Origin of the sequence: Taibaiella lutea (genome assembly GCF_008629695.1) — a bacterium.
Classification (GTDB): Bacteria; Bacteroidota; Bacteroidia; order Chitinophagales; family Chitinophagaceae; genus Taibaiella; species Taibaiella lutea.
In genome coordinates, this window is sequence record NZ_VWSH01000003.1 from 540373 (window position 1) to 655715 (window position 115343).

At 39.0% G+C, this 115343-nt stretch carries 90 protein-coding genes and 1 tRNA gene (1 of these 91 running past the window's edge); 49 read left to right on the plus strand and 42 right to left on the minus strand.

Features of this window, described 5'->3' with window-relative positions; genetic code table 11:
* A protein-coding gene (locus F0919_RS13570) for a fibronectin type III domain-containing protein (protein ID WP_150033309.1) crosses the window boundary here: on the minus strand, window positions 1–14 show its beginning. 3634 nt of this gene lie to the left of the window's left edge; the window shows 14 of its 3648 coding nt (coding positions 1–14); its start codon is at window positions 12–14; its stop codon lies beyond the left edge, outside the window.
* Between the two features lie 75 nt (window positions 15–89).
* Window positions 90–3293 (minus strand): DUF7948 domain-containing protein, encoded by a 3204-nt coding sequence (locus F0919_RS13575; RefSeq protein ID WP_150033310.1) that lies wholly within the window; start codon window positions 3291–3293, stop codon window positions 90–92.
* A 523-nt stretch (window positions 3294–3816) separates the two neighbouring features.
* Between F0919_RS13575 and F0919_RS13580 the strand changes: the two genes are divergently transcribed.
* The 3 genes from F0919_RS13580 to F0919_RS13590 all read left to right on the plus strand — a co-directional run bounded on the left by F0919_RS13580 (window position 3817) and on the right by F0919_RS13590 (window position 6168).
* Complete coding sequence (locus tag F0919_RS13580) at window positions 3817–4278, plus strand: carboxymuconolactone decarboxylase family protein (protein WP_150033311.1); 462 nt, start codon at window positions 3817–3819, stop codon at window positions 4276–4278.
* 26 nt (window positions 4279–4304) lie between these two features.
* The gene (locus tag F0919_RS13585) at window positions 4305–4646 is read left to right on the plus strand and encodes a YciI family protein (protein WP_150033312.1); all 342 of its coding nucleotides are present in this window, start codon (window positions 4305–4307) and stop codon (window positions 4644–4646) included.
* 289 nt (window positions 4647–4935) lie between these two features.
* Window positions 4936–6168: an RNA polymerase sigma factor gene (locus tag F0919_RS13590; protein ID WP_150033313.1), complete on the plus strand. Its 1233-nt coding sequence runs from the start codon at window positions 4936–4938 to the stop codon at window positions 6166–6168.
* A 13-nt stretch (window positions 6169–6181) separates the two neighbouring features.
* Here the strand turns inward: F0919_RS13590 and F0919_RS13595 are convergent, their stop codons facing one another.
* Complete coding sequence (locus F0919_RS13595; RefSeq protein WP_216629426.1) at window positions 6182–8203, minus strand: formate/nitrite transporter family protein; 2022 nt, start codon at window positions 8201–8203, stop codon at window positions 6182–6184.
* A gap of 98 nt (window positions 8204–8301) precedes the next feature.
* Here F0919_RS13595 and F0919_RS13600 point away from each other — a divergent pair, with 98 nt between their 5' ends.
* The 3 genes from F0919_RS13600 (at window position 8302) to F0919_RS13610 (ending at window position 12010) form a co-directional block, all read left to right on the plus strand.
* On the plus strand, window positions 8302–8598 hold the full coding sequence (locus F0919_RS13600; RefSeq protein ID WP_150033315.1) for a hypothetical protein: 297 nt from the start codon (window positions 8302–8304) through the stop codon (window positions 8596–8598).
* Window positions 8599–8736: 138 nt separating this feature from the next.
* Window positions 8737–11565 carry an excinuclease ABC subunit UvrA gene (gene uvrA / locus F0919_RS13605; protein ID WP_150033316.1) on the plus strand — a complete coding sequence of 943 codons (2829 nt, stop codon included), beginning with the start codon at window positions 8737–8739 and terminating at the stop codon, window positions 11563–11565.
* A gap of 67 nt (window positions 11566–11632) precedes the next feature.
* Entirely contained in the window at window positions 11633–12010 is a 378-nt protein-coding gene (locus F0919_RS13610) for a DoxX family protein (RefSeq protein WP_150033317.1), read from the plus strand.
* Window positions 12011–12076: 66 nt separating this feature from the next.
* On the opposite strand, the gene pafA is transcribed toward F0919_RS13610, so the two are convergent.
* Window positions 12077–13720: an alkaline phosphatase PafA gene (gene pafA, locus F0919_RS13615; protein WP_150033318.1), complete on the minus strand. Its 1644-nt coding sequence runs from the start codon at window positions 13718–13720 to the stop codon at window positions 12077–12079.
* 168 nt (window positions 13721–13888) lie between these two features.
* Between pafA and F0919_RS13620 the strand changes: the two genes are divergently transcribed.
* The 3 genes from F0919_RS13620 (at window position 13889) to F0919_RS13630 (ending at window position 16991) form a co-directional block, all read left to right on the plus strand.
* Window positions 13889–14119, plus strand: coding sequence for a DUF433 domain-containing protein (locus tag F0919_RS13620; protein ID WP_150033319.1), 231 nt, complete (start codon window positions 13889–13891; stop codon window positions 14117–14119).
* The gene (locus tag F0919_RS13625; protein WP_150033320.1) at window positions 14103–14426 is read left to right on the plus strand and encodes a DUF5615 family PIN-like protein; all 324 of its coding nucleotides are present in this window, start codon (window positions 14103–14105) and stop codon (window positions 14424–14426) included. The genes F0919_RS13620 and F0919_RS13625 overlap by 17 nt, the downstream gene beginning before the upstream one ends.
* A 162-nt stretch (window positions 14427–14588) precedes the next feature.
* Window positions 14589–16991, plus strand: a complete 2403-nt coding sequence (locus tag F0919_RS13630; protein ID WP_150033321.1) for an alpha-ketoacid dehydrogenase subunit alpha/beta — start codon at window positions 14589–14591, stop codon at window positions 16989–16991.
* 57 nt (window positions 16992–17048) lie between these two features.
* On the opposite strand, the gene F0919_RS13635 is transcribed toward F0919_RS13630, so the two are convergent.
* Window positions 17049–17351 (minus strand): DUF2752 domain-containing protein, encoded by a 303-nt coding sequence (locus tag F0919_RS13635; RefSeq protein WP_150033322.1) that lies wholly within the window; start codon window positions 17349–17351, stop codon window positions 17049–17051.
* Window positions 17352–17376: 25 nt separating this feature from the next.
* A complete protein-coding gene (locus tag F0919_RS13640) occupies window positions 17377–17730 on the minus strand; it encodes a CCC motif membrane protein (RefSeq protein ID WP_150033323.1) in 354 nt (117 codons plus the stop codon).
* 151 nt (window positions 17731–17881) lie between these two features.
* Here F0919_RS13640 and F0919_RS13645 point away from each other — a divergent pair, with 151 nt between their 5' ends.
* The 3 genes from F0919_RS13645 (at window position 17882) to F0919_RS13655 (ending at window position 22502) form a co-directional block, all read left to right on the plus strand.
* The gene (locus F0919_RS13645; protein ID WP_150033324.1) at window positions 17882–18676 is read left to right on the plus strand and encodes a thymidylate synthase; all 795 of its coding nucleotides are present in this window, start codon (window positions 17882–17884) and stop codon (window positions 18674–18676) included.
* Window positions 18677–18886: 210 nt separating this feature from the next.
* Window positions 18887–20671: an arginine--tRNA ligase gene (gene argS / locus F0919_RS13650; protein WP_150033325.1), complete on the plus strand. Its 1785-nt coding sequence runs from the start codon at window positions 18887–18889 to the stop codon at window positions 20669–20671.
* A gap of 223 nt (window positions 20672–20894) precedes the next feature.
* On the plus strand, window positions 20895–22502 hold the full coding sequence (locus F0919_RS13655) for a DUF349 domain-containing protein (protein ID WP_150033326.1): 1608 nt from the start codon (window positions 20895–20897) through the stop codon (window positions 22500–22502).
* A gap of 278 nt (window positions 22503–22780) precedes the next feature.
* Here the strand turns inward: F0919_RS13655 and F0919_RS13660 are convergent, their stop codons facing one another.
* The gene (locus F0919_RS13660; RefSeq protein WP_150033327.1) at window positions 22781–24442 is read right to left on the minus strand and encodes a helix-hairpin-helix domain-containing protein; all 1662 of its coding nucleotides are present in this window, start codon (window positions 24440–24442) and stop codon (window positions 22781–22783) included.
* 238 nt (window positions 24443–24680) lie between these two features.
* Between F0919_RS13660 and F0919_RS13665 the strand changes: the two genes are divergently transcribed.
* The 5 genes from F0919_RS13665 to F0919_RS13685 all read left to right on the plus strand — a co-directional run bounded on the left by F0919_RS13665 (window position 24681) and on the right by F0919_RS13685 (window position 31666).
* Complete coding sequence (locus F0919_RS13665; protein ID WP_150033328.1) at window positions 24681–28457, plus strand: DEAD/DEAH box helicase; 3777 nt, start codon at window positions 24681–24683, stop codon at window positions 28455–28457.
* Window positions 28458–28693: 236 nt separating this feature from the next.
* Complete coding sequence (locus F0919_RS13670; protein ID WP_150033329.1) at window positions 28694–29020, plus strand: hypothetical protein; 327 nt, start codon at window positions 28694–28696, stop codon at window positions 29018–29020.
* Window positions 29021–29048: 28 nt separating this feature from the next.
* Entirely contained in the window at window positions 29049–29870 is an 822-nt protein-coding gene (murI, locus tag F0919_RS13675; RefSeq protein WP_150033330.1) for a glutamate racemase, read from the plus strand.
* Between the two features lie 5 nt (window positions 29871–29875).
* Window positions 29876–30742 (plus strand): OmpA family protein, encoded by an 867-nt coding sequence (locus tag F0919_RS13680; protein ID WP_150033331.1) that lies wholly within the window; start codon window positions 29876–29878, stop codon window positions 30740–30742.
* Window positions 30743–30787: 45 nt separating this feature from the next.
* Window positions 30788–31666 (plus strand): OmpA family protein, encoded by an 879-nt coding sequence (locus F0919_RS13685; RefSeq protein WP_150033332.1) that lies wholly within the window; start codon window positions 30788–30790, stop codon window positions 31664–31666.
* A gap of 3 nt (window positions 31667–31669) precedes the next feature.
* Here the strand turns inward: F0919_RS13685 and F0919_RS13690 are convergent, their stop codons facing one another.
* The 4 genes from F0919_RS13690 to F0919_RS13705 all read right to left on the minus strand — a co-directional run bounded on the left by F0919_RS13690 (window position 31670) and on the right by F0919_RS13705 (window position 36583).
* Window positions 31670–32851 carry a DUF3298 and DUF4163 domain-containing protein gene (locus F0919_RS13690; RefSeq protein ID WP_150033333.1) on the minus strand — a complete coding sequence of 394 codons (1182 nt, stop codon included), beginning with the start codon at window positions 32849–32851 and terminating at the stop codon, window positions 31670–31672.
* A gap of 42 nt (window positions 32852–32893) precedes the next feature.
* Entirely contained in the window at window positions 32894–34456 is a 1563-nt protein-coding gene (locus tag F0919_RS13695; RefSeq protein ID WP_150033334.1) for an HAL/PAL/TAL family ammonia-lyase, read from the minus strand.
* A 270-nt stretch (window positions 34457–34726) separates the two neighbouring features.
* Entirely contained in the window at window positions 34727–35359 is a 633-nt protein-coding gene (locus tag F0919_RS13700; RefSeq protein WP_150033335.1) for a hypothetical protein, read from the minus strand.
* Between the two features lie 57 nt (window positions 35360–35416).
* On the minus strand, window positions 35417–36583 hold the full coding sequence (locus tag F0919_RS13705; RefSeq protein ID WP_190277393.1) for an amidohydrolase family protein: 1167 nt from the start codon (window positions 36581–36583) through the stop codon (window positions 35417–35419).
* A gap of 547 nt (window positions 36584–37130) precedes the next feature.
* On the opposite strand from F0919_RS13705, the gene F0919_RS13710 reads away from it, so the two are divergent.
* Window positions 37131–37466 (plus strand): tRNA-binding protein, encoded by a 336-nt coding sequence (locus F0919_RS13710; protein WP_150033337.1) that lies wholly within the window; start codon window positions 37131–37133, stop codon window positions 37464–37466.
* 139 nt (window positions 37467–37605) lie between these two features.
* Window positions 37606–39381 (plus strand): T9SS type A sorting domain-containing protein, encoded by a 1776-nt coding sequence (locus tag F0919_RS13715; RefSeq protein ID WP_150033338.1) that lies wholly within the window; start codon window positions 37606–37608, stop codon window positions 39379–39381.
* A gap of 26 nt (window positions 39382–39407) precedes the next feature.
* On the opposite strand, the gene F0919_RS13720 is transcribed toward F0919_RS13715, so the two are convergent.
* From F0919_RS13720 to F0919_RS13745, 6 genes are all read right to left on the minus strand, one after another.
* A complete protein-coding gene (locus F0919_RS13720) occupies window positions 39408–40340 on the minus strand; it encodes a class I SAM-dependent methyltransferase (protein WP_150033339.1) in 933 nt (310 codons plus the stop codon).
* Between the two features lie 86 nt (window positions 40341–40426).
* Window positions 40427–42127 (minus strand): PSP1 domain-containing protein, encoded by a 1701-nt coding sequence (locus tag F0919_RS13725; protein ID WP_150033340.1) that lies wholly within the window; start codon window positions 42125–42127, stop codon window positions 40427–40429.
* 218 nt (window positions 42128–42345) lie between these two features.
* The gene (locus tag F0919_RS13730) at window positions 42346–42837 is read right to left on the minus strand and encodes an FKBP-type peptidyl-prolyl cis-trans isomerase (RefSeq protein ID WP_150033341.1); all 492 of its coding nucleotides are present in this window, start codon (window positions 42835–42837) and stop codon (window positions 42346–42348) included.
* Window positions 42838–42948: 111 nt separating this feature from the next.
* The gene (locus tag F0919_RS13735) at window positions 42949–43530 is read right to left on the minus strand and encodes a MarC family protein (protein WP_235903510.1); all 582 of its coding nucleotides are present in this window, start codon (window positions 43528–43530) and stop codon (window positions 42949–42951) included.
* A 164-nt stretch (window positions 43531–43694) separates the two neighbouring features.
* Window positions 43695–43874 (minus strand): type II toxin-antitoxin system RelE/ParE family toxin, encoded by a 180-nt coding sequence (locus F0919_RS13740; protein WP_150033342.1) that lies wholly within the window; start codon window positions 43872–43874, stop codon window positions 43695–43697.
* Window positions 43859–44161, minus strand: a complete 303-nt coding sequence (locus F0919_RS13745) for a hypothetical protein (protein ID WP_150033343.1) — start codon at window positions 44159–44161, stop codon at window positions 43859–43861. The genes F0919_RS13740 and F0919_RS13745 overlap by 16 nt, the downstream gene beginning before the upstream one ends.
* Window positions 44162–44192: 31 nt before the next feature.
* Here F0919_RS13745 and mfd point away from each other — a divergent pair, with 31 nt between their 5' ends.
* Window positions 44193–47597, plus strand: coding sequence for a transcription-repair coupling factor (gene mfd / locus F0919_RS13750; RefSeq protein ID WP_150033344.1), 3405 nt, complete (start codon window positions 44193–44195; stop codon window positions 47595–47597).
* A gap of 155 nt (window positions 47598–47752) precedes the next feature.
* Window positions 47753–48850 carry a hypothetical protein gene (locus tag F0919_RS13755; RefSeq protein WP_150033345.1) on the plus strand — a complete coding sequence of 366 codons (1098 nt, stop codon included), beginning with the start codon at window positions 47753–47755 and terminating at the stop codon, window positions 48848–48850.
* 74 nt (window positions 48851–48924) lie between these two features.
* On the opposite strand, the gene gltX is transcribed toward F0919_RS13755, so the two are convergent.
* The 8 genes from gltX to F0919_RS13795 form a co-directional block, all read right to left on the minus strand.
* Window positions 48925–50448 (minus strand): glutamate--tRNA ligase, encoded by a 1524-nt coding sequence (gltX, locus tag F0919_RS13760; RefSeq protein WP_150033346.1) that lies wholly within the window; start codon window positions 50446–50448, stop codon window positions 48925–48927.
* 293 nt (window positions 50449–50741) lie between these two features.
* A complete protein-coding gene (gene yiaA / locus F0919_RS13765) occupies window positions 50742–51179 on the minus strand; it encodes an inner membrane protein YiaA (RefSeq protein ID WP_150033347.1) in 438 nt (145 codons plus the stop codon).
* Between the two features lie 59 nt (window positions 51180–51238).
* A complete protein-coding gene (locus F0919_RS13770; protein ID WP_150033348.1) occupies window positions 51239–51823 on the minus strand; it encodes a Crp/Fnr family transcriptional regulator in 585 nt (194 codons plus the stop codon).
* A gap of 83 nt (window positions 51824–51906) precedes the next feature.
* Complete coding sequence (sov, locus tag F0919_RS13775; protein WP_150033349.1) at window positions 51907–59412, minus strand: T9SS outer membrane translocon Sov/SprA; 7506 nt, start codon at window positions 59410–59412, stop codon at window positions 51907–51909.
* Window positions 59413–59525: 113 nt separating this feature from the next.
* Complete coding sequence (gene ruvA, locus F0919_RS13780) at window positions 59526–60110, minus strand: Holliday junction branch migration protein RuvA (RefSeq protein ID WP_150033350.1); 585 nt, start codon at window positions 60108–60110, stop codon at window positions 59526–59528.
* A 161-nt stretch (window positions 60111–60271) separates the two neighbouring features.
* On the minus strand, window positions 60272–61339 hold the full coding sequence (locus F0919_RS13785) for a hypothetical protein (RefSeq protein WP_150033351.1): 1068 nt from the start codon (window positions 61337–61339) through the stop codon (window positions 60272–60274).
* Window positions 61340–61604: 265 nt separating this feature from the next.
* A complete protein-coding gene (locus tag F0919_RS13790; RefSeq protein ID WP_150033352.1) occupies window positions 61605–63068 on the minus strand; it encodes a TlpA family protein disulfide reductase in 1464 nt (487 codons plus the stop codon).
* 191 nt (window positions 63069–63259) lie between these two features.
* Window positions 63260–64078: an OmpA family protein gene (locus F0919_RS13795; RefSeq protein WP_150033353.1), complete on the minus strand. Its 819-nt coding sequence runs from the start codon at window positions 64076–64078 to the stop codon at window positions 63260–63262.
* Window positions 64079–64192: 114 nt separating this feature from the next.
* On the opposite strand from F0919_RS13795, the gene F0919_RS13800 reads away from it, so the two are divergent.
* The 6 genes from F0919_RS13800 (at window position 64193) to F0919_RS13825 (ending at window position 73356) form a co-directional block, all read left to right on the plus strand.
* Window positions 64193–65599, plus strand: coding sequence for a hypothetical protein (locus F0919_RS13800; protein ID WP_150033354.1), 1407 nt, complete (start codon window positions 64193–64195; stop codon window positions 65597–65599).
* A gap of 75 nt (window positions 65600–65674) precedes the next feature.
* A complete protein-coding gene (locus tag F0919_RS13805) occupies window positions 65675–66829 on the plus strand; it encodes a glycosyltransferase family 9 protein (RefSeq protein ID WP_150033355.1) in 1155 nt (384 codons plus the stop codon).
* Window positions 66819–68144 carry a hypothetical protein gene (locus tag F0919_RS13810; protein WP_150033356.1) on the plus strand — a complete coding sequence of 442 codons (1326 nt, stop codon included), beginning with the start codon at window positions 66819–66821 and terminating at the stop codon, window positions 68142–68144. Before F0919_RS13805 ends, F0919_RS13810 begins: the two co-directional genes overlap by 11 nt.
* 150 nt (window positions 68145–68294) lie before the next feature.
* Window positions 68295–70136 carry a glycosyltransferase family 39 protein gene (locus tag F0919_RS13815; protein ID WP_150033357.1) on the plus strand — a complete coding sequence of 614 codons (1842 nt, stop codon included), beginning with the start codon at window positions 68295–68297 and terminating at the stop codon, window positions 70134–70136.
* A 103-nt stretch (window positions 70137–70239) separates the two neighbouring features.
* The gene (locus F0919_RS13820) at window positions 70240–71742 is read left to right on the plus strand and encodes a hypothetical protein (RefSeq protein ID WP_150033358.1); all 1503 of its coding nucleotides are present in this window, start codon (window positions 70240–70242) and stop codon (window positions 71740–71742) included.
* Between the two features lie 15 nt (window positions 71743–71757).
* A complete protein-coding gene (locus F0919_RS13825; protein ID WP_150033359.1) occupies window positions 71758–73356 on the plus strand; it encodes an NAD(P)/FAD-dependent oxidoreductase in 1599 nt (532 codons plus the stop codon).
* Between the two features lie 49 nt (window positions 73357–73405).
* On the opposite strand, the gene F0919_RS13830 is transcribed toward F0919_RS13825, so the two are convergent.
* The 6 genes from F0919_RS13830 to F0919_RS13855 all read right to left on the minus strand — a co-directional run bounded on the left by F0919_RS13830 (window position 73406) and on the right by F0919_RS13855 (window position 78170).
* On the minus strand, window positions 73406–73882 hold the full coding sequence (locus tag F0919_RS13830; protein WP_150033360.1) for a hypothetical protein: 477 nt from the start codon (window positions 73880–73882) through the stop codon (window positions 73406–73408).
* A gap of 135 nt (window positions 73883–74017) precedes the next feature.
* Window positions 74018–75034 carry an NAD(P)/FAD-dependent oxidoreductase gene (locus F0919_RS13835; RefSeq protein ID WP_150033361.1) on the minus strand — a complete coding sequence of 339 codons (1017 nt, stop codon included), beginning with the start codon at window positions 75032–75034 and terminating at the stop codon, window positions 74018–74020.
* 90 nt (window positions 75035–75124) lie between these two features.
* A tRNA-Met gene (locus F0919_RS13840) sits at window positions 75125–75198 on the minus strand.
* Window positions 75199–75230: 32 nt separating this feature from the next.
* Window positions 75231–75731 carry a hypothetical protein gene (locus F0919_RS13845; RefSeq protein ID WP_150033362.1) on the minus strand — a complete coding sequence of 167 codons (501 nt, stop codon included), beginning with the start codon at window positions 75729–75731 and terminating at the stop codon, window positions 75231–75233.
* Window positions 75732–75742: 11 nt separating this feature from the next.
* Window positions 75743–77371: an ABC transporter substrate-binding protein gene (locus tag F0919_RS13850; protein ID WP_150033363.1), complete on the minus strand. Its 1629-nt coding sequence runs from the start codon at window positions 77369–77371 to the stop codon at window positions 75743–75745.
* Window positions 77372–77447: 76 nt separating this feature from the next.
* Window positions 77448–78170: a T9SS type A sorting domain-containing protein gene (locus F0919_RS13855; protein WP_150033364.1), complete on the minus strand. Its 723-nt coding sequence runs from the start codon at window positions 78168–78170 to the stop codon at window positions 77448–77450.
* Between the two features lie 281 nt (window positions 78171–78451).
* Here F0919_RS13855 and F0919_RS13860 point away from each other — a divergent pair, with 281 nt between their 5' ends.
* The 4 genes from F0919_RS13860 (at window position 78452) to F0919_RS13875 (ending at window position 83655) form a co-directional block, all read left to right on the plus strand.
* Window positions 78452–80581 carry a peptidylprolyl isomerase gene (locus F0919_RS13860; protein WP_150033365.1) on the plus strand — a complete coding sequence of 710 codons (2130 nt, stop codon included), beginning with the start codon at window positions 78452–78454 and terminating at the stop codon, window positions 80579–80581.
* A gap of 96 nt (window positions 80582–80677) precedes the next feature.
* A complete protein-coding gene (locus tag F0919_RS13865) occupies window positions 80678–81772 on the plus strand; it encodes a glycosyltransferase (RefSeq protein WP_235903511.1) in 1095 nt (364 codons plus the stop codon).
* Between the two features lie 15 nt (window positions 81773–81787).
* The gene (locus tag F0919_RS13870; protein ID WP_150033366.1) at window positions 81788–82915 is read left to right on the plus strand and encodes a glycosyltransferase family protein; all 1128 of its coding nucleotides are present in this window, start codon (window positions 81788–81790) and stop codon (window positions 82913–82915) included.
* A gap of 26 nt (window positions 82916–82941) precedes the next feature.
* Window positions 82942–83655: a YqjF family protein gene (locus F0919_RS13875; RefSeq protein WP_150033367.1), complete on the plus strand. Its 714-nt coding sequence runs from the start codon at window positions 82942–82944 to the stop codon at window positions 83653–83655.
* Between the two features lie 38 nt (window positions 83656–83693).
* Here the strand turns inward: F0919_RS13875 and F0919_RS13880 are convergent, their stop codons facing one another.
* The 3 genes from F0919_RS13880 to F0919_RS13890 form a co-directional block, all read right to left on the minus strand.
* Window positions 83694–84398: a cell division ATP-binding protein FtsE gene (locus tag F0919_RS13880; RefSeq protein WP_150033368.1), complete on the minus strand. Its 705-nt coding sequence runs from the start codon at window positions 84396–84398 to the stop codon at window positions 83694–83696.
* Between the two features lie 222 nt (window positions 84399–84620).
* A complete protein-coding gene (locus tag F0919_RS13885) occupies window positions 84621–85457 on the minus strand; it encodes a 2OG-Fe(II) oxygenase (RefSeq protein WP_150033369.1) in 837 nt (278 codons plus the stop codon).
* 91 nt (window positions 85458–85548) lie between these two features.
* Window positions 85549–86451 carry a DUF6263 family protein gene (locus F0919_RS13890; RefSeq protein ID WP_150033370.1) on the minus strand — a complete coding sequence of 301 codons (903 nt, stop codon included), beginning with the start codon at window positions 86449–86451 and terminating at the stop codon, window positions 85549–85551.
* A gap of 122 nt (window positions 86452–86573) precedes the next feature.
* On the opposite strand from F0919_RS13890, the gene F0919_RS13895 reads away from it, so the two are divergent.
* Window positions 86574–87194, plus strand: coding sequence for a polysaccharide deacetylase family protein (locus F0919_RS13895; RefSeq protein WP_150033371.1), 621 nt, complete (start codon window positions 86574–86576; stop codon window positions 87192–87194).
* 6 nt (window positions 87195–87200) lie between these two features.
* On the plus strand, window positions 87201–87842 hold the full coding sequence (locus F0919_RS13900; protein WP_150033372.1) for a SanA/YdcF family protein: 642 nt from the start codon (window positions 87201–87203) through the stop codon (window positions 87840–87842).
* 6 nt (window positions 87843–87848) lie between these two features.
* Here F0919_RS13900 and dgt read toward each other — a convergent pair whose 3' ends face one another.
* From dgt to F0919_RS13915, 3 genes are all read right to left on the minus strand, one after another.
* Window positions 87849–89249 (minus strand): dGTP triphosphohydrolase, encoded by a 1401-nt coding sequence (gene dgt / locus F0919_RS13905; protein ID WP_235903512.1) that lies wholly within the window; start codon window positions 89247–89249, stop codon window positions 87849–87851.
* Between the two features lie 41 nt (window positions 89250–89290).
* Window positions 89291–90385, minus strand: coding sequence for a hypothetical protein (locus F0919_RS13910; RefSeq protein WP_150033373.1), 1095 nt, complete (start codon window positions 90383–90385; stop codon window positions 89291–89293).
* 470 nt (window positions 90386–90855) lie between these two features.
* Entirely contained in the window at window positions 90856–91620 is a 765-nt protein-coding gene (locus F0919_RS13915; protein ID WP_150033374.1) for a phosphosulfolactate synthase, read from the minus strand.
* 209 nt (window positions 91621–91829) lie between these two features.
* On the opposite strand from F0919_RS13915, the gene F0919_RS13920 reads away from it, so the two are divergent.
* The 4 genes from F0919_RS13920 to F0919_RS13935 all read left to right on the plus strand — a co-directional run bounded on the left by F0919_RS13920 (window position 91830) and on the right by F0919_RS13935 (window position 95933).
* Window positions 91830–93113, plus strand: a complete 1284-nt coding sequence (locus tag F0919_RS13920; RefSeq protein WP_150033375.1) for a M16 family metallopeptidase — start codon at window positions 91830–91832, stop codon at window positions 93111–93113.
* A 127-nt stretch (window positions 93114–93240) separates the two neighbouring features.
* Window positions 93241–94194, plus strand: coding sequence for an acetyl-CoA carboxylase carboxyltransferase subunit alpha (locus F0919_RS13925; RefSeq protein ID WP_150033376.1), 954 nt, complete (start codon window positions 93241–93243; stop codon window positions 94192–94194).
* 97 nt (window positions 94195–94291) lie between these two features.
* Window positions 94292–95149 carry a 4-hydroxy-tetrahydrodipicolinate synthase gene (gene dapA, locus F0919_RS13930; protein WP_150033377.1) on the plus strand — a complete coding sequence of 286 codons (858 nt, stop codon included), beginning with the start codon at window positions 94292–94294 and terminating at the stop codon, window positions 95147–95149.
* Window positions 95150–95264: 115 nt separating this feature from the next.
* Window positions 95265–95933, plus strand: a complete 669-nt coding sequence (locus F0919_RS13935) for a hypothetical protein (protein ID WP_150033378.1) — start codon at window positions 95265–95267, stop codon at window positions 95931–95933.
* Between the two features lie 6 nt (window positions 95934–95939).
* Here the strand turns inward: F0919_RS13935 and F0919_RS13940 are convergent, their stop codons facing one another.
* Window positions 95940–96644, minus strand: a complete 705-nt coding sequence (locus tag F0919_RS13940) for an SDR family oxidoreductase (RefSeq protein ID WP_150033379.1) — start codon at window positions 96642–96644, stop codon at window positions 95940–95942.
* A gap of 149 nt (window positions 96645–96793) precedes the next feature.
* Here F0919_RS13940 and F0919_RS13945 point away from each other — a divergent pair, with 149 nt between their 5' ends.
* From F0919_RS13945 to F0919_RS18750, 3 genes are read left to right on the plus strand one after another with little or no spacing between them, the layout of a single operon-like run.
* Window positions 96794–98644, plus strand: coding sequence for a BamA/TamA family outer membrane protein (locus tag F0919_RS13945; protein WP_150033380.1), 1851 nt, complete (start codon window positions 96794–96796; stop codon window positions 98642–98644).
* A 14-nt stretch (window positions 98645–98658) separates the two neighbouring features.
* Window positions 98659–99000 (plus strand): Dph6-related ATP pyrophosphatase, encoded by a 342-nt coding sequence (locus F0919_RS18745; protein WP_150033381.1) that lies wholly within the window; start codon window positions 98659–98661, stop codon window positions 98998–99000.
* The gene (locus tag F0919_RS18750; protein ID WP_262713956.1) at window positions 98985–99353 is read left to right on the plus strand and encodes a Dph6-related ATP pyrophosphatase; all 369 of its coding nucleotides are present in this window, start codon (window positions 98985–98987) and stop codon (window positions 99351–99353) included. The genes F0919_RS18745 and F0919_RS18750 overlap by 16 nt, the downstream gene beginning before the upstream one ends.
* Window positions 99354–99405: 52 nt before the next feature.
* Here F0919_RS18750 and F0919_RS13960 read toward each other — a convergent pair whose 3' ends face one another.
* Together F0919_RS13960 and mnmG are read right to left on the minus strand one after the other, a co-directional pair.
* Entirely contained in the window at window positions 99406–100212 is an 807-nt protein-coding gene (locus F0919_RS13960) for a class I SAM-dependent methyltransferase (RefSeq protein ID WP_150033383.1), read from the minus strand.
* 550 nt (window positions 100213–100762) lie between these two features.
* Window positions 100763–102631 carry a tRNA uridine-5-carboxymethylaminomethyl(34) synthesis enzyme MnmG gene (mnmG, locus tag F0919_RS13965; protein WP_150033384.1) on the minus strand — a complete coding sequence of 623 codons (1869 nt, stop codon included), beginning with the start codon at window positions 102629–102631 and terminating at the stop codon, window positions 100763–100765.
* A 207-nt stretch (window positions 102632–102838) separates the two neighbouring features.
* Between mnmG and F0919_RS13970 the strand changes: the two genes are divergently transcribed.
* The 7 genes from F0919_RS13970 (at window position 102839) to F0919_RS14000 (ending at window position 110884) form a co-directional block, all read left to right on the plus strand.
* Window positions 102839–103483, plus strand: a complete 645-nt coding sequence (locus F0919_RS13970) for an outer membrane beta-barrel protein (RefSeq protein WP_150033385.1) — start codon at window positions 102839–102841, stop codon at window positions 103481–103483.
* A 171-nt stretch (window positions 103484–103654) separates the two neighbouring features.
* Entirely contained in the window at window positions 103655–104710 is a 1056-nt protein-coding gene (locus tag F0919_RS13975; protein ID WP_150033386.1) for an agmatinase family protein, read from the plus strand.
* 81 nt (window positions 104711–104791) lie between these two features.
* Window positions 104792–105427: a hypothetical protein gene (locus F0919_RS13980; RefSeq protein WP_150033387.1), complete on the plus strand. Its 636-nt coding sequence runs from the start codon at window positions 104792–104794 to the stop codon at window positions 105425–105427.
* A gap of 105 nt (window positions 105428–105532) precedes the next feature.
* Window positions 105533–105970, plus strand: a complete 438-nt coding sequence (locus F0919_RS13985; protein WP_150033388.1) for a hypothetical protein — start codon at window positions 105533–105535, stop codon at window positions 105968–105970.
* 132 nt (window positions 105971–106102) lie between these two features.
* Window positions 106103–107158 carry a class III poly(R)-hydroxyalkanoic acid synthase subunit PhaC gene (phaC, locus tag F0919_RS13990; RefSeq protein WP_150033389.1) on the plus strand — a complete coding sequence of 352 codons (1056 nt, stop codon included), beginning with the start codon at window positions 106103–106105 and terminating at the stop codon, window positions 107156–107158.
* 660 nt (window positions 107159–107818) lie between these two features.
* A complete protein-coding gene (locus F0919_RS13995; RefSeq protein ID WP_150033390.1) occupies window positions 107819–109372 on the plus strand; it encodes an ABC transporter ATP-binding protein in 1554 nt (517 codons plus the stop codon).
* Window positions 109373–109447: 75 nt separating this feature from the next.
* Window positions 109448–110884 carry an MBOAT family O-acyltransferase gene (locus F0919_RS14000; RefSeq protein WP_150033391.1) on the plus strand — a complete coding sequence of 479 codons (1437 nt, stop codon included), beginning with the start codon at window positions 109448–109450 and terminating at the stop codon, window positions 110882–110884.
* 157 nt (window positions 110885–111041) lie between these two features.
* Here F0919_RS14000 and F0919_RS14005 read toward each other — a convergent pair whose 3' ends face one another.
* Entirely contained in the window at window positions 111042–111746 is a 705-nt protein-coding gene (locus F0919_RS14005; RefSeq protein ID WP_150033392.1) for a response regulator transcription factor, read from the minus strand.
* Between the two features lie 71 nt (window positions 111747–111817).
* Window positions 111818–112837 (minus strand): PorP/SprF family type IX secretion system membrane protein, encoded by a 1020-nt coding sequence (locus F0919_RS14010; protein WP_150033393.1) that lies wholly within the window; start codon window positions 112835–112837, stop codon window positions 111818–111820.
* Window positions 112838–113071: 234 nt separating this feature from the next.
* Here F0919_RS14010 and F0919_RS14015 point away from each other — a divergent pair, with 234 nt between their 5' ends.
* On the plus strand, window positions 113072–114241 hold the full coding sequence (locus tag F0919_RS14015) for an exonuclease/endonuclease/phosphatase family protein (protein ID WP_150033394.1): 1170 nt from the start codon (window positions 113072–113074) through the stop codon (window positions 114239–114241).
* Window positions 114242–114488: 247 nt separating this feature from the next.
* Window positions 114489–115325 (plus strand): translation elongation factor Ts, encoded by an 837-nt coding sequence (gene tsf / locus F0919_RS14020; protein WP_150033395.1) that lies wholly within the window; start codon window positions 114489–114491, stop codon window positions 115323–115325.
* The last annotated feature ends 18 nt before the right edge of the window (window positions 115326–115343 follow it).

Below are 115343 nucleotides of genomic sequence, written 5' to 3' on the forward strand. Positions count from 1 at the left end.
TTTGTTCTTATCATATTTATGCAATTTAAAATTCGCCTACTCTTTTTCGGTTTTTCGGTATCCACCGTTAATATTTTATAGAGCTATTGTTAGCGGATCAATGTGATATCTCCCTTCAATTCATACCTTACATCTTCTATTGTAACGGTGGCATAATAGTAATAAACACCGCCATCGCAGGGCCTGCCATTAAATGTTCCGTTCCACCCTTCATTCTTTATCGTATTGAATACCTTTTCTCCGTATCTGTTGTATATGGAAAAAGCTATAATAAAAAACCTCTCGTCATTGGTATTCAGATTGAATACATCATTCAACCCGTCACCATTAGGACTGAAGGCATTGGGTGCCCCGAAATGGGCTATCGTTACTTTCGCCGAATCGCGACTGATGCAGGTATGGTCTTCCGCATTGATATAATACCAAGTAGTCTTTTTTGGAGTTGCAACAGGTGTAAGCGAGGTCGTTGAGTTGAGTGTAGGATTGGCATCCCAGTGAATATCGGCACCAATGCTCTCCGAGCCATCCAGCATAGCGGATTCCTTTTTTCCCAAAATGATAATCTGGTCCGGCCCTGCTTCTGCAAAAACGCTGTACTTGCCGATGTGCACGCTTTTTGTGTGTTTACATTTATGGCTGTCGGTTATGTTTACCGTAAGGTTTGTTTCCCCGTTATTGGTTACCCTCACCATAGAAGCCGTGGGGTTGTCAACAAGTGCTGCCGGCATCCAGGCATAAGTTGCCCCTCCCTGTACCGTTACCTCCACGGGGCCTGCGTTACAGGCTACTGTATCCTGCGGATACACCGTTACCACTTCAGGCTCCAGTACCGAAACTGTTATGGAATCCCTGACCGTGCTGAAGTCACAACCATCAACAGGTGTTGCCTCCAGTATCACATTATAAACACCGGGAGCAGCATAGGTATATGCGGGATTGAGGTTCAATGTTTCATTTGGGCTGCCGTCACCAAAGCTTAAGGTAAAATCTGCGGGATCTGAAAGTGTTCCGTTAAACTGAAAAGCATCTCCTATACATAAAAAGCTATCGGGAAGTGCAGCAAGACTGATCTCCAGGGTGTCACGTAGCATTTCCATGTCCACCACGGTAGATGCAGCATCCCAGGCGCCTCCGTTTTGCGAAGAAGGACTCCAGGCACCTGCTGTTCCCATTCCTGCACGGAAGCACTGGTTTACGTAAAGCCTTCCTTCGGGATCAATATCCTGGGTTCCGCCATGCCAATGAGAAGTCTGGCCGCCACCGGGCAATGTGCCGAAACCTAACCAGCTTGCAAATACCAGCTGAAAATCTTTATTCAGCTCCATCAGGTAGTAACCATTCGTATTGTTTGTTGCTCCGCCGGCAAGTGTATTTGGCGTAAATGGCACCCCGTAAGGCGGAGAGGTGCCAACATTGGGATCGGTACATGTATAATACATATAGAAATGCCCGCAGTTGCTGCGTTCAAAAGCATAGCGGTCACTTATTAGATTGGGAGGCAGGTTTGTCTGAACCAATGCCGCAGAAAGGTCTGAGTTCATCTTTGCCAAAAAGGTAAAACTCCATACAGGATCGTTTTCGGAATATACTCCGGGAGAAGGGGTTACAAGATCATTGGCGCCTGTTTGTCCCAAAGCATAAATATTGCCATCCGGATCTACATCAAGCCCGCTTACTACAGTGTGAAGGCAACTTGAAGCTTCCAAAGTAGTGAGGTCTGCATCAAATTTTGAAATGGTGCCATATCTTTCATAAGTTGTATTTGGCTGCTGAAAGGCATTGGCAGTAGTAGGATAGTTGGCATTGTTGGTGGACCAGCCGCCTATCAGTATTTCACCTGTATATTCGTTGAGGCGCAATACGAGTGGTTCATATTTGCCCGAAGGACTGTGGCCGATATAGGTACCGGCAAGTAATTGTGTTTGCTCCCTGTTCAGCTTTAATACAAAGCTGCCATACCTTCCTGTATTGTTTGGCTTAAAGGCATTGGCCGGCATTGCAAAAGGAAGTTTGTTGGGAGGAGGGGTGTTGCCACCGCATTTCCCATAAATATAAAATTCATTGTCATTGGCCCAAACCACATCCTGAATCAGGTCATCGCCTGATTTTGATCCATAATAGGAGCCCGACAGGAGCATAGCGCCATCATTACTAAGCACAGCCGCCACGCCATCATTACCCCGTTGCAGGGTTTGCAGGCAACCCGCAGTGGTGGGAAAATCCGAACTGGAAGTATAGCCCACAATAACTGCCTGGCCCAATTTGTTTACAGACACGGAAGTAGGTTCTTCGGCTCCTGCGCCACCTACATAGCTGGAGTACATCAGGCCTGAACCGTCAGGAGTATAGACATTCATCGCTATATCCATATCGCCGGCAAAAGCAGTCTGAAAGGCGCCAAGCGTAGCAGGCCACTGATTATTGAATGCAGTTACCAAAGCATACATATTGCCATTTGGGCCGTAAGATGATCCCTGTGCATTGACCTCATCAGTTGCACCGCTGAAGGTCTGGTATTCTACTATGGGATCTATTACCAATTCCCGTGCCTGATCATAACCTTGGGAGAACGCAAATGAAACTACTCCATTATCTATTTCAAAATGTGACGGAACCGTAACCTTTTCACCGCCTATTATCTGGAATGAGTAAGGAGCGTGTTCCACCACATCACCCAGGCTGGTCTTTATAACCAGGTTTCCGTTTCCTGCAATGCTTAAGTCGGCGCCTGTATAACGCATCTGAATGGATTCCGGACTGGCATGTGGTGCTACAATAAATTCATATTTAACATTATTATCCTTATTAGACTGATAGCTCAGGTCAATACCGGGATATATCTGCCGGTATCTGAGTCCTCCAAATACATTCACATGTCCTTTCCATCTGTTCCGGTCGTTCCCAAGGAAATAATTATGATAATAAGGAGATGCGTTTTCACCTGTTATTTCAGTTGTGACAGCATTCAAAAACGTTATTCTGTAGGCATGGTTGTTTACCATACCGGCATTGTGCGCTGAAGTCTCGTTCTCTCCTGTTTCATCTTTCCAAAGGGAAGCAGGGGTAATGACAGCCGGTTGTTTATGATGTCTGTCCTCTACCTGACTGTAATCAGAGAGTAAAAAGGTCATTGCATTTTTTTCAAAAAAAACGGTATAGCCTGAGCGAATCGTAGCCTTGAAAGCAAAGGGAGCATTCCACTGGTCTTTATTGGGAATAAATTGTATAGGGCTGCCTGATGCCACAGAAGCAAAAAGCAAGAGAAGCAAGATTGTTTTAAGTATAAGTTTCATTTTTTTATTCTTGGTGATTATTAAAAAAGTAATAAATACAGACAGTATTAATTATTTAAACGTTGGAAACGACTCTAAATCGATTTATTTAGTTGATATATGCCAATGTATTGCATTAAAAAATTTAATAGGAAATTATTTTTTATGCTTAATTTGATTTTTTGTCTTGATTTTGGTTACTAAGGCATTAGTTGTTTATAACAATACATCAATAATCGTGCCAAAATATTTTAAGGAGGCTGCAATACAAGGTTTAAATTATGTCAGGTGTGTATAAAACCTTGCTGTAATGCATTTTTAACGGGATCAGAATCGTCAATTTTTTTATAGAGCGTTCAATGACCATAACAGAGGTTGTATTAACTATGGAATAGAAAGGAATTTTATATATAATAATAGCAAATACACTAAAGCTGATTCCTTTTTAATTGTTCTTCCAAACTCAAAAAAATATTTTCTCTTGCTTGTCCAATTCTCTTTCTTCCGGTTGTTATATGTTTTTAATCTCTAAAAGAACCGAAATATGACACAAAGAATTAAAGTAATGGAAAGCGGCGCGGATGCGATGGCAGCTATGTACCCGATTGGTAAGTATCTTGCAAAATCGTCTGTGGAACCTGCCTTGCTCGACCTGGTTTATTTCAGGGTATCGCAAATAAACGGCTGTGCTTTCTGCCTCGACATGCATGCCAAAGATTTACGCTCGATGGGTGAATCGGAACAAAGGTTGTACCTGCTGAATGCATGGCGCGAAGCACCTTTCTACAGCAAAAGGGAAAAAGCGGCACTGGCCTGGGCAGAAGCACTGACTATCATTAAAGACGGCCAGGTGCCCGAGGCGGTTTATGAAGAAGCACGCAGCCGCTTTTCCGAAAAAGAATTGATAGACCTTACCCTGGGCGTCATGACTATTAATAGCTATAACCGTCTTAACATTGCATTCGGTGCAGATGTGGGCAGTTACCAACCGGGACAATTCGCATAATTTTTCAATCTTAAAAACTATAAACAATGAAAGAGTTCTTATTTATTTACCGCAGGGATGTAAACAATATTCCAAAAGGCTCGCCCGAAGAAATGCAGGCCGAAACAAAAAAATGGATAGACTGGATTGGCGGCATCGCTGCTCAAAACAAACTGGTGGACAGAGGTAACCGTTTGCAACATGACGGCAAGGTGCTGAAAAGTACGACCATGATTACTGATGGCCCTTATGCAGAAACCAAAGAATCGGTAGGTGGTTATTCCATCGTAAAGGCAGACACTATTGAGGAAGCCTGCGAAATGGCCAAAGGTTGCCCGGGTCTTGCCAATGGTGGCAGCGTAGAGGTAAGGGAAATCAATCCGATGTAATTTTAAGCATTACCGTCATCTCGACCGCAGTATTTTTTGAAGCGGCAGCACCGTCATCTCCACTAAGTAATTTTATTCCATTTCATTCCATAAAATTACTTAGTGGAGAGATCTCCAGGACGTGGAGCTAACTCGGCCTTTGGGATATCTCTCCACTCCATAAAAATCACTTGCTGTCGCTGTATGATTTTTATTCCGGTCGAGATGACGGTATTGTTTTGCTTCTTAGTCTAAAGAACGAACTTTGGAGCTCAATGCTAAGTGAAAAGATGTTTCGACCTTGCTTTTTATGAACGAAGAAAAATTAATCCCGCATTTGTTCCGCACGGAGTACCGCAAAATTGTAACGGTGCTTTGTAATACTTTCGGTATGCAGCACATCGAAACGGCGGAAGACATTGCAAGCGATACTTTTCTGCAGGCATCGGAAACATGGGGCATAAAAGGCTTGCCGGAAAACCCCGCGGCATGGCTATATACCGTTGCAAAAAACAAGGCAAAGAATTACCTGAAACGTGATAAAATCTTATCGGAAAAAATCATTCCGCAAATAAAATACAATACTTCCCAGACGGATGAACCCGAAATTGACTGGAGCGATGAAAATATTCATGACAGCCAGTTGAAAATGATGTTCGCCGTCTGCCACCCTTCCATAGCAAGGGAAGCACAGGTAGCGCTGGCTTTGCGCATCCTTTGCGGTTTCGGTATCGACGAAATTGCATCTGCATTTCTTACCAATAAAGAAACCATCAATAAAAGACTGTTCAGGGCAAAAGAAAAACTGCGTTCGGAAAATATATCGGCAGAGTTGCCATTGCCTAATGAAATCAACAATAGGCTTGATGCGGTATCAAGCACTTTATACCTGCTGTACAACGAGGGTTATTATACTTCGCAAAACGAGCACATCTTAAGAAGGGAACTTTGCAGTGAAGCCATGCGCCTTACTTTTTTATTAACAGAAAATGAACGCACCAATCTTCCGCAGGTGAATGCTTTGCTTGCATTAATGAGTTTTCATGCCTCCCGCTTCGATGCCAGGATAAATGAAAAAGGCGAATTGATTTTATACGATGATCAGGATGAAACACTCTGGGATAAAGAGCTGATAAAACAAGGGGAATATTTCCTGCGACAGGCATCACAGGGAAACAGGTTAACGCGTTACCATCTTGAAGCAGCTATTGCCCACTGGCATACCTGCAAAGAGGACACCAAAGAAAAATGGGAGAGCATTCTGCAATTGTACAATGAACTGTTGATACTGGAATATTCACCCATTGTTGCACTGAACAGAACCTATGCTTTATCTAAAGCCAACAGCATTGAAGAAGCTATAACAGAGGCAGAAAAACTGAATCTTTCACAAAATCATTTGTATCATGCGCTGCTTGGTGAATTATATAAACACACCAATAAAGACAAAGCTGCATTGCATTTCGAATCGGCCTTGCAACTTGCCAAAACAGCGGAAGATAAACAGCTTATTCAAAGGAAGATAGCGGCGTTGGGTTGTTGATAAAACTATACCGTCACCCAAACACTTCCTCTTCCTTCCTGTCCTCTCTGGGCGGATAAATAAAATCAACAGGATATTTGCGTACATATTTCCAGACCAGTCGCGCTACTGTGGAAAGGCTGCTGAAAGGAACATTACGCGAACGCATAGCGACATAAAAAGCCAGACCGAAGCTCACCAGAAAGTTGAAGAATCCGATACCTATAATACCAAGTGTGGTCAATATCCATTGATTGCGGCTGAGTGCATTGTTGATGCTTTCCACGCCAAAACCATAATAGGCCGTGGAAATGGTAACATGCCTTGTATCGAAAGGAATGCCGAAGAACTTACCTATCAACGTAGAATACCCCAACATAAAACCCAAAGCAATATAACCGACCACGCCACCAAGGCTGTGCACAAAAAAGTTTGCAATCTTATCGAGGTTTGCAGCGCTGAATGTCCTACGCAAACCATCGTGTTGCTTAAGCCGTTCTTTAAGATGTGTATAGATGGCTTTATTATCCATATAGCCGGATATAATACCACTTATGAATAAACAAACGCCTGTCAGTGCACCATAATACAAGGCAAGGCTTGTCACCGGATTTTGGTCGTTGATGGCATGGTTCACTTCCTCGCCCACCATCAACGGCATGTCCATAATGCTGCGCCAGGCAAAGGATATGAGGTAAGACATAGGAAACACTACAATCAGGTTGCCTGCAAAACAAACAAACTGCGTACGCCACACTTTTGCAAAAGAAATGGCAAACCCTTTCAGCGATACCCCACCCTTACGGCCGTCCAGCGAACCTGCAAGCGCAGCAGCCGTCATCGCGGGTTGCTTGGTGGCAAGCGTTGCTCCTGCCAGGTAAATGATGATGAATGCAATGGCATAGTTGAGGCTATAAAGGAAATATTGCCAGAAGTCTGCGATATGGTTCTTTTGCAACAATACCTTGATGAATGCAGCAAAAGAAATAATGACACCACAACCTGCGGCAGAAAAAAATAAAGCTTTGTATTCCGCCCTGGAAGTGGTTATCAGATGTTCGCCCGAAGCGCTCTTATGTTCGGTAATCTGATAAGCAAGCATGCCCGAATTTTTCTTGTACAAATCGGCAATGCTGTTTTGCTTATTGAGGCTTTCAACAACGGTCTTGAAAAAAGATACCGAATTGATAAGCGCATGTTGCGGCAATGCTTCCGGCGCCAGAAAACGGATAATTATGAAAATCCTTTTCAACAATTGGCTGCAACGCAGTAATATATAGGATTGACCAAGACTGGTACCGTTCTTGTCCGTACCGGCCCTGATATTGGCAATCACTTTTTCACATTCGTTCAAAATCTTTATCGCATCCTCTGCGCTCGATTGCACAAAGGCTGTTTGCTGATTTTTGGATTGAAGCAAATGGACAAGTGTCTGCACCTTTTTATTCTGTTCCAAAAAAGGATTGATGTCTTGTTTGAGCAACTTCAACGGATTAGAAATTTCGGATTCGAGCCCGAGGTAAGAAACTCTGAAAGAAAGTTCCGTCAAGGTGTTGGTAAGCGAATGAACCAGGCCGGTATCTTCTTTTATTAAACTACCTGCGGCAATCTTAAAAAATTCAATCCACAAATTATCCGGAATGCTCCTGACCCATATATAATCTTTCTTTTTGGAGAATGCACGTTCCAGTAAATGACTTAAACTGCGCTTATCTACCACCGGCGGCAAAATGCTGTGCCGTATCTGCCGGAAAAGTTCTGAGAAAAAAGTGCCACTTTCAAAAATACCGATACTTGTAAAAATGCTCTGGCTATCGTGCGTACGAAACAGTTCTGCAAACATTTTCTGAAATTGCTCCTCCAGTTGCTTATCATGAGCGAGCTGTTCCAGTAACTGCTGCATAAGGATTTCAGAAGAAATATTTTTCTTTGGCCTTAGTGCTGCAATTAATTCCACAAAGAGCATGTTATACAAATTCTTATCTGCATTCGTCTTAATCATTTCCATTATCTGGAAAAGATTCTTCCCTTTGTCTTTCTTGTTGTAAAAAACCATATTCCTGTAAAAATACTTAACCCTGCTAAAAATCATCGATTTTTAATCCGGAGCAAGCAAACAACATTCGCTATTTTTAATGAACAAATGGAAAATCAATGAACGAACAAAAATCACCGCATATACTCAATGCCTCTTCCAATCTGTTAGGATTATGTTTCGTAGTACTTACTTCCCTCAAAATAATGAAGCTTACGAATGGCACTGTTATTGATGAAATCACGGCGGGAACAACCATTTTATTTATGTCAAGTTGTATCCTGTCGTTCATGTCTATCCGGAACAGTTTCAATAAGGGAGATACGCTGGAAAAGATTGCAGATATTATTTTTCTGACGGGTTTGGGAACCCTGTTTGTTACAATTTTATTATTTTCCTTTAATGTAATTGTCTGAAAATACAGGCATAGAAAGACTCGATGCTTATTATATCCGATTATAATATTGGTTTGGAGCCATTATCGTAAATTCGCATTCCTAAACGAAGCATCCAACGAAATGCATTCCATCGGGATTTGCAAAGGAATTTAACCTATGTCCGAAAATATCGAAATATATGGCGCGCGTGTTCACAATCTTAAGAACATCGATGTCCATATTCCAAAAAATAAATTAGTAGTTATTACAGGCCTGAGCGGCAGCGGCAAATCATCGTTAGCTTTCGACACTATATATGCCGAAGGCCAACGGCGTTACATGGAAAGCTTTTCGGCCTATGCCCGCCAGTTTATGGGTGACCTTGAAAGGCCTGATGTAGATAAGATTACAGGTCTGTCTCCTGTTATTTCCATCGAACAAAAAACCACGAACCGAAATCCGCGTTCTACAGTCGGCACGGTTACAGAGGTGTACGATTTCATGCGTCTGCTATTCGCAAGAATAGGCATTGCTTACAGCTATGAAAGCGGTAAAGTGATGCAGCGCTTTTCAGAGGAAGAGATATCACATCATATCCGCGAAAACCTTGCAGGCAAAAAAATTATTTTGCTTGCGCCGGTCATCAGGGGGCGGAAGGGCCATTACCGGGAATTGTTTGAGCAACTGCGTAAACAAGGTTATGTGCGGGTTCGCATCGACGGAAAGATTGAAGAGCTTAAGGAGAAAATGCAACTGGACCGTTACAAAATCCATGATATTGAATTGGTAATCGACAGGCTTGAGGTGAACGATGCAGATTTGGTGCGCATGAATCAAAGCCTTCAAAAAGCTTTGCAGTTAGGTAAGGGCCTCCTTTTTGTACAGGACCATGAAAGTGATAAGATTCATCAGTACAGTAAACATTTGATGGATGCCGAAAGCGGCATTTCCTATGAAGACCCTTCACCCAATACATTCTCCTTTAACTCTCCGTATGGCGCCTGTCCGGCCTGTAAAGGTTTGGGAGTGGTGCACAGAATTAGCATGGAGGAAGTTTTGCCTGATAAAACCAAAACTATTGCGCAGGGCGGTATTGTGCCATTAGGTGAAAAACGCGAAGCGGGCAGCTGGCAACAGGCAGAAGCTTTTGCCAAAAAAAATAAAATCAGCCTGACAAAAGCTATAAGTGATATTCCTGAAAATCAGATGAATTTATTGCTTTACGGCAATGAAGAGGGCGTTCTGACTTACCAGCCGGATGAAGACAGCCAATATTCTTATCTGGCAGATGGCGGCGAATTTGAGGGTATATTGAACCGGATGATGCGTTGGTTTGATGATGCGACTTCCGACTATGTACGTGACTGGGCGGAGAAGTTTATGGTGCTGGATGATTGTCCGGAATGTGGTGGCGCAAGGTTGAAAAAAGAAAGCCTCTGGTTTAAGGTTGCAGACAAAAACATTGCGGAATACGCACGTCTTTCTCTGGCCGATTTGTTTGAATCGTTTAAGGATATTGAAAAGAAATTAAACAAGAAACAACAAACCATAGCAAAAGATATTTTGGTGGAAATACGGGACAGGCTTGGCTTTTTGCTGGAAGTGGGCTTGCATTACCTTTCTTTAAATCGCCCTTCCAGAACATTGAGCGGCGGCGAAAGTCAACGTATCAGGCTTGCTACACAGATTGGTTCGCAATTGGTGGGCATTACTTATATATTGGATGAACCTTCCATCGGTTTGCATCAAAGAGATAATCACCGGTTGATTAATGCCTTGAAAAACCTGCGTGATGGCGGCAATTCTGTATTGGTGGTAGAACACGATAAAGATATTATGCTGGCAGCGGATTATCTGATAGATATGGGTCCTGCAGCGGGTTTCCACGGCGGCAAGATAGTTTCAGAAGGAACGCCCAAAGAGGTTCTGGCAAGTAACAGCGTAACGGCCCGTTACTTAAATAATAAAGACCGCATTGAAATTCCAAAAGAAAGAAGAAAGGGAAATGGCAAGAAACTGACGCTGAAAGGCGCGACCGGCAATAACCTGAAAAATGTAACGGTATCTATTCCTTTAGGAACTTTTACTTGTATAACGGGGGTTTCAGGCAGTGGGAAAAGTACCTTGATTAATGAAACGTTGTACCCGATATTAAGCAATCATGCTTTCCCGGCAAGCAAGATGCAACCCATGCCTTACAAGAAAATAGAAGGACTGGAGCATGTGGACAAAGTAATTGAAATAGACCAAAGTCCTATCGGGCGTACACCCCGCAGTAATCCTGCCACTTATTGCGGTTTCTTTACCGACATCCGCCAGTTGATGGCGCAGGTGCCCGAAGCCAAAATCAGGGGTTATAATGCAGGTCGTTTTTCCTTTAATGTAAAAGGCGGAAGATGTGAGGTTTGCCAGGGTGGCGGCCAGCGTGTGATTGAAATGAATTTCCTGCCGGATGTGTATGTGAATTGTGAAAAATGCAATGGAAGGAGATACAACAGGGAAACGCTGGAAATTCGTTATAAAGGCAAATCTATTTCCGATATCCTGAATATGACGGTGGAAGAAGCAACTGAGTTCTTCATAAATATACCTTCCCTGCATCGGAAAATAAAGACATTGAATGATGTCGGCTTAGGTTATATTACTTTAGGTCAGAGTGCCGTAACCCTTAGTGGCGGCGAAGCACAACGCGTAAAGCTTGCAACGGAACTTTCCAAGAAAGATACCGGACAAACCATTTATATCCTCGATGAACCTACAACGGGGTTACATTTTGAGGATATCAAACACCTGCTTGCGGTAATTGACCGGTTGGTGGAAAGAGGCAATACGGTTCTGGTAATTGAACATAACCTGGATATGGTAAAGGTGGCGGATTATGTGATTGATATTGGTCCTGAAGGCGGTAATGGCGGCGGAACGGTTATGTGTACCGGCACACCGGAAGATATCGCTAAATGTGAAGGAAGCCACACCGGCGAATACCTGAAACTGGAATTAGCATAAAATTAATTGACAGGAGGTTTCCGAATGATTTTTATATTTATTAGATTTATCTTCAAAATCTAAAAATATGAGAATCGTAAAAATTATTGTTTGCATCTTATTCGGGGCCATGTTTGTGTTTGCCGGCACTAACAAACTGTTCAACTATATGCCGCCGCCAAAAGATATGCCGCCGGAACAAATGGAAATGTTCAGTGCTATGGTTAAATTAAGATGGCTGATACCTTTGTTGGGAGTTACTGAAACATTAGGAGGCATTTTGTTTGCCATTCCCAAGACGAGAGCATTTGGGGCTGTTTTTATTTTCCCGATTATGGTAGGCATTTTGCTGCACCATCTTGTTAACCTGCCTCCTGCGAATCTGGTTATGCCCGCCATTTTAATGCTTATCAATCTTTGGATGATTGGCGATAACTGGAATAAGTATAAACCAATGATAAACTAATTTTACTTTAAAATAGAAATGGCGCGGTTTTTAGCCGCGCCATTTCTATTTTGCTTATAGGAAGCATTATTTCTTTATTTCTTCAATCACCTTACCTATACAAGCATTTGGTACCTGAATATGTAACAATGCAGCCAGTGTTGCAGCAATATCTGTCATATAAGTTGTCTTGAATGTTTCGCCTTTAGGAATACCCCATCCGTACCAAAGTAAGGGTATGTGTGCATCGTAAGGATTCCAGCTGCCATGCGTAGTGCCGGTAACAGTACTGTTGTCGCCACTACCGTGACCACTATACCATCCAGGATTTAAGATAATCTGAATGACACCGCAACGATTAGCATAATATCCGTTAGTTACCATACTTTGCAAAGGTTCCGGAGTTACATTTCCGCCCGTATTTTCCAAGTCCAAAACAGCAGTTACACCATCCTGTACCTTAAACCAGTTCATAATATCTTCTTTAATCGTCTGCCTGTCCAACTTGGAAGTATTGATAATATTATCGTTCAGATATACCTGATAATTCATCAGTGATTTTACAATTCCGGAATTGCCGTAACGACTTTGCAAAAATTGATTCAGCTTTTCCACAGCACCTTCGAGGGGAATAGCTTTTGCCGGAATGCGATTATCATTCAAAAAAGCCGGATTATGCGCAGCACCATGATCGGCGGAAAGGAATACGGTATAAGCACCTTTACCGACTGTTTTGTCTAAATAAGCAAAAAAAGTTGCCAGTTCTTTATCCAGACGCAGATAAGTATCTTCTATTTCAATAGAGTTCGGTCCATATTGATGCCCGATATAATCAGTGCTTGAAAAGCTGACAGCAAGGAAGTCACAATTTTTATGTCTGCCCATTTGTTCTCCGTCTATGCAGGCTTGTGCCATCATACGCGTAAGGGTATTTCCCATTGGTGTAGCCCGGACAGCTCCGGCATAAGTTGCACCTGCTGTTATATGTTGAAATACAGGAGCCTGCTCGCCACGGGTTACTCCTTCATAGGCAGAATTGTCTGCAGTGCTTTCGGTATAGGTATGAATATCATACAAGGTATTCCAGTTCTGCTTTAAGAGACTGTCCGTTACCTTACGCGCATTAAATTGTTGCAGCCATTGAGGTAAGCTATTTTCGTAAAAGCTGCTTGTGATAAAACTGCCGCTTTCATCATCAAACCAATAAGCAGCATTGGCTGAATGGCCCGCCGGTAAAATAGAACCCCGATCTTTTAAGGCAATACCAATTGTTTTGGATTGAAAGTTGGTAGCCAGCCGAAGCTCATCGGTAATGGTTGTCGCCAGCATATTACGGGGACTCATCAATCCGGCTTTACCTCCGCCTACACTGATTACAGTAGTATCTTCAGCGCAATACCATTCTTTTCCTGTACGGTTATCTATCCATTCATTAGCTACAATACCGTGAAAAGCAGGAACAGACCCCGTATAAATACAAGTATGTCCCGGACCGGTAAAGGTGGGAAGATAAGGTATCATTGTGTTCTGACAGTTAAATCCCTCGTTCATCATGCGCTTAAAACCATCATTACCGTACTTGTCATAAAAACGGTAGAGATAATCCCATCGCATCTGGTCAATCACAATACCTACGACCAGCTTGGGCCTTGCGGGAGTTGAGGGTTGAGCCTTTGCCTGATTTATAAATAAGATGCAGCAGCATAACGACAATAATTGTTTCAAATTCATCAGAAGAAAATTGAGTTTAATGGAAATCTGTCTGCAAAGGAAAATAATTAATGTTACGTTTCTGTTGCCAATTTCAATTATCGATACATATTTATGAATTTCAAATTAACGAAGCCACATTGGCAGTTTAATTTTTTGTAACTTCGAGACAGTTTAAATGAGCAAATTATGTTATACGGACAAGTGAGTATCGACTCTGAAATTATGAACGGAACGCCTGTATTTGCCGGAACCAGGGTTCCTATTCAAAATCTTTTTGATTATATAGAAGGAGGAGAAGACTTGAACGAATTTTTAGATGACTTTCCATCTGTATCAAAAGAAACGGCGGTGGCTATTTTAGAAATGGCAAAACAAACATTGACAACTGAAAAAGTTTTAAATGAAAATTTTACTTGACGAAAGTTTACCAAGAAAACTTAAAAATGATTTTGGTACTGAACACGAAATATGGACCGTAAAAGATAAAGGTTGGTCAGGTCAAAAGAATGGCACGCTTTTAAAACTTATGATAGACAACGGATTTGAAATATTTGTTACCGTTGACCGCAATTTACCTTATCAGCAGTTCCTTCATCGATTACCAATAACAATATTTGTACTTTGTGCCAAAGACAACCGACGCGAAACGTTGGCCAAGCTCGTGCCAAAATTATATGAACATCTGACTTCCGGTAAACTGCAAAATGTAATTGAGATTTCGTAAAGTCATCACAACATTTAAATCGCAAGGTAAATTCATCTTTTTGTCTATTTTCAGACTAAAATCACGTATTGTAAATTAATCAACTAAGACAACCCGCCAATTTGGGAAGATAGCTGCTAAAGATTACCTTTGTCCATCATTGGTATATCAATTTAATGACGCATGAAAACTACTCAGGATAAATCTGCTGCAAACGGGAAACTATCTTTCGACGAATTCAAAGTTGAAGTATTAAAAGATTACGAATTAGCTGTAACAAGCCGTGAAGCCAGTTTGATAGGACGTAAAGAGGTTTTGACGGGAAAAGCTAAGTTTGGCATCTTTGGTGACGGTAAGGAATTAGGACAAATTGCTTTGGCTAAAAACTTTAAGCCTGGCGATTTTCGTTCGGGTTATTACCGCGACCAGACTTTGATGTTTGCAACAGGAATGAGTAATGTAGAGCAATTTTTCTCTCAGTTGTATGCCAATCCTGATACAAAAGAAGAACCTGCTTCTGCCGGCCGTATGATGAATGGCCACTATGGTACACGTACATTAGATGAAAACGGCGATTGGAAAGATTTGATGGCACAGCCCAATTCTACTTCCGATATTTCTCCTACTGCGGGCCAGATGGTTCGTGCATTGGGCGTGGCTTATGCTTCCAAAATGTATCGTAAATCAGAAAGCCTTAAAACAGGTTTTGAAAAATTTTCCAATAACGGCAATGAAGTAAGTTTCTGTACCATTGGTGATGCTTCTACAAGTGAAGGTCATTTTTGGGAAACCTTAAATGCTGCGGGTGTTCTGCAGGTTCCATTGGCGGTTTGTGTCTGGGATGATGGTTACGGTATCTCCGTTCCGCGTACTTATCAGACTACCAAAGGTTCTATTTCAGAGTCTGTTTCCGGACTTCAATATGATGAAAAGTTAGGTAGTGGTGTTGAAATTTACAGGGTTAAAGGTTGGGATTATGCAGCCTTGGTAGAAACTTTTCAAAAAGGTATTGCCCGTGTACGCGAACACCATATCCCTGCTTTATTCCACATACAGGAAGTAACACAACCGCAAGGCCACAGTACTTCCGGCTCTCATGAAAGATATAAAAGCAAAGAGCGTCTGGAATGGGAAAAAGAAATGGATTGCGTGAAGAAATTACGTGAATTCATCCTTGAAAATGCCATTGCCAATGAAGACGAACTGGCTGCTATTGAAGAGCAATCAAAAGATAAAGCACGTGCTGCAAAACAAAGTGCCTGGGATAAATTCTTAGCGCCGATTAAGCAACAAATTCAACAGATTTCGAACTTAGGACAACAAGTTGTATTTGAAGGTGGTCCGAACGCACAGGTTATAGCAAGCTGGATTCAGGAGTTAGCTGCCATTAAAGAACCGATTCGTAAGGATGTGCTACGTACTGCTCAAAGAATATTGAAAGCAAACCCCGGCAATAGCCAGGCGATTCGTAACCTCAGCAATTATTACGACTTGCTAAAAGCGGAAGCGGCAGATAAATTCAATTCGCATTTGCATTCTCAGTCATCGCAAGCAGTAAGCAATATTAATGTTGTTCCTGCTCAGTATTCCGATGCAAGCTCATCATTGAATGGTTTCGAAATTCTTAATAAATTCTTTGACAATACATTTGCTACAAACCCTGCTGTATTTGCTTTTGGAGAAGATGTTGGTAAAATCGGCGATGTAAATCAGGGCTTCGCAGGCCTGCAGGAGAAATACGGAGATGTGCGCATTACAGATACCGGTATCCGAGAAGCAACTATTGTAGGACAAGGTCTGGGTATGGCTTTGAGAGGTTTACGCCCGATAACGGAGATTCAATATTTAGATTACTTACTATACGGTTTACAGACTTTAAGCGATGATGTTGCAACTTTGCAATACCGCACCAAAGGCGGACAAAAATGTCCGTTGATTATCCGTACCCGCGGACACAGACTGGAAGGCATCTGGCATAGCGGTTCGCCAATGGGTATGATAATCAATGCACTCAGGGGCATTCATATTTGTGTGCCACGCGGCATGGTACAAGCAGCAGGTATGTACAATACTTTATTGCAAAGCGATGAACCTGCTATCGTAATTGAATGCCTGAACGGTTACCGCCTGAAAGAAAAGATGCCGGATAACTTATTCAACTTCACCATTCCATTTGGTATTCCTGAAATATTGCAGGAAGGTGAAGATGTTACTATTGTTTCTTACGGTTCTACATTGCGTGTGATACAGGAAGCTATGGACTTATATCTGACGCCGCAAGGTATCAGTTGTGAGTTAATAGATGTTCAGACTTTACTGCCTTTCGATACTACGCATCAGATTGTTGAATCGTTAAAGAAAACCAACCGCATCATTTTCATTGACGAAGATGTACCTGGAGGCGCTTCTGCATTTATGTTCCAGCAGGTAATGGAATTGCAGGGCGGTTATAAATATTTAGATGTTGCACCACGCACAATTGCTGCCAAAGCCCATCGTCCTGCTTATGCTACTGATGGTGATTATTTCTCCAAGCCAAATGCAGAAGATATTGCTGCGGTAATTGAAGAAATGATGGCGGAGTAATATTTGGTCTGATAATAATTAAAAAGAGAGTCAACTTTTAAAAAGTTGACTCTCTTTTTAATTTCCTAAATGCGTCATTTTAACTCCGTAGCTTATAAGAATAACTATAGTTGTAATGATATAGCCATATTTTACGTAAGCAGCGCCGTTTTTCAACCTAAACGTAATATGAATTGAGACTATTAACAAAGTACAGAGCACTAAAAGTAATGCAGGATATAAATGAAAACTCTCCTTGAAATTACCTTTAAGCAGGGCTATGAAAGACCTTTGTATGCCACATCCCGGGCAATCGAAACTGGTTACATGCTTAAAAGGACATGTCAGCATGTGATGTTCCAGCCAGTTAATTATTGCCATAAATCTAAAGTTCAGGCATTAAAATTTAATGAAAGCTTTTCCACGGCATCGTTGAAATCATCGTTCCCATCATAATAAAATAAATAATCATAATAAGAACGCCAACAGCAGCAAGGCTTAAGCCGATAATGGCACAAACTCTACCGGCATTCAGATTTTTATATGAGCCTTCCGTATATAAATCCGGGTTATTCAGATAAGTTCGTTTTGCTGAAGAAGCGAGCACTAATGCAATAATACTGCAGGTTAATCCCGGCACTACATAACAGAAACAACCAACTAAAGAAATGATGCCCAGAACTAAAACAGCAGTAGCATTAGGCAATTCCTGCCTTGGCGTGTTAAATATCTGGCCTGATGGTTGTGTAGAGTTTTCCATGAATATTTACTTTTAAAAATTGTGCTTAAAACTATGTGAAAATTTCGAATCGGTAGCAGGAATCAAACAAAATATTTCTGAAGGATAACTTTGTCAGGCGTAATTTTGTGTTTCATATAAGCTGTACTTTTGTAATTCCATACTCTTTATAATGCAACAATACCTCCGACTGCTCCAACATATATTAGACACCGGCAACGAAAAAAGCGACCGTACCGGAACGGGAACTATCAGCGTTTTCGGGTATCAGATGCGTTTTGATTTACAAAAAGGATTCCCTTTGGTAACCACTAAAAAGTTACATTTAAAATCGATTATCCATGAATTGCTTTGGTTTTTAAAGGGAGAAACAAACATCGCTTACCTGAAAGAACACAATGTAAAAATATGGGACGAATGGGCGGATGAAAATGGTGATTTAGGTCCGGTATATGGAAAACAATGGCGTAGTTGGGAAGGTGCGGACGGACAGGTTTATGACCAGATTAAAGATGTATTGCATCAAATAAAAACAAACCCCGACAGCCGCCGTATGATTGTCAATGCATGGAATGTGGCAGATTTACCAAAGATGGCTTTAAGTCCCTGTCATGCATTGTTTCAATTTTATGTTGCTGACGGAAAATTAAGTTGCCAATTGTATCAACGGAGCGCAGATGTTTTTCTCGGTGTGCCTTTCAATATTGCTTCCTATGCTTTGCTGACTATGATGATGGCACAGGTTTGCGGATTGCAATACGGTGATTTCATTCATACTTTTGGTGATGTGCATTTGTACAGCAACCATATTGAACAGGCAAAATTGCAGTTGACACGTGAACCATTTGCATTGCCAACCATGAAATTAAATCCTGCAATAAAAGATTTATTTGATTTTACGATTGATGATTTTACATTGGAAAATTATGAATCTCACCCGCATATTAAGGCTCCAGTAGCTGTTTAGAGGTTGTCTTTAGAAAAAATATTCCCCGCAGACTTCGCAGATGTATGCAGATTTTTAATCTGTGAAAATCAGTGGAATCTGCGGGCTTCTTTATAGACAAATCCAATTCTACAACATTCGTATCTTTGCCACCTTAAATTATTAATTGAATTCAGATGTAATGTCCGATATTTTATCTGATGTATAATGTCTAACGTCTAATATCTAATCATGCTATCCATAGTATCTCAAATAAAAATTGCTGCAGCACAGGCCTTGAATCATTTGTTTCCAGAAGCAAATGTTACTGATGAAGTTATTACTGTAAATGAAACCAAACCTGAATTTACAGGCGATTATACGGTTGTTCTTTTTCCTTTTGTAAAATCATTGCGACAAAATCCGGCTGTTTTAGGCAAAGCTTTGGGAGACTATCTGATACAGAACAATCCGATTTTTACCGCACATTCAACCGTTGCAGGCTTTTTGAATCTGACCATTTCTGATAATTATTTTGCTTCATTTCTGAACGAAAATTATAGTGTAAAAGACTTTGGCAGAAAAGAAAGCAATGGTAAAAAAGTGATGATTGAGTATGCATCACCTAATACCAACAAACCGATTCACTTTGGACATTTAAGAAATAATTTCCTTGGCTGGTCTGTTTCCGAAATATTGAAAGCCAGCGGCTATGATGTTATCAAAGCCAATCTGGTAAACGACCGTGGCATTCACATCTGTAAATCTATGATTGCATGGATGCGATATGCCAATGACGCCACACCAGAAAGCACAGGCATTAAAGGCGACCATTTGGTGGGTGATTATTACGTGATGTTCAATGATGTGTACAAACAGGAAGTAGCTGACTTAATCGCACAAGGCAAAGAAAAAGAAGTGGCTGAAAAGGAAGCTTCTATCTTAGTGGATGCACAAGATTTATTGCGTAAGTGGGAAGCCGGCGACCCCGAGGTTTACCGCTTATGGCAAACCATGAACAATTGGGTATATGCAGGCTTTGACGTTACGTATAATAAGCTGGGCGTTGATTTCGACCAGATGTATTACGAAAGCAACACTTATTTGTTAGGTAAGGAAATTGTACAGGAAGGCCTTGAAAAAGGTATTTTGTTCAAGAAAGAAAACGGTTCTGTATGGATTGATTTGACGGCTGATGGTTTAGACGAAAAACTATTGTTACGTGCTGACGGTACATCCGTTTATATGACACAAGACCTTGGCACCGCCCGTTTGAAATACAACGATTATAAAATGGACACCAGCGCTTATGTTATTGCAGATGAGCAAAACTATCACATGCAGGTGCTGAAGCTTATTCTTCAAAAACTGGGCGAGCCTTGTGCTGAGGGCATTTATCATCTTTCTTACGGAATGGTGGAATTGCCATCAGGAAGAATGAAGAGTCGTGAAGGAACAGTGGTGGATGCCGATGATATGATTGCAGAGATGGTACGTCTGGCAAAAGAACAGACTGAAGAAGCAGGTAAAACAGAAGGCTTTACAGAAGCAGAATTGGAACATTTGTATAATATGGTTGGCCTGGGCGCACTGAAGTTTTATTTACTTCGTGTAGAACCTAAAAAGAAGATGATTTTTGACCCTAAAGAATCTATCGATTTACATGGTTTTACAGCCACCTTTATTCAATATGCACATGCGCGTATCTGTTCTATCTTAAGCAAAAATGACATTGCTTATGGCCCTGTTTCAATTGGCAAAGACCCGTTGTTGCAACTGGAAAAAGACCTGTTGTTACAGATAGAACAATACCCTGCAATATTGGAGCAGGCCGCGAAAGAATATAATCCGGCATCTTTATGTAATTATGCCTTTCGCATTGCTCAGACATTCAATTCATTTTACGCGCAACACAGCATTGCCAATGCCGAAAGTGAAGAGAAGAAACAATTGCGTTTGATGTTAGCAACCATGACGGCAAACACTTTGCAAAATGTAATGGCTTTGTTGGGCATTGAAGTACCGAACAAAATGTAATATTCATTTAATTATAATGATTTAAATAGCCAAAGCCACGTGTTTTGGCTATTTTTTTTGTGTCAAATTATAAAAATCATTTTTTTCCATAATGAATGTTCATTAAATTCGCATAGCATCTTTTCTATTCCATTCATTTAGGTTTGAATGAATGGAGTAGATTTATTGACTTTAAAGAACCTGAAAAATTGCAAAAAATCGTTACAGTAAATTTATTAATGTTATGACTACACAGCAGCCGATTCAAAATGCAGACAATCAAATTACACCTGAAATGTGGAATGAGTTAAGCTTTGCAGGTAAAGAATTTTGTTCCCTGAATGATTCGCAGGAATTAGTTCTGAATGCCAACAAATATGGCCCGGAAAGAATCCTTGCAGGAATTAATGCAGAGAACTTTGCAACCGTAACAACCGCTCTGGCAGAGAAGTTCAAAGAAGTGGAAGGCAAGGTTCAGGAATTGAATACCGAGTGGGAACAGACAGAAGATAAATTAAAGCTGAGCGGCAAGGTTTCCCGCTTAAAGGATTATATCCAGAGAGCAAATGCAATTGGTGATTATGTTCCGTTCTACGAAAGCCTTGAGGAGAAAGAGAAAACGGTTCAGTCTTTATATGATACACATTATGCTGAAAAATTAAAACTGGCTGAAAAGGCAGAGTCTATACAGGATTCAGAAGATTGGAAAGCAACTACCGATGCTTACAGGGAACTGGTTGAAGAATGGAAGCATGCTAACCCGGCTGACAAAGGACGTAGCGATAAACTTTGGGAGCGTATTGAAAAGGCACGCAATCATTTTTACGAACGCAAACGTCAACACCAGGAAGGTGTGGAACAAGATATGATGCAAAATCTTGACCTTAAACTTGAAATCTGCGAAACGGCTGAAAAGCATGCTCAATCAGATGATTGGCGCAAATCATCTGATGTGATGAAAGAATTGATGGACCAATGGAAAACAATTGGCCGCGTTGCATCTCATGATAAAAACGAAGAATTATGGAATCGTTTCATTAATGCACGCAATGCATTCTTTGACAGAAAGAAACTACATTTTGAACATATACAAGGCGAGCAGGAAGCGAATTATAATCTGAAACTTGCTTTGGTTGAAAAAGCTGAAACACTTAGTGACAGCATCGATTGGAAAGAAACTACACTGACGTTAGGTACTATTATGGACGAATGGAAAGCCGTTGGTAAGGTGCCTTATGAAAAAGCTGATGAGTTGTGGAACCGTTTGCAGGTTGCAAGAGATAAATTCTTCTCTGCAAAAAGACAGAGCGCCGAAACTTTCAAAGTTAATCTGGAAGATAACTACGCTCAAAAGCAAGCTTTGCTCAATCGTGCGGAAGAATTGAAAAACTCCAATAACTGGAGAGAAGCAACTGAAGAGATGAATGAGCTAATGACTGAATGGAAAAAAATAGGTCATATCCCACGTGAATATGGAGATGTAGTTTGGGAGAAATTTATTTCTGCCCGCCATCATTTTTTCAAACGTAAGGATGAGGACAGGGATAAACGTAAAGCACGTTTCCAAAATCAATTGGATGTAAGATTGACACAAACAGAGCAATTCTTAGGTAAAATAAAGGAAGAATTGGAAGATGAAGAAGCTAAATTGGCTGAATTCACAGAATCGCTTAAAAACACTACAGGCGAAGGCCACAAGGAAGATGAATTACGTAAGCATCTTGAAAATCTGATTCAGCAGATTGAAAAGAAATTGCCGGCACGCAGAGAAAAAGTGGAAGAAGTAAGTAAGCAACTGGAAGAATTACAGCAAAAAAGAGGGGAAGCAAAGGAAGAGAAAACGATATCTTAATTGAATGATTTATAAATTAAAACTCGCTACAATGAAATATTGTAGCGAGTTTTTTGTTGTTTAGGTATAAAGATTTGACAACTTTTAAAAAGTTGCCAAATCTAAATTCAGATTACTCCGGTCTATCAAAACTGAATTGCATTAATAAATGTGATTATGATGGTGTCGTTTAATTAAGAAATTGCTTTTCATACTGTTTTCTTTTAGCTAACCGTTATAGGTTTTTAAAACCTATAAGGTTTACACCAGCACTTAAAACGATATTGAAACAATAAGGATTACTTTTTCCGTTCCGCCAAAAAACGCTCAAACTCCGCCAATCCCATAGAACTTAAATTACGTTCCTTAGTCAAACCGCCTTTTTGCGAAGCCAAAACACCATATTTCACCAAATCAATTCCGTCCATTGAATGTGCATCAGGATCAATAGATACCATTGCTCCTTGTTCCATTGCGTAGGATAGCCAGGACCAATCCAAATCCAGCCGACGGGGATGCGCATTTATTTCAATAACAACATTATGTGCCACACAAGCATCTATCAGCAATTTATAATCAACCGGATAACCTTCCCTCGACAATAATAATCTTCCCGTTGGATGACCTAAAATTGTGGTATATTGATTTTGAATGGCGGTGAGTAAGCGTTGCATAGCCTTCTCTTCTGTCATTTTAAGATTACTATGGACAGAAGCAACCACTAAATCAAAGGTTGCTAAAACTTCAGGTTCATAATCCAGAGAGCCGTCGCCTAAAATATCGGACTCAATACTTTTGAAGATTTTGAAAGGCGCCATCTTTTGATTCAGCTTCTCAATTTCTTCATGTTGCGCCATCACTTTTTCAACCTGCAAACCTCCTGCATAAGATGCCGTCTTGCTATGGTCGCTTATAACCAGATATTCGTAACCCTTATCACGCGTGGCATTCGCCATCTGTTCCAAAGTATGAATACCATCGCTATAAGTGCTGTGGTTATGAATAATGCCTTTTATATCGCCGGGTTGAATAAGCATTGGCAACTCCTGTGTTGCAGCTTTCTCGAGAATCGAAGTTGTTTCCCTTAAATAAGGCGGAATGTATTGCAACTTGTTTTGAGTAAAGATTTCAGCTTCGTCTCTAATTATTTCCGGTACTTTGAATTTATTATCAAAAGCTTCCAGGAATGCCGGTGATGCGCTTGAGTAAAATTGATGCAACAGAAATTCTTCTGCATTACATAATTGAAATAAAACTAAAGGTGCATTTGGAATATGAACGGAAAGTTGTGTAGCTTCTTCTGTAAATGAAACCTCCGGAATACGCCCAAGCTGAGCTTTTAATTGCTCTATTGATAAATCAGTGATGAAATCAATGGAAGACATAGTTGGCATTTGCCGCCTGTAATCACCTGTATAATCAGTTTGATTATCGGGATAAACAGTTCTTAGTTTCTTCCAGATTTGAGTTGCAAAAGTTTCGGCTTCCGACCAGAGACAAAAACCCTGATTGCTGCGAATGAATGCAATACTTTTTAAAATGCTTTCCTGCGTTTTTGCACCAAAACCTTTTAATGCTACCAAACGGTTTTCATTACAGGCATATTCCAGTTCACCGATAGATTCCGCACCTAACTCTTTCCAAAGCAAAGCAATTTTCTTTGGCCCTATCCCTTTAATACTCAACATTTCAACAACGCCGGGTGGTGTCTTTTCCAGATATTCCTGCAGAACAGCAAGACCGCCCGTCTCTAATATTTCCTGAATTTTCTGGACAACAGCTGCACCAATATTTGGAATAGTACTCATTTGTTCAGGCGTCATCAACGCCACCTGGTCTGCAATCTTTTCCAAACGAAAAGCAGCAATACTATATGTTTTAACCTTAAAACTATTCTCGCCATGAATTTCCATCAATTTGGCTAAAAGGTCGAAGATATCCGCGATAATCTGGTTGCTCATAGGGCAAAGCTAAAAAGAAACAATATGAAATTCGGGATTTATCCTACTTAAAAATGCATTTATTAGCGACCTCAGCCAGGCTGACAAATAACAATTGTACTGCAATAAAGCTTTGAAAATTCTTTCCTGATTCAATAAATTTATCGGGTCACATATTTCCTGCACCTTTTCTACTGCTTTTGCCGTAACTTTGCCGCTTGCTTTTTTCAAAAGGCCTATAGAATAGATAGCTCAGAAAATGTCCCTACCAGATTTAATTAAACACGTTTATCATAACGCCACAGACGAAGTCATCAGACGAGGAAAGAGAATCTTTCATACTTCCGGCGTACAGATGTTAGAAAATGATACACTTATCGAACAGGTTTCCTTTCGTGTTCGTAATGATGTATATAGCAATTATTATAAAGTAACAGTTCAGAATTACTTAGACCCTAAAAAGCTGAACCTGCGTTGCCAATGTCCTTACAATATGGGAACGGTATGCAGACATGAAGCGGCGGCTTTGTTTCAGTTGAACGATTTATTGCAAAGCGGTTACTTTGACAATGTAAATTTAGCGTATGACCAAAAACATACGACTATACGCATGCGTCAAATCACAACGCATTTCATTAAACTGTTTTCTTCCGCAGGTATTTTTGAACGCGCAGAAGCCATTATTGAAAATAAGGGTATCAAAATTCTTGAAGCAAAGAACGACGCCGTTAAAGCTGAAGTGAAAGATGCGGAAGGCAAGAAATTTGAACTTTATATTAAACAAAACGAAGAACGTTATTTTGATACATCCTGTGATTGTGATGAGAAAAAATATCCGTTATGCGTCCACAAAGCAGCAGTGTTTTTGGATGTTTTAAATAAACATGGCGGGCATTATTTCAGCACATTACGCAACTGGGATACGCAAAAAGAAAAGTTATTGAACCTGTATGGTTACAGCTTGAAAGACGATTTGACCAACAAGTTCGACTTTTCTTATCATGATGGAAAACCATTCCTGCGTGTCCTGGATACTTCCATCAAGAAAATCGCAATGGCCGCACCACAGCCAGTTTCAACCTACAAAAGAGAAGAAAAGGTTTTTGCAGTTGCAGATACGCCTACTTCCAAACGCAGGATGGGCGTACTGATGGAAGCAAGCCAGAGCCAATATTTTCCTTTTACAAATTTTGATTTATTAAGCGGAGAGCCTGATGAAAATGGCGAAGGCTATACCGGCACTGTTGAGAAAATTGAAGCGACTGCTTATATCAATCCCGCAGGTTTGCAAGACCGCGATAAATTGTTAGTAACAGCATTGAGGAAACAAAGTCCTGATGAGTTGTTTAAATTTATAAAACGCGATACGCCATTCGGTGAGTTCTGGGATTCTTTGCCAAAAGAATTGATGGAAGTGCCGAATGATGAATTACGTAAGCAAGTCTGGGATTTCTATTTACCACGCTACCAACGTTTATGTGAACATTTTTCCAGTTATCCTTTTGTATATTATTTACCCGAAGGAAAATACTTTGTTACAGGTAATCTTGTAAAAGCACATTTCTCCCAAAAGCTTTTCCAGACACAGATTCATGTTGCACCTTCGGCAGAAGACAATGGTGATGTGATGCTGGAAGTTCGTTTTGCATTAGGCGAAGATGTCTTTCATTATAACGATGTAACAGTTGTAAACAGCGCCCTTATCCGTATCGATAATAATTATCATACAGCAGAAAACCTGGATGTTGTTGCCGTAATGGAGCAATTCAATAAAGACGGTATCGTCAGAATTGCAGCAGAAGATTGGGCTGATTATCTCAAAAATGAATTATTGCCATTGTCCGGAAATACAGCTATCATTTTTGATGAAGCATTGAAAGAAACGGCAACAGAAGTAGATCCTGAACTGAAATTATACCTCCGTGAAACTGACAAGATGATGGTATTCAAACCCATCTTTGATTACGACGGCGTAGAAAAACAATGGCTTGATTATACACCTGCAGTGACGGCTGTCAATGGGAAAGTTGTAGTGCACGAACGCAACGAGGCTACAGAACAAACTTTCCTCACCATGCTGCGGCATTTGCACCCATTAATGCAGGAAAGCAGAAAATCGCATTCCTTTTTATTGCCTTCAAATGAAGCCCTGAAAGGAAACTGGTATTTCAGTTTTATGGATACTTTAGCGGAGGCCAATGTGAAAATATTGGGTTATGAAACGTTGAAGCAATTACGTATCAATCCTAATAAACCAAAAATGCAATTGCAGATAAGCAGCGGCATTGATTGGTTTGATGCCGATTTGGAATTGAGCTTTGGTGACGAAGGCGTAAGCATTGCCGATGTAAAAAAGGCATTAGGTAAAAAACAAAATTTCGTAAACCTGAAAGATGGCAGTATTGGTTTATTGTCTGAAGACTGGATGGAGAAATATGCTTTAATGATAAAATTGGGAACCACCACAGCTCCTAATAAAATACGTTTAAAGAAATTCCATTTCTCTGCTATCGAAGGCTTGAGCGAAGAAATCAGTGACTTGCAGGTATTGTCTGAATTGGCAGAGAAACGTGAAAAATTATTGGATTTCGATTTTGAAAATGTCACGACTCCAATTGGTTATCCTGACAACGTTCATGCAGAGCTAAGGCCATACCAACAGGCTGGTTTCCAGTGGATGTCATTCCTGAGTGAGATTGGCTGGGGCGGTATTCTGGCAGATGACATGGGTCTTGGTAAAACCTTGCAGACCTTGACCTTCCTGCAGCATTATCAAAACCAGAACCCGCAGGCAAAATTCCTTGTTGCATGTCCTACAACATTGATTTATAACTGGGAAAACGAGATAAAGAAATTCACACCGGATATTACCTACCAGATTCATCATGGCCCGCAACGCCGCAATAAGATGGAAGATTTTGGCGATACGCGCTTAATCATTACTACTTATGGCACTTTACGCAGTGATATTAAAATGTTGTCGCAGGTACAGTTTGATTATGTAGTACTCGATGAATCGCAAGCTATAAAAAATCCGACATCGCAAGTGGCGAAAGCTTCTTTGTTGCTGCAAAGCAAAAACAGGCTTGCATTGAGCGGTACGCCGGTTCAGAATAATACGTTCGACTTATATGCACAAATGAACTTCCTGAATCCCGGTATGCTGGGTTCCATGGAATTTTTCAGAAATGAATTTGCGACGCCGATTGATAAAATGCAGGAAGATGATGCAAAGAAACATTTGCGTAAACTGATACATCCTTTCTTATTACGTCGTACCAAAGAGCAAGTGGCGCCTGATTTGCCTGAAAAATCCGAAATGGTTTTATTCTGCGAAATGGGTACGAAACAACGTAAGATTTACGATGCTTACCGCAATAGCTTCCGCAGTAAAATATTGGGTGAAATTGATGAAAAAGGTATGGAGCGTTCGCAACTAAGCATCCTGACAGGATTGATGAAACTACGCCAGATTTGCGATTCTCCTGCTATCCTTAATGAAGATGAAAAATATGAAAATCATTCCGTTAAGATTGAAGAACTGGTGCGTGAACTAACAGAAAATACCGGCAACCACAAAGCTTTGGTGTTCTCTCAATTCTTAGGCATGCTTGGTTTGATTAAAGATGAATTAGAAAAGCAGAGCATTCCTTATGTTTACTTTGATGGCAGCACATCTTCCACAGAAAGAGAAAAGGCTATTCAGGCCTTTCAGCATGAAGAAGATTGCCGTGTATTTCTTATTTCATTGAAAGCAGGTGGTGTAGGTCTTAACTTAACAGCGGCAGATTATGTTTATATCGTTGATCCTTGGTGGAACCCGGCAGTAGAGCAGCAAGCCATTGACCGTACGCACCGTATCGGACAGACGAAAAACATTTTTGCATACCGCCTGATTTGTAAAGACACCATCGAAGAAAAAATCATGTTGCTGCAGGAACGTAAACTCACCCTTGTAAAAGAACTGATTGCAGATGACGGCAATGCCTTCATGAAACAACTGACACGAGACGATTTATCTTACTTATTGAGTTAAATTTTAAAGGCAATCCAAACGGGTTGCCTTAATTTTAAGATTTGTTTTTTATAAATAAAACTTGCTATTACCGCAAATCGGGGGATAAAAGACTCTCTGAATCTTACTAATTTAGCCTTTAAAAGAAATCGTAATTTCAATTTCTTTAATAGATAAACTATAAAGTAATTCAGATGGGCTGCCTTAATTTTATAATTCGTTTTTAAATACTTTTCATTTATAATACTCCTAATTGTATGTCGGGACAAGAAATGAATTTGAATATCAGATATGATGCAGGTAAAAATGTTTGGGATAAAATGCCGGATATCTATCAGCAACTTGAAGGTTGGTTAGGATTTGGAGAAGGAGGTTCGATGGGAGAAGTTAATATACCATATTGGTTTAGTTTTAATGAAAATGAAAAACACATCTTAGCTTCTGTAGAACCAGGCGGACTTCATTTCTCCGGATTTATGAATGACGAAGAATGGTTGATATGGTCAAAAAAGATTAAAGAAATTGCAACAAATATCTTAGGCTTTAAAGTTGGTGAAATAGAGTTGGGAGAGGTAGAAGGATAAAAACATCAAGAAAAAAATAAAAAATCAAATGCAACCCATTGGCATATTCGATTCAGGTTATGGCGGGCTAACCGTTTTCCGTTCTATTGCAGATAAGATGCCTCAATACGATTATATCTATCTGGGAGATAATGCACGTGCGCCCTATGGCAATCGTTCTTTCGAAACCGTTTATGAATATACCCTGGAATGTGTTGAATGGTTTTTTGAGCAAGGTTGTCCGTTAGTGATTGTAGCTTGCAATACCGCATCTGCAAAAGCGCTGCGCAGCATTCAGCAAAATGATTTGCCGGATTTAAATCCTGAAAACAGAGTCTTGGGTGTAATAAGGCCCAGTGCTGAAATTATTGGTGAATATACCCAAACAAAGAAAGTAGGTATTTTGGCAACAAAAGGTACAGTCACATCCGAATCTTATCTGAAAGAAATTGCTAACTTCTATCCCGATATTCAGGTGTTTCAACATGCCTGTCCCTTATGGGTGCCCTTTGTCGAAAGCGGCGATTATAAAAGTGATGCAGTCGATAAAATTATTCAACAGGATATTGAGCAACTGTTTAAGCAAGATGCAAACATTGATACCGTATTGTTAGCCTGCACACACTACCCTTTATTGAAAGATAAAATTGAAAAATATTTACCCGGAAATGTAAAGCTTATTTCACAAGGTCCGATTGTGGCAAACAGCCTGGTAGATTATCTGCAAAGGCATTCAACGTTGGACAACCGTATTACCAAAACCGGGTTTAAAGCATTTTACACAACTGACGATGTAAAAGACTTTGAAGAGCATGCAACTACATTTTTCGGAGAAGCAGTCAAAGCACAACATGTACATTTAGAGTTATAAATTCTATGGTTAAAAATCTTATTTTATTATTTCTTGGCTTCCTGTTTTCGATACAAGCCTCTGCTCAGAATTTCGAGCTGATACAATTATATTACACGAAAGATTCGTTTAAACTCAACAACCATCAAAGACACTTATTAGATTCCGTCGTTGAAAATTTCAGCAACAGAAGAATACTGATTGACGGTCATGCTGATTACAACGGTAATGAAAACAGCAATAATCTCGTTTCGGCCAAAAGAGCGAACGCCGTTTTAAGATACTTAGTTGACAGAGGATTTCCTGAAACACAGGTTATACATTCTATCGGAGTAGGCCAGCCTGTTGAAACCATGAATAAAGAATTCAAAGAAAACTCCAAAAACAGAAGAGTGGATATTTTCATAACAAAAGGAACATTGATAAAAAGTACATTAAAATCGTTGCCGGTTCCCGATGTTCATACCATAGTTAAAATAGAGCCTGTCAAAAAAGTAACCGAAATCGATTATAAGAAACTAAAAGTAGGAGATATTATTACCCTCAAAAATATAAGTTTCGTTCCCGGCACAGATACTGTCTTACCTGCCTCGTTTGACGAGCTGAACAATCTATATGATATATTGAGCCAGCATCCTACATTGAAAATAAAACTGGAAGGACACGTTTGCTGCAGTCTTTACCCTGATGGTTTTTTTGAAGATACCCCGAATTGGATCTTATCCGTAAAGCGCGCCTTAATGGTAAAAACATTACTTACAATAAAAGGCATCAATCCCGAAAGACTTTCCTACGTTGGCTTTGGGCATACCAAACCCATTTTTCAGCAGGAGATACAACCCGACCAGGCACAGGCCAACAGAAGGGTAGAAATAAGGATAATGGAAAAGTAGTATTTTCCGTTATATTTATATCCCGAATCTATCAATTGCAAGGCTATGCTAAAATTCATCTTCCTTATCTTCTCTTTGTTTTTAGCACTTAATGGCCATGCACAATACTTCGACACCATTCAGTTACATTATACCATCGGCACATCCCAATTAGATAACAAAGACAAACAACTCCTTGATTCAATCATCGCCAACTTCAGCAATAACCGGATGCTGATATACGGCCATGCAGATTATTTAGGCAATGAAGACCCCAATCTTTTATTGTCGGAAAAGAGAGCAAAAACTGTGTTGCATTATCTTGTGGTCAACGGTTTTCCCGAAACAAACATCATGCAATGCGTTGGTGCCGGTCAGGTTACCGCAAAAAAATCCGGTGAAGATGGCGACCCTGAAAGCAGAAGAACAGACATCTTTATTATAAAATCAACATCTGCCAATACAAATATAAAACCTCAAAAACCACTACCTAAAACATCAGCGCCCCCTTTACTTGATAAAACACCTGCAAATACTGCCCAGAACATAACCGCCATTGATTATGACAACCTTAAAATAGGAGATACCATCAACCTGAAAAATATTAGTTTCTATCCCGGCTTAAAAATAATTCTCCCCGCTTCCTATCCAGAAGTAGATAACCTTATTCAGGTATTAAAATCACATCCTACATTAAAGATAAGATTGGAGGGCCACGTCTGCTGCTGCATTTACCCGGATGGTTATTTTGAAAATACACCCCACTGGCAGCTATCCGTAGCCAGGGCAGCAGAACTGCGCGCCGTTTTGATAAAACATGGCATAAGCCCTGAAAGACTTGAGTACACAGGGTTCGGACGTACACACCCTATTCTTGATAATGAACAGACATCCGAACAAGGGCAAATAAACCGCAGAGTCGAAATAAGAATTTTAGAGAAATAAGCTTTAATTCAATTTCAGCCTTTCCGCAAACCACGGTTGAATATATTTTCTTAAATCCGAATAAGGCACAAACACAAATATAGAGCCATCCGCATAAGAAGCTACCTCATAAGGAAGATACGTGAAGCCTATACCTGTCGGCGTAAAATAAAAATTATCAGTCGTCGCCAAATGATTTTCAAACAATATTTCGTTCAGCGAATCAGTTGGGCCTAAATGCCGGTCTCTCCTGAATGCAGCTTCCACTATAGGTTGCAGTTGTGCTGAATCAGCGCTGAGAATATCATATATTCCAAGCTTCTTTTTATGCTGAACATCAAAACAATAATAACTATCACCGCCAAAACCATGCGCCCCTCCCGTATAACTGTAAAAAGAATTGTCGATAACCAAAAAGTCATTTTCGTTATACAAAATGGAAAGCTGCAATAAATCATCATAACCGAAACGTTCCGAAATATCAAACCCATCCGCTTTGGCCTCTTTCAAATCAGCCTCATAACCCTTAGCAAAAACAGCATTCAATTTTTTCCCTGCATCCGCAATATCATTACTCTTTGACAGAGTATCGCCGTTAATAATTTTTACTATCTGAACCGACAGCCATTCATTGGCTGCCCTATCATTCTCCGGAATAATCAGGCTTTTATTAACAGTTGCAACAGGCGAACTGTCAACACCCGGAATGGCTTGTATTTCCTGCCGCAAACTCAGTACAGAAAATTTCATGCTGCCCTGAGGATATATTTCTTTAAGCTCAATCAAATAACTTTTCTTACCATCAGCACTTCGCCAGCTACCCTTTATCTGTCCTGATTCATATACACAATCCAATGCAGGATAATTGTCGCTTTCATTTTCATCACTATACTCCTTCAACCGGAAATTACCTGGGTGAAGACTATCCAATGTTCCCGTCAACGTTATCAGTTTACCCTGTTTTACATAGTAATAAGTTCCCTGCAATTCTCCTTTATAACAATGCAGATGCATTACTACAGGCTGATTCGCAATAGTTCCTTCCAGTCTTTTATAAAAATCCAAAGACAGATTTTCGCCCGCACTTTCCGTCGGTATGCTTGTCCCATTAGTATTTGAAGACTTGTTATTTCCACAGGAAAGGCTGAAAATGCTCACCGTAATCAGTGCAGCTATAAAAGAAATTATGCGATTTGACAGTTTCATTGATATGTATCCTTTATAAAAAAGTAAAAGACCTCTTTGATATTATTCAAAGCCTAACAAAGCTTTCATCTTCTCTCCCACCTCCGTTTCCATCAGCCACTGCTTTACCTTCCCAAGACGTTCATAAGATGGAGTATCTTCTACAAATGGCGGCGCCAGCACACTCAGTTCATCATACATCCAACGCGTTGCCGGCGAAAGCTTTTCAACAAAACCCTTATAATGAATAGCCTGTATAATTGCCAAAGCGTGTACCGATAATATCTCAAACGTATTTTCAATAACCTTGCTGCAAATCAATGCCGCATTGGTTCCCATGCTTACTATATCCTGATTGTCGTTGTTATTCGGAATACTGTGAATATACATCGGATTACTCAACGTCTGATTTTCCGCCACATTTGAAACAGCGGGATACTGCATGCCCTGCACTCCGAAATTCAACCCTAACACACCCGCGTTTATAAACGCAGGCAATTTTTTATTCAGGCTCGGGTTCAACAAAAAGTTCAGTTGCCTGTCTGCCAGCATGCCTAATTTCGTAACAGCAATCTTCAATTTATCCATCTCAAGAGACACATAATCTCCGTGAAAATTACCCCCGTGAAAAATGTTCTTGTTCTTATAATCTATAACAGGATTATCATTCACCGAGTTTAATTCCTGCGTTATTATTTTTGCACTGTATTCAATCGTATCATAAACCGGGCCAAGAATCTGCGGCACACACCTCAAAGAATAATACTCCTGCACCTTATCCTCCAGTACACTTTCCGTAACCTTTTTATCATAAAGATATTCATGCCGTTTGCGTAGCAACTGACTTTTATTCGAGATGACACGCATTGCCTTCGCAACCCGTTGCTGGCCTTTATGCAGCTTTACACCATTCAGCTCTTCAGAGAAATGATCATCATAAGCCTCCATAATTTCATTTACCATCAATGAAAATAAAATCTGCCCCGTCAGTAACTTCCTTGCATGCACAACATTAATAGCGCCGATTCCCGTCATCGAAGAAGTCCCGTTCAGCATAGCCAAACCTTCTCTGATACGCACTTGCAGCGGTTTTAGCTTCAACGTTTCATAAACAACACTTGCCTTTACAATTTCCCCCCTGAACTGAAAATGCCCTTCCCCAATCAAGCCCAAAGCCAGATGAGCCAGTTGTACCAAATCACCGCTCGCGCCTACCCCTCCATGCTGATAAATACAAGGATAAGCTTCATGGTTAATCAGTTCAGCCATAAGCTTCACCACATCCGTATGAATGCCCGAATAAGCGCGCATCATAGTATTAAGCCTCGCCAGCATAGTTGCCCGCGCCTGCAAAGGACTTAACAACTGTCCCATGCCGCTGCTATGGCTTCTGATAAGATTCAGTTGCAACTGAATACGCTCTTTGTCTTCAATCCTGTATTGCGCCATAGGCCCAAAACCGGTATTGATACCATATATAAGCTTGTCCTGCGCAAAAGCTTCCAAAAAATCAAAACAATCATTAACCGCATCCAATGCAGATGCGTTAAGACTTACCGTTTCCTTTTGCAATACAATTTGCTCCAGCGTTTCTAATTCCAATATAGCGTTGCCAATGGGGGCCATGTGATTCAGGTTATTTCTTTCTGTTAATTTTATAGTGCTGACCGCAAATGTAATATTAAAATACTTTGATTAAGACCCAAATTGTTCCTAAAGAAAAATGGCAACCTTCATGATTTTATTTCTGAAGATTACCATTATCAATATATTGTAAAATTTATTCGCCTTGCTATATACACGTTCGCCACACATATCCACAAGTCCTGAAAGGACGACACAGAAAAGGATAGGGTTTCACCCTATCCTCTAAAAAATATACATTCAAATCCCATTCTATTGCTTCATTCCATCAAGCTTTTGCTTGTGTTGCTCTAATTCCTGACGCTTGGATTGCACCTCAGAACTTTGTTGTACTATTTTATTCTCTAACTTTTGCTTTTGATTAACCAGATCAGTACTGTCGCTAATAGCATTGTTATAACGCTTTTCCGCGTCAGCTACCATTTCCTGTTGTGCTTTCACATCCAATGCAAACTGAACATCCGTAGCAGTGCTTTCAAGGTCCTTTAAGAACTCTCTGACCGTATTTATAATTTCAGGATCCGTAGCCGAACTTGTGAAATTGTTATATCCTTTCGACACCAATACCGTAATCGTAGATTTGCTTTTGTTGCCATCTACTTTAAAATAAATATCAAGCGATAAATTTCCGGTACGCTTCCAATGTATATTGATATAAGACCAATAACCCTTCTTTTTATCATACTTCCCGAACCCCTCTTTATCCACCTGCGCTTTCAATGCATCCTCCATAACCGATTCAGGCCGCTTATACTCGGCAACAATCGCGTTTACATTATTTTTATCAAATTTTACAGTTGTTTCCTGTATAGACTGTGCATTCACGGTAGCATTCACCAGTAAAAATGCAATACCCGATAAGGTAATTAATTGCTGTATTTTCATTTCTCTATTTGATTATATATTTACTATAATCAAATAGCGTGCCAGAAATTAATTTTCTTACAAAATTCTTTCAATTTTATTTTCTCTAATAAGTACCAGGCCGGGCCTTTTACCCTTCTCAATCAAACCTATTGTGTTCATTTGCAATGCCTTTGCTCCATTATAAGTAGCCCAGGTCAACAAAATTTCCAGGCCTATTTCGGGAAAATATTTTTGAATGCACTCTATTTCGCTCCAGATATTCAGCTCATGATTCGAAGAATAACTATCTGTTCCCAAGCAAACAGGTAAGCCGCTTTCCATAAAAAGCTTTACCGGCGGCATCCTTTGTTCTATATACCAATTGGCATTCGGGCATACACATAAGTAAAATTCCCTCCCACTCTCTTTCAATACCTTTACATCCTCCGCATTCATAAAAGTATTATGAACCAACATCAGCGGATGCGATTTTGCCAGCCAGGGAAGATAAGTCTGCAACGAAGTCTTGCCCGAAGCCTCAAAGAAACCCGCATCAATCTTCAATGTTTCATAAAGCTCAAACATCTGGCCCGTCCCCTCTTCATAAAATTCATTCTCCGCAGCCGTTTCTTCATTATGTATGGAAATCAGGCTGCCCTCATCAAACCCATCAATTGCTTTAAACATTCCTTCCGAAACAGAATAAGGCGCATGAGGCACAATAGATTGCCTTAAAATCTGCCCTTCCCTTACCGATTGCTGAGCAGCGAATTGCCGATAAACATTTTCAGGCCATGCAAACCGCTGCTCAATATTTTCATTTGAAAATCCAAGCGCCTCTACAAAAGTATGGATATGAAAATCAGCCTCCGTCCTGTAAGGCAACGTATCCGTACCATTTGCAATATCGCCTACAGCTACAATGCCATTCTCCCTCATCTCCTTCAAAGCAGATACAATACCCGCTTGTTTATCTTCCTCCGTAAACTTGTTCCGCTCCGACACCACACTTTGCAAAAAAGGAACAAGACCTGTCCCTTCTTTCACAACCCCTTTCATGTGCGACAATTCTATATGGCAATGCGCATTTACGAAACCCGGACAAAGCACACCCTCCAGATGTATAATATCCGCTGCAGGAATATCATTTTCCGATAACACATCCATAACCGTTCCATCATCTGATATGGCAATTACACTGCCCTGTGGCAGCCATTGTTTACCATTATGTATTTGCGAAGCGCTGTAATATTTCAATTTCATTCGTTTTATAATACCCATGCAAATTTGGAAGGATAATTCCGTATCCCGAAAATTTATTTTACATTCTTTGTTTCCCGTTTTAACACATTTGTTCCCGCTTTTTGAATAATTATTCTATTTATTAATAAAAAACTTCCCTATATTATTAAAACAGTTTCGTATATTAACAAAAGAGTCCCGTATATTTATAAAAGAGTTTCGTGTACTAACAAAAAAGTTTCGTATACTAACAAAAGAGTTTCCTGAATTAATAAAAGAATCCCGCATATTTATAAAACAGTTCCGTGCATTTACAAAAGAGTTCCCTGAACTAACAAAAGAGTCCCGTGTATTTAAAAAAGAGTTCCGTGCATTAATAAAAGAATCCCGTGTACTATGAAAATGATTTCAGGTTTTACAAAAATCACCTCATGCATCAATACACCATTCATTCACGTTTCACTTACGCTACAGTGAAATCAACCATTATTCTTTTACAGAAATCATCTTATTCACCGCAACCTACAACATCTTGTTTCCGTATATTTAGCCCATAATATTACATACAATGCAACCGATTACCTGGAACGATTTTGAAAAAGTAGAATTACGCGCAGGCACTATTCTGGAAGTTCATCCATTCCCCAAAGCAAGAAAACCGGCTTATAAACTAATAATAGACTTCGGCCCCTGCGGCATCCTTAAAAGCAGTGCTCAAATCACAAAGCATTATACGCCCGAAACCTTAATCGGTAAACAGATTGTAGCCGTCATCAACTTTCCTGAGAAACAAATAGCCGATTTCCTGTCCCAATGCCTCGTAACAGGTTTTGCAGATGAAAATGGCGATATTGTTTTGACAGCTTTGGATAAAACAGTGGCAAATGGAACGAAGATTGCCTGAACAATTATCACAAACTTAGTGTTGGAAAGTCTTTATGATTCCCAGAAAAACAAATTATGAAGTCCTTTAGAATATTTTACTATATTTATGTGTAATAAAATCCTTTTTGGAATATATTATGACATAAATATTTAAAAAGATGAAACAACTTTTAGCTTCCTTTCTCTTGATGCTCCCCTGCCTTTGCGTAGCACAAGACAATATGGAATTTATTAAAAACAGTGATTTAAGCACATTCCATATTGACAGTGCCAAATACTCCGAAAGCACATCAGCTGTCAGGCTTAAAAATAACAACATAATGCTGGGTGGCTTTTATCGTAAGGATAAAGAAAGATTATCTTGTATCTTATTGTTCAACCCTGAAGGAAAGCGTTTGAAAAATGCATACAAAAGCGATTTTCTAAGCTTTTACCTGTATGAAGAAAATGAAAATTTCGTATCAGATTTGGCTAATGCCAAAGATGGAGGTGTTTATCTGTTGGGTACAACAGCACAAAGCAATTATTATACCGGCTACCTTGTAAAATTGAGTAACGATGCAGAAATTGATGAACACTTTCAAATACCAAATTCAACTGATACCGGCTTCATCAATATTCACAATTATAGCATAGCCGAACCTCATACCGAAAATAAATTGCAGGAACTGATTGACACCACGTATTCAGAACCCAAAAAACTTTTAATTCAACCGGACGGAAAAATACTCATTGTAGCCGTAACCAGAAAACAAAATACCGAAGCAAATTATGCAGATGGAGAATCCTATGTGATGCGACTGTTTCCCAATGGGCTTGTTGACAGTAGTTTCGGGCTGAACGGCATTGCTCACATTAACCTATCTGATAAATGCGACGATGTAGTAACAGCACTCCTCGATGATGAGGGGCGGATTGTTTTATTTGGAAAATATAATCACGACTATACAACTGGTGTAGTGGAACCGGTCTTACAAACATTTATAACCAGACTTACAACCCGGGGAAGGATAGATAAAAGTTTTGGCAATTCGGGAAGCTATATTTTTGAATATCCCGACAGTAAAATACGTCCTGTAAAGGCGTTGCTGTCAGGCAATAGCTCAATGTTGTTTTTTAGTAATATAGAAACACACGCTGAAAATGGACGTTTTTATTACCGCCTGAATATTTTGAAACTGGAGAAAGACGGCGTTCCGGATCTGGCATTTCATGATCAAGGCGTGCAGATTATTGGGAAAATGGGAATTGCTTTCGCTAATGACATACAACCCACCCCCGACAAAAAATTCCTCATATGCGGTACCAATCAGAATCTATTAAAAGACCATCTGGATGGAGACGAGGAAATATTATTCAGAAAAAATGAATCATCTACCCCTTCAATAGAATACACCGAAGAAGCCTTAAATAATCCGGCCGCAGTTGGCTTCCTCATGCGTTTGGATAGTGACTGTAACATAGATACTACCTTCCCTAAAAACGGAGGCTATTTTACTTCCCGCAATGACTTGACAGAAGAAATATTTTTTTCAGATTTATTAATCTCCGATGCAAATCACTTTACGGTTTTCGGGGCAGGTCAATCAGAAGAAATGCATGGGAAAACAGGATTTCTGGTCCAACGGGTAGTTACTGAATTGAACCTTGGAGAGATTGCCTGTAAAAAAGATATGGGTTTATCCTTTTATCCCAACCCCATAAAAGACATTGTGAATGTTGAGTTTGACTTATGTCAGCCAGGACAGGTAAGCGCATCATTATATAGTATGAGTGGACAGTCCGTTCAGGATTTTTTTCTGAATAAAAGCTTTTCAAAAGGACATCAGAAAGAAGTTTTACAAATAAATAAAACCCTTGCACCTGGTGTATATATACTAGTGTTGCGCAGCAAAGATCATTCCAAATCAGTAAAAGTCATTGTTGCGCAGTAAATTTCATGCATCAAAAAGGAAACAAATTACTTTACAATCCTATAGCAATGATGAATCTGCTTATTCCTGAAATCTTCCGGAATAGTCTGTAGCGAAATATCTTTGATAGACGAAACCTTCAGGCTCTCAAACTGAGGTTCAAACCCTCTTAAATTATTGGAGAAATAAATAACCCCGCCCGGCTTAACCTGTTTCAGAATGTAATGCAACATCGTAGCATGGTCGCGTTGCGTATCCCATGTCCCTTTCAGGCGCTTGCTGTTGCTAAATGCCGGAGGGTCAACAAATACCAGATCATATAACGTCTCCGGTTCTTGTTTCAGGAATAACATCACATCACTTTGAATGAAAGTATGTTTGTCATTCATCAGGTTATTAAGCTCCATATTTTCCTGTGACCATTGCAAATACGTCTTGCTCAGGTCAACCGTAGTTACAGATGCAGCGCCACCATCGGCGGCATATACACTAAAGGCCCCGGTATAAGAAAACAGGTTCAATACATTTTTATCCCTTGCCTCCTCCCTGAACGCTTTGCGCAAAGGCCGGTGGTCCAGAAAAAGACCCGTATCCAGATAATCCGTAAGATTTACTTTAAACTTTAACCCCTGTTCTTCCGCAATAATCAATTTGCTTTCTTCCGAAACTTTTTCATATTGTTCCGTGCGGCGCGAAAGCCTGCGACGCTCCTTCAGATAGATATTTTCAGGTACTACCTGCAATGTGTCCGCAATCGTATCCATACATTGCTGCAACCAGATGTCATGGTCCTCATCCGACATTTTATGATTAGCCTTATATTCAGCAATGTGCAGGTATTCGCCATACCGGTCAATGCAGAAAGGAAATTCAGGCATATCCAAATCATAGATTCTGAAGCAAGTAATATCCTGCCTTTTAGCCCATTTTGAAATATGCCGGTTCACCTTGTGCAAGCGATTCGCAAACGATTGCATCATTTTTCTCGAAAAAGATTTAAAAAAAACATTCCCGCAGCGACACCGCGCCGCTGCGGGAAATATTATGAAAGAAAATTATTTACAGATTAAGACGCTGCCGGAGGCGGTGCATTATTATCGTTTTTAGGCCTTGGCGGACGGTTGTTAAACTTTTTGCGTTGCTGATGCGAACGTTCCTGTTTATTATGATGGTCGCCGTCTCCCTTTGGCTCAGCACTTTCACCTTCAGGCCTTTCCCCGCTTGCTGCCGCCTGTGGCCTTGGCTGTTGTGGTGGTCTTGATTGTTGTGGTTTCTGTGGCCTTGGTTGATTTGCGTTTGCTTCCTTATTTACATCAGGCGCTGCTACCCCATCCCCATTTGTATCCTGTGGCCTTGGTTGTCTTTGCGGCCTTGGCGGTTTGGGTCCGTTTTGCTTCTGCTGCTGCGGCTTTAGTTGCGGAGCTGCGGCTTGTTGCGCATTCCTTTGTTCCGGTTTCAGTTGTGCCGCTCCGGCCTCATTACCTTGCTGGGCAGGCCTTGGCGGACGCTGTTGTTGATTTCCGGCACGCTTTTGTTGAAGCGGTTGTCCGGGTTTTGCTGCTTCTGCCGGAGCATTTGCTCCTTTATTAGGCTGCTGTCCCTTTGCTTGTTGCTGCGGACGTTGTTTATTATTCTGCTGACTTGAAGACTTTTTCTTGTTGGATTTTGACAAAGAACTTAATGTAAGCTGACCCACGTCATTTACAAAGCCCATATCAACCGTCTTCTCTGCATTCTTTGTTTTGATTTGTAACTCTTCTGCACCTAAATCTTCAGGTTTTTTACCCTCTGCATTTAATGCAAGAATTTCGATAACACGTTCTATAGCAAGCGGATATTGTTTATTGCTACCCCCAAAACTGTACCACATCAGGTTTCTGAAAATATCTTTCTTCTGAAGATAAGCTCTGCCGGAAGCAACTTCCAGTTGTTCTGCGCCTTCGGGAAAATGATGAAGCGCATCCATATATGTATCTAACTCATAATTCAAACAACATTTCAAACGGCCGCACTGACCTGAAAGCTTGGTTTGATTGATAGAAAGATTCTGATAACGTGCCGCAGTTGTGTTCACCGTTTTGAAATCAGTCAGCCAGGTACTGCAACACAATTCCCGTCCGCAGGAACCAATGCCGCCCACTTTTCCGCTTTCCTGACGCGCACCAATCTGGCGCATTTCTACTTTAGCTTTAAATTCTCCTGCAAAAACCTTAATTAATTCCCTGAAATCTACGCGGCTGTCAGCTGTATAAAAGAAGGTAACCTTCTTGGCATCTGCCTGAAATTCAACCTCCGCAATCTTCATTTCGAGGTTCAGCTCCTTTGCAATGGCGCGCGAACGAACCATTGTCTCCATTTCTTTTTGTTTGGAAACCTGATAAACTTCCATGTCACGTTCATTGGCAGGACGAAGCACACGCTTCATTTCCGTTTCCTCTGTAACGCCGTATTTTTTCATTTGAAGTTTCACCAATTCTCCGGTAAGACTGATTTGACCAACGTCATACCCTCCTGAACCTTCAACGGCCACCCAACTGTCCTTATCAAATATATGATTGGTATTATTCCGGAAAAAATCTTTCCGGCTTCCTTTATTGAAGGTGATTTCCATAATCGGATAAGGCTTGCCCAAATCACTGAAAGGCACATCCGATAACCAATTGAAGACATTTAACCTGTTACAGCCGCCTGTGCTGCAGCCGCCATTGCTTTGGCAACCTGAGGGTTTGCCGTCGGCAGAACTTGTTCCGCAACTTCCACATCCCATGAATAAAAAAATTTATATTGACGTGCAAGCTTTGCTATCTGAAATTATTTAGAATGTCCCCTGTAGTACAAATCGGTTCCGTAAAACCAAAATCCGGTTTGTAAAAAGATACAAACACACAAGGTATGAGAATGTGAAATTTCAAAAAATAACCAAAGCCTTTACACGAAAAGATTGTGTAAAAAGATATTTATCCTGACAAAGATAAAATTAATCGGCTAAGGATTGCTAAAATTTATCAATTCGATAGAAAAAATGAGAATTGAGTTTGGCGGAATGCCATTAATTTCATTGGCACCATAGGCAAAAGAAGGCGGAAGATATAACGTTACTTTACCATTTTTACCAACAAGAGGGACACCTATTTTCCAACCTATTATTAAATCGGCAAGATTGAACTGAACATCTTTTGCCTGATCGAAAACCTTCCCGCTGGTCAGCGTCCCAACATAATTAATAGTAATATTTGCACATGGCAAAGGCTTGCTGTAACCGCCTGTTGTATCAATTTTATAATAAAAGCCTCTCGGATCCTGAATGGCATCAATGCTGTCATGCTCAATATATTGCGTTAAAGCATTTACTTCTCCTCCCGGCGCATATGTATTATTTAAATCTGATTGAGAGTAAGGACATGTTAATGCCTCCTTTTTGTTACAACCGAAAAAGACACCTGTACAAACTAATATTATAACTAAGATTTTCTTCATTAACGCTTTTATTGTCTGATATGCGAAATTACCCTATTTCTGCAAGATAGACGAGATTAATGGGAAAATGATTGGTTTAGTCTTTGGTTTCTTTGCTCAATAACACCAGATTTACAATCCCACATTCTGCTTAAAAATCTTAACCGCAATAGCAATCAGAATAACTCCGAAAAACTTACGCACCACCATAATACCTGAAGGCCCCAAAAGTTTCTCGATTAAATTAAGCGAACGCAAACAAAGAAAAATAATAACAAGATTTATAACGATGCCTATCAGTATATTGGAATAATGATAACTGGCTTTAAGAGACATAATAGTGGTTAACGTTCCGGAACCGGCAATAAGCGGAAAGGCAATCGGAACGATGCTACCTGATTTACTTCCATTTTCAGTCTTAAAAAATTCGAGGCCCATAATCATTTCCATTCCTAAAAAGAAAATGATAATAGACCCGGCAATTGCAAAAGATGCAATATCCAGACCCATGAAATTGAGCATTTCGCCACCGGCAAAAAAGAATACCAGCATCAATCCGCCTGAAACCAATGTGGCCTGCAGGCTGTTTATTTCGCCCATTTTCTTTTTCAAACCAATCAATACAGGAATAGAACCAAGAATATCTATAACCGCAAAAAGAGTTATAAAAACCGTAATAATTTCCGAAAGCATTATATCCTGTAATCCCGGCATATTTATTAATTTAAAAGGTAAAATTAAAAAGCAGTGTTATTTAAACTTAAGCTTTGCCGGATGCCGGTAAGTATTCCAGAATAATAATAGCTCTAATATTTTTGTTTTAGGTTTAACTCTATATATCAGTAAAACCCTTTTGTGCAATACCGTTTGTCTGATATTTAACTGCATTTTTTTTGGGGACTTCCGGTTTCAGGGTGAGTAGATAATAATAAAATCTTCTCTTCAACAATAGATGCAAATTGATTGACTTCTCTTTGTGTCCATTTTTGCTGTAAATATTTCAGGTTTTCCAAAAAACTCTCGATTGCTTTAGGAGTCCAGACTATTTCATAAACCATTGTGGAAATTTTTGTTTAATTTCTTTATGGCTTATTGTTTCCCCTTTATCGGCTTGTTCTATCGCCGTTTGCACATCAATTTTTATATTATCAGGCATGGAATCCCACCAATCATTTTCAGAATCAACTTCCAGCATAGCATGTATCATTTTCACAACTTTATCATCAGCCTGGTCAATATATTGTTTCACTTCTTCTCTGATTTCTTTAATTGAAACAGTTTTCATAATCAACGCTGTTTTATGCAAATTTATTGATTTTATTTCAGCGAATAACAGCTCTTTCAATCTCAACCATTGTCCGTAACTTTGCCGCCTCATGAACCTGCAAACTTTGCTGGGATTTTATCAAAACGATAACCGCATAAAACAAATTGCGGCAGGCATCTCATTGCCTGATCCCAAAATGCGCTTACAATTGCGCAATCTCAAAGGCTCTTCCGTTTCGTTTATTGCAACTGCTGTCTGGCAACAATCCAATGTTAACCATGTATTCGTATTGAACGACCATGAAGAAGCCGCTTATTTTCATAATGATATAGAAGGCCTGACACAAGCGCTGGATATTTGTTATTTTCCCGATTCCTTTAAGAAAACCGGAGATTACAAAAACCTGAACAGCAGCCATATCATGCTGCGAACAGAAGCTTTGGCTAAATTCGGAAATTCAACCGTTTACGGCGAAGGGAAAGGCATACCGCACAAAAAAGTACTTGTTACTTATCCCGAGGCTTTGTTCGAAAAAGTAGTAAATGCCAGTTCGCTTTCCACCAACATGATTCACATCAAAACAAGCGAAACCCTGAAAGTGGATGCATTAATGCAAAAACTGGTGGAACTTGGCTTTAAACGTGAAGACTTTGTATATGAACCCGGGCAGTTTGCCATACGTGGCGGCATTCTTGATATCTATTCATTCGGAAACGAGCATCCTTACCGTGTGGAACTTTTTGGAAATGAAGTGGACAGCATCCGTATTTTCAATCCGGAAACACAATTATCTGAAAGAAAACTATTACAGGTTTCCATTCTTCCGAATATCGAAACCAAATTTGAAACGGAAGAGAAGATTTCATTACTGGAATATCTTCCGGCAAACACCGTTTTCTGGTTTAAGGACCTGACATTTACGATTGAAAAATTAGAGAAGTTAGCAGAAGAGGCGCGGGAGAAAATAACGGAAACAGGCATTGCATCTGTAGAACAGGAAGATCAGATCATAAAACAAATCAGCCTTGAGGATTTTGAAGAAATAAACACATGGAAATCACATTTGCTGGAACGGCACATTCTGCAATGGAGCGAAATAGAATCTGATATTGAAACAGAAAGTAAAGACATTACTTTCATTGATTTCAAAACAGAGCATCAACCTGTTTTCAACCGGAATTTCGATTTGCTGATTGCCAATCTGAAACGTCAGTCCGAGGCAGGTTATACATCCTATATATTTGCGGAAAATGCAAAACAATTAGAACGGTTAAGAACCATTTTTGAAGATTCCGGCGCCCAGATAAATTTTGTTCCTATCCCTTCTTCCATAAGCAAAGGCTTTGTAGATAACGAAAGCAAAATCCTGGCTTATACCGATCATCAGATTTTCCAACGCTACCATAAATACAAAGTAAAGCAAGCTTACAGCAAAGGCAAGGCCATTACGCTAAAAGCATTAAAGGAACTGCAACCCGGCGATTATGTTACGCACATAGATCATGGAGTAGGTGTTTACAGCGGCTTGCAGAAAATTGAAGTCAATGGCAATATGCAGGAAGCCGTTCGCATCCTTTACAGGGATAATGACGTGCTGTATGTCAATATTAATTCCCTCCATAAAATCAGTAAATATACCGGCAAAGAAGGAACCGTTCCAAAAGTAAACAAGATAGGCAGCGAAGCCTGGGAAAAGTTAAAAAACAAGACCAAGAAACAGGTAAAAGATATTGCAGCCGATTTGATAAAGCTATATGCCAAGCGCAAAGCCTCGGAAGGATTTGCGCATTCGCCGGACAGCTATCTGCAAACCGAACTGGAAGCTTCTTTCTTTTATGAAGATACACCTGATCAGAGCAAGGCCACTGCCGATGTAAAACGCGATATGGAAGCCACTGCACCTATGGATCGGCTTGTTTGTGGCGATGTAGGATTTGGCAAAACAGAAATTGCAGTACGTGCTGCATTTAAAACCGTTGGCGATAGTAAACAGGCAGCTATATTGGTGCCAACTACAATCCTTGCTTATCAACATTTTCAGACATTCAGCGAACGCTTAAAAGATTTCCCCGCCAATGTAGATTTCATTAACCGATTTAAATCGGCAAAAGAAAAACGGGAAACCTTAAAAAGGGTGGAAGAAGGCAAGATTGACATTATTATCGGAACACATGCCTTACTTGGCAAAGATGTGAAGTTTAAAGATTTAGGTTTACTTATTATTGATGAAGAACAAAAATTTGGTGTCGGTGCGAAGGAAAAACTAAGAGAAAGAAAAGCCAATGTCGACACGCTTACATTGACCGCAACACCCATTCCGCGCACGTTACAATTCTCTTTGATGAATGCAAGGGATTTAAGTATAATGAATACACCACCACCTAATCGCCAGCCTGTGCATACAGAGGTAATGGGTTTTGACGAACAGGCCATACGCGAAGCTATTTATTACGAAACAGAAAGAGGCGGACAGGTTTATTTTATTCATAATCGCGTACAAAGCTTGCCGGCTATGGCTGCCAAGCTTAAAGAACTCTGTCCTGATATTGAAATAGAAGTTGCGCACGGACAAATGGATGGCGCAAAACTGGAGAAGACCTTATTGGATTTTATGAGCAATAAATTTGATGTGCTTTGCTGTTCTAATATTGTTGAAAGCGGCGTGGACATTTCCAATGCAAATACCATTATCATCAACAATGCGCATCAATTCGGCTTGAGCGATCTGCACCAGCTGCGCGGCCGCGTAGGGCGTAGCAATAAGAAAGCATTCTGTTATCTTGTTGCACCGTCTTTAATTACTTTGCCTAACGACAGCCGTAAACGTTTACAAACGCTGGAACAATTCAATGAGCTTGGAAGCGGCTTCCAGATTGCCATGCGTGATTTGGATATCCGTGGTGCAGGTAATATTCTGGGTGGCGAGCAAAGCGGATTTATCGCAGAGATTGGTTTTGAAATGTATCAGAAAATATTAGCCGAAGCTATACATGAATTGAAAATTACCGACTTTAAAGAAGTGTTTGCAGAGGAAATGAACCGCAAACACGATTACGTTTCAGATTGTACCGTAGATACAGATCTGGAGATATTAATTCCTGACACTTATATTGAAAATATCACAGAACGTTTATCCGTTTACACACAGCTGGACGATATAGAAGAAGACATGGAATTACAGATTTTTGAAGAAGAACTTGTAGACAGATTCGGTCCTGTTCCTCCGCAAGTAAAAGATTTATTTACGGCCATCCGATGCCGCAAAATGGCGAAGGAACTGGGTTTCGAGAAATTGATATTGAAAAACAGGCAATTGAGACTTTATTTCATCAATAATCCTGATTCCCCTTACTTCGAAAGTGAAACATTTCATCACATCATGCAATGCATTCAGACGCAATTGGCAAATGCAAGGCTTAAACAAGTAGGAAAGAATTTCATGTTAATAATAGAACATGTAGGTTCAATGGACGATGTTGAATGGATTTTAAAAGGATTGACTATTAACAAATAGCTATAAAACAAAATCAAACCTTAAACTTTAGAAGTTTTACTATTTAGCAAAACTTAATGAAAAAGTTCTTGTAATTATAAATATATTAGCAAATTAAATAGAAAATGTAGTTTTACACATAACGTTGCAATTGACCATTAAACAATTAACCAGATATGAAGACTTTACTTAAAACCACCTTGGTTTTTAGTATAACTGTAGGCATAATTCTTTCTGTTTTTCCTACGACATTACTTCAGGCAAAGGTCAAAAGAGTCAGTATTTCTTCCGCGGGAAGCGATTTGGCTCTTAACCACTTCCATATAACAAAAGTGATTGATGAAAGACTGGATACAACAAATGTCGGATATATCACAACAGGTGCCAGCGCAGCTTTTCTTACAGCCAATTTTGAAGATGGACTTACCGCGGAATTCACCGGATTTCTGAGAGAAAATGTAAAACAAAATGCAGGTTCAGAAGCGCTTTCCCTGCATGTGTTAAATTTCAACCTGTTTGAAAAAACTTCCTTTAAAGGAGCAGAAATAGGATTGACAACACATTTTGCATTATACAATAAGGATGGTGAAAAACTGTTTGACTATGTGGTAACCGACACACGCAATACGGGTATGAACATGGCGGGATTTGCAGGTGAATTAATGCGGCGTGTAATAATGAATTTCCTTATGGATTCAGACAAAAATTTACCCTCATTACTCGCTATGTATAAAAACAATGAGCCATTAAAAGTTAATTTATACCTTGATAAAGACCCGGAGCAGAAAAACCTGTTGCCATATAACCCGCAAAGGCCGTTAAATCCTTTTAATTTTGTCGCTGCTCCTCCTTCAAAGCCTGCTACCCCTTCCGGATCCGTAACAGGTTTGAGAATTAATTACCAGATAAGAAATCTTGAAGGAAAACCCGAAGGCTTTATTGAATTATTGCCTTATTTCGATCAGGCAAAATCATGGATACTTACAAAAGAAAATGCACGGCAAGTGCTGAAATATGAACAGATAAGATTCAAGGTTGCTGCTTATGCCAATAATGAATTCTTAAAAGAACTTCAAACCAAAACCTTTACACTGGCTACCTTTCATGATGATATTGTTGCCTATCGGACTAAATACGATGCAATGATAAAAGACTTGCAAGCACAGATGGATAAAGAAACCGGCTATGGAACCAATACTGACGCCGTAGATAATTGGAACCGAAAAGTTTCATTTTATGATGCTTTCTCAAAAGACCTTAATAAACTCGATTAGTTTATTAATTTTATAGTAAAAGAGCCATACAGCAATTGCTGTATGGCTCTTTTAAATACTTTTCCTTTTACCGGTTACAATTGACTCAATGCAAACTGAATTCTTTCTTTAGTAGCCTCTTTGCCAATCATCTCCACAATATCAAATACATGCGGGCCAAATTTACCGCCAACCAGCATGATACGTAATGGCAACATCAATTCACCTTTCTTAATGCCCATTTCCGTAGCAAGGTTTCCGAAAGAAAGTTCCAGTGCTTCATGGTTCAAATCAGTATTATCCAATTGTGTCATCCACGTTTGGAAGAAGGCTGTTTTTTGTTCGTTCCATTTGCTTTTGAACGCATCTAAATCCAATGTTTGCGGAGCTTCGAAAAAGAACCTGCTTTGTGCCGGCAGTTCAGATAATAAATGCACACGCTCCTTAACCATACCGATTACTTTGGCCAAATGTGCTTTATCGGGATTAATATTTTCTTTCTGGTAAAATGGCAAAGCCAGCGTTGCCAGACGATCATTGTCTGCACGCTGAATATGCTGATGATTGAACCATTTTGCCTTTTCATAATCAAATTTAGCCCCGCCTTTATGTACTCTTTCCAAAGAGAATATTTCACCTAACTCCTCTAAAGAAAATATCTCCTGCTCTGTACCAGGATTCCAGCCCAATAATGCCAAAAGGTTTACAAATGCTTCCGGCAGGAAACCATGTTCCCTGAAACCAACGGTTACTTCTCCGGACTTCGGATCTTTCCAATCCATTGCAAATACAGGGAAGCCTAAACGATCGCCATCACGTTTGCTTAGTTTACCGTTTCCATCAGGTTTCAAAATCAATGGAAGATGCGCCCATTTGGGCATATCTTTTTCCCATCCGAAATAACGCCAAAGCAGAATATGAATCGGTGCGCTCGGCAGCCATTCTTCACCACGGAAAGCATGGGTTATCTTCATCAGGTAATCATCTACCACAACAGCCAGATGGTAAGTCGGCATTCCATCTCCTTTCAACAATACTTTATCATCAACCAGATTGGTATCATTACTGATTTCACCACGAATGATATCTGTAAAAGTTACGGTTTCATTTTCCGGAACTTTGATACGTACTACATAAGGTGTGCCGCCTAAAACCAATGCGCGTGTTTCTTCTTCTGAAAGTGTAAGGGAGTTACGCATATGGCCTCTCACTTTAGCATCGTATTGCGGATTCGGATTTTCAGGTGTCTTCAGGTCGGTACGCATTTTCTCCAGCTCTTCCGGTGTATCGAAAGCATAATACGCATGTCCTTGTTCCAAAAGTCTTTCTACATAATCTTTATAAATAGCCTTGCGTTCACTTTGGCGGTAAGGCGCATATTCACCTTCTTTACGCAAACTTTCATCAGGTGTTAGGCCGCACCAGTCAAGACAATCGAAGATATATTCTTCAGCACCCGGCACATAACGCCCCTGGTCGGTATCTTCGATACGCAATACAAAAGTGCCGTTGTTTTTTCTTGCAAAAAGGTAATTGAACAAAACCGTACGCACACCACCCAGGTGTAAACCACCCGTAGGGCTGGGCGCAAAACGTACTCTTACATTATTAGAACTCATCCGTAGATTTTTTTAGTTTTTGCCGAGATAAAATCGCATACTTGTTTTCATTGTGTGAAAAACGCACACAGCCTCAGTTTGATGGCGCGAAAATAAGCAGAAATGTTGAATGCTCCCGATTCATCGTGTCAGAGCCCTCTTAAGGATGTTATACACTCTTTATTGGCTTTGCATGAAAGCTATTTTCAAATGAAGCATTCAGCATCATTTACCGGAAGCTCTTCATTAATATTGCTTCTAAACCAGGCTACCTATTGCGGTATAGGTAGCCTTATATTAAAAACAGTATCGCCTTAATGGTTTATTGCAGCCTGCTCCTCTCCGTTTTTATCTCCGGCAATTCTGCTATCACGGGTATTTTTCTGAACGGCGATGGCAGCAAAAATGCTGAGTATAAACGACATAGCGTAAAAACCTTTTTCGCTCAGGGTAAGATTGGCATTCCATAATCCTACTGTCATTAATACAAGACAGAGAATAGTAGCAAACCAGGCAAGGCCATAATAAAGATTGGTAACCGGAATACCTTCCAACTGATCGCGTACTGCTTTTTGTACTGAAATAGCAGCGAATAATCCGAACATGAGCACCGTGAAATAATAACCCTTTTCATTCAGCAACATGTTGGCGTTCCATAAGCCAATATTATAAGCGCATACACCAATAAAGAGCGTGGCCCATGATGCTCCTATGAAGGCAGCAGACGGTTTTTGAAATTGCTTTGATTCCATATTTTTTATTTTGTTGAAACAAAGCTACATTGCCCTAAGGCTGTATTATTTGATATTGATCAAAAAGAGTTTCCGTTTTGCGCATGTTGTTTCCTAACCCGGCTCAGCGTTTCCTGCGTAATACCCAGATAGGAAGATATATAACCTAAAGGGACGCGGTTGAGCATCTGCGGCGATTTCTCCATAAGGTCGGCATACAATTCATTGGCTGTCTTAAATTGCAGATTGACATAGCGCTCTTCAAGTTGCATGTAGTATCTCTCGTAAATAATACGCACCATGCGCTCCACCTCATGGAATTCATCAAAAAGATGGGTGATATCTTTCTTTGATATCGCCCACAAACAACTGTCTTCCATAAACTGAATATGTTCCAGGGCTGGCTTTTCAGTGGTATAGCTGTGAAAAGAGGTAACAAAAGTATTTTCAAAACCAAACCAGTTTGTTATTTCGCGTTCATTGAGATGATAAAAGCCGCGTAAAGCTCCTTCCTCCAAAAAATACAAATGGCTGCATACTCTTCCTTTCTTTATCAGGTAGTCATTTTTCGAAAAAGTTACTTCCTGCAGGCGGTCTGTTAATGCCGCAATGGCTTCGTTACTCAATGGATAATAATTCCTGAGATGCTGAATCAGTTGTTCCATAATGCTGCTGCAATATAAGGAAGGGGAATTATTTTGCCGATAGATATAATTATATTCATCGGTATTTCTGTTTATTGAAATTTTTATTGCGGAGCAAACAGGAACCTCAATGTTACTCCGGCCCTTGTCGTGGTTATAGGGTAAGAGGAAGAAAGAGCAGGAATACTTTGCCTCCGGTCATAGAAGAACCTCAATTGCAGGTTATCGTTCACTATATAATCTACTGTCGGAGAAATAGAAATCACTTTTTGTCCTCTGGTCGGAATAATGGTGTTCTGAGCCAGATAACTATTCGTGGTTAAATCGTTTCTATACCCGACGGAGAAGTTAATGTTCAAATCATTCTTAAGTTTACGGACGCCAAACACAGCAAATGGCAATACAAGTCCTTTAACCCTTGCCCCGCCACCAACTATCAGTTCAGAAGACTTGGTTTCGCTCACCTGATAATCAATCAGGCTAAGACTTACCATTCTTTGTTTATTATAGGAAATTCTCAGGTTGAGTCCGTTTTTAAATGCTGCATCAAAACCCAATAATGGCCCCAGGTTTTCCGTAATGGTAACGTTCGGTACCTGGAAGAATGGTACAAAATTATTGGATGTCGAATCGATGAACGAGGGGAATCCTACTCCTAATAAATCCTGATAATAGAACGAGCTTAAGAAACTGTTCATCGACAATGTTCCTATATAGCTATGGTTTATCGTGAAATTAGTCAGGTATTCACTAAAGAAAGGAAGCTTGGTCAATCCATTATAAGTTAATTTCCAGTTTGGTAACGGGAAATAAGATCCGAAAGGATTACTGCGGAGATCTGAATTGTCATTCTTCATCAACGGAATAGTGCTTGCATCACCGCCTGTATAAGCAGCAAGGAAAGCCGGAATCAAAACATCCTGCGAATATTTGGTATAACCTTTGCTGTAATTAGGATCGTTAGGATCAGGAGCCCCGGCAGTATATGGATTTATATTACCTAATCTCTTTGAAACAGTCGGACCGTTATTCAAAAATTCCAGATAAGTAGATGACAATTCATTGGCATTACTTGACCTGAACATCGTTCCAAGTCCGATATAAGTAATGCTATAAGTACCCATGCTGTAAGGGCTGTAATGTTCATAATCGTTTACAGCTGGATCACTATTGTATTTATATGTTTCAGAATAGTTTTTACTGAATGTTTTATTCCAGGTAAGATCAACCCTTAAATTAGGTATAGGCTCCAGCGTCGCAGCAATATTATAATTCTGCGAATACGTTTGCTGTATCTGCCCATTGAACAATGAATCTCTTGATATACGCTGCAACTGCGCCTGTCTCTCAAACCAAAGCCTGTCAGGTTGCCCGCCAAATGCAAAGTCATACCAACCATCGCTTGATCTTGAATTAACACCAAGGAATTGCGTACTGTCCATAAATCCGGGAAGAATCGTTCCCCCCGTTTCAGCATAACTGAAGGTTACACGTTTCAGCATGGTTACCAATCTTCCTCCAAAGCGTACTCCGTCGGAAATATATGGTACTGTTGCCCTACGCTTTGCACGCCATGCTTTCAATTCTTTTTTGAAAGCAATTTTATTAGCATGTTTAAGGCTATGATAAATGGAATCCAGCTGTCTGGAGGCCATAGTATCTGCACCCGGAATCCTGCTTTTATCCACCTCTTTCCTTTTGGGTCGGGGTGGTAATTTATTTTGTTCCCGTCTTCTTTCCTCTTCTTCCTTGCGTTGTCTTCTTTGTTCTTTAGGGCTTAAAGGAGGTGCGTCTTCGCTGCTTCCGTCCTGATTCGATTTTATGTTACCACCACCCCCTGCAATATCCAGACCGCCTTTACTTACCGATTTGCTCGATTTGTCACCTGCATTAAATGCACCACCGGACTTTTTCAGTGGTTCAGGCGGAGCATTGATCGCCTTCAGGAACCTGTTTTTATTATAAAGCTGCGTGAAATTAAGCTCTCCGTTTATCTGTTTGTTTTGCGTATTTGCAATGGTATTACCCTGGCTGTAAGCAAGTAAAGAAGCTGCGGTATAGCTATAGGTTGAACCATAACTTGCCGTTGCCCTGGTCCAGTCAAGGAAAGGAATCTTTGTTGTTGGCAAAGTATAAGTTGCACTTAAGGATTGGGTAAAGAAAGTATTCCTGCCGAAATGCGATAAGTTACGAAGCAAAGTATCACGCTTTTCTTTTGAATCGATTTTACCATAAGGCTCATCAATACGCGATTGATTATTAGCCGTGTAATTCAACGACAACGATTTGGCTAACTCCCAGCGAAGATTGTAATCTCTGCTCCATGTGAAATTTTTGTAGAAAGTAGAAGGAATGGCATACGGCCCTCCGTCAATATTTCTCACTTGTGTTTCGTCAACCACTCTGTGCAAATCGGAGCGGAAAGAGAAACTCGAAGGCAGAAGATTAAAATTAAAATCTTTAATAGGTTGATACCATTTAGATTTCGACTTAATTATTTTCTTAAAAGGTTCTATGAATTTGGTTTTGATAGAATAATTATATCCTAATCCCAGGCGTTGCTCCACCAACTCATCTTTTTCCAATAAAGGACTACGCTTAAATGCACGGTTATAGGAATAACTACCATCAAAATTTCTCAGGCTCCATGGCATAATGGTTGCAGGCTGCTTTTCAGGATTACCTAAATAACGAATGTTAGCGAGATTAAAGCTCGTTACAGATGTAAAATCTTGCCCTGCTTTCCTGATAGAATCACGTTGTGCCGCGCTTTGCGCCCCATCCATCTTATCTGTAAAAAGTACATCCTTATCATAAGGATCATACTTAGGGTTACTTACAGTTCTGGAATAGCCTGCAAATACCGGCAATTGAAGGCCGAACGTCCGGGGCATTAGCTTTCCAAAATTCAGGTTTGTATTAGCATCATAAGCATAGTAATTATCACGGAAACGCTGATCCACCTTCTGATCAATATTTCCGTAACCATCCGTATGCATATTGGCTCCCACATGCACACTTCCTAAATCAGCCAGTTGAATATCGGCCTGACCCGATGCTGCATAGGCCGGAGATTCATCCGGATCTACCAATCTTAATTCATCAAACCAGACTTCAGTGCATTTACGCATTCCATCATCAGTCGGCGTTTGTAATGTTTTCTTCGGATTGGAAACACCCAACATAATATCTTTTACTTCTCCGAAATTCGGATGGCCGACCACTACTAATGTATTACCTGCAGCATCTGTTGCTGTGTAGGGTAAATAAGAAGGATAATTCTGTCCGTCTCTCTGAAGTTTCAGATTGGTAAGCGTTGCCATCTCCAAATCAAAATTATTGGCTGCAGGCCATACAAGCTCAGGTGTTGTAGATAAGGGATTGGTAACCGTAAGCGGAATACGGTATTCATAATAGTTGCTGATAAAATCACTACCGATTCTGATAATAGCCTGCAAATCACCATCTCTTAAAGGTGACTGGTTTGGCTGAGATTCGGCATGAATAAACATACGCAATCTTTTATATTGACGCATGTCTAACGTCATTTCTTTAAAGACAGCCCTTGTGTCTCCATCTTTCAGGCCGCAAACCTGCAGCGAAAGCGATTGTTCATCCTGTGCAAGGCTTTGACCTGTATTGGCAGGAGCCAATTGTCTGGCTACTCCCGGAGGCAAAACATAAGGAATCGGACTTCGTTGCGAGTTCTGTTCCAGACTTACAGCCGTTAATGCGAAAGACGTGGTATTCAAGTCTTCCTGAGGAATATTCTCGCCGGGCGACATCAGAGAATATTTATACTGGCGCCAATAATTTCTGTCCAGTTGCAACTGGGCAAAACGAACAATCGTCGTATCGTTAAATCCGTTCAGGAACAAACGCACGAATCTGATGGAGCGGAAATCGCTGATGCCGCCGACTGTCTTTTCATATTCGGAAATAGGTATTTTAAACTGATACCAGGTTTCGTCCTGAATACGGCCGTTATCCAACTTGACAGAAGATACTTTTTTATCAACTATAAAATTACTTCCGACACTCATCCGGGGATCGGTAGATGGAGCCAGGTGAACTTTATATTGATAATAAGCCTCTGTTTCGTTAAGCGCATTATCCCTGTTAATATCTTCTGATTCAGGAATGGTGGAACCTGAAGTTGTGTACTGTGTATTAAGATCCGTTACAGGTGAATTACCATGCGGATTATTAAAATTGATATAACGTTGGAAAGCCAGGCCCTGACCGGTCAGCGAATCATAATCCGTGCCCCTGAAATGATGGAAATCATCCGAAGCTGGGTCATCATTCAATTTTTGCATAGCAGCTGCTGTAATGCCCGGAATATTGGACATTGCTGTAAGGAAAGCTCCGAATTTCTTTTTTTCTTCCGTATTATCCAGTTCATCATATCCCACATCCTGAATACCACGAACAGCAGGATCATTATCGAATGAGCGGGTAACCTGCTGTTGCAACCGAGGCACGTAACCCCATTGCGTTTCATCAAGTTTTGAGAAATCTTTGGGTGAAGGAATACCATTCTCAAAGGAAATCCTTGAATCTTTCAATACATCTTCCGAAACATTACCCAGGTTAATGTATAAATCACCACTGTTGCTATTTTTGTATATAAAAGGATCCAGCATCCAGAAAGTGATATATTCCACATTCTGTGCTTCAAAGTCACTGGAGTTGTTATCTAACGAGCGTTGAATACCACCCCATTTTGTAATCGGGTTTGTAAAGTTGCCATTGATGTCAAATTCTCCCGGACTCGAATTGAAGTTATACGGCCCGCGGGTTTTAGGATAATATCCAATGTCAAAAGTCTGCAACCCGCCCTGACCTGCAACATAAGTCTTCTGAGGAAATACATCTTTCTGCTGAACCAGTCTCCAATAATCCTGATATCCGGTATCCGCTTTAATATTGGTCGGGGCACTGCTTTTATCAATAAGTGTAGGCTCTAAAGTGTACCAGGCAATCTTCGCCCTGTTATTATTGCTCGTCAGATCCGTATTATGACTTGACTCCGGAAACATGGAGGGCGTACTTGACAAAGTCCAGCTTGAATAAGGAAAGCGTAAATCAATAGAGCTGTTCGCGCCTTCAAAATTATCGATGGATACAGAACCTTCCGGATCAAGATAGTCGATAAAACGCTGGTGTCCAGGGAAAATACCTGCGACTTCACCTCTTAATGAAATTAAAGACGGCGCAGAAGTACTGTATATCGGTAATAAATCTAATTTCTTAGTCAGCCATGGAAATTCACTCTGATAGTTTGCATCAAGACCCATCACGGTATTCTTTATCGGGTCTTCACCATAATTTACAATCTGGGTAAAAGGCCTTTCTGTAAGGCGCATGATAGTTCCGCCCAAAGTCAGCTTATCATTGGCATAATAGTCGAATCGCGTACCCCAGAAATTCTGTTGTACCAAACCAAAGGTTGCGTTGTCCTCGTAAGAAATACTGATTGGAATACCCGAAGCCAATATACCCTGGTTCAATATTTTTACGGAACCATTACTGTAATCAACCTGATAATCTACGTTTTCAGAAAGGCGTTGCCCTCCGGCAGTTACCGTTACCGAACCTTGCGGAATATTATAACCGCCTAAATTCACCTGAGAGCCGCCGGCGGCTCCTTTATAATTTCCTTCCAGTACAAACCTGTTGTTTTGCTGGAACTGGCGGGCAATGGTTTTTGTAGAATCGTATAATATCTGATACAGGTATCTGCGTTCAAGAATATCATCGCCACCCAATGCAGGCTTCAGGTCTTTACCAAAAGGTTGCAGGGTAGGGAAAATGATTTTACCATATTGTGAATTGACTGTAATATTTTCAACATAGTCAAACACTCCGTCAGGCGAAGGATCCCGTTGGGCATTCAGCCTGTCAAGATTCATTAAGGTAAGCAAAGGCACCCCTTCTTTAGGGCCTTCCGGCAAATATCTTTTTTCTCCGCCACCCGGATCCTGATACATGACGTTCATCCTGAATCCATCCTGTGTAATGTTTCCGCCACCAATAGAATAGATGTTTTTCATCATCAAATTCCAGATAGGTAATCTTGGTAATGCAGAAACACTTTTCAGCATTTTCAGGTACAGCACTTTGCCGCTGGAAGAATCGGGTGAAACTAATTCGGGAAGATCACCAACTGTATAAATTTGCCCGTTTACGGTATATTGATAGGCCACACCGATGATATCATCGGCATTTACTTGCGTATTCAACGAAATGTAACCTAATTGCGGCTGAAAGGAATATTCCGAGCTATTCAACTTACGCATGGTTGCAACCGTATAATCCCTTCCCTGTGTGGAATCAAGACCGATGGAAACCAATGCTGCTCTGGTTTGTGGGCCCTGTTGCCTTAATGCCGGATTTTGATCGAGTAAAGTCCACAACCGGTTAACCTTATTGTCCGGATACCCTCTCGGATTGGAAGCAGGATCAGCCAAAGAGGCCTGGTAGGGCGTTTTCTCACCAAGATCAGTGAAGTTAATTGTATTTCTGACATTGGTTGTAGCGCCTGTCCTGTTGGTAACCCAAACGTCCACGCGGGTAATAACTATCTGTGAATTGATTACCGGATAATTTAAAAGGGCATTATCATAAGTATTATAGAAATATTGACCTAACAGGAAGTTACGGTTTTCTTCATAATCATCTGCCTTTATATTAAATGTCTGCGTTTGAGCGCCTCCCTGCAGATTAATGGTTTTACGCTGCGACTTTTGTTGGGAAAGTACGCCGGTCACAAATAATTTTCCGAATTGCAATTGGGTTTTCAAACCGAATAATGCAAGCGGGCCGGTAAGCAAATTGCTTTTCAAGGGAAAGCTTACTGTTCCTGCTTCTATCTTTTTTATGATATCATCTTCTTTACCTGTGTATTCCAGTTTCTGAAGATTTTGTTCGCCGAAAGAAGGTTGTGTGTTATTACTGATATTCAGTTTGAGCTTGTCACCTATTTGTGCCAGCAGGTTTACATTCATCTGCATGTCAAAATCGAAGATACCATACTTCTGCGCCCTTTGGGTCAGGTTGGGATTCTTCATATTTTGCCAGTTACCACCAAAAGTCAGATCGAGGTTACCCTGTGGTTTTACACTGATTTTATTGGATCCGAAAAGGCGGTCAAAAACACCATCTCTGGTCATTTCAGGCAATACCGGCTTTTGGTTGAACATACTCAACGCTTCCAGTCTTTGCTTCCAGTAGCCGGTTTCATCTTCCTGAGACTTCAGTTTCATGTACTCATCAGGCGTAAGATAGGTCGGGTTTTTTATGTCTTTTCCGCCAACGCGTTCATGCAAAATATATTTGTCTTCATCCGGATCGTACTCTATCGTTTTTTCAACATTTGCAGGATCCTGCAGATTGATAGCAGGCTGATTAGATGTAGAAGGTTCTATTTGTTCATTTTGCTCAATAGGAAAATGTAATTCCGGAGTATCCGTTGGGGGAGGTGGCGGTGGCGGATCAAAATAAGGATCATAGAAACCACGGGCAGTAAATACCTGAGCCAATGTTATTATGGTAATAACAAAGGCCAGAAGTTTATAGCCAAAATGTGTATGCTGCTTATTTGCCAATGCTCTCTTCTAAAATTCTCTTATTTGATATAAAAATGCCATTATAAAAGGCAAAAATAAAGGTATTCATCTCTAATGAAATCGATATGTATTTCAGCTAAGAGATTAGTACCTTATAAATTTTTCAAGGCTGTCTTAATTAAATCCTCAACGCTACCGACACCGGTTCCTGTAAGAGCATTTGCTTTTTTAATCGCAGATTCTGCCATTGCTTTGCTGATACCAAGACCTAACAATGCATTTAACGCGTCAGATTCCATAGTATTGTGTGGCAAGTTATTAAATTCTGGGCTAACAGCATCGGGCAACTTACCTTTTAATTCAAGAATAATGCGTTGGGCTGTCTTTCCTCCCACACCTTTCACTTTTTCCAATGCCTTACTATCTCCATTTGCCACAATCCTGCTGAGGTCCTGAGATGTTAAAGAAGACAGGATAAGCCTTGATGTTCCTGAACCGACGCCTGATATGGAAAGTAATTTTCTGAATGTTTCGCGCTCTGCTTCTGTGGCAAAACCATACAGCACCCAGCCATCTTCTCTTACCTGCAAGTGCGTATAGAGCAGACAGCTTTCCTTACCTGAAATAAGTTCATAAGTATTTAATGTGATTTGTATATCGTAACCGACACCGGCGACATCCAGATATGTGTGAGTGGGTGTAAGACCAACCAATTTTCCTTCTAAGTAACCAAACATATTTTTAATGGCCAACAGAACCCGAATGATTCTGTATTTATAATAATGGTTTATTTTTCGAACAAAGCAAATATATAAATTAAAAAAACGCTGTATGAATCTTACAGCGTTTTTTTAATTACATTCTATATGGTCAGGAGTAGTAATCTCCTTGTGAATTATTAATAAGTACTCCACCAAGGGCTGTTTCTTTTTTTGATTTTCCAATAAAACATAATGGAAACCGTAGAATACATATCCTTGTTATCAGGATTACCACGCAAACTGCCTGCTTTATTTTTATTACCTGCAATTATTTCGCTGGAACGGTCAGACATTTTATTTGAAAGATCTGCTTTTCCCGGATTGCCAAGGAATGCAACTTGTTGATCCAAAGGATCTATGTAAGCGCCGCTTACATCATCAAGGTAGTCGGTAAATGTGTAACGTAATTGATATTCCAACCCAAGTCCCAATCCTTTACCTACATCAAATTTGAATCCGATACCGCCAATACCTGCATAAGAAAACAGGCTGTAACTCTTAGGGAATGTTTTACCGGGTGCATTGAAACCTTCGCCTTCTGTACGCAATGGTTGCAAATCAACCGTTTTACTAACACCCGTTTCCAGATCTTTTACTGTACCGCGTGGATTGAAGAAGAACCCGCCGAAGCCAACTAAAATATATGGCTGGAAGCGCATTTTGCTCAATTTACCAAACTCCCAGTTACTAAGTCTTAAAGGAGAAATCTCTACAAGGAAGTTACTTTCCCAGATATTGGTTTTTACATCCAGATTACGAACATATCGTTGGTAATAATCATCTGAAATATAAGTTGCCTTTAATGCTTTTTCAGTATTCCACTCATCTGTTGCATATAACGAACCGTAGTTGACTCCCAAACGAAATGAAATGCCCGGAATATAAGTATATCTTACAAACATGCCGCCCATGAAGCGCATGCTTTTGAAGATATCCTTAGTATAAACATTATTGTTGTAATGGTCAATAACTCCCTTGGTACCTACATCTCCCCATAAATCTGCCTGACCAATGTTGAAGCCAATTGAAAAACCTCTTTGCTCAATATAAGGAATGTCAGGATTGCCCCAGTCATAATGATGTGAGTTTCTCCATTGGTTTTTCTCGTATCTGTTATCTTGCGCACTCGCTTGAATAGCAGTCAGGGTAGTAATACCCGCTGTCATCAAACCGGCAATAAAAATACTTTGTAATGATTTCCGCATGATGGAACAAAAATTTGAGCGATGAAAATAAAAAAAAACTTATTCCCTTGTATGCTTTTTCTCGTTTTTATTTTGTTTTAACTGAAAAATATTTGCTGAGGACGGATTAATCTGCCTCAACAACTATGGACCCAAGTCATACAATACCGGAGCAAGATAAAAAGATTAATTAAAAATTGCAATTTTTTTGCGACGCCGATGGTTACATTTTTTATATACGCTTTCTTTTATCTGAAATATTGCATCCTGCAATCGGGATATTTTTCTACAAAAGTCCTTCGATTAATCGTATTACTTCATCTGTCTGGCTTGGCCTTGGCGTTTTATTGACAACAAATTTTCCGTTTTTATCAATAAGAAAATAAGAAGGGACGCTTTGAACTTCGTAAAGCCTTGCTATTTCTCCTCCCCAGCCCGGTGTTCTGGTATGCATACCTGCAATATTCAGATTATTAATACCGTTTTTCCAGGCATCTTCTTTTTCGTCAATAGATACATACAGGAAAACCACATTTTCGTTGTCTTTAAAATGCTCTTTTACTCGTTTTGCGAACGGCATTTCTCCTTTACAGGGGCCGCACCAGCTTGCCCAAAAATCCATATAAACCACTTTGCCTTTTAAATCAGAAAGTTTCATTTCTTTTCCTTCCAGCGTTTTAAAAGAAAAATCGGCAGCGGGCTCGCCCGGATAAAATTTCTTTATTTCTTTCAATACATTTTCAAGCTCCGCATTATAACCACTTTTTGGAAAATGCGTTTTAAAACCGGCAGCATAAGTTTCAAAAGTTTGTAAGGGCCATGTTTTTGATTCTGTTGCAATGATTCTTCCTGCTGCAAAAGAGGCTGTTCCCGAAGGCATATTTTTATATACCAGTTTTAAGACACTGTCTGTTTGCTGTAATGCTTTGCTTCTCTCTTCTGTGCCGTCAGGGTTCCTGATTACCTGATTGCTGAATCCTTCCGCACTCAATTTATTACCGTAAAAAGTCTGCACATAGGTCTGATAAAAAGGAATGCTCAATAACTTATCATCGAATTTTGCAGGAACCTGACGTATAATATCAAATAACGGTTTGGGAATGTTCTGCAGTTCTGTTGGCTGGTGTAATATCATCTGATGCGTAAGCGGATAATTAAGCATGGCATCATAAACAGAATATTCTAAAAAGGAATGCCAGAAATCAGTAAAGTCTTTTGGAAACTTATTCTTTTTAGACATCCATGCAATATCATAAATAGCCTGTTCTTTTTGTTTAAGCGAGTCAATACCTTGCTTATAATCGGAAGGCTCTCTTTGTCCCATCTGCTGCAAGCTACCGTAGTAAGCCATAATGCCGCCTCTGCTTTTAACGGCAGCAGCAAAGTAATTGGGAATTTCCATTCCTCTTCCTGTAAAATGAGCTGTAGTATCGAAATGTGCGCCATCGGCAGTCAGCATTAAACTACTTCCTTCTTCGGCAAAGAAATCAAGTCTTATATTGTTGTGTACCAATATCAGCCAGTTATATTGCTCTGTTACAGGTATGGTGATTTTAAATGCCCCGCTTGAATCCAATATCAGTTTTTCCTGTTTATTTTCAGGAACGATCCTGGTATTGCTGGCATTTACGGCAATAATATTATCTGATGCGGGATTCGTTATTTTACCCGAAATCGTAATGCTCTTTTGACAGAAGGCAGCACCTGCAGTTATAAGACATAACAGCAATGCTGCTATTGATTTAGTCATTTTATAAGTTTTAAAAATTCTTTTTCAAACTTACGAACATTTTTAAGGCAAAATTAAAAAGCCGGAAATTAAACCTTCCAGAACGCATACAAACACGTTGGTGATAAGTATAAAAACTATGAAACAGAACCGGCTGTCTTAAAATCTAAGACAACCGGTTCTGTTTTAATCTTTGTATTAAATAACTCGTATTACTTTGTTTGCGCGCCCTCAATCAATTGCATCAATTCATCCAATTTAGGAGCAAGGATGATTTCTGTTCTGCGATTTTTGGTACGGCCTTCAGGCGTTGCATTGTCAGCTACAGGTTCGTATTGGCTACGGCCGCTTGCTGTGATGCGCACGGGGTCAACATTATAAGTTGATGTAAGTAAGCGCACAATAGCGGTTGAACGGGCTACACTCAATGCCCAGTTGTCTTCAAATTTTATTTTGATGGGAATGGAATCGGTATGCCCTTCAATATTTACATTGATATCCCTGTTTTCATTTAAAGCCTGTGCCACTTTTTCCAGTGCCATTTTACCATCGCTGTTTACTACAGCGCTGCCCGAAGGGAATAATAATTTTTCGGAAAGGCTTACATATACTTTACCGTTTTTTGTGAACACAGATAACTGATCGGAAGAGAAATTACCTAAAGCCTGTGCCATCTTCTGGCGAAGCGCTTCTGTTTGTGCCGATTGCTTGTCAATCATGGATTGCAGCTGCTGCAACCTTGCCTGCTGATCGGCAAGCGCCTGCGCTTTTGCATCGATTTCTTTCTGGTTTTCGCTAATGGTTTTATCTTTTTGGTCAAGCTGGTCTGCGGCAGATGCATTGGCATCTTCCATTAGCTGCAACCTGCTTTTGGTATTAGCCAGATCGTCGTTCAATTCATTGATTTTAGTTCTGGCATCGCGTAATGAAGATTGTGATTCATTGAACTTTTTGTTGGAAACACAGGAACTTAGCAATATTGCAGAAAAAGCAAAGCCGGTTATTTTCATTAAAGTGGTATTCATATTCATAAATTGATTGATTTTCAAAGAGATTATAAAATTAAGGTAAGCAAAAGAAACAGCCGAATAAATTAATTAAGCCTGAAACAAATATCTTTACTGCAAAAATTGTCTGCTTCTTTTATGATTCCTGGTTTTAAAAATGATTTATCTGTACGAATTACGGTTTTCCTTCTTTTTGTCAGCCTGCTTATCGGGTCTATGTACTATTATAAAGAACGGATGATGTTTTGCGATGCCGCACATATTTTTTTTGATGTAGTCAATAATCATCATTTTCAACTTTCTGCCGTTGGCAGAATAGGGTCATTCATTACTCAAATTTTCCCTCTAACAGCAAGTCTTTTTCATCTGCCATTTGAAACAGTACTTTTGCTCTACTCTATTAGCTTTAACTTATTTTATCTGACAGTCGCGACTATACTGCTGTTTAAGTTTAAGAACACAAAACTGGCCGTTTTGTTTGCATTGTATTTTGTCTTGTTTGTTTCCGATACTTATTTCTGGACCAATAACGAAATTCATCAGGCTATGGGCTGGTGTTTTTTACTGTTCGGTATCATTCAGAATTACAAACAACACCCAAAGCATCCTTTATTTCATTTTACAATTGTATTAATACTTGCTTTTCTCAGCTTATTTACGCATCCATTAATGCTTTTCATTTTTCCGTTTCTGTGGCTGTTTACTGTTCAGGAAAAAGACCTGAATCCCTACAATAAAAGGCAAATACTCTTTTTAAGTCTTGCTTTTGTTATCATTTTAGGGTTAAAATATTACAGTATGAGCAATAGCGGATACGATGCAGGTAAGATTCATAGTGCAACTCATTTTTCTTTTTTGGATTTATGGCATGCATTCAGTTCTCCTATGTCAAAAGCTATATCAGAAAAATTAATCAAAGATTATTTTTTCGTACCTGTTCTGTTTGGCTTAGGTTTGATTGCCGCTGTTCTTAAAAATAAGTACAAACAAATTGCTTTGGTCCTCCTTTTTGCTGTTCCTTATTACCTTGCGGTATGCCTTACCTACAGCGACTTTCTTACTTTTTATATAGAAAGTGAATGGATGCCTTTTTCTATAATTACGGGTATTCTTTTCGTTTATTATTTTGTTCCGATGATTGATGTCAAATGGATAGCAGTTTCGTTACTTGTTGTATTTGCCGTGCGCATTAATTTCATTGTCTGTTCTGCAAAAAAATTTGAAGCCCGCAATAACTGGATATTTGCCACAGTAGGAAAGATGAAGCAAGAAGGAATTATGAAAGGGTATATTTATATGAATGATTCGATTCAACAAATGTTACTCATAAATTGGGGTGGCCCTGTTGAAAGTATGATAGCATCCAGATTAATGGGGGAAAGCCCTCAAAGAACTTTTATCGTAGATACCAAAGAAGTGATTGATCAAAGGTTAATTCCGGCAAAAGATACTTTAATAGGCCCATTTGCGGGAATTAGTTATAAAAATTTAAACGCTCATTATTTTATCATGGATACAGTTCAGCAATACCAACAGGTAAAGTAATTCAATATTGAAAATCGAATCTTGGTGTTCCTCTTTTAAAATTTTACTTTTATTCCCTAATATCTGAAAATCACTTTGAACTTAAAACAAAAACAATTTCTTGACAGATATATTGGGTTTCCTCTTATTTATCTCAATATATTATTGGCCAGATTTTTGGGATTTTTATTGAGGCGCAATCATGGGATACAAAAACACCCTGAAGAAATTTGCATTATAAAATTATTAGGCTTTGGGAGTGTTATTATGGCTTCGGATGCTATTTACAGCCTTAAATTAAAATATCCGGAAGCCAGATTATCTATTATATGCTCAAAAGGTATTGAACAGGGCATCCAATCTATCCATCTCTTTGAAACAATATACGTAATTGATGATAGTAACTTTTTCAGATTATTGAATTCGTCTATCGGCACTCTTTTAAAGTTAATGATAAAAAGAAAACTTTGGGTTGCTGATCTTGAGGTTTATTCCAAACTAACGGGAACATTGTCATTATGGACAAGAGCAATAAACAGATTCGGATTTTATTTTAATCAGGTGCCTGTCCGATATAATTTATATACCCATAACATCTATTTCAATACGGTAATTAATGTCGAAGACAATTATGAAGAATTAGTAAGAGCAATGGGGGTATCTGAATTTAAGGCTTATACTATAAAAGGATTTCCTTCTCGTCAGCCCGGAAAACATTACTCTTTTATAGCAATTAATAATACCTGTAGCGAACTGGCACAGGAAAGAAAATTGACAAATAAACAATTGAACGAGATATGTAACTGGATAATTACTAATACCTCATATAAAGTAGCCTTATTAGGTGCTCCATCTGATAAAAAAGCGAATGATAAATTTATTCTCGATTATAATTTAAATAAAGATATAATTGTAAACTGTGCCGGCAAATATGAATTTGAAGACTATTATAGGTTTTTATATGATAATTGCGCATTTGTGATAACCATTGATTCTGCACCTTTGCATATTGCCAACAAACTCAATATTCCTAACATTTCTATTTGGGGGCCAACATCTCCTCAAAGCAGAATAGACTTGAATTCTGGAAATGAATTTATTTATCTGGCAGTAAAATGCTCTCCTTGCGCTCATTTCGTCGATAAGTTACCTTGTGGCGGAGATAATTTTTGCATCAAAAACATTACAATGGAGCTTGTATCAGAAAAAATCGAAATGCTCATATCACAATCAACAATAAATGGACAGTAATAAAAAGTTCTATCAGCGTCCCATATTTTGGATTATCTTTTTTTTCGTGTACGCTATTATAGCATCAAGATACGTCAAAATCGATATTCATGATCCGGGATTTGGCAGGTCCTGGTATTTCGGAGACAGTTCGAGTGAGGGAAATGTTGAAAGCGCTGCAAAATTTTATATGGAAAAAGGGTTCAGGCCTAATGCCGGATTACCCACTTATAACCATTTAGATACCATTCCTGATAATGATTATGTGTATACACATTATCCACCGATGGCAGAATGGATAGCCGGAGTTACGGCACAAATCACCCATAATTATAAAGACCATTGTACAAGCGTGCTTCCTCTTCTGTTGTCTGTAGTACTGTTCTTTATGATTTTTTACATCTTGGCACGATGGCTTAATAACGATATTGCAGCATTTATAGGTGCGTCGGTTTTGGTTTTATCTAATTACTTCATTTCCTGGGCTGATGACACACATCAACATTTATACATAGAATTTTTCAGGTGGTCTTTTGTGTATTTGTGGTGGTGGTATCTGACTATTCACAATAAAAAATATATTATTCCGATATTAGCCATCTGCAGTGCTATGATGTGCCTGCTATCGTTTGAACCTTACATTTATATCCTTATTATTATTATTGGTTTTCCGTTGGCATTGAGGCAAAAGATACTTCGTTGGGAAGTAATAGTATTGCTTCTTGTTCCTGCATTTTCTTTTAGTTTAAGGCTTTACCTTAATGCTGAATACTTCGGTGGTTTTACGGCAATGTTGCATGATATGAAAGGAGCATTTCTGAACCGTACCGGAGCTTCTGCTGATGTAAGCGAGTTACAACGGACAATGCATTTTTCCGATTACGTCTACTTGCTTCCGAAAACCAGGTTACACCGTTTAGGACATTTTTATATTTTTCCTTCTCTCGTAATAATATTGTTTGGCATCTTGGGTCTTATACAATTAAAAAAACACTTTCCTTCGTTTTATAGGATAGCTGTTGTTATTTATATAGCGTCTGTAAGTTGGGCTTTTGTAATGCCTCAACATGCATTGATACATATTTTTACATTAAGGCATATTGGTATATTTATTGGTATTGTTATCGGATTTGGACTGATAAAATATAAGGAAATCCTTGTTTTACACTGGAAATCTAAAAATTATTTATTGCTTTCCGGACATGTAATCATTTTAGGATACTCCGTTTTTTACATTGCAATTAATACGGTGTATTTTGTTTACTTAAAATATGGGCTATTATATCCACATTTAGGTACTGACAATTTTGAATTATTTGATTACTTTCTAATGTAAAAGCCTCATTTTTATTACATGTGTGCGTATGTAGCTATATTCTTCAATTTATTTTTGCCCATCCCTGTATAAATTAGTGTGCCTGCTGAAAATATACATCCTGAGATGTAATAATATTGTCCAAGACATTGACTTATTAAGATATTTTTCATGATAAAAAAGATACTTCTCCTACTTATTCTTTCCATATCACTGCTTTTTGCATTAAACTTTAAAAAACCGGGAGGAGGCAGTATTTTCTATGGTGATGCATTGGGCTATTATATGTATTTGCCGGCTGCCTTCATTTATCATAATCTGGATTCTATAACAAATTTTCCAGAGGAAGCATATATCCATCCTGATATCATGTGGTATGCCAATGAAATGAACGGCTCAAGCATCACTCCAAAGGGACATGTGCTTGACCAATATACATTTGGTGTTGCTTTTATGGAAATGCCTTTCTTTTTCGCCGGACATGCTTATGCAAAAATAACCGGGCAACAGACTAATGGCTTTTCAGCCCCTTATCAAAATGCCATAAGATGGTCTTCTGTTTTTTATACTTTAATGGGGCTAATATTGCTCTATAAAATACTCCGGCGTTATTTTACGGATAATGTCTCGATAAGCGCTATCGCCATCTTATTTTTAGGCAGTAATCTTTTCTGGTTTACGCTTTATCAGGCGGGCATGTCGCATATTCCGCTGTTCTTTCTTTTTTCATTATTGCTTTACCTCACTGTCAAACTTTATGAAAAGCCGACAGTAATAATGTTTTTACTGGTTGGCCTTGTCTGTGGGCTGATTACCTACATCAGGCCTGCCGATATTGTTTGTGTATTTATTCCTTTGTTTTATAACGTAACAGACAAAGCATCCTGGAAAAACAAAATAGGCTTTATAAAAGAGCATAAAGGAAAGCTGTTGCTGGCCATGTTAATCTGTTTTCTCATTTGGGTGCCGCAAATGGTCTATTGGAAAATAATGAGCGGTTCTTTTCTTTACGATTCTTACGGCGGCAAACAAACTTTCCATTTCAATAAACCCAAAATATGGGAAGGGCTTTTCTCTGCTTCTAACGGATGGCTGTTTTATTCGCCCGCCCTGCTTATCTTTTTTGCAGGTTTATTCTTCTGGAAGAAATACAGGCCTTTTTCCACGGTGGTTTTTATCATGATACCGGTATATTTCTATCTTATCTATTCCTGGTTTGTGCCGAATTATATTAATGGCCTTGGCTCGAGGCCTATGGTGGATGTTTGTGCTGTAGTCTCCTTGCCGGTTGCAGCCTTTACGGCACACATCTTTACGTTGAAAATATGGAAACGCATATTATTTGCCTGCACCATGGTCTTTTGCATTGCTGTTAATTTCAGTTTTTGTATCCAAGAGCATATGGGTGTGTCGAGAAGCGAATACAACAACAGCGTATTTGTACGTCAGATGCTTTTCCGTTATAATTTAAGGTATAATGACCTGATTGTAAATGATATCGGAGAAAGACAGCCTGACCAGCCAACGCTAAAACCTGTCGGAGCCCGCATATATGCTTCATTGAATGATACTATGAAGAATGTTACGAAAGACAGCTTGGGAGTCTTAATCTATAACGTGCCGGTTGATGAAGAAATAACACCTCTGCAAATGCACATTACTTATCATGAAAAAACAATGAAAACCGTGCATTGGATAAAAGGTTCCGGCATATTCAAAGCTACAGACCCGGCCGATACATGGACATGTCAGGCATTTGTTTTTACAGTAGAACGCAAAGATGAAACCCTGAAATGGAAGGGCGTCAGAATTAACAACAAAATAGGTCGTATGAATATTAATCTGGACGGCTCCAGAATATATGAATACAAAGTAAATAAATGGGGCGAAGTTTCTTTTTACACCTCATTACCGGACGATATAGAAGAAGGTGATGAAATTATAATGAAGATAACCAATAGCGGCAAAAATACGATGCAGGCAAAGAATGTTTATATTCAGATGTTTGAATGATAATTACTATAATTAATATCTTATAAATATCCTGGTTTTGGAAAACTGACGGTTTCAATTAATTGATTATTTTGCAAGCCCAAAACACAAACAAAAACCACCAATGAATACTCAGGCACAAATAAAGGAACCCGGTTTCTTTGAATACATTTTCAGAAATAAGCAAAACCAACGATTATTGCTGATTGCATTTGCGGCAAATATCATTATGTTTTTCATTTTTAAAATGTTTTGCCCGAATGCCTTTTTTGTTTCAGATTCAAATGCCTATGTGCTTGCCGCCATACAATCGAATGAGGTCATGTACAGGCCTTATGGCTTCTCTAAGTTTTTGCAATTGGTCCATTCTTTTTCAAACGGGCTGGATTTCTTTATATGGGTTCAGTTTTTGCTGCTTTTTGTTGCAGGCCAGTTTGCCTTTTATAGCGTAGATTACTTATTCCGGTTTAAAAATGAAATCTTTAAGAAGGTTTCCTGGTTTTTTATAACCTTCAATCCTATTCTTTTCCTGCTTGCTAATTTTGTATTGTCTGATGCTGTTTTTACAGCGCTCACAGTTGTTTATATCACACTATTATTATGGGTTGTCAGCCGTCCTAACTGGTGGGTAATTATATTACAGGCTATTGTCTTGTACTGGGCTTTTCAGATCCGGTATGCTGCCTTATACTATCCGGTTCTGACTGTAATTGCTTTTCTTTTAAGCAACAAATCCAACATTGCAACAAAAGCAATAGGAATGCTGGTGACATTTCTGTTGATATTTGCTTCGTATAAGCATATCAAATCTCAGGTAAATGAAGTTACGGGTGTTGATGTTTTCAGCGGATTCAGCGGGTGGCAAATGGCAAACAATGTGTTGGGTTTGTATCCTCATATAAATACTTCGGCGGATGAGTTTGACACACCCGAAGAAAAATTATTAGATTCTATTTCCCATATTTATGTTGATTCCATCGATGAAAAAAGCTTACAAATAGTAAAAGACGGGAAACTTATATCCGGTTTTTTGTGGGACAAGAAGGGTCCTTTAAAAGTCTATCTTTTTAATCATATTTATAAATACCGGGTTAACTATTTTACCTCCTGGTATCAGGTATCGGAAATTTTCGGCGATTTCGGAAAAACCGTAATCAAAAATCATCCCGGAGCCTTTTTCGAATATTATCTATGGCCTAATACTAAAAATTATTTCTGGCCGGATTCGGAAGATTTTGGCGCATATACAGTAAGCAACGGACTAATACCTGATGATACAAAGGAATGGTTTGATATAAAGACCAAACAAGATTTGGACAGTATTCCCGATTTTCAAAAAGTTGTATCCATCTATTCAACAGCATTAAACTGCCTGCTTGCATTTTTGAATCTTATATTGCCGGTATTATATTACATCAATAGAAAGAAAATACTAACGCAAGACACCACAAATGAAAAAAAATCGGTTATTTTTTGGTGGTTAATGGTTGGTTGTAACATGGCTTTTAGTATTTTCGCGGCGATGATTGTATTACGATATGAATGTTTATTGTTAATTATAGGATTTGGATTTCCTATGATAATGCTCGACAGATTGTTTACAATGAGAAAAACAACCCAATCCTAAAATTTTCAATATTAAATGAGTCAACAAAAATATGCAATAATTGCGGGCGCAGGTCCGGCAGGATTAACTGCTGCTTACGAATTATTGCTACGCACTGATATTATTCCTGTTATTTACGAAAAAAGTGAAGATATAGGTGGTATCAGCAAAACCGTAAATTATAAAGGCAATCGTATTGATATAGGCGGGCATCGTTTCTTCTCCAAATCCGACAGGGTAATGGATTGGTGGCTGCATATCCTTCCAATGGAAGATACGCATGAAGAAAACGTAAAGATTCAATATCAGAATAAAACAAAGGTTTTAGATACGCATCATGTTGAACTGACAGATGATAAAGATGCTGACAAAGTAATGTTGGTCCGCAGCCGGTTGTCGCGTATCTACTTTTTAAAACAATTCTTTAGTTATCCTGTAACATTATCGGGCGAAACATTGAAGGGGCTTGGCTTATGGCGTACCATGAAAATAGGCATGTCTTATATGTTTACCCAAATGATGCCGAAGCGTAAAGAAGTATCTCTGGAAGATTTTTTCATAAATCGTTTTGGCAGAGAGCTTTATCTTACCTTCTTTAAAGATTATACAGAAAAGGTATGGGGCCAGAAATGCAGTGAAATATCGGCTGACTGGGGTGCGCAGCGTATTAAAGGTTTGTCTATTCTGAAGGCGCTTCAGCATGCTGTAAAATCCAAAAAGAAAAAGCCATCGGGAGATGTAAGCCAGAAGGAAGTAGAAACGAGCCTGATTGAACGTTTCTTATATCCCAAATTCGGCCCGGGCCAGATGTGGGAAGAAGTAGCCCGTCTTGTGCTTGCAAAAGGCGGCCAGATTCACATGGGATATGAGGTTTCAAGTATTCAGACAGAAGGAAATAAAGTAAAATCGGTAACGGTTAAAAATAGCAAAACCGGCGAACAGCGTACGGAAAACTGTGATTACTTTTTCTCTACCATGCCAGTAAAACAATTGCTTACCAATTTGCAACCGGCAGCTCCTGCCAATATCAGTAAAATTGCAGAAGGCTTGTTGTACCGTGATTTCATTACCGTTGGTTTGCTGATGGATAAATTAAAAATCCGCAACGACAAAACGCAACCGGCATCAAAAGACAATACCGTAAAAGATAACTGGATTTACATTCAGGAAAGAGAAGTGAAAGTAGGCCGTCTGCAGATATTTAATAACTGGAGCCCGTTTATGGTGGCTAATCCTAACCATGTATGGATTGGTATGGAATATTTCTGTAATGAAGGCGATCCATTATGGAATATGAAAGATGAAGATTTGATGAAATTAGGTATTAAGGAACTTTCCGATATCGAAATCATCAGTAAAGAAGATGTTCTGGACAGTACGGTATTGCGTATGGAAAAAGCCTATCCTGCTTATTTCGGTACTTACAATCAGTTTGACGAATTGAAAGACTTCACCGACCAATTCGAAAATCTGTATTTGGTGGGCCGTAATGGCATGCACAAATACAATAACAGCGATCATAGCATGTTAACTGCCATGACAGCGGTTGACAACATTGTTGCAGGAAGAAAAGACAAGAAAAATATTTGGGAAATCAATACCGAAATGGATTATCACGAAGAAAAGGATAAATAAATTGATCTTATTAAGGGGCCAACTTTTTAAAGTTGGCCCCTTTTTTATTTCAGAAACGCAACGCGAGCCCGACTCCATTATTCGAGACCAAAAACATCAATTCTTTCTTATTTAAAAAGGAAGTAGTTTTTAATCCGGCATTGTATAATTGTGCAGCCTCTTTTGCTTTTTTACCGGATATTATTCCAAATGGAATTGAAATACCGACTACTCCGACTCCGACTCCCAACATAGCCCATTCCGGATCTTTCTTGCCGCCTATAGCTTGCCCCAAAGGATAGCCAATCAGGAAACCACCGGCACATGCAAAAACCGTACTAAATCCATTATAGGTTCTGGAAGCTTTCATCTTTTTAAAAGCAGCCTCATTCGGTTGCATCAGGCGAAGCATGTCTGTCGGTTTCAAGGTTACATCATGATACCAGAAATTACCTCTTTTAGCAATTATGGAATCGCTTTTCAATTGACAAAAGCCCGTGTTAAATGCTGATAGTAACAATAGAAATAATAATCCTTTTTTAATCATAGGGTTGTTTTTATGATGATTTGATTTTATAGGAATCAAATTACCGAACAATTTGAAAAAGGAACAAATTTATTTACTGTTTAACTATCAAACACTTAGAATACAAATTGAAGTTATTTTGGAAAAGGCAATCTATTATAATTTCCGGATCAAATAATTAGGGTCCAATAATTTTTGCGCCAATTCGTTTGCCCAATAGGGACCTGAAGAAAAGCCACGTGTGCCCAATCCGTTAAAAATAGCGATTGTTTTATATTCAGGATGAAAGCCAACAAATGGAATTTGTCCAGCCGTAGTAGGTCTTTGTGCCACAATATGATTCTTTATTTCAAATGGAATTTTAAGCCAGGATTTTAATTCGGCTTCCGATTCCTTTCTCCATTGTTCATCCGGCAATAAATCTTCAAAATCCCATTTATAGTTACTGCCGCACCAAAACTGATGGTTGCCTTTGGGAACCAATCTTAATTTTTGGTGATACACGGCATCTTCCGGTAATGCGGGAATGTCGAGCATTAAAACCTCGCCTCTGTTTTTTGTAAAAGGTAACGATTGAAAGAAACGGCCGGTTGCAGCTGATACTCCGTTGCAAAAAATAATTTTAGAAGCACTGATATTTTTGTAATGAACTTTATCTTCCTCTATTTCCAATAAATTTTCATCAAAATCTTCTTCAATGAATGCATCTTGTGCCAGTAAATAGCTTTTTACCGAAGAAAGCAATAACGGGGCATTGATAACAGAAACTCCGCTGATTATTCCGCAGCAATACAAGGCATTAAAATAAGGTGATTCACTATCTGCAATGGATAAATATTGTGGAAATAATTCTTGCTTTTGCTCAAATTGCAACTGCTTTTCTTCAGACTCATGAAAGACATACAGCTTTGTTTCCTGCAGTATTGAAATGCTCAAAAGTTTCTCTATGTTGCTGTAAACTCCATGGGCTTTTGGTAAAAACAACGCAGCCTGTGGTGAAGGCGACCAATGTTTGCCGGCCATCGGATTCAAAACGGCACCGGCTACCAAACTCGATTTATAAGGATTTTCTTTATCGATTACCAATACCTTTTTGCCATGCTTTATCAATTCAAGGCTTAACAAAGTTCCGGCAATGCCCTGGCCAATAATCAGGAAGTCTGTCTGTATCAAGTTTCAGGAGAGAATAGTAACCAAAGATAGCAAAAAAGAAAGGTTGCTTTATTCAAGCAACCTTATAATCAAGGATATTTCACCTTTTCGTAGCGAGATCGGGAATTGAACCCGAGACCTCAGGGTTATGAATCCTGCGCTCTAACCGCCTGAGCTACCTCGCCAATGGGCGGCAAAAGTAAGAAGGGTTTTTGAATTAAACAAAAAAATTCCATTCATCTTCATATTCATCTTTTTTGAAAGTAGCAATCCACTCAATGAATAATTCACGGAATTTTTCGATATCCAGCCTCACCGCATCCGCATGTTCTTCCTCAATAGAACCCATCAATACCATTGAACTTAATTGCGTCTGAATATAAATCGCGTTTTTACGGACAACAGCAGCGTTTTCCATCAGCAATACATACATGTCCACTTCGGCAGAAGTTTTAATTTTTACGGCAATTTGTATGGCATCGCCTATCATAAGTTCTTTTTGATCCTCAAAAAAACCTTCCGGCATATCCGGATTTTTTTCAGCGTAAGATAACAAAGCATAAATCCCGGTCATTACTTCCCGCCATTGATTATACAATGCTTTCGCCGATGTTCTTAATGCAGCATTTTTCCAGGCTTCCCCGCTTTCATAACCTTTGTTATCAAAATCATTGTCATCCCATTCGGGCAACTGGCTCAAATTGTCTAAAATATCCATCTGTATGTTTTCTAATTCTTTTTTACTCTTCTCAAATCAATAATGTTCAGCGCATTTGTCTGGAATCCTGTAATATTCTTTTGTGTAAAATGCAATATTTCATCATAAAACAGTGGTACGACGGGAGCTTCGCTGCTTACCAGACTATCCATTTTTGCATATAATTGAAGCCGAAACGTATCATCATTGATTTTCAAACTTTGCTGATACCAATCATCAAAAACCTTGCTTTTAAATTGTGTATAATTCGGAGGAGAGGGAAATCCACTGTAAAAACAAGCTAAAAATGTTTCCGCATCAGGATAATCGGCTACCCAACCGGCTTTAAAAAAGGGTAATTGATTTTTTGTCATCATCTGCCGCATAAGTCCCTTCAGCATTATTTGTATTTCGGTATGAATACCCACTTCATTTAACTGTGTGGCTACAAAGTTGCAGATATCCACATCGGCATCAGGAACGGTCAATGTAATTACCGGTAAATTTTTACCATTGGGAAATCCAGCTTCGGCCAATAGTTGCAAAGCTTTTGAAGGATTATACTCGTAACCTTCCACCACCTTATATTTATCAGGAATCATTACAGAAGGAATAAATCCACCTTTCTCCGCAGGAATCCCAATGCCGTTTCTGAAATAAGTAACAATTTTTTTCCGATCGATAGCATAATTAATTGCCTGCCTTATTTTCCGCAATCGAACAGGATTATTTTTCACCAAATCATTGGCCGAATCCATTACAAAACCTATGTATTCATCATATAAATAGCTATGCTTTAAAAGATTCATACTGTTTGAAAACCCGGGCTGCAAAGTGCCGTGCCTGGTAAGTACCATATCCTTCATAGACCCATCAATACGATACATGAAATCCGTTTTCTTTTGTTTGAACAAAAGAAACTCCAATGCTTTGGTATCATTGAATGAAACCTGAATGGCATCTAAATAAGGCAACCGCACCCGGCTTTCGTCAAATTCCCAGTAATGCGGATTTTTATACAAAACCATGGTTGTGCCTTCGTCCCAGTATTTCAATTGAAAAGGACCGGTGCCACAAGGATGATTCCTGAAATCTTTACCCCATTTTTCAACCACCTCTTTGGGTACCACAGCACAATATTGCATGGTCAATATTTGTGGCAAGGGCCGGAAAGGCTCTTTTAGCGTAATTAATACCGTCGTATCATCCAAAGCCTGAAATGGTTTATCTTTTGAAACCCTGTCATTAAAAACCCAGGCTCCGGCGGCGGCCACATCCGGATTTATCAATCTCCGGAATGTGTAAACAACATCGGCAGCAGTCATCTTTCTTCCTTTTCCATTTGGAAAGGCATCATTATCCTGAAAATAAACATCGTTTCTCAAATGAAAAGTATATTGTAAACCATCGGCAGAGCATTCCCAACTTTTAGCAAGCGAGGGAACTGTTTGCAGTCCGGAATCAACTTCCAGCAGCGTATTGAAAATAAAATGAGTACCCCACATAATGGCAATACTTTTTGCAAAAGCTGGGTCAAGGGTTTCAATGCCTTCAATCTGGTTATACCGGAAGATCATTTTCTTTTCTTCCCTATGCGTTTTACAAGCCGCAAAAAAAGAAAGCAGGATAATTAAAAAGGTTATTTTTTTTCTGAAAAACATGCAGCCACAATATAAACCAAAAAGAAAAGAGATGCCGCTTATGCAAGACATCTCTTTCAAAATAAATTCAATTCTTTTATTGTTTAATAAACTTAGAAGAAGCCACTCCTTTATCTGTGTCCATTTTAAGGAAGTACATGCCTCGTGGCAATGTGGCGATATCCAACTTTATTTCTCCGGCAGGAGCAACTGTCTTTTTAACAACAATTCTTCCTGAAATATCTGTAATAGTTACATTGTTCACTTTCAGATCTTTTGTTTCCAATTGAAGTACATCTGTGGCTGGATTTGGAAAAAGCGTAAAGTCAAGTATTTCACCATTTACATTATGAATGGCTGTACCGCCATTTATGCCGCAAGGTTTGTATGTTATAGTGTTCTGATCAGTATTATTAGTCAAAACTTCGTCAATAAAAGCACCTGTACCGTCCGGATTGCTTACAATTTTTACATAAAAATTTACAGTCTCGTCATTTTCGTTCTGATTAATATTATTCAATGTTCCGAAGCTGACATTCACACTACTACCCATCGGAATAGAATCTTCCAGAATGTAAGTATTATAAGAGACTAAAGGAATGGTTGGAATATTGTAAAACAGCGTATCACCAATGTTCAGCGTATTAGGGCCGTTGTTTGTAATTTTTGCGTCGAGATTATATTGTGCATAGGCCGGAATAACTTGTCCTTCCGAAGGTGATATCAGCTCAATATTCATTTCGCACTTTCTTTGCTGCGCCTGTAATGTCCAGGTTCCGGCCATCAGCAATGCAAAGCCAAGTAGTTTTCTAAGGTTCATTTTTTCTGATTTTGGTTAAAATTACAAACAAATATGCTAAGAATAGTTCAATATTATGTTTGTAACAGTTCAAATTTTTAAACTTTACAATAAAATATTCCGGAAAATTTTTTCAACAAAAAGTAACCAACCGATTCATTATTAAATATTGTTGACAAAAAACAAGCAATTGAAACAATTTTTTTTCTGCCCATAATCAATTCTTTTGATATAAACACGTTGGTTTTCCAATTTTTCCATTACATTTGCGCACTTTCGATAATTCTGTACTTTAATTTTTTATGGCAGTAATTCAAAAAATCAGGGATAAATATGCGAAGCTGGCGGGCGGTGTAATCGTTGTTGCTTTGTTGGGTTTTATATTAATGGACTATGGTAAAGGTGGCGGCAGAGGCCCTTCTACAACCATCGGCAAGATAAACGGTGACAAAATTGATGTCAACGAGTATCAGGCTGTTGTGGACCAGAAAGAAACCGAAATGAAGCGTCAAAGTCAGGGGCAACCTATTGATGATAATACGCAGGCACAATTACGCGATCAGGCATGGACTGATTTGGTAAACGACAAATTATTATCGGATGCTGAAGATAAACTTGGAATTGTAGTTACTACAGCCGAAGTAAATGACTTATTAACCGGTTCAAATCCTGATCCAACAGTTCTTCAGGCATTTACTAATCCGCAAACAGGCGTTTTTAATCCTCAGGAAGTAAAATCTACGATTGCGCAACTGAAAAAAGATCCGCAAAGAAAAGGAGACTGGCAGGCTTTTGAAAACAGCCTGATCAAACGCCGTCATCAGGAGAAATTCAACGGTATGATTAACGGGTCTGTTTATACGCCGAAATTTGTTTTGGATGATATCAATAACAGCCGCAACACTATTGCAAAAATCAACTATGTAAAATTACCATACACATTGATTCCCGATGCTCAGGTAAAAGTTACAGATGATGAAATAAAAAAGTACATGGAAGCTCATAAAGCCATGTTTACGGTTAAAGACGCCACACGTTCTGTTGATTTTGTTGCTTTCAATATTGTTCCTTCTGCAGAAGATTCGGCAAAAGCGTTTGCTGATTTGGCGAAAATCAAAGAAGAATTTACTACAACTACCGACATAGATGCTTTTGTAGCACGTAACTCTCAGGCTCAGATTCCTGTTGCTTTTTATACTAAAGAACAATTGAAAAGCCTTCCGAATGTGGATGAATTGATGAGTGCACCTGCAGGTAGTATTGTAGGACCATTTTATGATGGCAGCAACTATACTTTAGCTAAAATTCAGGAAACAAAAACTTTGCCCGATTCGGTTAAATGCCGTCACATACTTGTCGGATTAAAAGATCCGCAAACAGGACAGGAAAAATTAACGGATGCACAGGCGAAAGCAAAAATTGACAGCATCGTTGCAATGGCAAACGGTGGTGTTCCTTTCGATACATTAGCTGCACGTTTCTCTGATGATTTGGGAAGCAAAGATAAAGGTGGTGAATACGAATTCACATTGGCAAACAGATCCGGTCAGAATCCTTTAGCCCCTGAATTCGGTGACTTCGTTTTTGAAGGCCATACAGGTGAAAAGAAAGTGGTAAAGACAGAATTTGGTTATCACTATATTGAAATCCTGAGTCAAAAAGCACCAACAACTACCAGCAAAATCGCTTTTGTTGCACGTCCGTTTAATTACAGCGAAACAACAAATAATGCGCTTTATGCTACTGCTTCTCAGTTTTCAGGCAGTGCCAAAAACGCAAAAATGTTTGACAATCTTGCCAAATCAAAAGGTTATAATATTCAAAGCGCTGATGGTTTAAATCAAAACAGCTTCCTTGTAAACGGACTTGGCTCTTCCCGCGATTTGGTAAAATGGGCATACAGTGCGAAACTTGGCGACGTTTCAACCGTTTATACGATTGGAGACAGATACATCGTTGCAAAACTTTCGAGCGTTATGGATGCAGGTTTGGCTCCGGTAAATGATAAAACACGTCCGTTCATTGAACAATATGTGATGAAAAACAAAAAAGCTGAAGCTTTGAAAAACAAAATCAAAGGTCAGGCTTCATTGGAAGCTATTGCACAAAGTCAGGGTCAGGCAGTAGGTACTGCAGATTCTGTAAACTTTGTTCAAGGTTTTATTCCGGGTGTTGGCCAGGAACCAAAAGTCGTTGGCTATGCATTTTTCAAATCATTCAATGCAAACACAGTAAGCCCTGCAATTTCAGGACAAGACGCTGTTTATGTAATCAGCTTATTGGGAAAAACAAATCTTCCGGCCGCTCCGCGTGATATCAACATGGAACGTAAAATGCAGGATTATCAATTGAAAGCAAATGCTGCTCAAATGGTAATGGCAGGTATGAAAGATGCTGCAGAAGTTAAAGATCAAAGATCTGACATATACTAATATTGACAGGATAAGAATATAAAAAAGGGGCTTTATTGCCCCTTTTTTAATAGCTGAACTTATTTGTCTCTGCAGGAATAAGATAAATCTGAAATATTGAAAAATAAAAAAATCATACTGACTGTCATTAATGATCTGAATTTTGATCAGCGAATGATTCGTATTTGCACTTCACTTGCAAATGCAGGTTATGATGTGGAACTGGTAGGCAGATCACATAAAAACAGCAAGCCGCTTTCTAAAAAATCTTTTCAGCAAAAACGTTTTGCTATTGGTCCCGATAAAGGGAAAATGATGTATTTATTATTCTGGATCCGGTTGTTTTTTTATCTCTTATTTCAAAAAGCGGACGCTCTTTGTGCGATAGATTTGGACACGATTTTACCGGTATATTTTGTTTCAAGAATCAGACGCATCAAACGTGTTTATGATGCCCATGAATTGTTTACAGAAATGCAGGAAGTTGTAACACGACCGCGAGAAAAGAAAATGTGGGATTGGATTGAAAAAGTTACAGTCCCAAACTTTCCGGTTGGCTATACTATTGGGGAATGTTATGCCGATGTGTTCAGAGAAAAATATGACGTGCAATATTCAATTGTGCGCAACGCCACTATATTAAGGCCTTTCAGCATTCCGCCCAAGCCGGATAAATATATTTTGTATCAGGGAGCTGTAAATGTAGGGCGTTGCTTTGAGTTTCTGATTCCGGCAATGCAACATATAGAAATGCCTTTGATAATTTGCGGTGCAGGCAATTTTTATGATGAAGCGGTAATGCTGACAAAACAGTATAAGCTGGAACATAAAATCACTTTTAAGGGATATGTACCTCCGCAAGAGTTGAAAACGATTACAGAAAAAGCCTGGGTCGGCATAACCTTATTTGAAGCGGTCGGACCAAGTAACAGGCTGTCTATGGCTAATCGGTTTTTTGATTATATGCATAGCGGTGTCCCGCAATTGTGCATGGCTTATCCCGAATATGAAAGGGTGAATGCGAATTTTGAACTGGCATACCTTATTGAAGAACCGAATATCGACAATATTGCGAAAGCTTTATCTACGTTGATTTACGACGAAAGCTATCACCGGAAGTTACAGGACAATGCCATGAAAGCCCGCGAGGTTTATAATTGGCAGGAAGAAGAAATACGGTTACTTAAAGTATATGAAAACTTGTTTGCTTAGTCCTATTTTTACAGTATGAAACTACACATCATATCTTCCGATGTTCCTTTTCCGCCTGATTATGGCGGTATGGTTGATGTGTATTATAAGATCAAAAACTTACATGAAGCCGGCGTAAAAATATATCTTCATTGTTTTGAATATGGCCGGGGTGAGTCTGCTCGAATGAAAGACTTTTGTGAAGAGGTATTTTACTACAAAAGGAAAACGGGCGTAAAAGGGTTGTCGTTGAAATTGCCTTATATGATGTATTCCCGGAGGGACGACAACTTATTGAATAACCTTATTGATATAGATGCACCTATTCTGTTTGAAGGTGTCCATACAACTTATTATCTCTCGCATCCAGCTCTGGAACAACGTTTCAAGCTGATGCGCAATCAAAACCTGGAACAGGAATATTATACTTTATTAGCTAACAGAGAAACAAATCCTGCTAAAAAATTTTACTACAAAACGGAAGCCAGGCTGCTGAAAATCAAAGAAAGCAGGTTGGATGCCGCTGATGTGTTTTTAACGGTGGCGGAGCACGATCATAATTTTTTCAAACAGGCTTATCCGCAAAAACAGCATGCCTACATTCCTTCCTTCCAGCCTTATAATGAGGTGAAATCTTTACCGGGTAAAGGCAAATATGTTTTATATCATGGTAATCTGGGACATCCGGAAAATGTAGAGGCGGCTTTGTTCTTATTGAGTGAAGTGTGTCCTAAAATAGACATTCCATTCATTTTTGCAGGAAAAGATCCTTCTTCAAAAGTTACAGATGCCTGCAGTAATCTTAAAAACTGCACATTGATTTCAAATCCTGATATGAAGGAGATGGAGAGCTTAATAGCAAATGCACAGGTACATTTATTGCCAACCTTTCAGGCAACAGGGTTGAAGCTGAAGCTGCTGCACGCATTGTTCAATGGAAGACATATTGTGGTAAATGAAGCCATGGTAGCCGGAACCGGACTTTCAGACATCTGCAATGTTGCATCAGACGCAAATGATTTTATAGCAAAAACAAAACGGTTGTTTGATATTTCTTTTGATGAACAAACGATTCATGAACGCAATAAAGAACTGTTGAAACGTTACAATAATCCTGAAAATGCAAAAAGAATTATTGCATTTTTGGAACAGGAAAAGAAATAGATTTTCATCGGTAACAAAAACATTTTATGTCCAAAACATTTTTGAAAGCAGCATGGAGAAAGCTTGCTTTATTCAATTATGAAGTGGATTCCGCTATCCTTAAACCATTTCTGCCTAAAGGAACGGAACTGGATTTATGGAACAATACATGCTACGTAAGTCTGGTTGGCTTCATGTTTTTAAATACACGCATAAAGGGTTTCAAAATTCCTTTCCATACTGATTTCGAAGAAGTCAATCTACGGTTTTATGTACGCTACAATGATAAAGGAAGTCTGAAAAGAGGTGTGGTTTTTATAAAAGAAATCGTTCCGAAACCGGCTTTAACTTTTGTTGCAAATACAATTTATAGAGAAAACTATGAGACCTTGCCCATGAAGCATCTTTGGGAAGAAAAAGATGGAAAGCAGATTATAACTTATAGTTGGCGCAAGAAGAAAAAATGGCATTCAATGACATTGGAAACAGGTCCGGAATTAAGAGAAATAGGGCAGGGGAGCGAAGCGGAATTTATTACGGAACATTATTGGGGTTACACACAAATTAATAAGGACAAAACTTCTGAATATGAAGTAAAGCATCCGAAATGGCAAATGTATGATGTGCAGGATTATACCGTAGATGTTGATTTTGCAGCGATGTATGGACAACAATTTGCCTTTTTATCCGGAATAAAACCTTTGTCCGTTTTTCTGGCCGAAGGTTCTGATATCAGCGTAGAAGCGGGAAGAGTTATATAATATCAACTAAAAAGACGCACATGATGCGTCTTTTTTGATTATTCTGAAGTATTGTTATTCGAAGGGATGGTAAGCTCATGAACACCGCCCTGTTCAATTCGTATAACGCGGGCCGGGTATCTTTGAATGATGCCATAATCATGTGTTGCCATTACAACCGCTGTTTGGTAATCGCGGCAAATAGTAAACAATAATTGCATTATCTTATCAGTCGTTTCCGGATCAAGATTTCCGGTTGGTTCATCAGCAAGTATCAGCTTTGGGTTATTAAGCAAGGCGCGTGCAATATCAACTCTCTGTTGCTCACCACCACTCATTTCATAAGTCATCTTATAACCTTTGGCACGCAATCCCACCTTATCCAGCACACTTTCTATCTTCTCTTTCATTAAAGCTTTATCGGTCCAGCCGGTAGCTTTTAAAACAAACTCAAGATTGTCGTTTACATTCCGGTCGGTAAGCAATTGAAAATCCTGAAATACAATACCCAGATTACGGCGCAATAACGGAACTGTTTTCCAGCTCAGATCTTTCAGCTTAAATCCGGCTACTTCAGCATTTCCTTCTTTCAATTGTAAATCACCATACAACGTTTTCAGTAAGCTTGATTTACCGGTGCCTGTTTTACCAATAAGATAAACGAATTCGCCTTTTGCAACTTCAAGGTTTACATTGTCCAATACCAGACTTTTGCCTTGATATATCTGTACGTTTTTTAGCGAAACCGGAACTTCTGTCGACATGAATGCTGTTATTTGTGAATGGTTACAAAAATAGGCTTTATTTTCTTTTTTGCTCCGCCAAAAAAGAAACAAAAAAGGCGTTCGAAAACCAATTGCTCCGCTGGTTTTCGATGGCTTGCGCACTTCTGGCGATCAAAAAATTTGTGTTGAAAGCTTTTAACAGAATAGATAGCAAAATGATATTAATCCTTGTAAGGATTAAACTAACAATCCTCTTTTAAACTATTTATCTTTCTTATAAATATGCTTGGTTTCTACAATCCGCTTACCTGTAATTTTCCTGATGAAGTTTCGGAGGTTTCTGTCCAGCTTTAAAAAAACACCTTTTACTGATTCTTCAGGACGGCCGTAAAAAGAAGTTACATGAAAATAACTTTGATTTTCTGCGGGTACTTTGGAAAAATAATAATTGGAAACACAACAACGTTTTCCTTCGGCCACAACTTTGCTTACGGAATGATAGGAAGATTTATTGGTAATCATTAATGCCAAACGATTGAATGCGCTCAAAATAGTCCTGGGATTACCTTTTACACCTTTATCCCAAAGTTCAAGATTGCCTCCGTTTTCCAATTTCCAATCGGGTGTAACATAATAGAGCAGATTTAAAACCCTGTAATTTTCCCGTTCATTGTCGTGCGAATTATCGAGGTGCGGATTTAAAAAATTACCTTTTGCCATTAAACTGATGCCTCCGGCGTAAAGATGTTCGTCCGGCTGCATGTTTTCAATACCTGTTATTTCCTCGCAGATTTTCACAATCCTGTCGTCCTGAAAAGCAAACACAATTTCTTCCAGTAATGGATTGTACAAATCCATCTGGGCTGCAACACGCTTATTTTCCCGCATGGATTTGTGGATGGCCATTTCTTCAGCAGAGGGAAACGCATCGTATATCGTTGCTGCAATGTCTTCGGGCAAAAGGTTATCTATATAGCAGGAATTTATGCGGCCTTGCTGCTGGAACATCTCTTTTAAAGACTGCTTTTGTTCCTGTAATTTTTCAAGAATAAGGTCTGCCAATTGTCCTCGGGTATATGGAGTGTTGTTTTGCAACATGCTTTCTATGCTTTTGTGATTATGCAAATATAAATTATAAAAAAGAGTGCAGCCTATAATGCTGCACTCCAATAAATTTGCCTTTTACAGGTTATTGTTTCTTACTGCTTACACTAATCGTGCTTTTGATGTTGATATCTTCCGGAGCGTTCTGCATTGTCATTTTACCTTTAATATCAGAAATGGTTTTACTGCTGATTACCTGTCCTGTGGCAATATCCAGCTCAATAGTACCTTCCTGCTTCCCGTTTAATTCCATTTGTGTTTTTACAGAATCTGCACCCATTTCTGTTTTTGGCAAACTTAAATCTGAGGTTACCGAAAGCGTAGCTTTGCCGTTTTCTACAGACTTTAAGGAGTAGGTGTTTTCCATGCCGATATTGATCCCCGATACCGTCATTTGCTGTTTTTTATTCCATGTATCGCCTACTTTGACCTTATGCCCGGGATACATATCAAAAGAGCTTTGCATCATCATGCGGATGGCAGTATCGTTCAGTTGATTTTTTATATTTTGTTGGGCTGCGGGATTATTAACCATATTAAATGAAGCTACAATAGCGTCCAGGCCACTTACTTTTATAATCTGACCATCGGGAGCAATGTCCATCACAAATGACTTCCCAATCAGGCTATCCATTATATTCATACCCATCACATCTTGTTTCGGATCTTTCGAATCATATTTCATTTCGCCCATAGGAGAAGTCATAGAAATAAGAATATGGTTGTAGGTAGCTTCTATTGATTTAACGCCCGCATTATCGGACTTGCAATTATATACCATGTCCATTACCATATTCTGATTCATTGTGAGGCCTTGCATGATGCCGATGGTCTGGTCAATCTGCGTAGTATATAAATATTTGTCGCCGGCTTTAAAATTTAGTTTTAAATCTATGGCATCTGTATTGCTTCCCGACTTGCAGGATGTCATAAATGTATAACCACTCAAAAACAAACAGGCAAGTATTACAAGCTTTAAATGTTTCATGTTTTCTATTTTGATTCGGACAAAGATAACCTTTTGAAAAATATGGCCTGAAGCGAAAATCTTTTGTCAAAAAATAAGAATCTGTTTATGATGATGCCGGGATTTAATACTTTTGATAGAATATGTATTTAATACAAACGCCAAAGTTATTAAGGGCATTAGCGCCATCTTTTGCAATATGGGAAAAACCTGTTTTGCCTGCGCAGCCAGCCGTTTACCTGACCTTTGACGATGGGCCACATCCTTTAGCAACGCCATTTGTGTTAGATGTACTCGCTAAATATGAAGCCGGGGCTACTTTCTTTTGCATCGGTAAAAATGTTGTGGAACATCCTGAAATCTTTCATCGTATTCTGAATGAAGGCCATGCTGTGGGTAACCATACACACAATCATTTAAATGGCTGGCATACAAAATCTGACATTTATATAGAAAATACACATCAGGCGGCACAATATATAAACAGTAAACTCTTTCGCCCGCCTTATGGAAGGATAAAAAAGATACAGGCGGATAAATTACATGAAATGGGCTACAGCATTGTAATGTGGAGCTTATTAAGTGGCGATTTCGATATAAAAATCAGTCCTGAAAGATGTCTGGAAAATGTTGTGTTCAATTTGAAACCGGGTGATATTGTTGTATTTCATGATAGCCAGAAAGCCTGGGACAGGATGAATTATGTTTTGCCGAGGGTATTAGAACATTGCAAAAAAAACAAATGGTCCGTTAAAGCATTATAAATAAAAATGAAAAGATTCAACGTTCTTCTTAAAACATTATTTGTTCTTTTAATAGTAATGGTAGCAACGCTATTCGTTGTCAACAAATGGGTAACCGTTTCAACAGAAAAGCAATTGTATTCAGATGTGAATAGTATTCCACATAACAAAGTGGGATTGGTTTTAGGAACCTCAAAGCATTTGGCCGGCGGCTTTATCAATTATTATTATCAATATAGAATTGACGCTGCTGTTGCATTATATAAAGCAGGTAAAATTGATTTTGTTTTGGTGAGCGGCGATAACGGAACAAAATCATATGACGAACCTACTACGATGCAGGATGACCTGATTGCAGCAGGCATTCCAAAAGAAAAAATATTCATGGACTATGCCGGCTTCAGGACATTGGATAGCATTCTCAGGTGTAAATATGTTTTTGGAGAAGATAACATTACTGTTATATCACAGCCTTTCCATAATCAAAGAGCAGTGTTTATCGCAAATCATAAGGACGTGCATGCTATTGCTTTTAATGCAAAGGATGTAAGTAAAAATGCCGGGTTCAAAACACTGTTGCGCGAAAAGTTTGCGCGTGTGAAAATGTTGCTGGACTTGGTTTTCAATAAGCAAGCCAAATTTTATGGGCAGAAGGTTGTGATAGAATAAGATTTTTTACAATTCCCTCACGCTAATTCCGGTCATTTTCCTGTACAGATCAATAGCATACAAATCTGTCATGCCGGAAACATAATCAACTACAGACTGAAGGTTTTGATACAAAAATGCATCGCCATTTTGTATCGGGAATTGTTGTGAAATAAGCTGCAATAATTTTGCTGATTTAGCACGATGCGGTTCAAAAACTGCTTCTACAAAAGCTTTTAACAATGCGCCTATTATGTGAAAGCCTGCTATTTCTATCTCAACAACCGGTTTATAATTATAAACATGCTGATAAGAATAGGTGTTTATTTCTTTTAAAAGCTGCTGGTCTTTTTCCGGCAGCAAATCCATCAGTGATTTTTCCAACCGGCCTTCCAGTATTTGCTGTTCATTATCTAAAAAGATTGAGGATACCTTCTGCGTCATCAAACCAATCCATATAGCCCGTATGTATTGTACTTTCTGATTCGGATCTCTGATATCTTTCAGCTTTTCATTAATTTTTTCATAGGAATTATAACCCTTCTCTTCTTTGAAAAAAGGCAGGAATAACTCCTGGATTTTCTCAAGTGAAGTAATGCCCAAACGATGCGCATCTTCCAGATCAATTACTCTGTAACAAATATCATCGGCTGCTTCTGTAAGAAATACATAAGGATGGCGCACGTATACATTCTCAAAACCATCTTTCCTTAAAATGCCTAATTCATTTGCCAGCGATTGATAAGTATTGACTTCGGTATCAAAGAAACCCGACTTTTTACAGCTGATATAGCCACTGGCTTTATTAAAACCATTCGCAGATGTGCAGGGGTATTTTACAATGGAAGCTAATGTTGTCAAAGTAAGATTATAGCCGCCGGATACAGGCTCGTTAAAAGCATGTATAAGGATTCTGAATGCATTGCTATTGCCTTCAAATTTTTGAAAATCTTTTAACTGATTGGGCGTTAATGCCGTATTCAGTTTTTGCATTGTTGCGGCATCCAGTTCATTGAAATAAGCCCTGATAGCATCTTCTCCGCTATGGCCAAACGGAGGATTCCCGATATCATGCGCTAAACAGGCCGATGCAATTACTGTGGCGAGCTCATATCTGTAAAACTCCTGAAAAGAAAAGGGAGCATTTTTATATTTATCTGCAATGGCAGAACCAACCATTCTTCCAAGAGAACGCCCTACTGAAGCAACTTCGAGACTATGCGTCAACCTGTTGTGGACAAACACCGGGCCCGGCAATGGAAAAACCTGTGTTTTATTCTGCAACCTCCGGAAGGCCGAAGAAAAAACAATTCGGTCATAGTCTCTTAAAAAAGAGGTACGTAATTTATCGGGATTTATGGTCTTATCATCGGCATCACCGCTGCGGCGAGCAGTAAATAGTTTGTCCCATTGCATGGATTGTTGCATGAGGCGAAGATAAGAATTGTCGGCGTTTTCAATGTGTTCATTTAAAAGTCAAGGTTCTGGGGTTCTCCTTTCAGGCGGCGGGCGGCAAGGATTCTGTTTGTATAAAAATCAATGAGCCAGCGGTCATTCCTGTCGCAGGGAAATGCGATTCCCATTTCCTTGTTCATTTTGTATTGTTCCCATGCATCGGGTAGGGCCTCTATTATTTTTTTCCTTTTGTATTGATCTGTTGCCTTCCGTATCCCTTCTATCCAGTTTCCATTTGATTCAATAGGTATTTCTTCTTCGGCTGCTAAAAGCGTATCGATATAATAATTCAAATCACTTCTTTGGTAGCTGTTTTTATAATTCCAGACGTCGCTTGTGAATGCTTCTTTTACTTCGTTCGATTCAAATGTATTTACAAAGTATGCTGTTATCTCTTTATCATACGTATGAAGGTAAGGCCTTTCATCTCTTTCAATCTTTTTTTCAGGCTTCTCTTTCTTTTTGTCAACAAGCTCTTTTTGAAAAATATCTAAATATTCCTCTTCTTTCCCACCTCTGATATCGGGAAGTAAAAGCAAAGCATCGGCACCTGTTCTTACATTTACAAAATCATACCATTCCGGAAAACTCCGGTAGGCTTCCTTATCATCTCTTTCAGCTTTTTTTATTTCTTCATAATCCTGCCAGCCATGGGTAAAGGCCTGGCTATCTTCATCGAGGTCCCTTCCCGGAAATTCAAGATAGTCTATGTAGAGATCTAACTCTTCACGGGTGATGGGCTCCAGGAAAGGGCAGTTTAAAATATCAGATTCCCAATACGTAAACTCACAACTCAGTTTTATGCCTTCAATCGTTATATGCTCAGCGCGCCAATAACATTGCAGGTCAAATAATTTTTTCTGCAGGATATTCTCAAGATGGTAGAAGGCCTCTTTTATCCATTCTACACTTTCATCGTTCATCATTCTCAGACATTCGTCTTTATTCGTCATCCATCTTTCTTTGCTGTCTATATAATGATTGATGAAGCGCTCTATCGAATCTGCCCTGAATTTTGAAAAGTATTGTTGAATGGCATCATTTTCCTTTATTTCATGCAGCCATTTTGTTCTTTGTTCTTCCTGTTCAGGTGTTAATTCCTTTGCCATAGAAATTTTTTTAGAGTTCAAATCTTCGGGCTCGTCACAAAAACAGCGGCCTTTAAATAGCAACTATTAATAGCTTTATTGTTTCCGTAGCCAATCCCATATCCAGGTTTATTTTCATTAGATGATTGGTATTGGGGCATAGGCTTTCTTTTTATGCTTTTTAATACATCAAATATATTCAAATTGATGTTATAATACAAATAATTACTTCAACCTCTTTATAATAGTCCAAAAAAGGGTTTATTTACTTTTTAGCAAACATGAAGTATGCTTTTGCAAATTAATAAACGGAAATTTTCAAAAGAAATTATGCGGAGAAGTTCAAATATTTAAGAATATTGCTGAATGCAAATAGGCTGGATATAACAGACGTCAATTCATCTTTCTGCAGGGTCCAAAAGTCTGTATTAAATGTTTTCAGGCATAAAAAAAGACGCATCAAGGGCGTCTTCAATATTCAAAATATCTCTTTACTTATCCCGATACAAATCAAATGTATCGCTTCTCAAACCAATGCGCATTGCTTCCAAAGGAATCACTTCATTCGGGGCAATATTGCCAAGGTTTGCATTGCAGCCAAGGAGCTGTATAAAATAAAGTTGCTGGGCTTTTTGGGGAGCTTCCCATATTATTTTTTCCTGCGGAATTTTGGTCAGGATTTCATCTACCAACCCTTCCCTTACCTCTCCTGTACCTCTGTAAATACCTATATTTCCTGCCTCGCGCGCTTCTGCAATTACATAAGATGATCCTGCACTTAATTCTGCCGTCATCTGTTCAATCCATTTGTAAGGAGCCATTACATGCGAAGCATCTTTACTGCCCACTTCGGATAAAACCGTAAACCCTTCTTTTACCAGGCGTTCTATAATCTTACATTTATCAGTATGTGGAATAGAAACGGAACCATCTGAAACTTCTACGTATGTAATCCCGTATTCTTTTGCCCCGTTTATATAATCGTCCAATTGATCGCGGACCAGAAAAGCCTCAAACAGTGTACCGCCAAAATAAACAGGAATATTGTTTTCTCTGTAAATATTCAATTTTTCATTCAGGTTACCACTTACGTAGGGTGTTCCGAACCCGAGCTTTACTATATCTGTATAAGGTTTGGCAACAGATAAAAAGTTTTGTACATCCGCCGTTCCCATCCCTTTGTCCATAACCATATTTAAACCATAAGTACGAGGGGGCTGGGTGCGTTCCGGCATTTGCTTTAAAGAAAATTTCATGTTTATCCGTTGGATTTTTTTGCCTTGTGTTCTGCTTTAATGAATATCGGGAGCAAAAATAAGGGATAATCGTTTTATTCTGTAGCGTTAACTAATTTGTAAATATTAATTGCCCGATTGATAAATCCTTATCATGAACAATTCTTCTTATAAGGAGAAATAAATAAACTATCGGTAAACATAATGGGTATTAGCTTAATTTCGCGCCCATGATAAACAGAAAAGTGGCTCCGCCGATTCACGATGCTATCAGTTTTGAATTTAAACTGCAAGACATCCAAAAGGAAATATTTCAAAATAATGTTCCTTTATGGTGGTTGAATGCCGGAACGCAGGATGTGATACAGCTGGACTGGGTATTTGATGCCGGTCTGTGGCACGAACAACAAACATCTGTTGCACAGGCTGTGGCGGCTATTCTCAGAAATGGCACGCATTCCAGATCTGCTAAAGAAATCAATGAAGCGATTGAATTTTTCGGCGCATCTTTAAAGGTTTCGCCTAATAACGATTACACTATCATAAGCCTCCACACGCTTTCAAAACATCTGGGCGCTTTGTTGCCCGTTATTCGTGAAATTATTACGGAGGCGGCTTTTGCGGAACAAGAACTGGAAATTTATAAAATAAATGCACAGCAAAGATTGGCTGTAAACCTTCGTCAGTGTGAATTTGTCGCCAACAGGCATATCGATGTTTATCTTTTCGGAAAACAGCATCCTTATGGAAGGTTTACAGAACCTGCCGATTTGATAGCGCTGAATAGCGCTAATCTTATTGATTTTCATAAACATCATTATAAAGCAAACAATTGTAAGATGTTTATGGCGGGAAAAATAGGAAAGGCGGAAGTGGCACTGGTTAATGAATATTTTGGTAAAGAAAATTGGGGCGGCACAGAGGCCACACCCATCATGCACCACACTTTAACGCCGGCCGCAGAAAAGAAACACAGTATATTGAATGATGAAACCGGCGTGCAGGCTGCAATAAGAATTGCGCGTGATTTTCCGACAAGAAGCCATCCGGATTTTACGCCGATGATAGTGCTTAACACTATTTTTGGCGGTTATTTCGGTTCAAGGTTAATGGCAAATATCAGGGAAGAAAAAGGCTATACTTATGGCATATATTCCCAGATATATAATTATAAACATGCCGGGGCATTATTGATTGGAACGGAAGCCGGGAGAGATGTCAGCCGCCAAACGGTTGAAGAAGTTTATAAGGAAATGGATATTATTTGCAGTGAAAGAGTGGATGAAGAAGAATTATTATTGGTTCAGAACTATTTACTGGGCAATCTTTTAGGCGATCTGGACGGACCGTTCTCCATTCTTCAAAGGTGGAAGAATCTTATTCTGAATGATTTTACCGTTGAGCATTTCAATCAAAACATTGAAATTTATAAAACTATTACACCGGCAAAGCTTCAGGAACTGGCACAACGTTATCTGAATAAAGAAGATTATTATGAATTGGTGGTGATATAGTCAATAGTTATTTGTGAATGGAGAATGAAACTGACTTATAATCACAGCATTTAATTTATTGTCCTGTTCACGATTGCCTATTCACTACAAAAAGTTTTACCTTTACAGCCTCAATTAATTTAGAACTATGCAGTTTTTAGATTTCGAAAAACCTCTTGAGGAATTGAATTCCCAATTAGAGAAAATTAAAGTGCTTGCGGAAAAGAATCATGTGGATATGTCGGCATCTGTAACGCAACTTGAAACATCGATAGAAGAAACCCGTGCTCATATATATAAAAATCTTACTCCCTGGCAAAGGGTACAGTTAAGCCGCCATCCGGAAAGGCCTTATACAAACTATTATATCAGCCGCATGTGCAATAAATTCACCGAACTGTTTGGTGATCGTAATGTAGGCGACGATAAAGCAATTGTCGGCGGTTTTGCCGAGATTGACGGTGAAAAAATAATGCTAATAGGCCACCAAAAAGGCACAAATACCAAAATGCGTCAATTGCGTAATTTCGGTATGGCTAATCCCGAAGGTTATCGAAAAGCATTACGTTTGATGAAGATGGCTGAAAAGTTCAACCGTCCTATTCTTACTTTAATTGATACGCCCGGTGCATTCCCCGGTCTGGAAGCAGAAGAGCGCGGACAAGGCGAAGCTATTGCCCGCAACCTGTTTGAAATGATTAATCTTAAAGTCCCTGTTATTTGTATCATCATTGGTGAAGGTGCAAGTGGCGGCGCTTTAGGCATTGGCATCGGAGACAGGGTTGTAATGCTTGAAAATACCTGGTACACGGTTATTTCGCCAGAAAACTGTTCTACTATTCTTTGGCGTAGCTGGGATTACAAGGTTCAGGCTGCCGAGCAATTGCATTTGACATCTACCGATATGTCGGGCTTTGGTTTGGTAGATGACGTGCTGCGTGAACCTGTAGGCGGAGCGCACAGCCAACCTGATGAAATGGCTAATTCCCTTAAGGAATATGTATTGAAAACATTGGCAGAATTGAAAAAGATAAATCCCGAAAAGCGCATTGAGCAAAGGATTGAGAAGTTTTCAAATATGGGTTTTTACGAAGAATTGTAATTTCAGAATTTATAAGGTTAAACATAAAACCTTACAGGTTTTGAAACCTGTAAGGTTTCTTTCTTTAGAATAATACTAAACACTTAAATCAAATACCATGTTCGAAGGTACCGGCGTAGCGCTTGTTACGCCATTTACAAACGACAATGCGGTTGATTACACTGCTCTTGGAAAAATCATTGACAACGTCATTGAAGGCGGTGTCCAGTTTCTTGTAGCGCTTGGAACAACTGCCGAAACGCCAACGCTTTCTAAAGCAGAAAAGAAGCAGATATTGAATTTTGTACTGGATCATAACAAGGGCCGGGTGCCCGTCGTTGTGGGCATCGGCGAAAACAGTACACAGGCGTTGCTCGATACAATGGCTGAATATCCGATGGATAAAGTGCAGGGCATTTTAAGCGTAGTACCATATTACAACAAGCCTTTGCAGGAAGGCATTTATCAACATTTCAAAACATTGGCTTCAGCTACCGATTTACCTGTCATTCTTTACAATGTTCCGGGAAGAACGGTAACCAATATGCTGCCCGATACAGCAATTCGTCTGGCAAACGAATTTAAAAATATTGTTGCCATTAAGGAAGCAAGCGGCAATATTCCGCAATGCATGGAGCTGGTAGCAAAAGCTCCGGCTCATTTCACTGTTTTAAGCGGAGACGACAATCTTGTGGTGGCACAGGCTGCCATTGGGATGAAAGGCGTGATTTCTGTTGCTGCTAATTGTTATGCAAAAGACTTTTGCGCAATGGTACAGCACTCTCTGAAAAACGAAATGGAAGAAGCGCGTAAATTACATTATCAATTACTGCGTCGAATAGATTTATTATTTGCTGAAGGAAACCCGACCGGAGTGAAATATGTTCTGTATTCACAAGGTGTTTGCGAAAATATTTTGCGTTTACCATTGGTCCCGGCAACAGAAGCCTTACAGAAAGCTTTTGCTTCAGCATAATTTTATTGGAATATATTTAAAAAGCCAATGACTGCAATGTTATTGGCTCTTTGCTTTCAGGAACGATATATTTCCTGATTTATAATAAAAGCCTTTCTTTTTCGTTCATTGAAATATGTCGTATAAAGTAAAGCTCCTGTTATTGCTGGTTTCTGTTTTATCCATAAAAGCATTCGCTCAAAGCGACTATAAAGTACATTTTGGTATAACCGGCACCTTTTCCGGCAAATTGAGCTTTTTAGATCAGGACGGCAAAACGACTGAGCACTACAAACCTTTGGCTGCCGTTCAATCAACCGTTGCATTGTATATTGAAGACCCTAATACACTTTCATTCCTTTTAAAATTAGGCGTGGTGTATGATTATGTTGAATATTTGGTAAACAATAATACAGGATTGCAAGTCAGCACAGAGCAACAAAACCTTATACTTAACCCCGAAGTGCTATTCCCTTTATCCAATCAGAAATTCAAATTAGGCGCAGGCATTGGTTTAGAATACCTTTTAGGAAAATTTCTTTCATTGAATGGCTTAAGTAGTACGGAAATTGACAAGGTATATTATTACGGAAATATGGATAAAAAGCAAAGGAACCTTATACCCTTTATTAATGTCAATTGCTGGTATGAATTGAATCCAAAGGTCTGGTTTGCTATTGGCATCAAGCAACCCTTATTAAGCAGTTATTACAAAAATGAAACGATGGATTTCGATGGAACATCTTTTAATTTAAGACATCAGCCTACTTACTTTTCCGCATCTGTATTTTATCAGATCTTTTAACCGTTCTTACAAGTCGCCCAACTGCGGCCTCAAAACAATATGTTCCACTACAGCTTGTTTTGAAAGATTATAAGTACTCCACAATATTTCTGCAATATCTTCTGCTTTCATAATTCTTTCCTGCGCAATGCCGCTGCTGCTCCAGCTGTTACTCCATGTTGCTCCGGGACTGATGGCCGTTACTTTAATACCTTCATTCCTCAATTCGTACCTGAGATTTTCGGTAAATCCCAATAAAGCATACTTTGTTATGCTATAAGCGCCTCCGTTAGGATAGGCCTGTAAAGAGGCTACAGAGCATAAATTGAAGATGTGGCCCGATTGATATTGTTTCATAGCCGGCAATAAGCAACGGGTCAGATGATATGCACTGAAAAGGTTTGTGTCCATCATGTTCTCCAATTGATCGTCTGCTTCTATTGCCAGGTTACCCTGGGCAAAAATGCCGGCATTGTTTACAAGAATATCTATCTTCTTAAAATTGTCTAAAATGTTTTTTGCAAATTCTTTTACCGCCTCTTTTTTGCTCACATCCACATTTTGCATAAATATTTTGCTTGTGGGATAATTACGCTCCCATTCATCATGCAAATCACGCAACTGATTGGTGCTCCTTGCGCAAACAGCAACGTCAAAGCCTTGCTGCAAAAGCTTTTCGGCAATTGCTCTTCCTATTCCTTTTGTTGCTCCGGTAATGACCGCTGTCGGCATAGTTTCCTGTTTATAAAAGCTGAAATTTATTTTGACTGCAAAAATAACCTTTAAGCCTTTGTTTTGTTGTATTGCCAAACAAAATATAAATAGAGTACGGCTATATTTTCGTCTTTATTATATCAGGTTTGCTTAATTTGCTAATAATAATGACTAAAGCCTTTTTGTATTTCTTCTTATCTGTTTCCTTGTGGTTGTTTGCTTTTATGTGTTCAGCTCAGGGACAGGACAGTATTCGTGCTAAGAAAAGAAGTTTCGTAGGCAATATTCTGTATGGCATAAAGCAAAGTTTCGGGAAAGACACGCTTGGCAGAAGAGAAAATGTTACCGTCCTGAATACAGAAGCCTTATTGCCCTATGAAGGAAAAACCATACGCTCCATAAAAACAAGACAACTGGATTTTAATATGAGCTTTTCCGATACAACAAATGATATTTTGTATTTCGGTACCAAAGTACTCAATTCCATCCACGCTACTACCCGCGATAAAACCATCCGGCGCAATTTGTACCTGAAAGAAGGCGAAACCATGAATGCTTATCTGATAGCAGATAATGAACGTTATTTGCGTACGGTAGGTTATATTCAGGATAGCCGTATTATTGTAAACAAGCGGACTTCAACGGATGATTCTATCGACTTAATTGTCATCACAAAGGATCTCTTTGAATATGTGCCGTCTACCGGCGGTATCAGTCCTTCAAGGCAACGCGTAGGCCTTGGCAACAATAACCTGTTTGGAAGCGGACAAAGTGCTTCTTTCTCTTTTTTGCATGATACAAGACGGTCCGCTTCAGTGGGAATGCAGGTAAATTATGGATATAACAGCTTCATGAGCAGTTTTATCAATGTTTCTTTAAGCGCCAGCCGCATTGCCAAAAATATTTATGACCACAGGGAAGATGAAGAAAATTTCCTGCTTTCCCTGGATCGCCCGCTGGTTTCGCAATACAAAAGATTGGCAGGCGGTTTCAGTGTAGGTAAAGGCAAATCCCTGAATATGTATCCCAACTATTATGGCGGTGATTACTATAGTTATGATTATGGCTTGGTAGATGCATGGGTGGGCTATAATATCGGTGCCAGGAAATATTTACAAGATAAAAAGCTTCACATAAAAAAATTCCTGGCACTCAGGTATTTCAATACCACGTTTTTTGAAACGCCACATCAGATCAACGAAAATATTTTTGATCAGCGATTTAATTCAAGGCAGGGAATTATTGCTGGGTTAACACTCTTTCGTCAATATTATTACAAAACAAAATATATATATGGTTTTGGTATAACGGAAGATGTGCCTTCAGGTTTTAATGTTTCTATCAATGCCGGATGGTATAAGCAGTTAAATCTTTCCAGGCCATATTTAGGGGTGGATGCCTATCGTTATTTTGTTTCCCCCAAACGCGATATCGGGTGTCTTTTTGCAAGAACGGGTCTTTTCTTAAATGATGGGAATTTTGAAGACATAGGAATCCTTTATGGAGCAAGTTTTTTTACAAGGATAATTCCGGTTGGAAATATGAAATGGAGGCAATATTTCAGGGCAAGCTATGCTACCATTTTAAACCGGGTTGCGCTTGACCCGTTACGGATGAACAATGCTTTGGGTTTGCAAAATTTTAGTTCCGATTTAGCGTCCGGCGACAGAAGGCTGGCATTAAGGTCAGAAAGCGCCTTTTTCCTGCAGCAAAAATATTTTGGCTTTAAGTTAGCGCCATTTTTAACCGGTGATTTCATTTATTTAGGAGACAACAATTCTCCAATCGATGCATCCGGTATTTTTTATGGATTGGGAGGCGGTTTCAGGACAAGGAACGAGAACCTGATTTTTGGTACTATTGAATTCAGGGGCATTGTATATCCACGAAAAGTTCAGGGAGACAATAATGTGAAATTCAGTGCGGCATTCAATTTAAAGTTCAGATATAATGGTAGTTACGTAAGTAAGCCAGATATTGTGGAATTGAACAGCGATAATACCGGAGATATATATTAATTATATTTATTTAAATGAAAGATATTGTTTTGAATTGGAGCAGCGGAAAAGATGCTTCTTTTGCGTATTATTTATTAAAAAATGACTCAAAATATAATATTTCATCCCTTTTAACTTCTGTTTCTGCACAATATAACAGGGTTAGCATGCATGGAACCCGTATTGAAATTCTGGAAAAACAGGCGGATTTAATAGGCATTCCTTTGGAAAAAATAATGGTTCCTGAAAATGCAGACATGGAAACCTATGATAAAGCCATGCAAAAATCACTTCAAAAATTCATTGAAAAGGATATAAATACATTTGCATTTGGTGATATTTTCCTGGAAGATTTGAGGAAATACAGAGAAGCTTAGTTGGCAAAAATAGATGCCGAAGCTATTTTTCCGTTATGGAAAAAGACACAAAATCACTGGTGGAAGCAGTTGAGGATGCCGGCATTGTTGCCAAAATAATCTGTGTAAACGACAAATATCTCGGTAAAGAATTTTTAGGAACAACTGTAACCCGGCAACTATTAAAGGACTTACCGGCAAATGTAGATCCCTGCGGAGAAAACGGAGAGTACCATACTTTGGTGATTGATGCACCCTTTTTCAAAGAAAAAATGCATGTTCTGCAGGGTGAAATTGTCTATAAAAAATATCCTTCTGAAGATGGAAACTGGGATTCTAGTTTCTATTATCTGGATATGATTTTAGAGGAATAAATGATATTACTTACATCATTAGCTATGAAAAAGAGTTGATAAAGTTCCTTTATCAACTCTTTTTACGTATTAACCATGCATCTTGTTGCAATCCCCAGGGCTGCCTTGTTCCCGGCTGAAACGACAGCACTTCAGCATAAGGCGCTACTAATTTACGAATAAACTGTTCCGGATGATAAGCCACAAACATACGATGACCTTCTTTTACATTGGCTCTTACTACTAACTTCTCACCGTCAAATGCTTCTTTTTCAAAAGGCAGCAGATTCTCTTTTGTAATAGCGCCATGTGTGGTAAAATAGAAAAGGCCTCCCGGTTTCAAAACACGCATTACTTCTTCCATCCATTGATGATGAGTAGGTTCTGCAAGGTGTGTAAATATAGAAAGTGCGTAAACAGCATCCAAAAATCCGGCTTCAAAATCCAACGGGGGCTCCAACTGATTGTCTTTGAATATTACGCCGGGAATATGAGCTGCGCACCATTTTACATAGGATTCGTTATAGTCACTTCCGAATATTTCGGACCCTTGCGGCAATATTTTTGGTAAATGTCTTACAACCCTTGCTGGTCCGCAACCCCAATCCAATATTTTAACGGCACTTTTATTATCAAGATATGGTTGCATTTCTTTCCATAATTCCATCGCTGTTTCTTTCCCCGAGTTAAAATACCGCTCATAGCTCATCCGAAATGTCTCATAAATCATATAAGGTTCCGGAAATGCTTCATTGGGGTGCATTTTAATAAACTCCGTATTTTTCCCGCTGCTTTTGAAAGATTGGTAACGGAAACGAATGATATCAATTAAAGAAACTAATCCCAGTCCTCGCAGTGTATTGACTATTTTCTGGCGCATTTATAAAAAACTCTTTTTACTAAGATAAACAGATGATTTTCGCTTAATAACCTTTTTAAAAGAGATTAGCGCCGGCAAATTTAATAAAAGCATTTCACATTCAATGCCTTAATAAAGCCAATGGAAACAATCGTTTTGACCTCATACACTAATAAATCCGGTATAATACGTAAACTTGTTTAGGTTAAGTTGCGAATCGTTTAGGTTCTCCTGGCAATCGTTTAACCTCTTTTATGCCGGTTTCGGTCTTTTAATATATTATTTAAGTCTTTTAAAGATCCTTTTAAGTTCAGGATGGATGTGTTTAGGTCTTTTGAAGATGTGTTTAAGTTCCGGAAAGATGTGTTTGGGTCTTTTAAAGATCCGTTTTAGTCTTTTGATGAAACGAAGCACTTTTGCAAGACAAAATTTCTAAACAATTAGGCTGTCTGCCCAATAGATTGAAGTCGTGCTTAATTGAATTGATAAGAAGGCTTAAAAGATTGTAGAATTAAAAAGAGAAACTCATTTCTGAATTTCTCCTTTAAAATTTTATTTTTAGACTTTTCGCTTAGCGTCCCATATAAACCAGCAAAATCTGAATATCGCTTGGATTAACTCCGGAAATTCTGCTTGCCTGCCCCAAAGTATGCGGACGTATTTTTGTAAGTTTTTGTCTTGCCTCTGTACTAAGCGCCTGTAATTTTTCAAAGTTGAAATTCTCAGGAATTCTTAAATCTTCCATTGCGCTCATTCTTTGCACCATCTCTTTTTCCTTTTCTATGTAAGTATCGTACTTTACTTGTATCTCCGCCTGCTCCAATTCCTCCGGTTTGAAGGCTTTCAGATTTTCCTGTATCGAGGGAATGTAAAGGATTAATTCGTTCAGCGAAATATCAGGCCTTAAGAGTATTTTTCCTACTTTTTGACGCTCTTTTAGGGTCGAAGTGCCTTTATTTTCAAGAAATACATTGATTTCTTCAGGCTCAACGGTCGATTTTGCTAAAATATCTTTTATTTCATCTACCCTTGCTTTTTTCTGCCTTACCAACTCCATCCTGTCCTCTTTTGCCAATCCCATCTTATAACTGATTTCTGTCAGACGCATATCAGCATTATCCTGACGCATCAAAGTCCTGAATTCGGCACGGCTTGTAAACATACGGTAAGGTTCATCTGTTCCTTTATTAATAAGGTCATCAATCAGCACTCCGATATACGCTTCATTTCTTTTCAAAACAAAAGGCTCTTTTCCTGCAACATTCTGATGCGCATTAATACCGGCAATTAAACCCTGACAGGCTGCTTCTTCATAACCTGTTGTCCCGTTTATTTGTCCTGCAAAAAACAGGTTTTTAACGAGTTTAGTTTCAAGTGTAAATTGCAATTGTGTTGGCGGAAAATAGTCATATTCGATAGCATATCCCGGACGAAAGAACTTACAATTTTCGAAACCTGGCACCTTTTTCAATGCTTCATATTGAACTTGTTCCGGTAAAGAGGTCGAAAATCCGTTCACATAAATCTCAACAGTATTCCATCCTTCCGGTTCTACAAACAATTGATGCCTGTCCTTATCTGCAAAACGATTGATTTTATCTTCAATGCTTGGGCAATATCTCGGGCCGCTTCCCTGAATTCTGCCCTGATACATAGGACTCCTGTCAAACCCTGTCTTCAAAATATCGTGTACTTCCTGCGAAGTATAAGTAATCCAGCAGTTTCTTTGTTGGTTTGATTTTATTCTATTCGTGTCTAAATATGAGAATCCGACAATCTCTTCATCCCCATCCTGAATCTCCATTTTAGAATAATCAAGGCTTCTGCCATCAATTCTCGGAGGTGTTCCCGTCTTCAATCTATCAGCTTCAAAACCTAATTCCACCAATTGTTCCGTAATGCCCGTTGCTCCTTTCTCGCCCATTCTTCCACCACCAAACTGTTTTTCTCCAACATGAATCACTCCGTTTAAGAAAGTACCATTCGTCAAAACAACTGCTTTAGCTCTTATCTCCTGCCCCATTCCGGTCACAATTCCTTCTATTGTTCCACGTGAAACAATCAGACCTTTCACCATATCCTGCCAGAAATCAAGATTGGGAGTTTGTTCCAGCATTTCTCTCCAGGTAGCGGCAAACAGATGACGGTCATTCTGCGTCCGTGGGCTCCACATAGCAGGACCCTTACTCTTGTTGAGCATTCTGAATTGAATCATACTTTTATCGCTCACAATGCCGCTGTAACCGCCCATTGCGTCTATCTCTCTTACTATCTGCCCTTTACCTATACCACCCATAGCCGGATTACAACTCATCTGCGCAATGGTCTGCATGTTCATAGTAACCAATAAAGTCTTACTTCCCATATTGGCAGCCGCAGCAGCAGTTTCGCAACCGGCATGACCTGCACCCACTACTATAACATCGTATTCCTGAAACATTCTATTATCAATGCTGTGCTTTAATACAGCGGCAGCAAAGGTACAAAAGAATCCTGCATGGACATAAATCTAATGAGGGTATAATGAAACAACATAGCTTTACCTTTTCACCTAAACTACTAATATAAGGTTCATTGTTTCACGTGGAACAATAGGTACTTGCTTTAGCCAACAGAATTGAATATATTCGTAGTAAATATAATTATCATGAAAATCAGAATAACCTTTTTTACTTTACTTATTGCTTCATCCATTTCTTCCTTTGCTCAAAGCAATTGGACTGTTGGTTTAAGAAGCGGAGCAGAATTAGCCAAGACTGAAAATTTAGACCGGGAAAAAATAGGTCTGAGGTTCTCACAACAATTATTTATAACTAAAAGGCTTTTCAAAAACTTTGAACTTGAATTGAACGCTGCTTATAAATCTCCGTTAATAAACAAATACAATTTTGGTCCTATGATGGATGGTCCCTCTGTTGAACTTCATACCTCAACAACCCATCTTATAGAGGTTGGATTGTCCGCACGTTATTTTGTTTATAACAGCAATGGCTGGTCGCCATATCTATTCGGAGGGCTAAATATAGCAAGGACCTTTTCTAAAGATGTAATTTATAATGATGCTTATTTCGGTTGGAGTGGATATGTACCGGAGCAAACCAATCTTTATAAATATACCAACACCAACATTCCTGAAGAATTTTACATTGGTGCGGGGCTAAATAAAACCATTACCACCAAATGGACGCTGAACACACAAATGTCATTAGACTACAATAATTCAGCTCAAAAAATGATAACAGGAAATGACCTATCACCTAAGCTTCAGATTGGAATTGCCTATGCATGGTAAAATATGTTTCACGTGGAACAAATACTCCGATATTTTAGAGTCAAGGCAACCATAATAACCATTTATAAGTATAGACAAAGACAATAACATAATCATATAATAGGTGTGCTTCTTTGAGTTCACCTGTTACATTTTTAGTATCTTTGCCGCCCATTAAATAGATAACAAATAATGTCTTCGAACGCATTAGACAACTTTGACCCGAATTCTCCGGGTTTAGTATCTAACAATATCTTTGGTCTTCCATTTTCGGAAGATAATTCAGAACTTATTTTAATCCCGGTTCCATGGGAAGTGACTGTAAGCTACAGACCCGGAACATCAAGAGGGCCTGAACAAATCTTCGATGCTTCCATGCAGGTTGATTTGTACGATCCTGAATTTCAGGATGTATGGAAGCAAGGCTTTTACATGGTTCCTTATGATAAAAACATCCGTAACAAAAGTGATTACCTACGTAGCTGCGCAGAACTCATTATTGGTTGTTTGAGTGAAGGCAATCCGGTACAGTGCAGCAACCAGTTGGTTAATAAATTAAAAGAAGTAAATGATGGTGGCAAAATGATGCATGACTGGATTCATAACCTTACATCGCATTATTTAAAACTGGGTAAAAAAGTAGCATTAATAGGTGGAGATCACAGCACACCTCTTGGCTTTATAAAAGCACTTGGAGAAAAACATGAATCTTTCGGAATTCTTCAGATAGATGCTCATGCAGATTTAAGGGAAGCATACGAAGGCTTTACTTACTCGCACGCCTCCATTATGTACAATGTTTTAAAAGAAGTTTCACAGGTTCATAAATTGGTTCAGGTTGGTATCCGCGATTATTGTGACGAAGAGCTGGATATCATCAATAATAATCCTGAAAGAATTAAAACCTTCTTTGACAGAGACATAAAAATAAAACAGTACGAAGGCGCACACTGGAAAGATATTGTAGATGAAATAGTAGTAGCTCTTCCTCAAAAGGTTTATATCAGTTTCGATATTGACGGGTTGGATCCTAAACTTTGCCCTAATACAGGTACACCCGTTCCCGGTGGTTTTGAACTGGAGCAGGTATTTTATCTTTTCAGTAAAGTAAAAAAATCAGGGCGTGAAATTATCGGTTTTGACTTGAATGAAGTTTCTTCCGGATCTCATGGTCATGACTGCATTGATCCTATTGTAGGCGCAAGAGCACTATATAAAATGTGCAATCATTTAGCAGGTTCAAACTAATATTCTTTTATTAAAAAATATAGAGACGTTGCTTTGCAACGTCTCTATATTTTACAACAATACTGAAATAATTCTCTTAAAATGTATCAGATATTTTTAGAAGGCAAACAACTAAAAAGAAACCAGATAACAGGCATGCATTTAATGGTCGGTTTTTTATTGATTGGCATCGGAATGGTTACCTGGTTAGTACCTGATAATGTGAAACAGACAGCCCTGCAATTCCTGAATTATTTCGGTTTGGTATATGCTTTGCTCGGCTTTATTATTATTGTAACCTGCATTCTTTTCAATAAAAGAATTATTCAGACAAAAGCCAATCTTATAATAAGGATTATTGAGATAATTGCATTAGCGCTGATGCTTGTATTTTCCATTTACAAAAAATGGTATCTGCCTGTTGGTTATTCATCAGCAGCTTTAATTGGAATTATTATAACCTATATACTGGAGAAAAATAATAAAAAGGATAAGATTGCAATTTTTAACGAAACAGGCATTAAAATTCCAGGGTTGGGAAGACATTCAAATGCAGCATGGTCTGAAATAAAAAATATTATATTAAGGAATAATATTTTAACCATTGATTTCAGAAATAACAAACTATATCAGGCACATCTTTCAAAAAATAATAAATCTTTAAATCAGGAAGATTTTGTTTCATTTACCCGGGAACAAATCACAAAAAATATAGATAGTTATAAAGAGGACTGGTAATTTATAAGGGTTACCCCTTATATTTTACAAGAAATGAAAGTTTGGCACGGTATTTGTACTAATAGTATTATCCAATAATTAGTAACAAATAAAAAACCAAACAAAATGTCTAAAGTTATTTCTTTAATCATCGCATTGTTCATTACATTTTCATTCGCCTCCGCAAAAGCAAATAATAATCTTGAAGCGAATACTCCGGAAACAAAGGCTTTAAAAGGTTCAAGACTATTTTTAAACTGTCAGATTTTTGTGAGCCATGACAGTAAAAGTACGGAAGTTGATACTGTAAGCAATCAGGGAGATTATATAGAATTTGGTGAGAATGGCGTAGCTTATATGTTCTACAAAGGTAAAATGGATTCACTACACTATTATTTTACAGATAATAACAAAGTAAGTTTTGGTGATACGCCTTTTGAAATTAAAAGCCTTGGAAATGGTTACTATTCCCTTTATCAAAAGGAATTGGAAAAAAACGGCGATTATAACAGCGTAACCTATAATCTCAAAAAAGACGACAAAAACTATAGTTTCAAAAATTAAAGAAAAAACCTAATAAATTAATAATGGCCAACATGCGTTGGCCATTTCATATATAAGAGAATTTGATTAATTTTGCGCCGTCAATTTATTTTACTACTTTTCCTAAGTAGATAAAAAATAATAAAAAGATATATGACATTGAATCCTCTTGGACTTCTGGAAGAATTGTCCTCAACAACGCAGAAATTAATGAAAGGTTACGAAACCCTTCAGAACATTAAAGAAGTGGATGTAGCCACTCTTGAAAAAGAATTGGTATGGCAACGCGATAAAGTAAAGCTTTATCATTATGTGCGCGAAACACCTGCAAAATGTAAAATACCTGTATTGGTATCTTTTGCAATGCTGAACCGTCATGATGTTCTGGACCTGCAGCCTGACCGCAGCCTGATGAAAAAACTTCTGGAAGAAGGATTGGATATTTATATTATGGACTGGGGATATCCTACACAGGCTGATAAATATCTTACGATGGAAGATTACATCGACGGGTATATGAATGATGCTGTTGATTTTATACGTAAAGCACACAATGTTCCTAAAATTCACAAGCAAGGCATTTGTCAGGCAGGAACTTATTCCATGATTTACGCAAGCCGCTATCCTGAAAAATTACAGTCGCTTACAACTTATGTTGCACCTTTCGATTTCGGGGATGAAGACAATATGCTTTTCAAATGGGCTAAGCACATTGATGTGGATAATATGGTGGATTGTGTAGGAACCATTCCAGGCGAAATGATTGATTCCGCTTTCGGTTACTTAAAACCATCTATGAACGTCAGCAAATATATTGGCGTTATGGATTCTCTGGAAGATGAAGATAAATTATTGAATTTCCTGAGAATGGAACACTGGAAAGCAGATTTGCCGGCAATAGCAGGAGAAATGTACCGTAAATATATCAAAGATCTTTTCAGGGACAACCTTTTGATAAAAGGGAAATTCTACCTGGGTGGAACAAAAGTGGATTTGAAGAAAATGAACATCCCTTATTTAAACGTTTACGCTACAAGCGACAATATAATTCCTAACGACAGCACTAAAGCCGTTATGGAAAAAATCGGTTCTACTGATAAACAGGAAATTCCTTTTCCCGGTGGACACATCGGAGTATTTGTAGGTACAAAGTCTCAGAAAGACCTGGCACCTGCAGTAGCTAAATGGACTATTCAAAAAAGCAAGTAAATAGGTTTTTTATCATATTCACAGGTTACCAACTTCTATCAGTTGGTAACCTTTTTGTTTGAATACCAACCTGTGTTTCAAAGCTAATTTTAAAATAATGATTAGATAATATTTACCCACACTTATCAACACAATAACTAACTAAAAATCAATGATAAATGTGTGTTTCATTAAATAATAGGCAAAGAAATTTCTGCAAGGAAAACGCCGGATATTTATTCACAAACCGGAGGAAAAACATGGGAATAAATGGATGATTTTATTTGATAAGCTTGTTAAAAAATCTGAAAAGAAATTTCTTCATCAGCTGTTAAAGAAATCTTCACATAAAGTTCATAGTAAGTTAATGGGTTATCCCTATTGTTCCTTTTAAAAAGTTATTCTTCCACAATTCTGTTCTCCATGTTGAATAACTTTTTAAAACCCAATACAGTCAATATTTACAAAGAAAACTTAAATGTGAATTGACGGATGGATAACTGCTAAAATTTTATAAACCAATGTGTAAGAAAATATTTTACCCCCATATTCACACCCCTAATAGTAATAAGTCTTTTTTATAAAAAGATTATTTATTAAAATTAAGGGTGTGTACAACTCCGAAATCTGCCTAAACGCAAAATGATAATTTCCTGACCAAAAGGTTTTACTTTTGGATTCATGCCAGCCGAAAATAATTCCATCATCAGCGTAAAAAATCTGAACATCCGGTTCACCGGGCCGCAGCCCTTTCATGCGGTGCAGGATGTTTCGTTTGAAATTGCTGCAGGTGAAACACTGGCGTTGATTGGTCAGAGCGGCTCGGGAAAATCACTGACATCACTGGCTTTGATGGGCTTGCTGCCGAAAAATGCGAATATCACTGGTTCCTTAAGGCTGAATGATTCAACAGAACTGGCTGAAATGCCCGCCAATAAATGGTCTGAGATAAGAGGTAACAAAATAGGAATGATATTTCAGGAACCGATGACAGCCCTTAATCCGGTAAAAACCTGTGGCTACCAGCTTATTGAAAGCATTCAAACGCATCAGCAATCATCCGCAAAAGAGGCAAAGGAGAAAGCCATTCAATGGTTTGAAAAAGTAAAACTTCCCAACCCGGCTGAATTATTAAAACGTTATCCACATCAATTGTCCGGTGGCCAGAAGCAAAGAGTTATGATTGCTATGGCTATGTGTAACCACCCTTCCCTATTGATTGCAGATGAACCGACTACTGCATTGGATGTGACTGTTCAAAAAGAAATTGTACAGCTCATGAAGGACTTGCAGGCAGAATTTAATACTGCGATGCTTTTCATTACACATGATATTGCATTAGCCAGGACAATTACTGGTAACTTTTTGGTATTGGAAAAAGGAAAAATACTGCATTCCGGTTTTCCACAAATCAATGCAGACAAGTTAAATAAAGAAATACATATACGGGAAGAGCGCCCTATATTAAAAGTGGAAAACCTGGAAGTGATTTATCCACAAAATACCAACTGGCTGGGTAAAACAACTTCGTCTGTCACTGCGGTCGATAAGGTCAGCTTTGAATTATATAAAGGAGAAACTTTAGGACTGGTTGGTGAATCAGGTTGTGGAAAAAGTACTTTAAGTAAAACAATATTAGGATTACAAGCCCCAACTTTCGGAAACATAATATTTGAAAATCAAAATATTACCGGGTTTTCCTCTTCTCAGTGGCGAAAACTCAGAAAAGATATTCAAATCATTTTTCAGGATCCTTATGCCTCTTTAAATCAAAGAATGAGAATTGGCGATGCGCTGTCCGAACCAATGTTGGTTCATAAACTCGCTGATAAGCATAATGTGGAAAAACATGTGGACGAATTGTTAGAAATGGTACAATTACCAAGAGAAGCTGCCTTTAAATATCCGCATGAATTTTCAGGAGGACAGCGACAAAGAATTTGTATAGCGCGTGCTTTGGCTGTCCAACCCAAACTTATTATCTGCGACGAAAGTGTAGCGGCATTAGATGTTCATATACAGGAACAGATTCTGGAACTTCTGGTAAAACTGCAAAAGGAAAAAGAATTGACCTATCTGTTTATAACACATGATTTAAATGTAGTAAAAAGAATAAGCAATAGAATTATGGTGATGCAAAAAGGCATTATTGTAGAAGAAGGAAATACAGAAGAAATATTAGAGCACCCTAAAATGGCATATACAAGAAAATTGTTAGATGCAGTACTCGGTTGATTAAAAATAAAAAAATTCAGCGCCTTCGGCGCAAAGATGAAAACGTGATTTCACCGGCCGAAAAATTAATAAGAAATGCTTTTCAACACGCTTAGCTTTGCAATCTTTTTTCCAATAATTTTTGTGCTTTATTGGTTTGTTACTAATAAAAGCCTGAAGCTTCAGAATGCATTGATACTTCTGGCCAGTTATTTTTTCTATGCATGCTGGGACTGGCGGTTTCTGTTTTTACTTATCTTCTCTACCCTGCTTGATTTTTATACGGGAATAAAAATGTCTGATGCGCAAACGCAAAAAGGAAAAAAATTTTGGTTTTGGCTAAGCATAATAATAAATCTCGGATTTCTGGGTGTATTTAAATATTATAATTTCTTTGCCGACACATTTGCTCAGGGCCTTTCTACATTAGGCTTTCACGTAAGCCCCTGGACATTAAAGGTCATTTTACCTGTCGGTATCTCCTTCTATACTTTTCATGGGCTTTCTTATGTGATAGATATTTATAAAAGCAGGATCAAGGCCGAAAAAGACTTTGTAACCTATGCCGTGTTTGTTAGTTTTTTCCCTCTTTTGGTGGCGGGACCCATTGAACGTTCCACACATCTTTTACCACAGATAAAAGAAAAACGAACCTTTGATACAGCAAAGGCTATTGATGGAATGAGACAAATTTTATGGGGTTTGTTCAAGAAGGTCGTCATTGCAGATCAATGCGCTATCTATGTAAATGATATTTTTAACCACTCAGGCAATTATTCAGGAAGTACATTATTATTAGGCGCACTTCTCTTCACCTTTCAGATTTACGGTGACTTTTCCGGCTATTCCGACATTGCGCTTGGCACTGCACGGTTGCTTGGCATTGAACTATTGAGGAATTTTGCTTTTCCATATTTTTCGAGAGATATAGCAGAATTCTGGAGGCGTTGGCACATCTCCCTTTCAACCTGGTTCCGCGATTATTTGTATATCCCTTTGGGAGGGAGCAAAGGAGGCAATCTTTTGAAAATCCGGAATATTCTTATCATATTTCTGGTAAGTGGCTTCTGGCATGGCGCCAACTGGACTTTTATCATCTGGGGAGCGTTGAATGCCTTATACATCATGCCTTCCATACTTTTTAAGACCCACAGAGACAATCTGAATATTGTTGCACAGGGAAGAATTTTTCCGAATATAAAAGAAGCTTTTTCAATACTGCTTACTTTCAGTCTTACCGTTTTTGCATGGATTTTTTTCAGATCAGAGAATGTGACAAGCGCTTTTCTTTTTATAAAGAAAATATTTTCTTCGGATCTCTTTACTGTACCAACAGTTATGCCACGAATGCTTTTTGTTATGCTACCTGTTTTTATGATTATAGAATGGCTCGGCCGTGAACAGCAATATGCCATTGCGCATCTGGAATTGAAGCTTCCTAAAATAATAAGATGGAGTTTTTATTACGGGATGATAGTGTTGATCTTGTTCTTCTCCGGAACAAAACAGCAGTTTATTTATTTTCAGTTTTAAATTCAAAAAAATTCACGCGCCTTCGGCGCAAAGGGATTAACCGCAATTTCACCATCCGGAAATTTGCTGTAGAAGCAGTAATTCTGAAAATGGAATTTTATTACAAAAAAAGAGCGAAACAAGTCCGCTCTTTTTCTTTCTATATTTTAGTAAACTACTACTCTCCCTGAATCAGTAGACGGAAACCATTTCCATGAATGTTTACAATGCTAACATTTTCATCGTCGCTTAAATATTTACGAAGCTTGGCAATATAAACATCCATGCTTCTTCCGTTGAAATAAGTATCGCTGCCCCAAATTCGTTTCAATGCCTGTTCGCGTGGCAAAAGATCATTTCTGTATTCGCATAGCATCTGAAGCAAAGCATTTTCTTTTGGTGACAAAGTATAATCTTTACCCTCAATCGAAAGAATCCTCAACTTGCTGTTGAAATGGAATTTTCCGAAATCAAATTCAATTTGTGAAGGATTCTTTTCCTGGATTTCCTGATTGCGTTTAAGAATAGCTTTTATTTTCAATAATAAAACCTCGCTGTCAAATGGCTTGGTGATATAATCATCCGCACCTAACTTATAACCGTTAATAAGATCTTCCTTCATGCTGCGGGCTGATAAAAAGAACAAAGGAACATCCGGATCTGCGTTTCTGATTTCTTCAGCTAATGTAAATCCATCCATATTCGGCATCATGACATCCAAAAGGCAAAGGTCAAATTTTTCCCTGCGGAAAGCGGCCAGGCCCAAAATTCCGTCGCGGCAGAGTTCAACAATATAATCATGCAACTCAAGGTAGTTTTTTAACACCTGACCGAGGTTAGCATCATCTTCTACCAGTAATATTTTTGCTTTTTCAGATTCCATAATAATGTATTAATTGTTCAAAAATAGTTACATAGAACAGAAGAAAATCAGAAAGGTTCAAGAATGTTTTGTTAAAAACGGGGGCAACCGTAAGAACTATGATTCCTTAATCCCTTGCCATAAGAGCCCTGATAAATAATTGAAAATTCAAAAGCTCCGTTTCCGCCGTTATTGGGACTCATACCCGAAACACTGATATCTAAAGAAGAAGTAAAACGCACATTATTCCATTCCAGGCCTACTGTTGGAATGATGGCATCGCCTAAGCGATTATATAGTCCCAGAATGATCACCGTAGGCGCATTTTCCCGCGGCATTACATTATAGCTGAAAGAAAGGCCGTACACTAATTCCGAAGCGCTTCGCTGATTGGAATAATAGGCTGAAAAATTGGTTATGGAGTTATCGCCCAACTTGAAAAGCATATCCAGATTACCTGTAGGGCGTATGCTCAGTTTATTTTGCTGACCGTAAAAGCTCTCCGTTGGTGAATTGAGGTGTAACAAGCCGCCGCCTAATTGGAAATACAGATTTTCATTCGGGAAAAAAGCATAGTTCAGTCCCGCAGAAATGTCTGCATAAGATGTTTTTTGAAAAGAATAAGTTTCGCCGTTAGACGATTGCGGGTTGAATGTAAAACCGTCCCATTGCGTATCAAAAGTGAGTTTGGAAAAATTGACGCTACGCTGTACCAGGCCAATTCCTATACCGGCAGAAAGCATGCTGTATTCTCCCATCTGCAAATGATATGCCGCAAATACCTGGCCGCTGAATAATGCAAGGTTACCATCTCCTGCCCTGTCATTAAAAATAGCTCCGCCTACGCCAAGCCAGTTCGATTTTTCAAAATTCTCCAGCAATTTAAAATCTCCGAAAGCTGAAAAAGTATGAAAAGGCGCTGGAAGATTGCTCCATTGGTTGCGGTAATTTATGCCTGCCCTGTAATCCTTATCAGGCATCAAACCGGCATTTGCCGGACTTAAAAGCATGGGTGTATTGTAATACTGCGAAAAATGTATTCCCTGCGCTCTTCCCGTTTGAGGAAGAAGACAAGCAACACAAAAAGACAAAGAAAGTACAAGTTTTCGCATCTATGATTACAATTATAAAACCAATATACGGATGCTAATTTAACTCTTTTTTTAAAGCAAACCTTCATTTTTATTCCGGAAAGAAATAATACGAAATAAGAAAAGCGATAATTTAAAATATTCTGACAAAAAAGTAACTTTATGCATTATAAATACTAAATAATGAAAATAATATTTGCAGTAGCCTTTGTAATGTGCTGTAGTAAAGCTTTTCCACAGTAATACATTAATGCCATGTTTTATAACCTATACCGCTTTCCTGCGCAACCACCTGCAAACAGGGAAAATATTCTGAAAGACATATTAGATACCTATCATCCTGATATATTAATGAGCTGCGAACTGGTAAATGAGGATGGCGCCGAACGGATCTTAAATCATTCGTTGAATTACAATGGTGTTTCCAGGTATGCCCGTGCCGGGTTCATATTTACTCATGGTGATACTGCAGATCCGTTACAGCAAATGGTGTTTTACAATAAGGAGAAATTAATATTGCTGCGCCAACAGGTTTATCCCACCAAAGTGCGAGACATCAATCATTATACTTTTCTGCTGAACACAACAGGAGATTCAATACATCTCGATGTATTTGTAACGCATCTGAAATCAAGTGAAGGCGCAGGCAACAGGCAATTACGCCTGGAGATGATTGATACGTTTGTAAAAAAATCAGAAGCGGTTACGCCAAACCATTATGTGCTTCTGGCTGGCGATTTTAATTTTTACAGTTCCTACAATGAACCGGCTTATCAAAAAATACTGGACACTAATAATCATATTAGAATGGTAGATCCCATACACATGCCGGGAAACTGGAACGGCAACGATTCGTTTAAAGCTATTCATACACAAGCTACAAGGTTAAGTTCTGCCGGCTTTGGTGAAGGCGGCGCTTCCGGTGGCATGGATGATCGTTTTGATTTTATCATGATGTCGAAAAGCCTGGAACAACAAGGAGCTTTGAGTTATGTAGATGGAAGCTATAAGGCTTATGGCAATAATGGTAACTGTTTTGACAACAGGATAGATGCTTATGATTGCGATGGGCCATATTCATTACAGCTTCGACAAAACTTATATAACATGAGCGACCATATTCCTGTGGTTATGCAGTTAAAAGTAAACAGAGAATTTGCAGTAGGTGTCAATGAGGTTTCAACATCAGATAACCCATTTCATTTGAACGGGAATGTAGTGAAGGATTTTTTGGAGATAAAAATGAATTCAAACAAAAAAATAAGAAAAGAAGATTTTGCTATTTACAATATTATCGGCCAAAAAATGAATGTCGACATTCAGCACAGGGGAGATAGATTGACAATAGATATGCGAATGCTTCAAAACGGGATGTATTATTTAGCTTGTTTAAAAGGAGGTAGGTTTAAGATACTGAAATATTAGGCCATGTCAGGATTTTGTAAAAAAGCATGCGTATTGCTGCGTTTTTAATGACAAAAGATCCTTTATTCCAATTAAGCAATAGCGTGTGCGGGTTTGGAAAAATGTAATTTCTAAAATTAAATGTTCTTTAAAAATATCAGCAAGATTCAAACATTAGGCTATATTTTATAAAATACTTACCTTTGCGCTCATTTTTACACCTTGTGTGGAAAACAAATTTATAAATAACTCCAAAAAATAAATAAAAATGAGCGTTACTATATCTGCTGCAGATGTAAACAAACTACGCCAAATTACAGGCGCTGGTATGATGGATTGCCGTAAAGCTTTAGCTGAAAGCGATGGCGATTTCGAAAAAGCAATTGACTACTTACGTCTTAAAGGTCAAAAAGTGGCTGCTAACCGTAGCGACCGTGATGCTAAAGAAGGTGTAGCTGTTGCAAAATCAAATGCTGATGGCAATTACGGTATCATTATCCAATTGTCTGCTGAAACAGATTTCGTTTCTAAAAACGAAGAATTCATCGCTTTTGCTAACGATATCGCTGAAGCAGCTTTACATAACATGCCTTCCGATATTGAAGCGTTGAAAGCTTTGCCATTAAATGGCGCTACTATCGCAGACAAGTTGTTGGAAATGGTCGCTAAAATCGGTGAAAAAATCGATATCGTTCGTTACGATCAGGTAAACGCTGATGCTGTTGTTCCTTACATTCACGGTAACTACCGTATCGGTGTATTGGTTGGTTTAAACAAGCCGGAAAGCGAAAAAGTTATCGCTGCCGGTCGCGACGTAGCTATGCAAATTGCAGCTATGAATCCATTGGGTCTTAATGAAGATACTATTGCACCGGAAGTAATTGAGCGTGAAAAAGCTTTAGCAATCGAACAAATTGTTGCTGAAGGTAAACCGGCAGACATGGCTGAAAAAATCGCAGCAGGTAAATTGAACAAATTCTTTAAAGACAATACTCTTTTGGCACAACCTTTCGTAAAAGACAACGGTATCTCTGTTGCCGATTACTTAAAAGGAATAGAAGCAGGTTTAACTGTTACTTCTTTCCGTCGTGCGGCAATCGGATAATATCTTTTTGATAAAAGC

Excerpts from the sequence above, each read along its gene's own strand:
- F0919_RS13575 (WP_150033310.1), bottom strand. The coding sequence starts at position 3,293 with ATGAAACTTATACTTAAAACAATCTTGCTTCTCTTGCTTTTTGCTTCT.
- F0919_RS13580 (WP_150033311.1), top strand. The coding sequence starts at position 3,817 with ATGACACAAAGAATTAAAGTAATGGAAAGCGGCGCGGATGCGATGGCA.
- F0919_RS13585 (WP_150033312.1), top strand. The coding sequence starts at position 4,305 with ATGAAAGAGTTCTTATTTATTTACCGCAGGGATGTAAACAATATTCCA.
- F0919_RS13590 (WP_150033313.1), top strand. The coding sequence starts at position 4,936 with ATGAACGAAGAAAAATTAATCCCGCATTTGTTCCGCACGGAGTACCGC.
- F0919_RS13595 (WP_216629426.1), bottom strand. The coding sequence starts at position 8,203 with ATGGTTTTTTACAACAAGAAAGACAAAGGGAAGAATCTTTTCCAGATA.
- F0919_RS13600 (WP_150033315.1), top strand. The coding sequence starts at position 8,302 with ATGAACGAACAAAAATCACCGCATATACTCAATGCCTCTTCCAATCTG.
- uvrA (WP_150033316.1), top strand. The coding sequence starts at position 8,737 with ATGTCCGAAAATATCGAAATATATGGCGCGCGTGTTCACAATCTTAAG.
- F0919_RS13610 (WP_150033317.1), top strand. The coding sequence starts at position 11,633 with ATGAGAATCGTAAAAATTATTGTTTGCATCTTATTCGGGGCCATGTTT.
- pafA (WP_150033318.1), bottom strand. The coding sequence starts at position 13,720 with ATGAATTTGAAACAATTATTGTCGTTATGCTGCTGCATCTTATTTATA.
- F0919_RS13620 (WP_150033319.1), top strand. The coding sequence starts at position 13,889 with ATGTTATACGGACAAGTGAGTATCGACTCTGAAATTATGAACGGAACG.
- F0919_RS13625 (WP_150033320.1), top strand. The coding sequence starts at position 14,103 with ATGAAAATTTTACTTGACGAAAGTTTACCAAGAAAACTTAAAAATGAT.
- F0919_RS13630 (WP_150033321.1), top strand. The coding sequence starts at position 14,589 with ATGAAAACTACTCAGGATAAATCTGCTGCAAACGGGAAACTATCTTTC.
- F0919_RS13635 (WP_150033322.1), bottom strand. The coding sequence starts at position 17,351 with ATGGCAATAATTAACTGGCTGGAACATCACATGCTGACATGTCCTTTT.
- F0919_RS13640 (WP_150033323.1), bottom strand. The coding sequence starts at position 17,730 with ATGGAAAACTCTACACAACCATCAGGCCAGATATTTAACACGCCAAGG.
- F0919_RS13645 (WP_150033324.1), top strand. The coding sequence starts at position 17,882 with ATGCAACAATACCTCCGACTGCTCCAACATATATTAGACACCGGCAAC.
- argS (WP_150033325.1), top strand. The coding sequence starts at position 18,887 with ATGCTATCCATAGTATCTCAAATAAAAATTGCTGCAGCACAGGCCTTG.
- F0919_RS13655 (WP_150033326.1), top strand. The coding sequence starts at position 20,895 with ATGACTACACAGCAGCCGATTCAAAATGCAGACAATCAAATTACACCT.
- F0919_RS13660 (WP_150033327.1), bottom strand. The coding sequence starts at position 24,442 with ATGAGCAACCAGATTATCGCGGATATCTTCGACCTTTTAGCCAAATTG.
- F0919_RS13665 (WP_150033328.1), top strand. The coding sequence starts at position 24,681 with ATGTCCCTACCAGATTTAATTAAACACGTTTATCATAACGCCACAGAC.
- F0919_RS13670 (WP_150033329.1), top strand. The coding sequence starts at position 28,694 with ATGTCGGGACAAGAAATGAATTTGAATATCAGATATGATGCAGGTAAA.
- murI (WP_150033330.1), top strand. The coding sequence starts at position 29,049 with ATGCAACCCATTGGCATATTCGATTCAGGTTATGGCGGGCTAACCGTT.
- F0919_RS13680 (WP_150033331.1), top strand. The coding sequence starts at position 29,876 with ATGGTTAAAAATCTTATTTTATTATTTCTTGGCTTCCTGTTTTCGATA.
- F0919_RS13685 (WP_150033332.1), top strand. The coding sequence starts at position 30,788 with ATGCTAAAATTCATCTTCCTTATCTTCTCTTTGTTTTTAGCACTTAAT.
- F0919_RS13690 (WP_150033333.1), bottom strand. The coding sequence starts at position 32,851 with ATGAAACTGTCAAATCGCATAATTTCTTTTATAGCTGCACTGATTACG.
- F0919_RS13695 (WP_150033334.1), bottom strand. The coding sequence starts at position 34,456 with ATGGCCCCCATTGGCAACGCTATATTGGAATTAGAAACGCTGGAGCAA.
- F0919_RS13700 (WP_150033335.1), bottom strand. The coding sequence starts at position 35,359 with ATGAAAATACAGCAATTAATTACCTTATCGGGTATTGCATTTTTACTG.
- F0919_RS13705 (WP_190277393.1), bottom strand. The coding sequence starts at position 36,583 with ATGAAATTGAAATATTACAGCGCTTCGCAAATACATAATGGTAAACAA.
- F0919_RS13710 (WP_150033337.1), top strand. The coding sequence starts at position 37,131 with ATGCAACCGATTACCTGGAACGATTTTGAAAAAGTAGAATTACGCGCA.
- F0919_RS13715 (WP_150033338.1), top strand. The coding sequence starts at position 37,606 with ATGAAACAACTTTTAGCTTCCTTTCTCTTGATGCTCCCCTGCCTTTGC.
- F0919_RS13720 (WP_150033339.1), bottom strand. The coding sequence starts at position 40,340 with ATGATGCAATCGTTTGCGAATCGCTTGCACAAGGTGAACCGGCATATT.
- F0919_RS13725 (WP_150033340.1), bottom strand. The coding sequence starts at position 42,127 with ATGGGATGTGGAAGTTGCGGAACAAGTTCTGCCGACGGCAAACCCTCA.
- F0919_RS13730 (WP_150033341.1), bottom strand. The coding sequence starts at position 42,837 with ATGAAGAAAATCTTAGTTATAATATTAGTTTGTACAGGTGTCTTTTTC.
- F0919_RS13735 (WP_235903510.1), bottom strand. The coding sequence starts at position 43,530 with ATGCCGGGATTACAGGATATAATGCTTTCGGAAATTATTACGGTTTTT.
- F0919_RS13740 (WP_150033342.1), bottom strand. The coding sequence starts at position 43,874 with ATGGTTTATGAAATAGTCTGGACTCCTAAAGCAATCGAGAGTTTTTTG.
- mfd (WP_150033344.1), top strand. The coding sequence starts at position 44,193 with ATGAACCTGCAAACTTTGCTGGGATTTTATCAAAACGATAACCGCATA.
- F0919_RS13755 (WP_150033345.1), top strand. The coding sequence starts at position 47,753 with ATGAAGACTTTACTTAAAACCACCTTGGTTTTTAGTATAACTGTAGGC.
- gltX (WP_150033346.1), bottom strand. The coding sequence starts at position 50,448 with ATGAGTTCTAATAATGTAAGAGTACGTTTTGCGCCCAGCCCTACGGGT.
- yiaA (WP_150033347.1), bottom strand. The coding sequence starts at position 51,179 with ATGGAATCAAAGCAATTTCAAAAACCGTCTGCTGCCTTCATAGGAGCA.
- F0919_RS13770 (WP_150033348.1), bottom strand. The coding sequence starts at position 51,823 with ATGGAACAACTGATTCAGCATCTCAGGAATTATTATCCATTGAGTAAC.
- ruvA (WP_150033350.1), bottom strand. The coding sequence starts at position 60,110 with ATGTTTGGTTACTTAGAAGGAAAATTGGTTGGTCTTACACCCACTCAC.
- F0919_RS13785 (WP_150033351.1), bottom strand. The coding sequence starts at position 61,339 with ATGCGGAAATCATTACAAAGTATTTTTATTGCCGGTTTGATGACAGCG.
- F0919_RS13790 (WP_150033352.1), bottom strand. The coding sequence starts at position 63,068 with ATGACTAAATCAATAGCAGCATTGCTGTTATGTCTTATAACTGCAGGT.
- F0919_RS13795 (WP_150033353.1), bottom strand. The coding sequence starts at position 64,078 with ATGAATATGAATACCACTTTAATGAAAATAACCGGCTTTGCTTTTTCT.
- F0919_RS13800 (WP_150033354.1), top strand. The coding sequence starts at position 64,193 with ATGATTCCTGGTTTTAAAAATGATTTATCTGTACGAATTACGGTTTTC.
- F0919_RS13810 (WP_150033356.1), top strand. The coding sequence starts at position 66,819 with ATGGACAGTAATAAAAAGTTCTATCAGCGTCCCATATTTTGGATTATC.
- F0919_RS13815 (WP_150033357.1), top strand. The coding sequence starts at position 68,295 with ATGATAAAAAAGATACTTCTCCTACTTATTCTTTCCATATCACTGCTT.
- F0919_RS13820 (WP_150033358.1), top strand. The coding sequence starts at position 70,240 with ATGAATACTCAGGCACAAATAAAGGAACCCGGTTTCTTTGAATACATT.
- F0919_RS13825 (WP_150033359.1), top strand. The coding sequence starts at position 71,758 with ATGAGTCAACAAAAATATGCAATAATTGCGGGCGCAGGTCCGGCAGGA.
- F0919_RS13830 (WP_150033360.1), bottom strand. The coding sequence starts at position 73,882 with ATGATTAAAAAAGGATTATTATTTCTATTGTTACTATCAGCATTTAAC.
- F0919_RS13845 (WP_150033362.1), bottom strand. The coding sequence starts at position 75,731 with ATGGATATTTTAGACAATTTGAGCCAGTTGCCCGAATGGGATGACAAT.
- F0919_RS13850 (WP_150033363.1), bottom strand. The coding sequence starts at position 77,371 with ATGTTTTTCAGAAAAAAAATAACCTTTTTAATTATCCTGCTTTCTTTT.
- F0919_RS13855 (WP_150033364.1), bottom strand. The coding sequence starts at position 78,170 with ATGAACCTTAGAAAACTACTTGGCTTTGCATTGCTGATGGCCGGAACC.
- F0919_RS13860 (WP_150033365.1), top strand. The coding sequence starts at position 78,452 with ATGGCAGTAATTCAAAAAATCAGGGATAAATATGCGAAGCTGGCGGGC.
- F0919_RS13870 (WP_150033366.1), top strand. The coding sequence starts at position 81,788 with ATGAAACTACACATCATATCTTCCGATGTTCCTTTTCCGCCTGATTAT.
- F0919_RS13875 (WP_150033367.1), top strand. The coding sequence starts at position 82,942 with ATGTCCAAAACATTTTTGAAAGCAGCATGGAGAAAGCTTGCTTTATTC.
- F0919_RS13880 (WP_150033368.1), bottom strand. The coding sequence starts at position 84,398 with ATGTCGACAGAAGTTCCGGTTTCGCTAAAAAACGTACAGATATATCAA.
- F0919_RS13885 (WP_150033369.1), bottom strand. The coding sequence starts at position 85,457 with ATGTTGCAAAACAACACTCCATATACCCGAGGACAATTGGCAGACCTT.
- F0919_RS13890 (WP_150033370.1), bottom strand. The coding sequence starts at position 86,451 with ATGAAACATTTAAAGCTTGTAATACTTGCCTGTTTGTTTTTGAGTGGT.
- F0919_RS13895 (WP_150033371.1), top strand. The coding sequence starts at position 86,574 with ATGTATTTAATACAAACGCCAAAGTTATTAAGGGCATTAGCGCCATCT.
- F0919_RS13900 (WP_150033372.1), top strand. The coding sequence starts at position 87,201 with ATGAAAAGATTCAACGTTCTTCTTAAAACATTATTTGTTCTTTTAATA.
- dgt (WP_235903512.1), bottom strand. The coding sequence starts at position 89,249 with ATGCAACAATCCATGCAATGGGACAAACTATTTACTGCTCGCCGCAGC.
- F0919_RS13910 (WP_150033373.1), bottom strand. The coding sequence starts at position 90,385 with ATGGCAAAGGAATTAACACCTGAACAGGAAGAACAAAGAACAAAATGG.
- F0919_RS13915 (WP_150033374.1), bottom strand. The coding sequence starts at position 91,620 with ATGAAATTTTCTTTAAAGCAAATGCCGGAACGCACCCAGCCCCCTCGT.
- F0919_RS13920 (WP_150033375.1), top strand. The coding sequence starts at position 91,830 with ATGATAAACAGAAAAGTGGCTCCGCCGATTCACGATGCTATCAGTTTT.
- F0919_RS13925 (WP_150033376.1), top strand. The coding sequence starts at position 93,241 with ATGCAGTTTTTAGATTTCGAAAAACCTCTTGAGGAATTGAATTCCCAA.
- dapA (WP_150033377.1), top strand. The coding sequence starts at position 94,292 with ATGTTCGAAGGTACCGGCGTAGCGCTTGTTACGCCATTTACAAACGAC.
- F0919_RS13935 (WP_150033378.1), top strand. The coding sequence starts at position 95,265 with ATGTCGTATAAAGTAAAGCTCCTGTTATTGCTGGTTTCTGTTTTATCC.
- F0919_RS13940 (WP_150033379.1), bottom strand. The coding sequence starts at position 96,644 with ATGCCGACAGCGGTCATTACCGGAGCAACAAAAGGAATAGGAAGAGCA.
- F0919_RS13945 (WP_150033380.1), top strand. The coding sequence starts at position 96,794 with ATGACTAAAGCCTTTTTGTATTTCTTCTTATCTGTTTCCTTGTGGTTG.
- F0919_RS18745 (WP_150033381.1), top strand. The coding sequence starts at position 98,659 with ATGAAAGATATTGTTTTGAATTGGAGCAGCGGAAAAGATGCTTCTTTT.
- F0919_RS13960 (WP_150033383.1), bottom strand. The coding sequence starts at position 100,212 with ATGCGCCAGAAAATAGTCAATACACTGCGAGGACTGGGATTAGTTTCT.
- mnmG (WP_150033384.1), bottom strand. The coding sequence starts at position 102,631 with ATGTTTCAGGAATACGATGTTATAGTAGTGGGTGCAGGTCATGCCGGT.
- F0919_RS13970 (WP_150033385.1), top strand. The coding sequence starts at position 102,839 with ATGAAAATCAGAATAACCTTTTTTACTTTACTTATTGCTTCATCCATT.
- F0919_RS13975 (WP_150033386.1), top strand. The coding sequence starts at position 103,655 with ATGTCTTCGAACGCATTAGACAACTTTGACCCGAATTCTCCGGGTTTA.
- F0919_RS13980 (WP_150033387.1), top strand. The coding sequence starts at position 104,792 with ATGTATCAGATATTTTTAGAAGGCAAACAACTAAAAAGAAACCAGATA.
- F0919_RS13985 (WP_150033388.1), top strand. The coding sequence starts at position 105,533 with ATGTCTAAAGTTATTTCTTTAATCATCGCATTGTTCATTACATTTTCA.
- phaC (WP_150033389.1), top strand. The coding sequence starts at position 106,103 with ATGACATTGAATCCTCTTGGACTTCTGGAAGAATTGTCCTCAACAACG.
- F0919_RS13995 (WP_150033390.1), top strand. The coding sequence starts at position 107,819 with ATGCCAGCCGAAAATAATTCCATCATCAGCGTAAAAAATCTGAACATC.
- F0919_RS14000 (WP_150033391.1), top strand. The coding sequence starts at position 109,448 with ATGCTTTTCAACACGCTTAGCTTTGCAATCTTTTTTCCAATAATTTTT.
- F0919_RS14005 (WP_150033392.1), bottom strand. The coding sequence starts at position 111,746 with ATGGAATCTGAAAAAGCAAAAATATTACTGGTAGAAGATGATGCTAAC.
- F0919_RS14010 (WP_150033393.1), bottom strand. The coding sequence starts at position 112,837 with ATGCGAAAACTTGTACTTTCTTTGTCTTTTTGTGTTGCTTGTCTTCTT.
- F0919_RS14015 (WP_150033394.1), top strand. The coding sequence starts at position 113,072 with ATGTTTTATAACCTATACCGCTTTCCTGCGCAACCACCTGCAAACAGG.
- tsf (WP_150033395.1), top strand. The coding sequence starts at position 114,489 with ATGAGCGTTACTATATCTGCTGCAGATGTAAACAAACTACGCCAAATT.